Origin of the sequence: Providencia sp. R33, assembly GCF_019343475.1 — a bacterium.
GTDB lineage: Bacteria > Pseudomonadota > Gammaproteobacteria > Enterobacterales > Enterobacteriaceae > Providencia.
This window is the reverse complement of record NZ_CP072453.1, coordinates 4,372,294-4,487,636: the sequence shown is the minus strand read 5'-3', so window position 1 is coordinate 4,487,636 and position 115,343 is coordinate 4,372,294. Positions and strand designations below refer to the sequence as shown.

General features: G+C 42.0%; 93 protein-coding genes and 1 other annotated feature (2 of these 94 only partly in view). Of the genes, 37 read left to right on the top strand and 56 right to left on the bottom strand.

What is annotated here, in order from left to right:
• Window positions 1-1,021 carry the 3' portion of a gamma-glutamyltransferase gene (gene ggt / locus J6836_RS20785; protein WP_219245720.1) on the top strand. It extends 746 nt beyond the left edge of the window, so the window shows 1,021 of its 1,767 coding nt (coding positions 747-1,767); the start codon falls outside the window, past its left edge; the stop codon is at window positions 1,019-1,021.
• A 54-nt stretch (window positions 1,022-1,075) separates the two neighbouring features.
• Here the strand turns inward: ggt and brnQ are convergent, their stop codons facing one another.
• The 3 genes from brnQ to phoB form a co-directional block, all read right to left on the bottom strand.
• On the bottom strand, window positions 1,076-2,401 hold the full coding sequence (brnQ, locus tag J6836_RS20780; RefSeq protein WP_219245719.1) for a branched-chain amino acid transport system II carrier protein: 1,326 nt from the start codon (window positions 2,399-2,401) through the stop codon (window positions 1,076-1,078).
• Window positions 2,402-2,892: 491 nt separating this feature from the next.
• The gene (phoR, locus tag J6836_RS20775) at window positions 2,893-4,203 is read right to left on the bottom strand and encodes a phosphate regulon sensor histidine kinase PhoR (protein ID WP_219245718.1); all 1,311 of its coding nucleotides are present in this window, start codon (window positions 4,201-4,203) and stop codon (window positions 2,893-2,895) included.
• A gap of 23 nt (window positions 4,204-4,226) precedes the next feature.
• A complete protein-coding gene (phoB, locus tag J6836_RS20770; protein WP_219245717.1) occupies window positions 4,227-4,916 on the bottom strand; it encodes a phosphate regulon transcriptional regulator PhoB in 690 nt (229 codons plus the stop codon).
• Window positions 4,917-5,152: 236 nt separating this feature from the next.
• Between phoB and sbcD the strand changes: the two genes are divergently transcribed.
• Both sbcD and J6836_RS20760 read left to right on the top strand, forming a co-directional pair.
• A complete protein-coding gene (gene sbcD / locus J6836_RS20765) occupies window positions 5,153-6,364 on the top strand; it encodes an exonuclease subunit SbcD (protein WP_219245716.1) in 1,212 nt (403 codons plus the stop codon).
• Between the two features lie 5 nt (window positions 6,365-6,369).
• Window positions 6,370-10,053 (top strand): AAA family ATPase, encoded by a 3,684-nt coding sequence (locus tag J6836_RS20760; protein WP_219245715.1) that lies wholly within the window; start codon window positions 6,370-6,372, stop codon window positions 10,051-10,053.
• A 50-nt stretch (window positions 10,054-10,103) separates the two neighbouring features.
• Here J6836_RS20760 and J6836_RS20755 read toward each other — a convergent pair whose 3' ends face one another.
• Together J6836_RS20755 and J6836_RS20750 are read right to left on the bottom strand one after the other, a co-directional pair.
• Window positions 10,104-11,387 (bottom strand): cystathionine gamma-synthase family protein, encoded by a 1,284-nt coding sequence (locus J6836_RS20755; RefSeq protein ID WP_219245714.1) that lies wholly within the window; start codon window positions 11,385-11,387, stop codon window positions 10,104-10,106.
• 48 nt (window positions 11,388-11,435) lie between these two features.
• On the bottom strand, window positions 11,436-12,470 hold the full coding sequence (locus J6836_RS20750) for an isopenicillin N synthase family dioxygenase (RefSeq protein WP_219245713.1): 1,035 nt from the start codon (window positions 12,468-12,470) through the stop codon (window positions 11,436-11,438).
• A gap of 251 nt (window positions 12,471-12,721) precedes the next feature.
• Here J6836_RS20750 and J6836_RS20745 point away from each other — a divergent pair, with 251 nt between their 5' ends.
• From J6836_RS20745 to J6836_RS20735, 3 genes are all read left to right on the top strand, one after another.
• Window positions 12,722-13,582: a MetQ/NlpA family ABC transporter substrate-binding protein gene (locus J6836_RS20745; RefSeq protein ID WP_219245712.1), complete on the top strand. Its 861-nt coding sequence runs from the start codon at window positions 12,722-12,724 to the stop codon at window positions 13,580-13,582.
• A gap of 349 nt (window positions 13,583-13,931) precedes the next feature.
• On the top strand, window positions 13,932-14,531 hold the full coding sequence (locus J6836_RS20740) for a nitroreductase family protein (RefSeq protein WP_219245711.1): 600 nt from the start codon (window positions 13,932-13,934) through the stop codon (window positions 14,529-14,531).
• A 452-nt stretch (window positions 14,532-14,983) separates the two neighbouring features.
• Window positions 14,984-15,283, top strand: a complete 300-nt coding sequence (locus J6836_RS20735; protein WP_219245710.1) for a hypothetical protein — start codon at window positions 14,984-14,986, stop codon at window positions 15,281-15,283.
• 179 nt (window positions 15,284-15,462) lie between these two features.
• Here the strand turns inward: J6836_RS20735 and J6836_RS20730 are convergent, their stop codons facing one another.
• Together J6836_RS20730 and mak are read right to left on the bottom strand one after the other, a co-directional pair.
• Window positions 15,463-17,412, bottom strand: coding sequence for a bifunctional 2',3'-cyclic-nucleotide 2'-phosphodiesterase/3'-nucleotidase (locus J6836_RS20730; RefSeq protein ID WP_219245709.1), 1,950 nt, complete (start codon window positions 17,410-17,412; stop codon window positions 15,463-15,465).
• 1,293 nt (window positions 17,413-18,705) lie between these two features.
• Window positions 18,706-19,611: a fructokinase gene (gene mak, locus J6836_RS20725; protein WP_219245708.1), complete on the bottom strand. Its 906-nt coding sequence runs from the start codon at window positions 19,609-19,611 to the stop codon at window positions 18,706-18,708.
• Between the two features lie 210 nt (window positions 19,612-19,821).
• Between mak and rdgC the strand changes: the two genes are divergently transcribed.
• Both rdgC and J6836_RS20715 read left to right on the top strand, forming a co-directional pair.
• Window positions 19,822-20,727: a recombination-associated protein RdgC gene (gene rdgC / locus J6836_RS20720; RefSeq protein WP_206084547.1), complete on the top strand. Its 906-nt coding sequence runs from the start codon at window positions 19,822-19,824 to the stop codon at window positions 20,725-20,727.
• Between the two features lie 240 nt (window positions 20,728-20,967).
• Window positions 20,968-21,477: a GNAT family N-acetyltransferase gene (locus J6836_RS20715; RefSeq protein ID WP_219245707.1), complete on the top strand. Its 510-nt coding sequence runs from the start codon at window positions 20,968-20,970 to the stop codon at window positions 21,475-21,477.
• Between the two features lie 242 nt (window positions 21,478-21,719).
• Here J6836_RS20715 and yedF read toward each other — a convergent pair whose 3' ends face one another.
• From yedF to exbB, 4 genes are all read right to left on the bottom strand, one after another.
• Window positions 21,720-21,959: a sulfurtransferase-like selenium metabolism protein YedF gene (yedF, locus tag J6836_RS20710; RefSeq protein WP_219245706.1), complete on the bottom strand. Its 240-nt coding sequence runs from the start codon at window positions 21,957-21,959 to the stop codon at window positions 21,720-21,722.
• Entirely contained in the window at window positions 21,956-23,170 is a 1,215-nt protein-coding gene (gene yedE, locus J6836_RS20705; RefSeq protein WP_219245705.1) for a selenium metabolism membrane protein YedE/FdhT, read from the bottom strand. The genes yedF and yedE overlap by 4 nt, the downstream gene beginning before the upstream one ends.
• Before the next feature lie 1,627 nt (window positions 23,171-24,797).
• Entirely contained in the window at window positions 24,798-25,223 is a 426-nt protein-coding gene (exbD, locus tag J6836_RS20700) for a TonB system transport protein ExbD (protein WP_219245704.1), read from the bottom strand.
• A gap of 5 nt (window positions 25,224-25,228) precedes the next feature.
• On the bottom strand, window positions 25,229-26,143 hold the full coding sequence (gene exbB / locus J6836_RS20695) for a tonB-system energizer ExbB (protein ID WP_219245703.1): 915 nt from the start codon (window positions 26,141-26,143) through the stop codon (window positions 25,229-25,231).
• Window positions 26,144-26,572: 429 nt separating this feature from the next.
• On the opposite strand from exbB, the gene metC reads away from it, so the two are divergent.
• Window positions 26,573-27,757, top strand: coding sequence for a cystathionine beta-lyase (gene metC / locus J6836_RS20690; RefSeq protein ID WP_219245702.1), 1,185 nt, complete (start codon window positions 26,573-26,575; stop codon window positions 27,755-27,757).
• A gap of 149 nt (window positions 27,758-27,906) precedes the next feature.
• Window positions 27,907-28,581 carry a DedA family protein gene (locus tag J6836_RS20685; RefSeq protein WP_219245701.1) on the top strand — a complete coding sequence of 225 codons (675 nt, stop codon included), beginning with the start codon at window positions 27,907-27,909 and terminating at the stop codon, window positions 28,579-28,581.
• 157 nt (window positions 28,582-28,738) lie between these two features.
• On the opposite strand, the gene carB is transcribed toward J6836_RS20685, so the two are convergent.
• The 8 genes from carB to ribF all read right to left on the bottom strand — a co-directional run bounded on the left by carB (window position 28,739) and on the right by ribF (window position 40,461).
• Window positions 28,739-31,960, bottom strand: coding sequence for a carbamoyl-phosphate synthase large subunit (gene carB / locus J6836_RS20680; RefSeq protein ID WP_219245700.1), 3,222 nt, complete (start codon window positions 31,958-31,960; stop codon window positions 28,739-28,741).
• Window positions 31,961-31,973: 13 nt separating this feature from the next.
• Window positions 31,974-33,137: a glutamine-hydrolyzing carbamoyl-phosphate synthase small subunit gene (gene carA / locus J6836_RS20675; RefSeq protein WP_219245699.1), complete on the bottom strand. Its 1,164-nt coding sequence runs from the start codon at window positions 33,135-33,137 to the stop codon at window positions 31,974-31,976.
• Window positions 33,138-33,580: 443 nt separating this feature from the next.
• On the bottom strand, window positions 33,581-34,402 hold the full coding sequence (dapB, locus tag J6836_RS20670) for a 4-hydroxy-tetrahydrodipicolinate reductase (protein ID WP_219245698.1): 822 nt from the start codon (window positions 34,400-34,402) through the stop codon (window positions 33,581-33,583).
• Window positions 34,403-34,692: 290 nt separating this feature from the next.
• Window positions 34,693-35,646 (bottom strand): 4-hydroxy-3-methylbut-2-enyl diphosphate reductase, encoded by a 954-nt coding sequence (ispH, locus tag J6836_RS20665; protein ID WP_219245697.1) that lies wholly within the window; start codon window positions 35,644-35,646, stop codon window positions 34,693-34,695.
• On the bottom strand, window positions 35,627-36,097 hold the full coding sequence (gene fkpB, locus J6836_RS20660; RefSeq protein WP_219245696.1) for an FKBP-type peptidyl-prolyl cis-trans isomerase: 471 nt from the start codon (window positions 36,095-36,097) through the stop codon (window positions 35,627-35,629). The genes ispH and fkpB overlap by 20 nt, the downstream gene beginning before the upstream one ends.
• Before the next feature lie 83 nt (window positions 36,098-36,180).
• Window positions 36,181-36,684 carry a signal peptidase II gene (lspA, locus tag J6836_RS20655; RefSeq protein ID WP_219245695.1) on the bottom strand — a complete coding sequence of 168 codons (504 nt, stop codon included), beginning with the start codon at window positions 36,682-36,684 and terminating at the stop codon, window positions 36,181-36,183.
• Window positions 36,684-39,494: an isoleucine--tRNA ligase gene (ileS, locus tag J6836_RS20650; protein ID WP_219245694.1), complete on the bottom strand. Its 2,811-nt coding sequence runs from the start codon at window positions 39,492-39,494 to the stop codon at window positions 36,684-36,686. Before ileS ends, lspA begins: the two co-directional genes overlap by 1 nt.
• Before the next feature lie 28 nt (window positions 39,495-39,522).
• Window positions 39,523-40,461, bottom strand: a complete 939-nt coding sequence (ribF, locus tag J6836_RS20645; protein ID WP_219245693.1) for a bifunctional riboflavin kinase/FAD synthetase — start codon at window positions 40,459-40,461, stop codon at window positions 39,523-39,525.
• Between the two features lie 589 nt (window positions 40,462-41,050).
• On the opposite strand from ribF, the gene rpsT reads away from it, so the two are divergent.
• Complete coding sequence (gene rpsT / locus J6836_RS20640) at window positions 41,051-41,311, top strand: 30S ribosomal protein S20 (RefSeq protein WP_219245692.1); 261 nt, start codon at window positions 41,051-41,053, stop codon at window positions 41,309-41,311.
• A 58-nt stretch (window positions 41,312-41,369) separates the two neighbouring features.
• On the opposite strand, the gene nhaR is transcribed toward rpsT, so the two are convergent.
• Both nhaR and nhaA read right to left on the bottom strand, forming a co-directional pair.
• Window positions 41,370-42,287, bottom strand: coding sequence for a transcriptional activator NhaR (gene nhaR / locus J6836_RS20635; protein ID WP_219245691.1), 918 nt, complete (start codon window positions 42,285-42,287; stop codon window positions 41,370-41,372).
• Window positions 42,288-42,480: 193 nt separating this feature from the next.
• On the bottom strand, window positions 42,481-43,656 hold the full coding sequence (gene nhaA / locus J6836_RS20630; protein WP_219245690.1) for a Na+/H+ antiporter NhaA: 1,176 nt from the start codon (window positions 43,654-43,656) through the stop codon (window positions 42,481-42,483).
• Window positions 43,657-44,049: 393 nt separating this feature from the next.
• Between nhaA and J6836_RS20625 the strand changes: the two genes are divergently transcribed.
• The gene (locus J6836_RS20625; RefSeq protein ID WP_219245689.1) at window positions 44,050-44,898 is read left to right on the top strand and encodes an EamA family transporter; all 849 of its coding nucleotides are present in this window, start codon (window positions 44,050-44,052) and stop codon (window positions 44,896-44,898) included.
• A 76-nt stretch (window positions 44,899-44,974) separates the two neighbouring features.
• Window positions 44,975-46,375, top strand: coding sequence for an amidohydrolase (locus J6836_RS20620; RefSeq protein WP_219245688.1), 1,401 nt, complete (start codon window positions 44,975-44,977; stop codon window positions 46,373-46,375).
• 64 nt (window positions 46,376-46,439) lie between these two features.
• On the opposite strand, the gene dnaJ is transcribed toward J6836_RS20620, so the two are convergent.
• Window positions 46,440-47,579, bottom strand: a complete 1,140-nt coding sequence (gene dnaJ, locus J6836_RS20615) for a molecular chaperone DnaJ (protein ID WP_219245687.1) — start codon at window positions 47,577-47,579, stop codon at window positions 46,440-46,442.
• Window positions 47,580-47,688: 109 nt separating this feature from the next.
• On the bottom strand, window positions 47,689-49,599 hold the full coding sequence (gene dnaK / locus J6836_RS20610; RefSeq protein ID WP_219245686.1) for a molecular chaperone DnaK: 1,911 nt from the start codon (window positions 49,597-49,599) through the stop codon (window positions 47,689-47,691).
• 337 nt (window positions 49,600-49,936) lie between these two features.
• Between dnaK and satP the strand changes: the two genes are divergently transcribed.
• The gene (gene satP, locus J6836_RS20605) at window positions 49,937-50,503 is read left to right on the top strand and encodes an acetate uptake transporter (protein WP_219245685.1); all 567 of its coding nucleotides are present in this window, start codon (window positions 49,937-49,939) and stop codon (window positions 50,501-50,503) included.
• A 58-nt stretch (window positions 50,504-50,561) separates the two neighbouring features.
• Here the strand turns inward: satP and mog are convergent, their stop codons facing one another.
• Window positions 50,562-51,143 carry a molybdopterin adenylyltransferase gene (mog, locus tag J6836_RS20600; RefSeq protein ID WP_219245684.1) on the bottom strand — a complete coding sequence of 194 codons (582 nt, stop codon included), beginning with the start codon at window positions 51,141-51,143 and terminating at the stop codon, window positions 50,562-50,564.
• Window positions 51,144-51,332: 189 nt separating this feature from the next.
• Entirely contained in the window at window positions 51,333-52,286 is a 954-nt protein-coding gene (gene tal, locus J6836_RS20595) for a transaldolase (RefSeq protein ID WP_219249571.1), read from the bottom strand.
• 531 nt (window positions 52,287-52,817) lie between these two features.
• Between tal and yaaA the strand changes: the two genes are divergently transcribed.
• Both yaaA and J6836_RS20585 read left to right on the top strand, forming a co-directional pair.
• Window positions 52,818-53,594, top strand: coding sequence for a peroxide stress protein YaaA (gene yaaA / locus J6836_RS20590; RefSeq protein ID WP_219245683.1), 777 nt, complete (start codon window positions 52,818-52,820; stop codon window positions 53,592-53,594).
• Window positions 53,595-53,785: 191 nt separating this feature from the next.
• On the top strand, window positions 53,786-54,775 hold the full coding sequence (locus J6836_RS20585) for an aldo/keto reductase (RefSeq protein ID WP_219245682.1): 990 nt from the start codon (window positions 53,786-53,788) through the stop codon (window positions 54,773-54,775).
• 53 nt (window positions 54,776-54,828) lie between these two features.
• On the opposite strand, the gene J6836_RS20580 is transcribed toward J6836_RS20585, so the two are convergent.
• The 5 genes from J6836_RS20580 to J6836_RS20560 are packed head-to-tail and all read right to left on the bottom strand — an operon-like array spanning window position 54,829 to window position 61,461.
• Window positions 54,829-55,251: a DUF411 domain-containing protein gene (locus J6836_RS20580; protein ID WP_219245681.1), complete on the bottom strand. Its 423-nt coding sequence runs from the start codon at window positions 55,249-55,251 to the stop codon at window positions 54,829-54,831.
• Window positions 55,252-55,286: 35 nt separating this feature from the next.
• Window positions 55,287-58,433 (bottom strand): efflux RND transporter permease subunit, encoded by a 3,147-nt coding sequence (locus J6836_RS20575; protein WP_219245680.1) that lies wholly within the window; start codon window positions 58,431-58,433, stop codon window positions 55,287-55,289.
• A 3-nt stretch (window positions 58,434-58,436) separates the two neighbouring features.
• Window positions 58,437-59,705 (bottom strand): efflux RND transporter periplasmic adaptor subunit, encoded by a 1,269-nt coding sequence (locus J6836_RS20570; RefSeq protein ID WP_219245679.1) that lies wholly within the window; start codon window positions 59,703-59,705, stop codon window positions 58,437-58,439.
• Between the two features lie 17 nt (window positions 59,706-59,722).
• Window positions 59,723-60,064, bottom strand: a complete 342-nt coding sequence (locus J6836_RS20565; protein ID WP_255586276.1) for a copper-binding protein — start codon at window positions 60,062-60,064, stop codon at window positions 59,723-59,725.
• Between the two features lie 8 nt (window positions 60,065-60,072).
• Window positions 60,073-61,461, bottom strand: a complete 1,389-nt coding sequence (locus tag J6836_RS20560; protein ID WP_219245677.1) for an efflux transporter outer membrane subunit — start codon at window positions 61,459-61,461, stop codon at window positions 60,073-60,075.
• Window positions 61,462-61,614: 153 nt separating this feature from the next.
• On the opposite strand from J6836_RS20560, the gene J6836_RS20555 reads away from it, so the two are divergent.
• The 6 genes from J6836_RS20555 to J6836_RS20530 all read left to right on the top strand — a co-directional run bounded on the left by J6836_RS20555 (window position 61,615) and on the right by J6836_RS20530 (window position 65,400).
• Window positions 61,615-62,298 (top strand): heavy metal response regulator transcription factor, encoded by a 684-nt coding sequence (locus J6836_RS20555; protein WP_219245676.1) that lies wholly within the window; start codon window positions 61,615-61,617, stop codon window positions 62,296-62,298.
• Window positions 62,291-63,676, top strand: coding sequence for a Cu(+)/Ag(+) sensor histidine kinase (locus tag J6836_RS20550; protein WP_219245675.1), 1,386 nt, complete (start codon window positions 62,291-62,293; stop codon window positions 63,674-63,676). Before J6836_RS20555 ends, J6836_RS20550 begins: the two co-directional genes overlap by 8 nt.
• 110 nt (window positions 63,677-63,786) lie before the next feature.
• Window positions 63,787-64,254 carry a hypothetical protein gene (locus tag J6836_RS20545; RefSeq protein ID WP_219245674.1) on the top strand — a complete coding sequence of 156 codons (468 nt, stop codon included), beginning with the start codon at window positions 63,787-63,789 and terminating at the stop codon, window positions 64,252-64,254.
• 201 nt (window positions 64,255-64,455) lie between these two features.
• Window positions 64,456-64,686 carry a hypothetical protein gene (locus J6836_RS20540; protein ID WP_219249585.1) on the top strand — a complete coding sequence of 77 codons (231 nt, stop codon included), beginning with the start codon at window positions 64,456-64,458 and terminating at the stop codon, window positions 64,684-64,686.
• A 279-nt stretch (window positions 64,687-64,965) separates the two neighbouring features.
• A complete protein-coding gene (locus J6836_RS20535) occupies window positions 64,966-65,238 on the top strand; it encodes a hypothetical protein (protein WP_219245673.1) in 273 nt (90 codons plus the stop codon).
• Window positions 65,239-65,400 carry a hypothetical protein gene (locus J6836_RS20530; RefSeq protein ID WP_219245672.1) on the top strand — a complete coding sequence of 54 codons (162 nt, stop codon included), beginning with the start codon at window positions 65,239-65,241 and terminating at the stop codon, window positions 65,398-65,400.
• Between the two features lie 80 nt (window positions 65,401-65,480).
• Here the strand turns inward: J6836_RS20530 and thrC are convergent, their stop codons facing one another.
• From thrC to thrL, 4 genes are all read right to left on the bottom strand, one after another.
• Window positions 65,481-66,776 carry a threonine synthase gene (gene thrC / locus J6836_RS20525; RefSeq protein WP_219245671.1) on the bottom strand — a complete coding sequence of 432 codons (1,296 nt, stop codon included), beginning with the start codon at window positions 66,774-66,776 and terminating at the stop codon, window positions 65,481-65,483.
• Window positions 66,777-66,779: 3 nt separating this feature from the next.
• The gene (thrB, locus tag J6836_RS20520; protein ID WP_219245670.1) at window positions 66,780-67,709 is read right to left on the bottom strand and encodes a homoserine kinase; all 930 of its coding nucleotides are present in this window, start codon (window positions 67,707-67,709) and stop codon (window positions 66,780-66,782) included.
• A 3-nt stretch (window positions 67,710-67,712) separates the two neighbouring features.
• Window positions 67,713-70,172 carry a bifunctional aspartate kinase/homoserine dehydrogenase I gene (gene thrA, locus J6836_RS20515; RefSeq protein ID WP_219245669.1) on the bottom strand — a complete coding sequence of 820 codons (2,460 nt, stop codon included), beginning with the start codon at window positions 70,170-70,172 and terminating at the stop codon, window positions 67,713-67,715.
• A gap of 24 nt (window positions 70,173-70,196) precedes the next feature.
• Window positions 70,197-70,319, bottom strand: a sequence feature (Thr leader region).
• Window positions 70,258-70,353 (bottom strand): thr operon leader peptide, encoded by a 96-nt coding sequence (gene thrL, locus J6836_RS23250; protein ID WP_219245668.1) that lies wholly within the window; start codon window positions 70,351-70,353, stop codon window positions 70,258-70,260. It overlaps the preceding feature by 62 nt.
• A gap of 1,031 nt (window positions 70,354-71,384) precedes the next feature.
• On the opposite strand from thrL, the gene arcA reads away from it, so the two are divergent.
• Window positions 71,385-72,101, top strand: a complete 717-nt coding sequence (arcA, locus tag J6836_RS20505; RefSeq protein ID WP_206084510.1) for a two-component system response regulator ArcA — start codon at window positions 71,385-71,387, stop codon at window positions 72,099-72,101.
• Window positions 72,102-72,174: 73 nt separating this feature from the next.
• On the opposite strand, the gene creA is transcribed toward arcA, so the two are convergent.
• The gene (gene creA / locus J6836_RS20500) at window positions 72,175-72,651 is read right to left on the bottom strand and encodes a protein CreA (protein ID WP_219245667.1); all 477 of its coding nucleotides are present in this window, start codon (window positions 72,649-72,651) and stop codon (window positions 72,175-72,177) included.
• A gap of 179 nt (window positions 72,652-72,830) precedes the next feature.
• Between creA and robA the strand changes: the two genes are divergently transcribed.
• Window positions 72,831-73,745, top strand: a complete 915-nt coding sequence (gene robA, locus J6836_RS20495) for an MDR efflux pump AcrAB transcriptional activator RobA (protein WP_219245666.1) — start codon at window positions 72,831-72,833, stop codon at window positions 73,743-73,745.
• Between the two features lie 39 nt (window positions 73,746-73,784).
• On the opposite strand, the gene gpmB is transcribed toward robA, so the two are convergent.
• Window positions 73,785-74,432 carry a 2,3-diphosphoglycerate-dependent phosphoglycerate mutase GpmB gene (gene gpmB, locus J6836_RS20490; protein WP_219245665.1) on the bottom strand — a complete coding sequence of 216 codons (648 nt, stop codon included), beginning with the start codon at window positions 74,430-74,432 and terminating at the stop codon, window positions 73,785-73,787.
• A gap of 52 nt (window positions 74,433-74,484) precedes the next feature.
• Between gpmB and yjjX the strand changes: the two genes are divergently transcribed.
• Window positions 74,485-75,021 carry an inosine/xanthosine triphosphatase gene (yjjX, locus tag J6836_RS20485; protein WP_219245664.1) on the top strand — a complete coding sequence of 179 codons (537 nt, stop codon included), beginning with the start codon at window positions 74,485-74,487 and terminating at the stop codon, window positions 75,019-75,021.
• Between the two features lie 422 nt (window positions 75,022-75,443).
• Here yjjX and trpR read toward each other — a convergent pair whose 3' ends face one another.
• The 3 genes from trpR to J6836_RS20470 form a co-directional block, all read right to left on the bottom strand.
• Complete coding sequence (gene trpR, locus J6836_RS20480) at window positions 75,444-75,761, bottom strand: trp operon repressor (RefSeq protein ID WP_219245663.1); 318 nt, start codon at window positions 75,759-75,761, stop codon at window positions 75,444-75,446.
• Window positions 75,762-76,438: 677 nt separating this feature from the next.
• Window positions 76,439-78,352 (bottom strand): murein transglycosylase, encoded by a 1,914-nt coding sequence (sltY, locus tag J6836_RS20475; protein WP_219245662.1) that lies wholly within the window; start codon window positions 78,350-78,352, stop codon window positions 76,439-76,441.
• A 278-nt stretch (window positions 78,353-78,630) separates the two neighbouring features.
• Entirely contained in the window at window positions 78,631-78,933 is a 303-nt protein-coding gene (locus tag J6836_RS20470) for a HigA family addiction module antitoxin (protein ID WP_219245661.1), read from the bottom strand.
• A gap of 385 nt (window positions 78,934-79,318) precedes the next feature.
• On the opposite strand from J6836_RS20470, the gene ettA reads away from it, so the two are divergent.
• Window positions 79,319-80,986: an energy-dependent translational throttle protein EttA gene (gene ettA, locus J6836_RS20460; protein WP_219245660.1), complete on the top strand. Its 1,668-nt coding sequence runs from the start codon at window positions 79,319-79,321 to the stop codon at window positions 80,984-80,986.
• 491 nt (window positions 80,987-81,477) lie between these two features.
• Here ettA and nadR read toward each other — a convergent pair whose 3' ends face one another.
• From nadR to serB, 3 genes are all read right to left on the bottom strand, one after another.
• Entirely contained in the window at window positions 81,478-82,713 is a 1,236-nt protein-coding gene (gene nadR, locus J6836_RS20455; protein WP_219245659.1) for a multifunctional transcriptional regulator/nicotinamide-nucleotide adenylyltransferase/ribosylnicotinamide kinase NadR, read from the bottom strand.
• Between the two features lie 24 nt (window positions 82,714-82,737).
• Window positions 82,738-84,123, bottom strand: a complete 1,386-nt coding sequence (gene radA, locus J6836_RS20450) for a DNA repair protein RadA (protein ID WP_219245658.1) — start codon at window positions 84,121-84,123, stop codon at window positions 82,738-82,740.
• Between the two features lie 512 nt (window positions 84,124-84,635).
• Window positions 84,636-85,613: a phosphoserine phosphatase gene (gene serB, locus J6836_RS20445; protein ID WP_219245657.1), complete on the bottom strand. Its 978-nt coding sequence runs from the start codon at window positions 85,611-85,613 to the stop codon at window positions 84,636-84,638.
• A 191-nt stretch (window positions 85,614-85,804) separates the two neighbouring features.
• Here serB and J6836_RS20440 point away from each other — a divergent pair, with 191 nt between their 5' ends.
• The gene (locus J6836_RS20440) at window positions 85,805-86,551 is read left to right on the top strand and encodes an AhpA/YtjB family protein (protein WP_219245656.1); all 747 of its coding nucleotides are present in this window, start codon (window positions 85,805-85,807) and stop codon (window positions 86,549-86,551) included.
• Between the two features lie 3 nt (window positions 86,552-86,554).
• Here J6836_RS20440 and J6836_RS20435 read toward each other — a convergent pair whose 3' ends face one another.
• A complete protein-coding gene (locus tag J6836_RS20435; protein ID WP_219245655.1) occupies window positions 86,555-87,337 on the bottom strand; it encodes an energy transducer TonB in 783 nt (260 codons plus the stop codon).
• Window positions 87,338-87,537: 200 nt separating this feature from the next.
• Between J6836_RS20435 and J6836_RS20430 the strand changes: the two genes are divergently transcribed.
• The 5 genes from J6836_RS20430 to J6836_RS20410 all read left to right on the top strand — a co-directional run bounded on the left by J6836_RS20430 (window position 87,538) and on the right by J6836_RS20410 (window position 96,491).
• Window positions 87,538-88,071, top strand: a complete 534-nt coding sequence (locus J6836_RS20430) for an RNA polymerase sigma factor (RefSeq protein ID WP_219245654.1) — start codon at window positions 87,538-87,540, stop codon at window positions 88,069-88,071.
• Between the two features lie 2 nt (window positions 88,072-88,073).
• A complete protein-coding gene (locus J6836_RS20425) occupies window positions 88,074-89,063 on the top strand; it encodes a FecR family protein (protein WP_219245653.1) in 990 nt (329 codons plus the stop codon).
• Window positions 89,064-89,180: 117 nt separating this feature from the next.
• Window positions 89,181-91,949, top strand: a complete 2,769-nt coding sequence (locus J6836_RS20420) for a secretin and TonB N-terminal domain-containing protein (protein WP_219245652.1) — start codon at window positions 89,181-89,183, stop codon at window positions 91,947-91,949.
• Window positions 91,950-92,005: 56 nt separating this feature from the next.
• Complete coding sequence (locus tag J6836_RS20415) at window positions 92,006-93,712, top strand: ABC transporter ATP-binding protein/permease (RefSeq protein ID WP_219245651.1); 1,707 nt, start codon at window positions 92,006-92,008, stop codon at window positions 93,710-93,712.
• Window positions 93,702-96,491, top strand: a complete 2,790-nt coding sequence (locus tag J6836_RS20410) for a M16 family metallopeptidase (RefSeq protein WP_219245650.1) — start codon at window positions 93,702-93,704, stop codon at window positions 96,489-96,491. The genes J6836_RS20415 and J6836_RS20410 overlap by 11 nt, the downstream gene beginning before the upstream one ends.
• Window positions 96,492-96,570: 79 nt before the next feature.
• On the opposite strand, the gene J6836_RS20405 is transcribed toward J6836_RS20410, so the two are convergent.
• Window positions 96,571-97,581 carry a hypothetical protein gene (locus tag J6836_RS20405; protein WP_219245649.1) on the bottom strand — a complete coding sequence of 337 codons (1,011 nt, stop codon included), beginning with the start codon at window positions 97,579-97,581 and terminating at the stop codon, window positions 96,571-96,573.
• A gap of 215 nt (window positions 97,582-97,796) precedes the next feature.
• Between J6836_RS20405 and J6836_RS20400 the strand changes: the two genes are divergently transcribed.
• From J6836_RS20400 to J6836_RS20390, 3 genes are all read left to right on the top strand, one after another.
• The gene (locus J6836_RS20400; protein ID WP_219245648.1) at window positions 97,797-98,291 is read left to right on the top strand and encodes a GNAT family N-acetyltransferase; all 495 of its coding nucleotides are present in this window, start codon (window positions 97,797-97,799) and stop codon (window positions 98,289-98,291) included.
• Window positions 98,292-98,383: 92 nt separating this feature from the next.
• Complete coding sequence (locus J6836_RS23245) at window positions 98,384-98,566, top strand: type II toxin-antitoxin system CcdA family antitoxin (RefSeq protein WP_219245647.1); 183 nt, start codon at window positions 98,384-98,386, stop codon at window positions 98,564-98,566.
• Window positions 98,566-98,886, top strand: a complete 321-nt coding sequence (locus tag J6836_RS20390) for a CcdB family protein (RefSeq protein WP_219245646.1) — start codon at window positions 98,566-98,568, stop codon at window positions 98,884-98,886. Before J6836_RS23245 ends, J6836_RS20390 begins: the two co-directional genes overlap by 1 nt.
• 70 nt (window positions 98,887-98,956) lie before the next feature.
• Here the strand turns inward: J6836_RS20390 and deoD are convergent, their stop codons facing one another.
• The 10 genes from deoD to J6836_RS20340 all read right to left on the bottom strand — a co-directional run bounded on the left by deoD (window position 98,957) and on the right by J6836_RS20340 (window position 111,058).
• Window positions 98,957-99,673: a purine-nucleoside phosphorylase gene (gene deoD, locus J6836_RS20385; protein ID WP_206084491.1), complete on the bottom strand. Its 717-nt coding sequence runs from the start codon at window positions 99,671-99,673 to the stop codon at window positions 98,957-98,959.
• 416 nt (window positions 99,674-100,089) lie between these two features.
• Entirely contained in the window at window positions 100,090-101,313 is a 1,224-nt protein-coding gene (deoB, locus tag J6836_RS20380; RefSeq protein ID WP_219245645.1) for a phosphopentomutase, read from the bottom strand.
• 53 nt (window positions 101,314-101,366) lie between these two features.
• Complete coding sequence (gene deoA, locus J6836_RS20375; RefSeq protein ID WP_219245644.1) at window positions 101,367-102,689, bottom strand: thymidine phosphorylase; 1,323 nt, start codon at window positions 102,687-102,689, stop codon at window positions 101,367-101,369.
• Between the two features lie 48 nt (window positions 102,690-102,737).
• A complete protein-coding gene (gene deoC / locus J6836_RS20370; RefSeq protein ID WP_219245643.1) occupies window positions 102,738-103,517 on the bottom strand; it encodes a deoxyribose-phosphate aldolase in 780 nt (259 codons plus the stop codon).
• A gap of 496 nt (window positions 103,518-104,013) precedes the next feature.
• The gene (locus tag J6836_RS20365) at window positions 104,014-105,297 is read right to left on the bottom strand and encodes a NupC/NupG family nucleoside CNT transporter (RefSeq protein WP_219249570.1); all 1,284 of its coding nucleotides are present in this window, start codon (window positions 105,295-105,297) and stop codon (window positions 104,014-104,016) included.
• A 303-nt stretch (window positions 105,298-105,600) separates the two neighbouring features.
• Complete coding sequence (locus tag J6836_RS20360; RefSeq protein WP_255586275.1) at window positions 105,601-106,386, bottom strand: TatD family hydrolase; 786 nt, start codon at window positions 106,384-106,386, stop codon at window positions 105,601-105,603.
• Window positions 106,379-107,464: a patatin-like phospholipase family protein gene (locus tag J6836_RS20355; protein ID WP_219245641.1), complete on the bottom strand. Its 1,086-nt coding sequence runs from the start codon at window positions 107,462-107,464 to the stop codon at window positions 106,379-106,381. The genes J6836_RS20360 and J6836_RS20355 overlap by 8 nt, the downstream gene beginning before the upstream one ends.
• A 129-nt stretch (window positions 107,465-107,593) precedes the next feature.
• Window positions 107,594-108,004, bottom strand: coding sequence for a BON domain-containing protein (locus J6836_RS20350; RefSeq protein WP_219245640.1), 411 nt, complete (start codon window positions 108,002-108,004; stop codon window positions 107,594-107,596).
• Window positions 108,005-108,201: 197 nt separating this feature from the next.
• Entirely contained in the window at window positions 108,202-109,791 is a 1,590-nt protein-coding gene (gene prfC / locus J6836_RS20345) for a peptide chain release factor 3 (RefSeq protein WP_219245639.1), read from the bottom strand.
• A gap of 202 nt (window positions 109,792-109,993) precedes the next feature.
• Window positions 109,994-111,058: a tartrate dehydrogenase gene (locus J6836_RS20340; RefSeq protein WP_219245638.1), complete on the bottom strand. Its 1,065-nt coding sequence runs from the start codon at window positions 111,056-111,058 to the stop codon at window positions 109,994-109,996.
• Between the two features lie 101 nt (window positions 111,059-111,159).
• Here J6836_RS20340 and J6836_RS20335 point away from each other — a divergent pair, with 101 nt between their 5' ends.
• Together J6836_RS20335 and J6836_RS20330 are read left to right on the top strand one after the other, a co-directional pair.
• A complete protein-coding gene (locus tag J6836_RS20335) occupies window positions 111,160-112,107 on the top strand; it encodes a LysR substrate-binding domain-containing protein (protein ID WP_219245637.1) in 948 nt (315 codons plus the stop codon).
• The gene (locus J6836_RS20330; protein WP_255586274.1) at window positions 112,104-113,012 is read left to right on the top strand and encodes a helix-turn-helix domain-containing protein; all 909 of its coding nucleotides are present in this window, start codon (window positions 112,104-112,106) and stop codon (window positions 113,010-113,012) included. Before J6836_RS20335 ends, J6836_RS20330 begins: the two co-directional genes overlap by 4 nt.
• 35 nt (window positions 113,013-113,047) lie before the next feature.
• Here the strand turns inward: J6836_RS20330 and J6836_RS20325 are convergent, their stop codons facing one another.
• Together J6836_RS20325 and J6836_RS20320 are read right to left on the bottom strand one after the other, a co-directional pair.
• A complete protein-coding gene (locus J6836_RS20325) occupies window positions 113,048-114,001 on the bottom strand; it encodes a PDR/VanB family oxidoreductase (protein ID WP_219245636.1) in 954 nt (317 codons plus the stop codon).
• Between the two features lie 16 nt (window positions 114,002-114,017).
• On the bottom strand, window positions 114,018-115,343 hold the 3' portion of the coding sequence (locus J6836_RS20320) for an NAD-dependent succinate-semialdehyde dehydrogenase (protein ID WP_219245635.1). Its footprint extends 123 nt past the window's final position; only the last 1,326 of its 1,449 coding nucleotides appear in the window; its start codon lies beyond the right edge, outside the window — the gene reads right to left on this strand; the stop codon is at window positions 114,018-114,020.

Sequence of the window (115,343 nt, the reverse complement as noted above, 5' to 3'; positions counted from 1 at the left end):
AAAAGATTTTGCTGATTTTACTATCACGGACACAGCTCCAGTTAGCTGTACCTATAGAGGCTATCAATTTATTTCTGCGCCACCGCCAAGCTCTGGTGGTGTGACTATCTGCCAAACCTTAAATATTTTAGAGGGTTATGACCTTAAAGAGATGGGCTTTAATTCTGCTGAATATATTCATACCCTAACCGAAGCTATGCGCCACGCCTATATGGACCGAAATACGTTTCTTGGCGATCCTGAATTTGTGGATAACCCAACCGAAAAATTGTTAAGTAAAGCCTACGCCGAAGAGCTGCGCAAAGAGATCAAACCAAACCAAGCGACACCTTCAACGCAAGTTCAGCCGGGAATGGGGCCTCATGAAAAACCAGAAACAACTCATTATTCGGTTGTTGATGAAAAAGGAAACGCCGTTTCAACCACTTACACAATCAATGGTCGATTTGGTTCAGTAGTTATCCCACCGGGAACGGGTTTCTTCCTCAATGATGAAATGGACGATTTCACCACTAAAGTGGGAGAAAAAAACCTTTATGGCTTAGTTCAAGGCGAACGAAATTCTATCGCGCCGGGTAAACGCCCACTCTCATCAATGAGCCCAACCATTGTCACCAAAGATGGCAACGTGTTCTTAGTACTCGGCTCTCCAGGCGGCTCACGCATTATTTCTATCACGTTGCAAACGGCATTAAACATTATTGACCACGGAATGCCACCACAAGAAGCGGTGAATGCACCTCGCATTCACCACCAATGGTTGCCTGATGAAGTTTATTATGAACAACGAGGTATATCGAAAGACAGCTTAGCCCTACTTGATAAGATGGGCTATAAGATGGTTGAACAGACTCCTTGGGGGGCTGCTGAGCTAATTATGGTTGCTATCCCTGATGGTGCAGGTGTCAGTGCCAAGTCATCTGGTAATGACTCCGCCGTTTCAGGCAAAGTCCGCGAAGGCTTTATTTACGGTTCTAATGATGTTCGCCGACCAGCAGGTAGTGCCGTCGGCGTGAATTAATATGTTATAAAAAAGGGAGCCTATTGGCTCCCTTTTATTCGATAATTCAAATGATTAAGCTTGTTTATGCTGCACTGATGGTGACACCACTTTGTCACAGACAATCGCGACGACCAAGACAACAAGTGTTGGCAATACCCAAACTAAATCTTGTTTATACAATGGCATCGCCGTCATCCATTCTGGGATGTAGACTTTCAAATGATCGGACGCTTTCACCGCGCCGATTAAGCCTACTACAAAGCTGACTAGCATTGTTGGTGCAATCACTACCGTTGGGTTTTTCCACCATTTCAATGTGAAGCTCAATAGTATCAAGACAATACACGGAGGGTAAATTGAAACCAACACAGGTAATGAGAAGGCGATTAACTTACTTAAACCTAAGTTTGAGATGACCATAGAGAAAACACCTAAGATCAACACAAGCTTACGGTAAGAAATCGGCACATAGCGGCTAAAGAACTCTGCGCAAGCACAAGTCAGGCCAACTGCAGTCACCATACAAGCCACAAAAATCAATACAGCAAGGAAGAAGCTGCCGTAGCCACCAAACGTATACTGAACATAAGTATGCAGGATATCCGCGCCATCTTCTGGATTCGGGATCAGTGAACCGCTATTTTCACCCAGCTTGAACAAGGATAGATACACCAGCGTCAACAATACCCCAGCAATTAAGCCAGCCCACATGGTATAACGAGTAAGCAATGATGAGTTTTCGATACCCCGTGAACGCGCCGCATTCACGATAACAATACCAAACACCATCGCCCCGAGGGTATCCATTGTGAGATAACCGTTAATAAAGCCATTTGAGAAGGCCATATCACGGTATTCTACCGTTGATGGAATTGGGTCACCTGCTGGCCACATTACGGCTGCGACGCCTAAAATAGCCAGTGCAAGCATTTTAACGGGCGCCAAAATGTGCCCTACGCTATCCAGTAATTTGCCCGGATACAGCGAAATACCTATCACTAGCACAAAATAAACTGCGCTATAGATAAGCAGTAACATGTCAGATTCGCCACCAAATAACGGTGCGATACCCACTTTATACGATACAGTTGCGGTTCTAGGCGTTGCAAATAACGGACCGACAGATAAGTAAGCGACAACCGCGAGCAGTAAGCCTGCTGTTTTACCCACCGGCGTACTCAGGGCTTCAATTCCGCCCCCAACTTTCGCTAATGCAATAACGGTTAATACGGGTAGACCCACACCTGTGACTAAAAAGCCAAGTGCGGCGGTCCAAACTTGTTCCCCAGCCTGTAAGCCGACCATCGGAGGGAAAATGATATTTCCTGCCCCGACAAATAACGCAAAGGTCATAAAACCTAATGCGATGATATCTCTTGATGATAAACGATGAGCCATATTATGTTAATTTTTAGTAGCAGAAATAGAAAATTACGGGTATGCACCTAGCAACCCTTTGAAATATATATAGCGAGATAGAATTCTGATAAACATACTGTTAACAATATAAAAAAGTATGCCTGCTTGCCGATGACAAAACGAAAAATCAAAAAACAGAAAAAATCGCCAATAACTGACAACAAGTAGAACTTTTATAGGGCAAAAAGGCAATAGCAAACCCGAAAACAAGAGGAAATAACTAAACTAATTTTCAGAACCAGTGATTCCTTTCAGTAAAATCACAATACTCGTTATATGATTTGCTTGAAAATTAATCAACTCCTCATTTTATCATTCACTTTTTTTGATAACAGGTAGGATATATTATTTTAAAATTATTAATTGGTGGGATAATATAAAAAAACAATGCATTAATAGAATTAATTAATCGAAATAGAAGCAGGTTCCACTTTATTAATAAATTGATTCTATTAATAAAATGGAATTTTCTAAGCTTTTTTGAATTTTTTATCATCAACAATTAGCACTGGCGGCAAGGTAAATGAGAATTCACTCCCTTTCCCCACTTGGCTAGTGACCACCAGCTGGCTACTGTGGTGTTGAACCGCATGTTTTACAATAGCCAAACCAAGCCCAGTACCGCCACCACCTTGGCGTGAACGCGCTTTATCTACACGGTAAAAACGCTCAGTCAGACGAGGAAGATGTTCTGATGGGATCCCTGGCCCATTATCCTTCACACTGAATCGGGCACCATTGCTGGTTCTGTTCCAATCAACACGAATAATAGTGCCTTCTGGCGTATGGTTAATGGCGTTATACACTAAGTTCGCCACCGCACTGCGTAGTTGCTCTTCATTGCCATGTACCCGCAATGATTCATCGATGTTAAACTCAAATTGCTGGCGACCTTGGCTTAAGCTTAGCGCTTCTTGCTCAATCATTTTGAGGATCACGGGAATGTTCACCTGTTCATCAAGATTGATTTGCGGGGCAATTTCGATACGTGATAACTGCAAAAGCTGCTTGACCAAATTGTCCATTCGATGAGCTTGCTCTTGCATCACATTCAGCGCTTTTTTATTGACGGCAGGCATACCTTCTTGGTCATCCATCACCTCAAGATACCCCTGAATAACGGTAAGTGGCGTGCGTAGTTCATGGCTCACATTGGCAAAAAAATCCCTACGCGCTTTCTCCAACCGGCGTTTTTCAGTGACATCTCGCGCCACCATCAATAACTGCCCTTCTGTATAAGGCAAAATACGAAACTCAACGATTTCCCCGCTATTAAGCTCAATGGTTAATGCTTGGTCATAGCTTTTGATTGAAAAATAGCGGCTAAAATCAGGGTAACGCAGTAGATTGAAAATATGTTGGCCGTTATCCTCTGGCCAGCGAAAACCTAACAACGCCTGCGCATGGCGATTACACCAGAAAATATTGCCCTCAGTGGTCATCATCACGACAGCATCAGGTAAGGATTCAGCCCCACTGCGAAAGCGCTTAATGAGTTGCCCTAATTCGCGGCGACGTTTACGGTTGCGTTGCTGCATCTGGTAAATACCGTAAAATATCGGCTCCCAGCCCCCTCGCCCCTCAGGTGGTAACATGCTTTTATCCAGCCAAAGCCAATAAGACAATTTCAGCAAGTTATATGCATGCCACACTAAAGCGGCCAGTAATGAAACCACTAGCAGCCAAGGCAAGTGCCCGATAAAAACGGACAAAATCAGCGCCGGTAAAATAAATAAAAACAGCCCCCAAATCAGCTGTTTAATCGATAAGCGTTCAAGCACGCATGTCTCTCCCTAATTTGTCGTTAATAACGAACAGAGAAACGGTAGCCCGTACCGCGTACTGTTTGCACCATTTTATCATGACCTTCAGTTTCTAGCGCCTTTCTTAAACGCCGAATGTGTACATCCACCGTTCTATCTTCAACATAAACGTTCGCGCCCCACACATAATTCAAGAGCTGTTCACGGCTGTAAACACGTTCAGGGTGCGTCATAAAGAAATGCAGAAGTTTATATTCCGTTGGTCCCATATCAATTGGGGTTTCGTTACTGGTCACTCGGTGGGAGGTTGGGTCTAAGGTTAACCCATTCATTTCGATGATATCTTCTGTCGACATTGGCGAGATACGACGGAGAATCGCTTTCACACGAGCAATTAATTCTTTCGGGGAAAACGGCTTAATCAAATAATCATCTGCACCGACCTCGAGGCCTTTCACGCGGTCTTCTTCTTCCCCACGAGCGGTTAACATCATCACAGGGACATCGCGAGTGGCGCTATCTCGCTTCATATGTTTAATCACTTGGAGCCCTGAACCACCGGGGATCATCCAATCTAGTAACACTAAATCGGGCAGAGGGTCGACTAACTGTGCAATTGCGCTGTCATAATCATCAGCTTCAATCGGCTGGAAACCATTCTGTTCTAATACAAAACAAACCATTTCTCGGATGGGCGCTTCATCTTCAACCACTAGAATGCGTCTTGCCATGATTGTTCCTGTAAATAAGAAGACATTGTTAATGTGAACGCATTATGCGTCACTTTTATGACAGAATTATGAATGTCTATTCGCAAATCAAATATTTCTCCTTATATTAGCGGGTAAATGTCATCTAAGTGAAATAATTCCGCCATAACACGAGAAAAACACGAGGTTTTGATAGGATAAGGTATACTGGATAGCAGTAATTTATGCCCTTTATTGAAGACAGGAACTGATGGCTCATGCGCATTATTCACACCTCTGACTGGCATCTTGGCCAATACTTTTTTACCAAAAGCCGTGCGCCTGAGCACCAACACTTTTTAAATTGGCTAGTGAACCAAGTCGAAATTCATCACGTTGATGCCGTCATTGTGGCAGGGGATATTTTCGATACTGGGTCCCCCCCAAGCTATGCCCGTGAGTTATATAATAAATTTATTGTAGATTTGCAAAAAACGGGTTGCCAGTTGGTCATTTTGAGCGGAAACCACGATTCCGTCTCTGTTCTGAATGAATCAAGCTCACTATTAAGCTACCTCAATACTCAAGTGGTCACCTCTGGCAGTGAGCCGAATGTTATCACTCTGCACAATAAACAAGCGCAACCCATTGGCCTTGTGTGTGCAATTCCTTTTTTACGACCTCGGGATATCCAACTAAGTGTTGCAGGGCAAAGTATTGAAGAAAAACAACTTTCACTTCAAACTGCCATTCATGATCATTACCAAGCCAGCTACCTACTTGCCCTAGAGCAACGGGTAATGCTCGGTCTGGATATCCCAATTATTGCCACCGGGCATTTAACGGTGATTGGCGCGGAACTCACCGATTCCGTACGCGATATTTATATCGGCACATTAGAAGCCTTCCCTTCAGGGGCATTTCCCCCTGCGGATTATATTGCGCTTGGCCATATTCATCGCCCTCAAGTGATTGGTGGAAAAGAATATATTCGCTATTGCGGCTCCCCTATTGCCCTCAGTTTTGATGAAACCGCCCAACAAAAAAGTGTCTGTTTAGTTGAATTTACAGGTAGCGAATTAACCGAAATCACCCCGTTAGCGATCCCTATTTTTCAGCCTTTACAAACGCTTAAAGGCTCGTTAAAAGAGATAGAGCAACAACTTAGTGTATGGCAGGACTACCAAGGCGAAAATGCGGTTTGGTTAGATATCGAGGTGGCTTCTCAAGACTATCTGGCTGATATTCAGCAGCGCATCGAAACACTCACACAAAACCTTCCCGTTGAAGTTGTGTTACTGCGCCGTGCAAGAAAACAAAAACAAGGGCAAAACCTTGCGTTAGCGAATGAAACTCTGAATGAACTCACCGTAGAAGAGGTTTTCTTACGCCGCCTGAGTGAAGAAACCCTTGAAGACCCTGAACGTGAACAGCGTCTAACCCAACTTTTCCAGCAATCCTATGACGCTTTACGCCACGAGCAAGGGTAATTGACATGAAAATCTTAAGCTTACGCCTAAAAAACATTAACTCTCTCAAAGGTGAATGGAAAATCGACTTTACGCAAGAGCCGTTTGCTAGTCAGGGGTTATTTGCCATCACTGGCGCCACAGGGGCAGGAAAAACCACCTTATTGGATGCCATTTGCCTCGCGTTATATCACCGTACACCACGGTTAGATTCAATTTCCGCCAGCCAAAATGAATTGATGACCCGCCACACAGGTGACTGCCTTGCTGAAGTGGAATTTGAAGTCAAAGGTACGGCCTATCGCGCATTTTGGAGCCAGCGCCGTGCAGGTAATAAACCCGATGGCAACTTGCAATCACAAAAAGCCGAGCTAGCCCAAGTCGCTGATGGTAAAATAATTACCGTTAAGGTCTCTGAAATTCGCGACCAAATTGCCAAAATTACAGGGTTAGATTTCGGTCGTTTTACAAAATCAATTTTGTTATCACAAGGGGATTTTGCGGCTTTTTTAAATGCCTCAGAGAAAGAGCGTGCAGACCTGCTTGAAGAAATTACAGGCACAGAAATTTATAGCCAAATCTCCAAATATATTTTTAATCAGCACAAGCAAGCAAAAACAGATTTAGACCTGCTAAAAGCCAGAGCACAAAGCATTAATTTACTCACGGAATCCGAACACCAAGAGCTAATAGAACAACAAAATACGCTGCAAAAACAAGAAACTGAAATAAAACAAAAACGCGCGCAGCACCAACAGGAACTCAATTGGTGGCAACAACACCGTCTGCTCACACTGCGGGTACAATCCCTTGATAATGAACTCAAAAATGCACAGTCTGAATACCAAGCGGTGCAACCTCAACTAAAAAAATTATCTGATGGCGAGCCTGCGGAATCCCTACGCCCTCTTTGGCAGAACATTGAACGCCTACAGCGGCAACTCACTGAATACACAGAAAAACAACAGCAGTTGCAACTCAATCTGGAAAAACAACAGGCCAAGAGAACGCCACTACAAGCTACATTCATTCAATCTCAGGATGATTACCGCAAACACATTGATTTTGTAAAACAACAAAACCAACTGATTGATGAAACTGTTCGTCCTCTCGATAACCAAATTTTGCAGTTAACGCAGCAGCAACATGAATTAAAACAACAAATAGCAGAAAAACAGGCGATTTTTGAGCAAAAACAACAATGGGTGAATGAAACACAAAACCAAATTCAGCAGGCTAATAGTCAACTTCATCAGCTAAATGTCTTCTTAGAAGAAAAGCAAAAAGATGCACAGATTAGTGCTCAAATAGGGGGCTGGAAGCAGCAAGGGCGCTTTATTTTTGAACTGACAGACAAGCTCAATAACCTTCTACAAAAACAGAAAAATTGCTCAAACGAAATTGAACAGTTACAAGCGGATAAACAAAAACGCACAACAGAACTTACACAAACTCGCTCTGCTTTAGAAAAGCACACTCTTGCGTTTAAACAACAAGAACAACAATACAGAAATAATCAAGAAAAATATGATATTTATTTTGTTAATCAACAAATTGAGCAACTACAAACACGTTTACAGCATGCCAACCTTTTGCCGTTAATGCTATCCCAGTCTCTTGCTACACAGGCACAATTACAACAACAAATTCGGCAACACACTGATTTACAAAAACAGAGTTCTCAAACGCAAAAAGAATGTGAACTGGCTGAATATCAAATCAACGAGTTAGCGCCACGCATCAAACTCACCAATGAAAAGCTCCAATTAGAACAGAAAATCGTCAGTTTGGAGCGAGAACGCCAGCAACTCGTTTCAGGGAAACCGTGCCCATTATGCGGTTCAACCGAGCACCCTGCCGTACAGGCATATCAATCCATTCATTTGAGCGAAACACAGCAACAGCTCATTCACTTAACTGAGCAACTTGATCACCTTAAACAGCAACAGGCAAAACTAACCACGCTATCAGAGACACAGCAACTGCGCCAAAAAGAGCAAGAGCAGCAATTGCAGCAAGCCACCGCACACCTAGATAGCTTAAATCACAACTGGAAAACAACATGTGAGCAAGCACTTACCCCTGAATTAGCTCAGAGCGAACAGGCCGTCACTGCATTTATCAATGAACTCACCGCTAAGCTCGCAGAACAACAAAAAATTATCAATGAATTTACGGTATTGGAACGTGATTATCAGCAGGCTAGGCAGTTACAGCATGAACAGCAAACCTATCTAAATCAACAACAAGCTGACCTTTTACTCATTGAAGAGCGATTAAAATATCAAACTCAATTATTTGATGAATCGCAAAAAGAATTGGCTCAGTTGCAGCAACGCAAAAATGAACAAACTGAGCAACTTCAAGCAGCTTTAGCCATTTTTGAACTGACGTTACCTGAAAGTGAAAACTTTGATGAATGGTTGGGTGGCATCACTCAACGTAGTGAATTTTACAATACTCAAAAAACAACAGCACAAACCCTAAGCCAAAAAATCGAGGTATCGAGCGCCACGCTTAAATCTGAAAATGAACAGTTAAACCAACTTAATCAGCAACTTGAGAAGGAAAAAACGCAGTTTCAGCAGGCAAATATTACCTTTGAACAAAAAACAGCTGAACGCAAAACACTGCTTTCAGGGTTAACAGTCCCTCAATTTATTCAACAGCTTAACACTCGACAAGAAGTGCTTTCACAAGCCCAAGAGCAACTCAGTAAGCAGCTTAATGAAATTGATAAAACAATTGCCTCACTGACTGGTAGCTTGCAAGAAATCATCGAAGCGATCAATAAAACCACATTCGAACATCAACAAGTGCAGGGTCAATTTAACGATGCACTGGCAAAAAGCCCATTTAGCACACAACAAATCTTCCTTGAGGCCCTATTAACCCTTGAGGAAAAACAACAATTAGAAGCGTTAAAACAAGGAGTAAGCCAAAAACTATTGCAATGCGAGACTCGTCATCAAGAAGGCTTACAATCACTCGAAGCCCTTAATCAGCAACGCACCACAGATTTTTCGCCACTGTCTGAGGCACAATTACAGGAAGTTGTCACCGCACTCGACGAAGAAATCAAACAACACAACCAGCAGCAAGGGCAAATTATTAATCGATTAGATACCGATAAACAACAGCGCCACCAACAACAGGATTTACTGCAAGAAATAGAAAAAAGCCAACTCAGTTACGACGATTGGAGTTATTTAAACGCTTTAATTGGTTCCGCTGAAGGGGACAAATTCCGCCGTTATGCACAGGGCCTAACTCTAGATTGTTTGGTGACGTTAGCCAACCAACAGCTCGATAAACTGCATGGTCGCTATATATTGCAACGTAGCCATCAAGCTAACTTAGAGTTGCAAGTTATCGATAGCTGGCAAGCAGACTCAGTTAGGGATATCAAAACGTTATCTGGAGGGGAAAGCTTCCTCGTCAGTTTAGCATTAGCACTGGCACTTTCTGACATGGTCAGCAACCGCACACAACTAGAGTCACTATTTTTAGATGAAGGATTTGGCACTTTGGATGCCGAAACGCTCGATATTGCCCTTGATGCCCTTGAGAGCCTGAATGCATCTGGCAAAATGATTGGCGTTATCAGCCATGTGGAAGCAATGAAAGAACGAATTCCAGTGCAGATTAACGTGAAAAAAGCCAATGGGCTAGGTTTTAGCGAGCTTCCACCTCAATATCGACTCAATTAATCAAGAGGCTGGAGAGGAATAAACCGCTTCCTCTCCAGAACATTGAGCACTTAGATGGCGTCTAATGCGAGTTCTAATGCATGTTTTAGGTCGTTTACATTCTCAATACCAATAGATAAACGCACTAAGTTATCACTGATCCCAATTTTCTCACGTACCGCTTGTGCAACACCTGAGTGCGTTGTCGATGCTGGGTGACTTGCTAATGATTCCGTTCCCCCCAAGCTCACCGCAAGTTTAAAAATCGCGAGGTTATCTAAAAAGCGAAACGCATCCGCTTCGTTATTTCCTACATTAATCGAGAAAGTGGAGCCCGCTCCAGTACATTGCTTTTGATAAACTTGGTATTCCACACTGTCTTTCGGAAAAAATGCAGGGAAATGCACTTTGCTCACTTTTGGGTGCTGATGTAGAAACTCAGCCAATGTTTGAGCGCTGTCATTCGCTCGTTCCATTCGTAATTGCAACGTTTCCAAAGAACGCCCTAACATCCAGCTTGAATGCGGATCTAATTGCGTTCCAATAGCATTACGTTGTGCTTTAACTTTTTTCACCAACTCATGGCTGCCTGCAACCGCCCCAGCCACTAAGTCTGAATGCCCACCCACATATTTAGTTAGTGAGTACACACTTAAGTCTGCACCTAAAGCAAGCGGCTTTTGAAATACAGGGCCCAACAACGTATTATCACAAATCAGTAATGGCGCTTCCCCACCTTGTTTTTGACCAATTTGTTTTGCTGCTTGGCTGAGTAATTCAATATCAACCAATGTATTTAACGGGTTTGACGGCGTTTCAATATAAATTGCCGCAATTTTTTGACCTTGTTCGACACTGTTTGCTACATCTAAGACGGCCGCTAAATCACAGCCGTTTTGGAAAGGCACTGACGTAATCCCAAATCGCTTTAACGTATTGAGAAACAAGGTTTCTGTTCCGCCATAAAGAGGTTGTGAGTGCAGCAATACATCCCCAGGTTGCAACACAGCCATCAAGCAAGTCGTAATCGCTGACATTCCTGATGAAAATAGTGCAGCGCTTTGTGCCCCCTCGTACAACGCCAATCTATCTTCAACAATTTCACTGTTTGGGTGATTAAACCGAGAATAGACAAGCCCTTGTTTCTGGCCACTTGGTGCTTGTGTGCGCCCACTGACTAAATTAAAGAAGTCTTTTCCTTCCTGAGCCGTTTTAAATACAAACGTTGACGTCAGAAAAACGGGTGGCTTAATCGACCCCTCTGAAAGTTGTGGGTCATACCCATAACTCATCATCAAGGTTTCAGGCGATAATGCCTTTCCATTTAAGCCCTTTTTATAACTTTGATCTGACATACTTGGCTCCAACTGATTTTTTTTATCAATATCAATTCATTCTATTCGTTATAGGATATTACTGTTATTTATTATTTGCGCATATTCCGTAGGGTAAAATCTGCGTGTTACCGCTAAATGTGAACGTAAACGGCCTTTAATCACATTTTTTCCTAAGTTAGTAAATAACGGATTGAGAGGATCGCTATCTGGCCCTAAAGCTTGCTGCGCTAAATAACTCGGTAAGGTTAATAATGGTACTTCATCAGCAAAAACACTTGGGGTAATAAAATAAGCAATAGAATAACGGGAATCGCTATTTTTCTTTCTCACCACTTGGTGTACGTTTGCACGCAAATATCCATTCGTCGCTAATTCAAAAACCTCACCAATATTCACCACAAATGCATTTTCCAGTGGCGCGACGTCAATCCAGCCATTATCCGTCTCAACTTGCAGACCACCACTGTTGTCTTGCCATAATAGGGTCAAAATACCTGCATCTTTATGAGCGCCAACGCCCTGTTCTCCATCGTTATTATCTTCTCTCGCGGGATAGTGAATAAGTTTCAGTAAATGCTGAGCGGGTTCGGCAATAATATGCTCAAAACTGTTTTCAGGGAGGTCTAACGCTACCAAGAAGGCTTTAATGAGTTTCACCGCTATCGCACGCATGTCACTTTGCCATGCAAGCGCTTGTTCTTTTAGCGCTGGTAAAGCCTGAGGCCATTGGTTTGGTCCATGTAAATTAAACCAAATGGGGTCATTTTCTGTCAGTTTGAGTGCGGGTAATTCTTCGCCAATATCAATTTGTTCACGGTAATCAGGCTGGTTTCGTGTGCTTTCCTCTGTTGAGGCAGTATAGCCACGAAAATGCCGTGAATGCTCCATCGAAATTGTTTCTTTTTCTGTCTTTGGTAAGGCAAAAAATTGTTTTGTCGTGGTCAAAAGTTGCTCGCGAGACTCTGGTGTAATGTTATGACCTACTAAATAAAAAAAGCCAATTTCACGGGCGATAAAACGCAGTTTTTTATAAAAATCATCTCTGGTTTCAGGGTTATCGAGTTCACTTAAATCAATAATAGGCAATTGTGTTAAAGACATAATTATTCAACCTTTTAAATTATTTTTTAGATGATGAAGAATTTTCACATTTATATTTAATAACTGATTAAATACCACAATAAATATTGCTAAAAATAATTTAAAACTATATCGATATAACAATTTTGAATGAGACTACGTGTATTTTCCGTATATAACTAAAATCTTAAAGGGTAAATAAAATATTATTTACAAAAAGTCATTTTTGTTTGATTAGATATCACCGACAACAAATTATTAGAGATAATCAAATGAAAAAAATACCTGCATTATTATTAGCTTTGTCATTTTTTACGCTAACCGCTTGTTCACAAGAGGAAAATTCAACCGAAATTTCAAAACAACAAGGGGAAGCATCACAAAAAATTATTATTGGCAGTCATGGCAGTGATGCCGATATATGGAAGTTTATTGCGCAGTCTCCAAGTGCGAAAGAAGCAAACTTAGATATTGATGTCAAAATCATTGATGACGGGATCACCCTTAATGTTGCCACAATTGATGGAGATGTTGATGTAAATGCATTTCAGTCCTGGGGGTTTTTAAAAGATTTTAATAAAAGCCATAATAATAAACTCACCGCCATTTCTACCACCTATTTTGAACCAATGGGAGTTTATTCGGTAAAACATAAAAACCTTGCAGATTTACCGAAACAAGCCATTGTGGCCATTCCCAATGATGCCGCTAACCATATACGAGCCCTAAAATTACTTGAAAAAGCCCAGTTAATCACACTAAAACCAGGATTTAACCAGGCAACTGGTTCTACCAATGATATTATTTCCAATCCAAAAGACTTGGTATTTAGACAAATAAAGTACGCTCATGGCCCAAGAGCTTTGCCTGATGTTGATATTGCCGTCATTGGTAATACCGCTGCACAAGAGGGTGGGCTCAATGTATTAAATGACTCTTTATTTAGAGAGCAACATGATGATTCCATTAAAAATAATATTAATTTATTAGTCGTAAAAACAGATAATAAAGACGACCCTAAATTTGCAAAATTATCGCAGTTATACCACACTGAAACTGTCAGAAAATATATCATTGATAACTTTGGTGGGACTAAAATTGAAATTACCAAAGATGTTAATGAACTCGATTAAGTAAAACTGGTTATCATTCTTGTCTAGCGGGATTACGCCCCCGCTAGACCCTTTAACTGATACATCCCTCGCCCCTTAACACCCTCAATTTTTTTCTATCCATTTTATGCATAATGTCCTATTTTGAATAATCAAAAATTAAAAACCACAAATAAATAACAGTAACCAATTGAATTTATTATCCATTTAAAAAATTCAATCTTAGTGTAAAATTTTGAACCTTACGGTTAAATTTTTTTTCTATGATTTTAACTTTCCCCCGCTATAGTAGTAACCATTGAAACGAACTGCGGCTTCTAAGATAGATTCTATAAAATGCCGTGCGCTAATGAAGATCTAGGAGACTAAAATGTCTAACGCATTTATCGAAATGATTAAAAATCGTCGTACTATTTATAACCTCGGCGATGCTTTGCCTGTATCTGAAGAACACGTTACAAAACTAATTAAAGAAGCCGTAAAACACTCACCATCGTCGTTTAACTCACAAACTTCACGTGTGGTCATTTTGTTCGGTGCTGAACATAAGAAATTATGGAATATGACCAAAGAAGCTCTACGCAAAATTGTCCCTGAGCAAGCCTTTGCTGCTACAGAACAAAAAATTGATAGTTTTGCCGCAGGTGCAGGTTCTATTCTGTTTTTTGAAGACCAAGACATTGTAAAAGGTTTGCAAGAGCAATTCCCTTTATATGCAGATAACTTCCCTATTTGGTCTGAACAAGCAAGCGGGATTGCACAATTTGCCGTGTGGACTGCGTTATCTCAAGAAAATATTGGTGCTTCATTACAGCACTATAATCCACTAGTAGATAATGACGTACAAAAAACGTGGAACATTCCTGCAAATTGGATATTACGTGCTCAAATGGTATTTGGTTCAATTAATTCACCAGCGGGCGATAAAGCCTTTATGGATGATGATGTGCGTTTCAAAGTTTTCAAATAAAATGAAACTGTAAGATTTTAAAAGAAATGCCCTTATGAAAATCTTTATAAGGGCATTTTTATTTCAACCATTTTCCAAAAACCCTCTCAAAATAAATCATCACTAACGATGACCTCTATTAAAAAAATAAAATCACGAAATACGTTATTATTTAAAATTTATTTAACGTAACAAAAGATTCAAAAAACATATTTACAAATTAAATTTAACTTAAATAAAAAGATAATTTCACACTTTCCCTATTTGTTATTCATTCACAAAAAATTAATGATTAACAATCAATCGAATGATATAAACATCAAATAAATCTTGATGTTTATCAATGAATTAAACCACTTTAACACTAAAATCTAAGTATATTTTCAAAATTTAGTTTGCATTATCAATAATTGAACTACACTAAAAGTGAAGACAAAAAAACACTGTTCTCAGTGTTATTCCGGAGGTGGACTATGAAACGTTTATCTTTACTAACATCTGTAGTTGCTATAATCATTTCAAGTTGTTCTTTCACCTATGCAAGTAATAACTCATCAGGAGGGACAATCACATTTACAGGTTCAGTGTATGAACCACAATGTGTTATCAATGCCAACAACCAAGAACGTGTCAATGTTATGTGCTACCGAAACGGTAAGGATATTTCAATAACGGGCTCTTTAAAAAATGGTAAAAAAATAGAATCTGAATATGTTAAAGTTGAATATGATAAGTTTAGTAAATTACCTATGTTGAATGTGTTTTATGAATAGTTTATTAATCATCAAAAATCAATAACCGCTCGTCGTGTTTAGTAAGTTGCTAGTTAAATGCGCCGAGCGTTATTTATTTATCACAAAATATCTCATCCCCATTTCTTTCTCATTTTTAGGTATAAAAAAGCCCACCCAATTGGGCAGGCTCACGATAACTTCAATAAAAATGGAAATGCTTACTTAGCTGTTAAATCGACTTGATAGATAGCGAAGCCAATTTCATCCGTGCCCACTTTTTTCATTGGATACTGTGCATTTTCTTTAATAAAGTTAGCTGCTTTTTCACTTGGTGCGGTTTCAAAGCGAACATCCAGTTTTTTGTCTGTCTTAATCGGTGTAAATGACCAGTTATTTGCCGCTTTAGTCGAGATTTCACCTTTTTCTTTAGACACTTTTGCAATGTAAGCCGCTAAAATTGAACGGTTTTCATCTGGGGAAGCAAATGCAACATTACTATCACCTGTCCCTGCAAATTTACCGCCATAACCACGGTAGTTGTTGGTTGCCACTAAGAAAGTCGCTTTTGGATCAATCGGCTTACCTTGGTAAGTGACATTTTTGATTCGGTTAGCATCTTTATTTACTGTTTGGCAATCAACATCATATTTTGCTGGCTGAGTCAGGTCGATTTGGTAATTCACACCACTAATTGTGTCGAAGTTATAGGTTCTGAAACCGCTCCAGTTCAATAAGCTTTGTGGCGCCGTTGATTGTGGGTCGATTTGGTTATACATGCCCGCAGAACACTCCAACCATTCAACGACATCAGCACCCGTTGCTTTAACCACAACCAATGTGTTTGGATATAAGTAGAGATCCGCCGCATTACGGAACGTTAAGTCACCTTTTTCAACTTCAATAAATTCTGTTGGTGAGTTCTTACGACCACCCGCTTTAAACGGTGCTGCCGCAGCTAATACAGGTAAATCAGCCAGATCAGGGTCACCTTGAATGAAGTTTTTGGTGTAGTCGATTTGTGCATCATTAACGATTTGTACAGTAGGATCGCTTTGCACCAGTGCTAAGAAACTGTACATATTTTCAGAGGCTTTACCAATATGTTTACCCACAAACTTACGAGTATCTTGGTGCTCTTTTTCGATGATTTTTGCCAAATCGCCATCACGTTCAACAAGGGCTTTTTTATTTGGCTTGTCATAAACCGGACGTGCATGAGCCGTTGCATCAACCACTTTCCATGCACCATCATCATTGCTTACCACTAAATCGACAACCCCTAAGTGGTCACCCCATTGACCTGGCATAACAGCAGGAACGCCATTGACCGTTCCTTTCGCAATATCAACACCTTTGATATCACTAAAATCTTTGCTTGGGAATACACCGTGTGAGTGGCCAAACATAATTGCATCAATCCCCGGAACTTCACTGAGATAATACACGGAGTTTTCCGCCATTGCCTTGTAAGGTTCTTGAGAGAAGCCAGAGTGAGGAATTGCAACAACTAAGTCAGCGCCCTCTTTTTTCATTTGTGGCACAAATTTTTTCGCTGTTTCAGTAATATCGTTAACTAAAACTTTGCCTTCTAAATTTGGTTTGTCCCAAATAAGAATTTGTGGTGGAACGAAACCGATGTAGCCCACTTTAATTGTATGTGTTTTTCCATCTCTATCTTTAACTGGAGTATCAACAATAATGTATGGGTTAAAGTAGTTTTTACCGGTTTTTGCATCAATAATATTAGCATTGATATATGGGAATTTTGCCCCATCAATAGCTTTATGCAGGAAATCTAATCCAAAGTTAAACTCATGGTTACCAAAGTTACCTACGGTATAACCCATTGTATTCAACAGCTTGTGTGCTGGGTGAGATTCGCCATCTTTTAGGCCTTCACCAACGATATAGTCAGCCAGTGGGCTACCTTGGATTAAGTCTCCATTATCCACTAATACAGAGTTAGTCGCTTCTTGCTTCGCTGCTTTAATTAACGTCGCAGTACGAACATAACCAAACTGTTCTGTTGGCTTATCTTTATAATAGTCGAAGTCTACAAGGTTACTGTGAACGTCAGATGTTTCCATAACACGTAAATCAACCGTTGCTGCGTTCGCATTAAATGCGACTAACATAGCAAGTGTTGAGAGCTTCAATACTTTATTCATTTGATCCCCTTAGTTGCCTTTATTGAGAGAAAATTGCCTCTCGAATCCGCATACACACCTTATGCCATTGAACAAATAACCAACAAAAATGGCATTAATATTTTACACAATGTGCATGGCGTCAATTTTTAATGATAATACACTGCAAACAGTAACCATTTTTTGTGACTAAATCACGGTTTTCATCTTTTTATTGAGTCTGATTTTTATATCTGTCACAAAAATGAATTATTCATGACAAATTCACGCCAAATAACTGAAATTATTTTTTAAATGTTTTGTGAATAATTTTCGTAGGAAAAAAAGAATTGTGATTTATATCACTTAGTATTAGAGAATTTATTTAACTCAAATTTTTTGTTTTATAAACATACTTATTATTTTATTTTTTAATTAATATAAATTTAATTTGAGTAACAAAGGGTGATTATTTAAACATGAAAACTAATACTTTATTTTTTATCGATTTTTATTACATGCGCCCCTTTTTCTAAATAATTCGAGTTGTGGCAAGGCGGCAAAATGAAGACATCCCTAGGAGCATACACAAGTATGTGACTAGGGTGGCTGAATGAAGCCAACGCAGCCACAGCTTGAAGTATGACGAAAAAATAGGAGCATACTCAAGTATGTGACTAAGGTGGCCGAATGAAGCCAACGCAGCCACAGCTTGAAGTATGACGAAAAAATAAGTAGCGAGTAACTACAACGCCACTGCGTGAATGAGAACAACGATAAACTCTTATTATTTTCTAACTAGTTATCCATTACATACACACTTTTTTCTAAATAATTCGAGTTGTGGCAAAGCGGCAAAATGAAGACATCCCTAAGAGCATATACAAGTATGTGACTAGGGTGGCTGAATGAAGCCAACGCAGCCACAGCTTGAAGTATGACGAAAAAATAAGTAGCGAGTAACTACAACGCCACTGCGTGAATGAGAACAACGATAAACTCTTATTATTTTCTAACTAGTTATCCATTACATACACACTTTTTTCTAAATAATTCGAGTTGTGGCAAGGCGGCAAAATGAAGACATCCCTAAGAGCATACACAAGTATGTGACTAGGGTGGCTGAATGAAGCCAACGCAGCTACAGCTTGAAGTATGACGAAAAAATGAGGAGCCGAGTGCTAACGACACTACCACAACGTAAATAAATAGAGATTTCTATTATTTTCTAACTAATCTACGTTGTGGCTAGGCGGCAAAGGAGGATAGCTCAGGGAACATACACAAGTATGTGACCTGAGTAGCCGAGTGCAGCCAACACCGCCACAGCGTAAATTAGGACGAAAATAGCCAAGCCGCGCCACGTACCCCGCTCGAATCTCCATGCACCGCTTTACGAATGGGAGTATCACACTCTCGCCCAAATACCCATTGACGAATTCGTGTTGGCAGCTCTTCATACAAGCAATCCACATTACTCATGCCGCCCCCTAACACGATGACATCTGGATCGAGCATATTAATTGCTTGCCCTAATGCTTTAGCTAATCGATTCAAATAATTATCCATCGCTATTTTGGCAAATCTATCTCCTTCTTGCGCCAGTTTAACGATATCTGTGCCGATTTTTTTCTCGCCTGATAACTTTGCGTAATCGGCCATAAAGCCTGTTCCTGAGACGAACAGCTCTGTGCAACCAGTTAAGCCGCAATAGCAGTGTTCATTTGATAGGAACTGCCTGTCGCTATCATCTTGCCAAGGTAATGGATTATGTCCCCATTCCCCTGCGACACCGTTTCCTCCTGAGTGCACTTGACCATCGAGTGCAATACCTGCACCACAGCCTGTTCCTATTATCACCGCAAAGACGACTTTTTTCCCTGCACCTGCACCATCTACCGCTTCAGATACAGCTAAACAGTTGGCATCGTTAGCAATTTTAACGCCACGCCCTAATAACTTGCTTAAATCGGCATCAAAAAATTGGCCATTCAGCCATGTTGAGTTGGCATTTTTCACTTTTCCAGTCACAGGAGATAAGGTTCCGGGGATCCCTACCCCCACGCTGCCCGTTTGCCCTGTTGCTGTTTCTGCATCATTCACTAAGCCGGCGATAGCATTGAGTGTTGCAATATAGTCACCTTTAGGTGTTGAAACACGCTTACGAAACAAGGTTTCACCATCGTCATCTAATGCAATCACTTCAATTTTCGTGCCACCAAGGTCAATTCCTATTCTCATTGCGCTGCTCTCTTTGATTCTATTGTTTATCTTCCCATCATGACCTGCCTAGGGCGCTTTTTTCAAGTATAAGAGATAAAAACTGAGGGATCACTGAACTTCCTTAATAGGCACCTTAGGCTAAATATATTTTTTTCGCTTAATAACCGACAATTCGTTATCATAGCCCCCTGCTCTAACTGGCTATTTATCAACAAAGGTAGGTTTTTCATGTGGTTCAAGAATATATTAGTCTATCGCCTGAATCGGGATTTGGCACTCTCTGCAGATGATCTGGAAAAACAACTTGCCGCACTTGCCTATCACCCTTGTGGCAGCCAAGACATGATGCAAACAGGTTGGGTCGCGCCGATGAATGGTGCCGATGCCTTAACCCATGCAGCTGGCAACCAAATTCTAATTTGTGCTAAAAAAGAAGAAAAAATGCTGCCATCTCCTGTCATCAAGCAAGAAGTACAGGACAAAATTGAAAAACTCGAAGCAGACCAAGGCCGCAAACTTAAAAAAACTGAAAAAGACGCCTTAAAAGATGAGGTCGTGCACACCTTACTACCTCGCGCATTCAGTAAATTTAGCAAAACCTATATTTGGATTGATACCGTCAATCAACTCATTATTGTGGATGCGGCAAGCGCGAAACGTGCTGAAGATAATTTAGCCTTATTACGCAAGAGCTTAGGCTCCCTGCCTGTCGTTCCTCTCACATTCAAAGACCCAATTGAACTCACTCTCACCGAGTGGATCCGTTCAGGTTCACTTCCTCAAGGCTTTGCTGTGATGGATGAAGCGGAGCTAAAAGCTATCTTAGAAGAAGGCGGAATTATTCGCTGTAAGAAGCAAGATCTGATCTCTGATGAAATTGCGACCCATATTGAAGCAGGTAAGCTCGTCACGAAACTCGCTTTAGATTGGGAAGAACGTATCCAATTTATGCTATCTGATGATGGTTCGCTAAAACGACTTAAATTCAGTGATACATTAAAAGACCAAAATGATGACATTGGTAAAGAAGATTATGCACAAAAATTTGATGCAGATTATGTGCTAATGACAAGCGAACTGAGCGCCTTAATCGCTCGCTTGATTGATGTTCTGGGTGGCGAAGCAGAACACTAACGCTTCTTGAATTACCTTTCTTATCTCACGATGGCAACGCACTAAAAAGTAAGTTGCCATTTCTTTTTAGACCCCGCCTGCATAGCCGCAATTAAGTCATTGACTGGTTGTGAAATCTCTGGTTGATTAAATTACAACCCTGTAACAAATTTACGTTAGTTTGAAATTTGTTAAATAAAAATAATAAATAGCAGCCTCCATTATTGGAGTTTTGGTCAATATTCTATCGAAGGAATAGTCATGAAAGAGCTTATCGAACCTGAAGTGGATGAAAATTCATTAGTTACCTTACAAAAAGTCACTGCGGATAATTTCTCTGAAATCTGCCTACTTAGTCATACATTGAGTGAAGCGCAACGTAATATGGTCGCTGACAACGCTTACTCTATGGTAGAGGCGCAATTTTCAGACTGTGCGTGGTACAGAGGGATTTATGCAGATGATACTCCCGTTGGGTTCATCATGCTGCATTCTGGGTTAGATGATGATGAGCTCGAATATGATGGCATTATGCTATGGCGCTTCATGATAGCGGAGCCATATCAAAAATTAGGCTTTGGCCGCGAAGCATTAATCCAAGTTATACGTTATCTAAAAAAGAAAGGTTACCCGCGCCTCTATAATAGTTGCGGTGAAGGGGAAGAAAGCCCATTTGAGTTTTATAAAAAGCTGGGGTTTATTCCTACTGGCGGATATATCGATGATGAATGTGAGCTAGTTTTAGATATTGCGAGCTGGCAAGACGAATAGCCACCATTAGATCAAAATATGAATTACCGCATCATGATAATCATTGCATTGCTCTAAATAGTTCATGGGGTGGCGAGGCGGCTAGTGAGGATACGTTAGGAGCATACATAAGTATGTGACTAACGTAGCCGAACGAAGCCAACAAAGCCACCACTTGAAATATGACGAGCAATCATAGGTATGTGACTAGAGCCTGTGAGTGCAGTCAACAACGCTGCGGCGCAAAGTATGACGGGTATCCGTTATTTTTGGATAAGATAACGTATCGTCGGCCCATCTTGCTGGATATCCAAAACCTTATAGCCATAGTTTTTTGCATCTAACGGAATATTATTAATTGATTGTGGGCAATCACTCACCACTTCTAATATTTCACCGCTTTTTAGGGATGGCATTGCTTCTAGTGTCGCTACCGCTGGATATGGGCAAGGTTCCCCGACCATATCTAAACGATAATCAGGAATAATTTCTTTTTTACTCATATTGCCTCCATTGATGCTTGTGTTGATTTTTGTGTACGTTTACGGAAAAAGTGTTTTTCCCAAACTAACATCAGCACAAACGCCACTGCTAATAATGCATACGTCACCAACAAGCCACCTTGTGGCCCAAAGGTTTCGAGTAAATTCACTTTGTCAAAATCGGTTGCTAACCAAGGGCCTAAATCATCCCAATAATAAGCTAGGATGGTTGCGCCAATAATATTCCCAAAACCAACCCACCAATAATGGACCTGCCCTTCCACTGCGCGGTACATCCAACCCGTTTCACAGCCACCAGCAAGGACAATACCAAAACCGAAGAGTAAGCCACCAATAACGGCATTTGGGCCTGCCCAAAGGATTTTTGGCGTCGCGCCTAATTGGACGTAACTAAAAATACCGATTGCACTGACTGCCATCCCAATAATGATAGCTTTAGCCATATGGGTACGGCCCGTGATCCACAAATCGCGAAAAGCGGAGGTAAAACAAATCTGAGCACGCTCAATTAATAAACCAAAGCCAATTCCGCAGAGGATAGCAAAGCCCATCACTGGAGAGTCAAGTAAGGTATAAAAACCCCACGCCAATGCGAGGGTGAAAATAACCATTCCTAACTTAAAGCGTCGTTTTGCCACATCATGATTTTGCGTTAACGGAGATGCCGCACTGACTTTTTTCAGTTTGACAGGGATCCTAAACATTGGCATCAATGTAAACTTAGCGCCAAAATATGAACCAGCTGCAGTTGCAACAGCAAAATACCATGCGTGCAGAGAAAATTGAGGGATCCCAGTAAAGAATGCCGCTAAATTACAACCCATTGCTAAACGCGCACCAAACCCTGCAATAATACCGCCAAGAATAGCTTGGAAAATGCGAATACGGTGTTGAGGCATACGTAATTTAACATTATTTGCCCAAAGTGCAGCAGCAAAGCAACCGGCAAACATACCGATAATCATGACACCATCAATACGATCTAGAGGTGTGCCTTCAAAGCCAATAACTTTGAAATAACCCCAAGTTTCTGGATGAGCACCAAACAGCTGCATAATGTGCCCGCCCCAGCGAGTAAATTCACCAGTAACAGCCCAAAATGTGCCCGTTAAACCAAAATAGTAGGTTGATAAAATACCTGCGGCAATTACTGCGGGTAAAGGCTTCCAAAAACCGATGAGATAGTGAGATTTGAAATCAGACCAAGTCATTGTAACATCCAATTGATTCACGCCAGATCCTGGCAGAGAGATTCGCCGTTGTATAATTATCTTTATAATCTGTTATATCGATGCCCCACAGCGAAGTGGAAATATCATACGCTGATATTTTTTTTCGTGAAGTTCTTTTGTATAGAACTGAAGAATATATTGATTTTATACATGATGTGATGGTGTTAACGCTGATTTGTTATACATTTTTTTAAATTCTTCAATTTATGTACAAAAAACACACTCATTAAGCAGCATTATGTACCAATAAAAAAAAGCGTTATCTTAATGATAACGCTGGAAATGTAGTCTTATTTTATCTATAGAGGAGTATAATATGAAATTGCCGTTTCCGGCTTCGCTTGCTATGCGTAGTCTGTAGTCAGCCCATTTGACTCCAGTAATAACATTCATGTTAGCTTAAAAACACAATATTTTATCTGAGTTACCCAATTACGTGATTATATCTATTTTTAATATAAAGCCTGATTTTTCACTTATTCAAAAATAATACTGAAAATCAACACTGGCTTTATTAGGTCCCTAGCATTAGTCAATTTTAAAAATAAATAACTCGATATAATAAAGTATTTAAAAGTGTTTCTAAATGTTATTAATTGCATTATAACCCAAGATTTAGGTTGCGCAAGTGTTTTTTCGTTTAACTTAAAAAGTACAAATTAAACAAGAAATACATTAAATATCAAAATGTTACATATTAATGGCAAAATAAAATACCTATTGTTAAGATATTACAAACTATTTACATTTATACGTATTTATTTCTAATTTACTATTTATTTTATATTTAAATTAAATATATTTATATAATTTTGGTTTTCCTATTATGATAGTTGCATATTTAACTCACACTCAAAAAACCAATTTCATAAAAAACCTTTATAAAATTTTCATTTTTTTTCTGTAAAAAAAATAATCACTTTTTTATTTCCGAATAACGTATTTTTCTATGAAACCTAAATTCCCCATAAAAAACAATCATCTTATCAATATTTTCATCCTTTAAATTATCCATATAATTTCTATGGTAATATATATTATATTGCCGAAATAGTAATAATTAATAAAACCATGTAAACATAATGGTTTATTTTTGGTTATGTTTTTCCGATTCAATAGCATCAAGAATAGCTAAATACCCGCTATTTCAAGCTGTATTAAGCTGCATTTTTAATGAAAAATTGCATTAAAAAAGAAGCTGACCTTATATTTAAGTTAAAAAGGCATCCTTAAAACACAACTTGACTCAACTATTTCGTTTCGAATTAGAGAAAAAACATCGATCAAACATCAATTATCTTAATGTTACTTTTTGATTTTTTGCTTTATCTCAACACCACTTACCCTATAAAGGAGTATTTGGTATGTAATTAAGGCCTTTACCCTCAAACACATACCAATAAAAAGCGTTAAAATAGGATAAAAACCTCTTAATCATGATTAAATCATACAAATAAATATGATATTACGCAGGATAGATAACATAGAATAGGAAAATCAGATAGCTACAGTGCTAATTTTTTTGGGGGTTTGCTTTTATCAATAAAAAACGCGCTTTACCCTTAAAGATAAAACGCGTTATGTCTGCTTTTGCTGTTAACACTGACTATTTAGAAGTCGTTGCTTCCATCCCAACTAAGCCAATTTTCAAATACCCTGACTGGCGTAATGTATTCATCACATCCATCATCGTTTCATAATCAACGCTTTTATCCGCTTGGAAGAAGATCGTTGTTTCTTTATTTGAACTTGTCGCTTGGTCAAGGGTTACAGAAAGCTGTTCTTTCGATACAGCTTGATCGCCAATAAAGAGTTGGCTGTCAGCTTTAACCGTTAAGAACACGGGTTTTTCTGGCCGTGGCTGTGGCTTCGCGGTTGAGGCAGGTAAGTCGACTTTAATATCAACTGTTGCCAATGGTGCCGCGACCATAAAGATAATCAATAGAACCAACATCACATCGATAAACGGTGTCACGTTAATTTCATGCATTTCACCGCTATCATCTTGTTCGTCACCTAAACGCATTGCCATAATAATTACCTTGCTTTGCTATTTGCCAGATCAAGATCACGCCCTAATAATAATGCAGACTGTGCAGCCACATCCCCTACCTGACCACGGTAGTTATTAATCATTCTGGCGAAAATGTTATAAATTACAACTGCAGGTATCGCAGCGATAAGGCCAATTGCTGTTGCAAGAAGTGCCTCTGCAATACCAGGCGCAACGACCGCTAAGTTAGTGGTCTGTGAATGTGCAATCCCGATAAAGCTATTCATGATACCCCATACGGTCCCAAACAAACCGACAAAGGGAGAAATCGCACCGATAGTCGCTAAGTAACCATTACCACGGCCCATATATCGGCTGATTGCAGCAACGGCTCTTTCAAGACGGAATGACGTACGCTCTTTTGTACCAGACAAATCGGTACTATTTGCAGATAACGCTCTTTCTGTTACCGCTTCATTAAGCAGCATTCGTGTAATACTGTTTCCTTTGAAACCTTCGGCAATTTTCACCGCTTCATCAAGGGATTTCACGTCTGCAATCGCATTAGTTTCGTCCTTTAAACGACGACGTGCGACTAAAATTTCGAGGCCTTTAGAGAAGAAGAGTGCCCATGTAATGACGGATGCAATCACCAGACCTATCATTACTGTCTTCACCACATTATCCGCATTTTGGTACATACCCCAAACAGATAAATCTTGATCAAACCCGCCAGTTGGAACCTCTGTCGCAATTTCAATATTTTCATTCACAACGGCAGTATTTGCTGCAGGCTCAGAAGGTACGGGAGCAGCTTCAGTATTTGGTGTTGTAGTTGGAGCCGCAGGTGTCGATGGTGTATTTTGAGACGCTGCTGGTGTTGTTGCAGGTGTAGTTTCAGCGATTGCCGTGCCCATCAAGCCGAACGCCAATAGAATAGAAGCTGTTAGTTTACGCATCAGTTGGCCTTTACTCTCTTTTTAGTGTTGTATAAAAAAATTCATATCGATGATTGTGCCATTCATCGACTAACCTTTAAAAGCGAAATTTAACTCGCGCTGTTCATCTCTTTTAAAAAGACGGTGCTGATGATATCAAAGACAGCGCGAATTGATAGTAATTATCATTAGTATTCACGAATTTTTTCATTTTTTTTGTTCTTAGACAATGAAGTCCACGTCTATTACACGGGTATTTCTTCTTTATTCTTATTAATACAATGAAGGCATTTAATAGATAAATACAACCCACCCTTCTTCTATATCCATGGAACTAATTGAACTTTGTAATACTGAAGAAAACTCAAGTTACATTTCCCTGCGAATGCTTTAACTTCATAGTATCCACGCCTTTGGGTAGGCTAAATTTAAAATGATAAAGGAAAGCGCATGGCAAACACAAAACCAGAAACCCAATTAGTGCACATTGGCCGAAACCCTAAATTTACACAAAAAGGCGTGAACCCTGTAATTCAACGGGCGTCTTCTATCATCTTCGATACGCTTGAAGAAAAACGTCATGCTACGCGACACCGTGCTAATGGTGTACTTTTTTACGGTCGCCGTGGCACACAAACCCATTTTGCTTTTCAAGAAGCCATGGCTGAATTAGAAGGCGGAGCAGGTTCCGTGCTTTATCCATCAGGTGCTGCCGCCATCACCAATGCAATCTTATCGTTTATTTCTTCGGGTGAACATATCCTCGTCACGGGCTCCGCTTATGACCCAACCCAGAATTTTTGCGACCATATTTTAACTAAGCTAAATGTTGAAACTACCTATTTTGATCCACTAATGGGGGAAGACATTGCCGACTTAATTCAGCCGAATACGCGCATTGTTTTTTTAGAATCCCCAGGGTCAATAACCATGGAAGTCCATGATTTACCTGCTATCGTGAAAGCTGTACGTAATAAATCACCTGACATCATTATTATGATTGATAATACATGGGCGGCAGGTGTGTTACTCAAACCATTATTGTTCGATGTGGATATTTCCATACAATCCGCCACAAAATACATTAACGGGCATTCTGATGGCATGTTAGGAGTCGCAGTAGCAAATGAGCGCTGCATCGAAACCTTACGCGAAAATTCATATCTACTTGGGCAAACCGCAGATCCCGATACCGTTTATATGGCCAATCGAGGATTGCACACTTTAGCAACACGGCTAAAACAACACCAAGAAAACAGCATACAAGTGGCAAACTGGCTACAAGCACGCCCAGAAGTAGAACAGGTTTTTCATCCTGCCTTGCCAACCTCACCGGGTCATGAGTTTTTTATCCGTGATTTTTCAGGCTGTAATGGCTTATTTTCTTTTCAACTTAAGTCACGCCTATCCGCTGAACAATTTGCTACTTTTATCGAAAATTTAGCACATTTTAAAATGGGGTATTCATGGGGTGGATTTGAATCACTGATTTTAGGTTACCAAAAAGAAGATTTACTCAGTATGAGACAATATGATTTTCATCCAAATGATGGGACATTTTTCCGTGTGCATATTGGCCTTGAGCACCCACAAGATTTACTTGATGATTTGCAATTGGCCTTTGAACGGATTTAAAGGTTAGGGATCCAAATTGCAGAAAATACGAGATATTTTCTGCAATTTATTGGTTGATGAGCGAATACCCCAAACAAATCAAACTCAATCTTATTTTTTCCTGTAATATAAATAAAGAAATTCGCATTTAGACAAATACAGGAATGATTATGGAAGTCCTACGCGAAATCGTATTGGCACTTTGGGATCACGATTTCCTAAAACTCTCCAACCCCGAAGTACTTTGGGTGATTTATACCGTACTTTTTGTTGTTATCGTTTTGGAAAATGGGGTTCTTCCCGCTGCTTTTCTGCCTGGAGATACCTTGTTGATCCTTTCTGGTGCATTAATCGCCAAAGGAGTTTTACACTTTATTCCAACCATTTTGTTGCTTGCCACAGCCGCGAGTTTGGGTTGTTGGTTAGGCTTTATGCAAGGTAGATGGCTCAGTGAAACCAAAATGGTCAAGCGTTGGCTAGCCCAAATTCCTGAGGAATATCATACAAAAGCAAACAATATGTTTAATAAGCAAGGTTTATACGCTCTGCTTATTGGCCGTTTTTTAGCGTTTGTTCGTACTCTATTACCTTTACTGGCAGGGTTATCCGAATTAAGCCACCGTCGCTTTCAATTTTTCAATTGGTTAAGTGGGCTTCTATGGGTAGGTATTATTGTTTCTTTAGGCTATGCTTTGAACCAAATTCCGTTTGTAAAAGAGCATGAGCAAATTGTCATTAGTGCGTTAATGATCATTCCTGTTATCTTATTAATCAGCGGGTTGATTGGTTCCATTGTAATGTATTGGAAACACCGCAAGGCTTTAAGCGGTAATAAAGAAAACTAATATTTATGGCCGCAATATTGCGGTCACTCCCATTATTTCCCCATCAAGTTATTCACGGCTGTTTTGCACTTCTCGCACTACGACCTTTCAAGCAATACATGACAAAAAAAGCCCCAGTCGGCAGGTTACCGCTGGGGCTTCATTCAATACACGTTAACTACTTAATCAACGCGTGCATCTCTTGGACTGAAATCACTTTTTCAGTTGGGTCTGCACTCAGTGACATTGTGGTTGCAAAACCACCGTTTAATGTCGTGTCATAGTGAACTTTATACTGCAATGCGCTACGACGAATGAGCTTCGAGTCTTCAATCGCCTGACGCCCCGCAGTTGTATTCACGATATAATCATATTCACCATTTTTAATTCTATCCTGAATATGTGGACGACCTTCGTGCACCTTGTTAACTAAGCGCGGGTTAATCCCTGCTTCACCAAGGACAATCGCTGTACCATGCGTGGCATCTAACTCAAAACCGTGTTTTAGCAATTTCGCCGCTAAATCCACAACGCGGGTTTTGTCACCTTCACGTACCGATAACAGCGCACGACCCGATTTTTTCATGGTTGAGCTGCTACCTAACATCGCCTTAGCAAACGCTTCTGCAAATGTACGACCAACACCCATGACTTCGCCCGTTGAACGCATTTCAGGGCCAAGAATTGGGTCAACACCTTGGAACTTGTTAAATGGCAGAACCACTTCTTTGACTGAATAGTAAGGTGGAATGACTTCTTTCGTCACACCTTGTTGAGTCAATGTTTGACCAACCATGACTCGAGCAGCGACTTTTGCTAAAGGCACACCCGTTGCTTTTGACACAAACGGTACAGTTCGCGCCGCACGTGGGTTCACTTCAATCAGGTACACTTCATTGTTTTTAACCGCGAATTGGACGTTCATTAAGCCGCGTACACGTAACTCGAATGCTAAGCTGCGAACTTGTTCACGCATGACATCCTGAATTTCTTGGCTAAGTGTATAAGCTGGCAATGAACATGCAGAGTCACCCGAGTGAACGCCCGCTTGCTCGATGTGCTCCATAATTCCGCCAATCAGCACCATTTCGCCATCACAAATCGCGTCGACATCCACCTCAACAGCATCGTCTAAAAAGCGGTCAAGTAGTACTGGGGCGTCATTGGAAACACTGACTGCAGTTTGGAAATAACGGCGCAGGTCTATTTCATCATTTACGATTTCCATCGCACGGCCGCCGAGGACATAGGATGGGCGAACAACCAGTGGGTAACCAATACTTGCTGCTTTTTCAACGGCTTGTTCAATCGCTGTTACCGTCGCATTTTGCGGCTGTTTTAGGTTCAAACGATTCACCGCTTGTTGGAAACGTTCACGGTCTTCTGCACGGTCAATCGCATCCGGACTCGTTCCAATCACGGGAACACCAGCAGCCTCAAGCGCACGAGCTAATTTCAGTGGTGTTTGGCCACCATACTGTACAATCACGCCTTTTGGCTGCTCAATACGCACGATTTCGAGTACATCTTCTAGAGTAACAGGTTCGAAGTAGAGACGGTCGGATGTATCATAGTCAGTTGAAACGGTTTCAGGGTTACAGTTAACCATGATGGTTTCATAGCCATCTTCACGTAATGCAAGTGACGCATGCACACAGCAGTAGTCAAACTCAATCCCTTGACCAATACGGTTCGGCCCACCACCTAGCACCATCACTTTTGGTTTATCGTGGTTTGGATTCGATTCGCACTCATCTTCATAAGTTGAATACATATAGGCGGTGTCTGTTGCAAACTCAGCGGCACAGGTATCAACGCGCTTATAAACTGGATGTAAATCATAACCTTGACGTAATTTACGTAATTCGGCCTCTGATACACCGACTAAGCTCGCTAAACGTGCATCCGCAAATCCTTTGCGTTTTAATACGCGTAAGAAATCTTTGGTTAAGCCATTGATACCTAACTCTGCAACTTCTTCCTCTAGACGAACCAATTCCTCGATTTGTACTAAGAACCAGCGGTCAATATTGGTTAGGTTGAAAACTCCATCAACGGACAAACCGGCGCGGAATGCATCGGCAACAAACCAAATTCGCTCTGCACCCGCATCTTTTAATTCACGGCGAATGCGAGTAAGTGCTTCAGGGTCATCTTGTTCAACTTTTGGGTCAAAACCTGTTGCGCCAACTTCTAAGCCACGTAACGCTTTTTGCATCGATTCTTGGAAAGTGCGACCAATCGCCATCACTTCACCCACCGATTTCATCTGCGTGGTTAAACGGTCGTTGGTGCCTGCAAATTTCTCAAAGTTAAAACGTGGGATTTTAGTCACAACATAGTCGATGGAAGGCTCGAACGAGGCTGGTGTACGCCCACCAGTAATGTCATTCATTAGTTCATCAAGGGTATAACCGACTGCTAGCTTCGCCGCAATCTTCGCGATTGGGAAACCTGTCGCTTTAGAAGCCAGTGCTGACGAACGGGAAACCCGTGGGTTCATTTCGATAACAATTAAGCGCCCATCTTTCGGGTTAACTGAAAACTGAACGTTTGAACCACCTGTCTCGACACCAATTTCACGCAAAACCGCCATCGAGGCATCACGCATGATTTGGTATTCTTTATCTGTCAGTGTTTGCGCTGGCGCAACAGTAATGGAGTCCCCTGTGTGGATCCCCATTGCATCAAAGTTTTCAATTGAGCAGACAATAATGCAGTTGTCATTTTTATCGCGGACAACTTCCATTTCGTATTCTTTCCACCCAATCAATGACTCATCGATTAATAGTTCGTTGGTTGGTGATAAATCTAAGCCGCGCGTACAAATCTCTTCAAACTCTTCACGGTTATACGCGATACCGCCACCCGTACCACCCATAGTAAATGACGGACGAATGATACAAGGAAAACCCACGTCGTCTGCAACGGCGTATGCTTCTTCCATATTATGGGCGATACCTGAGCGCGCAGTGCCTAAACCAATCTTTTTCATCGCTTTATCAAAGCGTTGACGGTCTTCTGCTTTATCAATGGCATCTGCTGTTGCGCCAATCATGGTAACGCCAAACTCAGCAAGAACGCCCTTACGTTCCAGTTCAAGCGCGCAGTTTAGTGCTGTTTGCCCACCCATTGTTGGTAAAACCGCATCAGGGCGTTCTTTTTCAATAATTTTACGAACTACTTCCCAGTGAATCGGCTCGATATAGGTTGCGTCGGCCATTTCTGGGTCAGTCATAATAGTTGCAGGGTTGGAGTTAACTAAAATGACGCGATAGCCTTCTTCACGTAGTGCTTTACAGGCTTGAGCTCCTGAGTAATCGAACTCACACGCTTGACCGATAACAATTGGGCCCGCACCTAAAATCAGAATGCTTTTTATGTCTGTACGCTTTGCCATGATTTGCTCCCAATTATTTTGCGTTTTGACTTGGTGAGGTTTGACGATATTCGTTAATCAAATCAATGAAATGATCGAATAAATTTGCTGCATCATGCGGACCAGAACTTGCCTCTGGGTGCCCTTGGAAGCTAAATGCAGGTTTATCCGTGCGATGAATACCCTGTAAGGTTCCATCAAACAGAGATTTGTGTGTCACACGCAATGTATCGGGTAATGTCGACTCATCAACCGCGAAACCGTGGTTTTGTGCCGTGATCATAACAACATTGTTGTCTAAATCTTTAACTGGATGGTTTGCACCGTGATGACCAAATTTCATTTTTAGCGTGTTTGCACCACTTGCTAAAGCCAATAACTGGTGCCCTAAGCAGATACCAAAAACCGGAATATCTGTCGTTAGGAAGGTTTTAATCGCATTGATTGCATAATCACACGGGGCTGGGTCGCCAGGGCCATTCGATAGGAAAATGCCATCTGGGTTCATCGCTAACACAGTTTCTGCTGGTGTTGTCGCAGGGACAACTGTTAAGCGACACCCACGGTCAACCAACATGCGCAGAATATTGCGTTTTGCGCCGAAATCATATGCGACAACATGAAGTGGCAGCTCTTCTGGCGATTTTGCACCTTGTTGGCCATCTTCTAACGTCCATGAGCCTTGAGTCCAGCTATATGCTTCTTTGGTACACACTTCTTTTGCCAAATCTAACCCATTAAGGCCGGAGAAATGACGGGCTTTTTCTAGTGCTAGTGCCATGTCAGGGTTATCCCCCGCAATAATGCACCCATTCTGCGCCCCTTTTTCTCTCAATAAACGGGTCAATTTACGTGTATCGATATCCGCAATTGCCACAACGTTGTGACGTTTCAGATACTCGGATAGCCCTTCTTGCCCACGAAAGTTACTGTAAACCAATGGTAAGTCACGAATGATTAAGCCTTGTGCATGAATATTTGGGGATTCTTCGTCATCAGCATTAGTGCCGACATTACCAATATGGGGATAGGTGAGAGTAACAATTTGGCGGGAATAGGAAGGGTCTGTAATTATTTCTTGATATCCGGTCATTGACGTGTTGAAAACGACTTCTCCAACTGCGGCCCCTTCAGCACCGATGGCACGCCCGTGGAATTGGGTTCCGTCTTCCAGAACCAATATAGCTGACTTAATCAAAACACCCTCCGGAGAATAATAAATCACGTTTTTTGCATATTAATTCAGATTTTGCGATCTAAATCAATGCCAAAATGAGTTTTTAAGCAAATTTTTGGCAAATTGCGCGCATTCTAATGATGAGATAGGGTCTTGTCTAGAAAAAAATGCATTTTTTACACTTTTATCTTACTTTTATAGCCACCACCTCTAGTTTACTCAACATGATCACTAAAAATGATAGCCAATATGAATAAGTAAACGGTTGCTAAGCAAGATAACTGCATAATTGATAATAACGCAGCTTGAATCGAGATTAAAGGGAAATTAACCGAGTAAAAGTCAATTAAATCGATGAAATTAACTATAAATAATGATTTAAAATAGAATAATATACAAAATCGTTATAAACCAATAAATAATTATTATTATATTGATTTATAACGATAATTTAAAATTTAAAATTAAAGATCATCAAGACAAAGTACGTCTTTCATATCATATAACCCAGATTTTTTAGCAAAAACCCAAGAAGCTGCCTTAATTGCGCCATTTGCGAATGTCATTCGGCTCGACGCCTTATGCGTGATCTCTACACGTTCACCGATATCAGCGAATATCGCAGTGTGTTCACCCACAATATCACCAGCACGAATTGTTGCAAAACCGATAGTGCCTGCTTCACGCTCACCAGTATAACCCTCACGGGTATAGACAGCGCAGTCTTTTAGGTCCTTCCCTAAAGCACCCGCGATAGATTCACCCATTGCTAATGCCGTGCCCGATGGTGCATCAACTTTATGGCGGTGGTGAGCTTCAACGATTTCAATATCCGTATAAGTTCCCATCACTTTGGCTGCTTTTTCGAGTAATTTAAGCACCAAATTGACACCAACACTAAAGTTTGCTGCGAAAACAATTGGGATAACTTTTGCTGCATCAGCAATAGCTTGTTTGCCTTGTTCGTCAAAGCCTGTTGTCCCGATAACCATGCCTTTTTGGTTTGCTTTACAAAATGCTAAATAGTGCAGCGTGCCTTCAGGACGCGTAAAATCGATAACAACATCAAAATCGTCAACGACTTTATCAAGTGAGTCCGTAATATAAATTCCTAACTTTCCAACCCCAGCGAGCTCACCTGCATCTGCGCCAATCAGTGAGGAGCCTTCTCGCTCAATAGCAGCGCCTAATTGAATGCCATCTTGTTGTTGTGCTGCTTGAATTAACTGCCGCCCCATACGACCACCTGAGCCGACAATAGCAACACGTACCACTGAATTTGCCATGGTTCATCCTTTTTCATTATTGATGCAACTGACTAAATTTAAACTGTTGTTCCAAGCGAATATCAGTATTTTCGCTGGCAATTTAACTCATTATTGCGTTACAGATTAACCATCATGGTGAGATTCTGCCAGTACTAATCGACAGTTATTAACAAAAACGTAGAGCACAGACTAATTATCAGAAAAAGTGTTGATGATAAGAAAAATAGGGAAGGAAAATCGTAAATAGAAACAAGATAGAGCCACTTTGATGATGTAAAATGGCTCTTTGAACAGTATGTCGCTATGTATTAGTTAATTTCTTTAACTTCTACGCGTAATTCTTTTGGCACTTCAAAAACAATATTCTCTTCACGGCCTTGTAGCTCAACAACGGAATCAGCACCAAGTTCTTTTAATCTATCAATGACTTGGCGAACTAAAATATCGGGTGCTGATGCCCCTGCAGTTAGACCAATAATGTTTTTATCAGTTAACCACTCGGTTTTAATATCCTCTGCACCATCAATCAAAAATGCAGGCTTTTGCATTCTTGATGCGAGTTCAGCGAGACGATTCGAGTTTGATGAGTTTTTCGAGCCAACCACTAGCACGATATCAGCCCGCTCAGCCAGCTCTCTAGCAGCTTCTTGGCGGTTGGTTGTTGCATAGCAAATATCGTCTTTACGTGGCCCAACAATACTTGGGAAGCGCGCAGTCAATGCATCAATGACCTCTGAAGTGTCATCAACAGAAAGTGTGGTTTGTGTCATAAACGATAAATTATTTTCGTCTTTGACTTTTAATTTCCAAACATCTTCAGGGCTTTCAACAAGGTACATGCCACCTTCAGGATTACTATATTGCCCCATTGTCCCTTCGACTTCTGGGTGCCCCGCATGACCAATCAAAATCGCTTCTTTCCCTTTACGGCTTGCACGAGCGACTTCCATATGTACTTTAGTGACTAACGGGCATGTTGCATCAAATAGCATGGTCAAATCACGAGAACGCGCTTCTTGACGGATAGCTTGTGACACACCATGAGCTGAGAAAATTAAGATAGAGCCATCTGGCACTTCAGAAATTTCTTCAATAAAAATAGCACCACGCTGACGCAAATCATCAACAACATAACGGTTATGAACCACTTCATGACGAACATAAATAGGAGCGCCGTAAAGTTCTAATGCTCGTTCTACAATGCTAATTGCGCGGTCAACACCAGCACAAAAACCACGAGGGTTAGCCATTAATATTTGCATTGTGATTCTCCAATTGCGGGTCTACTTCAAGCACTTCAATTTCAAAGCTAATTTGTTGCTCAGCGAGTGGGTGATTAAAATCAACAGTGATAGACTCACCTTCAATTGATTTTACTACACCCGGCATTTCGCTGCCATTCATTGCCGTAAATAACATGATAGTCCCAATTTCAGGGATACCAGTATCCATAAAATCTCGCAATGAAAAATACTGAACTAAATCAGGGTTATGTTTACCAAAAACAGCATCACCGGGTAATGAAAAGTTTTTCTTTTCACCTTCATTAAGCCCCATGAGTTCAGACTCAAGTTCAGGTGATAATGAATCATTCCCTAACACAAACAACGCAGGCTTTCCTTGTGCGTGTGAAGAATCTGCTGTAGAGCCATCTTCCAGTTTCAATGTGAAATGCAGTAAAACTGCGCTCTGAGCCTGTATTTGAGTAGACATAAACCAAACCTATTTTGTCATAAAATTCAGCCCAGAAAATCTGGGCTGTGTGTTATTTCATTGTAACCTATTGCACTACCAATTTATTTTGCTTTTTCCTGCTTTGGCTTTTCAGGTAAAAAACCTTCAAAAATAACTAAAGCAGCACCAATACAAATTGCCATGTCAGCTAGGTTGAATGTTGGCCAATGCCAATTACCAACATAAACATCCAGGTAATCAACAACAAACCCATGAACCAGTCGATCACTAAGATTGCCAATTGCCCCGCCAATAATTAATGCGTAAGCAATATTGGATAAGCGTTTTTGCGCGCTTTGGCGATACATCATTACCATTAAAATAATGGAGATCCCCACCGCAATACCCGCAAAGAACCAACGCTGCCAGCCACCTTCATCAGCCAAGAAACTAAATGCCGCACCAAAATTTTGCGCGTACATAATGTTGAAAAAAGGCATTACAGCATGTGGTTCGTACAGATTTAGGTCTTTTAGCACTAACTGCTTTATTCCTAGATCTGCCACGATAATCACGATGGTCAGCCATAGCCAACGCAAGCCAGTAGAACAAATAGGCGTCTTCATTAAGCAAACTTACGTAATTCGCCGTCACCGGCTACGTTAGTCACACAGCGACCACAAATTTCTGGTTGCTCGCTTGATGAGCCGATATCGCTCGCATAATGCCAACAGCGTGGGCATTTTTCGCCTTCTGCTTTGCTAAAGGCAATTTTAAGGCCTTTTAGCTCACTCTCTTGCGCATCAGCAGGCGCCGTTGCAATATCCGCGACAGTCGCTTGAGAAGTCAGCAGAACGAAACGCAGTTCATCACCTAAACTTTGCAGTTTATTCGCTAAGTCTTTATCTGCATATAACGTCACCGCAGCTTCTAATGAGCCACCAATGTGCTTATCGGTACGCGCTTGCTCTAACACTTTATTCACTTCACCGCGAACCGCCAGCAGTTCAGACCAGAAGCTGTTATTCATTTCATTTGACTCATCTAAGCCAAATAAGCCGTTATACCATTCTTCGGTCAGAACGAATTGAGCGCGTTTACCTGGTAACTCATTCCAGATTTCATCTGAAGTGAAGGAAAGAACAGGGGCAATCCAACGCACTAACGCTTCAACGATATGGTACAGAGCCGTTTGGCAGCTACGACGCGCTAAGCTGTCGCCTTTCGCTGTGTACTGACGGTCTTTAATGATGTCCAGATAGAATGAACCCATTTCGATAGAACAGAAATGCATTAAACGCTGAATAACAGATAAGAAGTCATATTCATCATACGCTTTAGCGATTTCTTGTTGTGCTTCAAGCGCACGGCTAACCGCCCAGCGGTCTAACACCACCATATCTTCTGGCTTCACCATATCCGTTTCTGGATTGAAACCGTTAAGGTTCGCCAACAAGAAGCGCGCGGTGTTACGAATACGACGATATGAATCCGCAGCACGTTTTAAGATTTCATCAGAAACGGCGATTTCACCTGTATAATCCGTTGAAGCAACCCATAAGCGCAGGATATCCGCACCCAGCTTGTTCATCACGTCTTGTGGACTCACCGTGTTGCCTAATGATTTAGACATTTTTCGGCCTTGACCATCAACAGTGAAACCGTGCGTTAATACTTGACGGTATGGTGCTTTGCCTTTCATTGCCGTTGATAACATCAATGAGGACATAAACCAGCCACGGTGTTGGTCAGAGCCTTCCAAGTACATATCAGCTGAATTGCCATGGAATTCAGGGCGTGCATCAACCACAGCAAAGTGCGTAGACCCAGAGTCAAACCAAACGTCCAGTGTATCTGGTACTTTGCGGTAAGTTTCGGCTTCATCACCCAGTAATTCAGCTGGGTCAAGATCCCACCATGCTTGAATACCATCAACTTCAACGCGTTTAGCGACTTCTTCCATTAATTCTAACGTACGCGGGTGCAGCTCTTCGGTATCTTTATGAACAAACAAAGACATCGGAGTCCCCCAAGTACGCTGGCGAGAAATACACCAGTCAGGGCGGTTTTCAACCATTGACTCAATGCGTGCGCGCCCCCAACCAGGGATCCACTGAACAATATCAATTTCTTTCAAAGATTGTTCACGTAAGCCATTTTTGTCCATGCCAATAAACCATTGTGGTGTCGCACGGAAAATAACTGGGGTTTTATGGCGCCAGCAGCATGGGTAGCTATGGGTAATCGCTTTTTTATACAGCAACACACCTTTTTCATTTAACAGCTCAACAATCAAATCGTTAGCTTTAAAAATGAACACGCCATCCAATGTTGGATAGGTATTTGGTAAGAAACAACCATCTGGCCCAACTGGGTTGGCTGTTTCCAAACCGTATTTTTGGCCGACTACATAGTCTTCAGGACCATGGCCTGGTGCAGTATGCACAGCACCAGTACCCGCATCTAATGTAACGTGGTCACCTAAGATTGCAGGGACATCAAAGCCCATAAATGGATGTTCGAAGCGTAATAAGTCAAGTGCAGAACCTTCACATTCACCTAAAACTTCCCAAGCGTCGATGCCGACAGTTTTCATCACATCTTCAACAAGGTCAGCCGCTAAAATGACTAATTCGCCATTCGCTTGTACCAAGTTGTATTTGAATTCAGGGTTCAATGAGATTGCGCGGTTAGCAGGTAATGTCCACGGTGTTGTTGTCCAAATAACCAGTGATGGTGTTTTATCACTCGTGACACCGAATTTTTCACACACGGCTTTGCTATCTACCGCTGGGAAGCGAACGTAGATAGATGGTGAAGTTTTGTCATAATACTCAACTTCGGCTTCTGCCAGTGAAGAACCACATGCGGTACACCAATGAACAGGCTTAGCACCTTTCACTAAATGGCCGTTTGCAATGGTTTTCGCTAATGCTCTGATGATGTGGGCTTCCGTTTTGAAGTCCATGGTTAAGTAAGGTTTATCCCACTCACCCAATACACCAAGGCGCATAAAGTCAGCTTTTTGGCCTTCAATTTGCTCTTTAGCATATTGGCGGCATTGTGCACGAAATTCAGCGGCGGAAACTTTTTCGCCTGGTTTACCCACGATTTGTTCAACTTTGTGTTCAATCGGTAAGCCATGGCAATCCCAACCAGGAATATACGGGGAATCATAACCCGCTAACCCTTTGGATTTAATAATAATATCTTTGAGAATTTTGTTAACTGAGTGACCAATATGAATACTGCCGTTAGCATACGGAGGACCATCGTGCAGAATAAACGTTTTCTTGCCCGATTTTGCTTTACGGATTGCCTGATACAAACCTTCTTTGTACCAGCGCTCTAACATCTGTGGTTCGCGTTTAGCGAGATCGCCACGCATTGGGAACCCTGTTTCTGGTAGATTCAGGGTATTTTTATAGTCACTCATCGATTCTCAGTTCCAATTTTCCGCTAAATTATCTGATTCCTATTGCAGTGAGGTATTCTCTTGCTGCAATTACATCATTAGCAATTTGCTCCTTAAGCGCTTCCAACGAAGCAAACCGCTGCTCATCACGCAATTTCTTACGTAACACTACATCGATATGACGCCCATATAAATCCATAGTGGCATCAATCAGATGAACTTCTAACTGCGTTCCTTTTCCAGATACAGTCGGTCGTGTGCCGATATTCGCCACACCCGGCAAAGGCTTATCACCTAAACCGTAAACTTCTACAGCATACACACCCGTGACAGGTGTGACTAAACGTTTTAACGGTAGGTTTGCCGTCGGAAAACCTATTGTTCTACCAAGTTGGTTGCCATGAACCACTCGTCCGCTAATACGATAAGCATGCCCTAACAAGTTTTCTGCTAACTCAAGGTCATTATCTTGAATTGCCTTTCGAATAGCGGTACTACTTATGCGAAGACCTGAATCGCAAAAGCTTTCTGTATCCGCTACCTCGAAACCGAACTCTCCACCTGCCTGTTGCAAAAACGCAAAATCCCCCATGCGATTTTTTCCAAATCGGAAATCATCACCAATGGCGAGATATTTCACCCCTAACTTGTCAACAAGTAAATCAGAGACAAACTCAGTCGGTGTTAAAGAGGCAAAGTGCTGGTTAAATTCGACACAGAGAAGATAATCAATACCGCTGTCTGCGAGGTATTTCACTTTATCTCTTAAGCGTGTCAAACGCGCAGGCGCTTTATCACCAATAAAGAATTCAAGGGGTTGTGGCTCAAAAATCATCACAACCGTGGGCAAGCCAAGTTCCTTACCCTTGAGTTTCAAATTTTGTAGCAACACCTGATGCCCACGATGGACACCGTCAAAATTACCAATAGTCAGCACGCAACCATGATGGCACGCCCGGATATTCTGTATACCGCGAATTAGCTCCATAACAGGCTCAATACCGAGGAAATTGCAGGATTATACCTTGTACGACGCATAAGGTTAACCTTAGTTCGCAAAAGGTTTCATTAAACCCTATTTTTTTGATCGCTATACGACCTAATTAGCTGTCATTTTACGTGAACAGCAAACCATAATGCTACTCAATATGGGCGCTTAGGCATAGGCATCAAAAAAAGTTGGGATAACCAATGGATTATCAATACAACAAATTTGTTCCGAGGTCTCTAAAAATATTCAATTTTTATCGTTTTCTCGTCAATGCCTATAGCTAAACATATTTTACGATTAATAAGCAATCAATTCACGAGCAAATATCATACTACCCTCTGATTGATGAGCTAAATTTTTTTTCTATTGTAATTGTTTTTAATTTTCTGACATCAATTACGCATTTTTTCACGCTAAGATCTGTATTCTTCTCATATTTGCTGATAGAATCTTGCACCATTCACAGCGCATGAACATCGAAGTACACGATGTTTATTTGCACAAATCCATTGACAAATGCAGGGCGAAAGGGCATATTCCTCGACCTTTGAATTGTCCTCAATAGAATACATTTGGGAGTTGGACCTTGGCTAATATCAAATCAGCTAAGAAACGTGCCGTTCAGTCAGAGAAACGTCGCCAGCACAACGCTAGCCGTCGCTCTATGGTACGTACTTTTATCAAGAAAGTTTACCTTGCTATCGCTGCTGGCGATAAAGAAGCTGCTCAGAAAGCATTCAATGACATGCAACCTATTGTTGATCGTCACGCCGCTAAAGGCCTGATCCACAAAAATAAAGCAGCACGTCATAAAGCTAACTTAGTTGCTCAAATCAAAGCAATGTAATTTTGCTTCTTGATTAGCTAAAAAAACCGGCCTTGGCCGGTTTTTTTATTTATTCAATTTATTGCTCAAGCCTATTAAATGGTACAGAAAATAACTCTGAAAAATCTTTATTACAAACTCGCTGCACAGCTGGATGCTGGATCATTCTTTCTGCAAAAATAACGTAATATTCTTCTTTTACATTTTCTAATCGACCCAATTCCACAATATCCTCTCCACCTAACAGGTCAGGTGTATACTGTGAAGGTGCAACAAAAATCGCATTATAATGCATCCCAAATGCTTTCATTAACGCAGCATCATCGAACTCACCTAAGACTTCTACTTGTAAGTTTTTATTGCGTATCCAAGCTAAGATATGCCGACCTAATAGATAACGTCTTCCAGGAATGAGTAAACGGCGTTCTTCTAAGCATTCAGGAAATGGTTTTTTCGGTATTGGCTGACGGCAAAAAAAGCTCATGTTGCATTCACCCAATTTGACAGAAAATAACCCCTCTTGCTGAGACGAATCAACAGGGCAGTCCGATAAAATCATATCCAATTTATGTTGGCTTAATTGCTCTAGTAACAGTTCATGGGTTGATTCAAAGCAGCGCAAATGAATTTGCTCATGTTCGACAACTGTCGTTTCTAGTATTCGGCTTACTAACTGCTTAGACAATGTATCAGCGACACCAACATCAAATAACAAGTTGGATTCTCGACTATAATTTACGATATCTAGCATTTCTTGGCTAAGCATAAACATTTTGTCTGCATAGCGAAAAATAAGTTGCCCAAGTTCCGAAGGTACCAGACCACGGCCTTGCCGCTTAAATAATTTACCACCTAAGCGTTCTTCTAGCGCCTTTATTTGCCCCGTGATAGTCTGAGGAGTCAGGTAAAGTGCTTCTGCTGCCCCAACGACAGAGCCTTCTTTACATACATGCCAAAAGTAGTAAAGATGGTTAAAATTTAAATGTGAAACCCGCATATCGATTCCTTTTGTATCGTCAATAACCACCCTTGGTGCTATTCACCATACATATCTACCTGTACTCCACGACTTAGGAGCTTTTATTATGTATACCGTAGTGTACCCATCAAAGGACACACCACGGTATATCATAGAATATTAGTTCGGAAATTCTTACTAATAATTAACTAAATTACTGTATAACTCTAGTTCATTCTAATTGTTTTTGCTTCGGTAAGACTACCCTTAACATAAAATAACCAAGTAGCGCTGAAACTGTCGAGCCAATTAAAATACCTAGGCGAGAGTAAGTACTATATACCTCATCCATGCCATCAAATGCGAGTCCGGTTATAAAAATAGACATAGTAAAACCGATCCCACATAGCACTGAAACGGCAAAAACTTGCTTTAAATTAATCGACTCTGGTAATTTCGCAAAACCAAGTTTTACCGAAATCCAACTAAATAAGAAAATACCAATTGGCTTACCAAATATCAGCCCTGCAGCGACACCTAGTGGCAATGGACTTAATAACCCATCAAAAGTCACACCTTGTAACTGCACACCCGAATTTGCAAATGCAAAAATAGGCAAAATTAAATAGACAACCCACGGATGTAAGACATGCTCAAGCTCTTCAGAAGGTTTTGTTTGGTTTGTGCCCTGTAATGGAATTAAGAAACCAACAATAACCCCCGCCAATGTTGCATGAACACCTGATTTTAATATACACACCCACAATATCAGCCCTATAACTAAATAAGCTGCTGTATTTTCCACTTTGCGCCAGTTCATTGTGACCAATATTGCAATACATAACGCAGCCAAACTTAGCGCAATCATTGAAACAGAACTTGTATAGAAAAAGGCAATAATTACAATGACACCAAGGTCATCGATAATGGCTAACGCTAATAAAAAGACCTTTAACTCTGTGGGTACGCGCTTACCTAATAAAGCCATAACGCCTAAAGCAAATGCAATATCTGTTGCCGCTGGTATCGCCCAACCTTGTTGAGTGATTTCATTTCCACCATTAAAAAGCAGATAAATTAATGCAGGAGCAATCATCCCACCTAATGCTGCAATTGCTGGAAATATGGCTTTATCACGACCCGCGAGAGATCCTTCCAATAATTCACGTTTAACTTCAAGACCCACGACTAAGAAAAAAATAGCCATTAGGAAGTCATTAATCCATAAAATTAATGGCTTATCTAAACCGAAGTCTGAAATTTTAATCGACACAGGTATCTCTAAAAATTGCTGATAAGCCCCTTGCAATGGCGTATTAGCCATAATCAAAGCAACTATGGCAGCAATAATCAGGAGTAAGCCCCCTGCTGCTTCTAACCTTAAGAATTTACGAATAATTGCTGTCATTTCTTTTAACCTCAATATTTTTTGAATGTTAATATTATGATAATTATTAATTCGTAAAAAATCGTTTATTTATCCATTAAAGCTCGGAATTAACGATCAATTCAGGTTAGAGATCACTCAAAATGATAAAGAAACGTTAATTTCACTATAGACAACTTTTATAAAAACAAATAATAAATTTATTAAAAAAATGACTTTATAAATTCAACTTTTTCTCGTTTTTTCTAAGGTTACATTTTTTGATGTTCTTGTCGCAATCATCTATTTTTTCGGTTCGAAGGGTTTCGCAATAATTTTTAATATGGGAGACTAAGTTACAACCATTTTGCAAAGCGCTTCGCAAAACAAATTTCTTTATTTTTCAAACAAAAAAATAATCTTTATTCTTAAATTATGACCACTTACGTATTATTAGCCGTCCTTTTTGCTGCATTTTGCCATGCAAGCTGGAACGCCTTAGTTAAATTTGGTAATGACCGTTTTTTTGGTCTCGTAATGATTTCTTTTTTTTCGGGTGTATTAGCCATCCCTGCAATATTTTGGTTAGGGCTACCATCTCCCGAAGCAATGCATTGGTTGGCATTATCGGTTTTGTTCCACATTGGCTACACCTACTTTTTAAGCCAAGCTTATACATACGGTGATTTGAGCCAAATTTATCCTATATCACGCGGCTCTGCGCCATTGATTACGGCATTACTTGGTGCCTTATTATTCAATGAGTTTATTCCATTAATGGGTTTTATTGGCATACTACTCATTATTAGTGGCGTTTTACTCATCGCCTTTGCTGGAAGAAAATTTAAATTAAATATCAAAGGGAGAGCATTAGCTTTTGCTTTATTTACTGCCTTTTTTACTGCCTGCTACACGCTTTCAGATGGCCATGGGGCACGAGCCAGTGAAGACCCTGTCGTATATACGCTTTGGCTCTTTTTATTAAATGGTATTGTTTTAACCATTCCTGGCCTTATCAAATACCGCGGAACATTAGTGCTAGGTTTACAGCAATATTGGCGTTCTGGGTTATTAGGCGGGCTAATGCAATTAGTAAGCTATGGCATCGCTATCTGGGCTATGAGCCAAGCACCTATTGTTATGGTGGCAGCAATCCGAGAGACCAGTGTGCTATTTGCAATGTTTCTTTCGATTGTGTTTTTAAAAGAAAAATTCAATCTGATGCGAATATTAGCCTGTCTGGTGATTTTATCCGGTGTTTTACTTGCTAAGCTCAGCGGTTAATTAGCGCTCTCGCTAAGTCTGCTTGAGCCTTTTATAAAAAATAAAAACTAATTTTTCATTTAGATATGAGGTAACAATGTCTTTTACAAAATCCTTATTAGCCCTCGCAACAATGACGGCTTCTTTTGCCAGTTTTTCAGCCACACCTGCGGATATTATGATTGTTGGTGGTACTGTCTTAACGATGGATGCTAAAAATCGTATTATCGAGAACGGCACTGTGGTTATTAAAGAAAATAAAATCATTGCGGTTGGTGGCCCTGAACTCACGAAAGATTACCACGCTCCGAATGTGCTCAATGTTGAGGGCGATATTGTCATGCCTGGTTTAATTAATACCCACACTCACGCCTCAATGACTGTTTTTCGTTCATTAGCAGACGATGTTCCAGACCGCTTACATCGTTATATATTTCCCCTAGAAAGTAAGATGGTAAGCCGTGAAATGGTCCGTATTGGGGCGAATCTTGCGAATATTGAAATGATAAAAGGCGGTGTCACAACGTATGTCGATATGTATTATTTTGAAGACGAAGTGGCTAAAACAGTGGATAAAATTGGCTTAAGAGCGGTTTTAGGCGAGTCAGTCATCCAGTTCCCTGTTGCTGATGCCAAAAACGCAGATGAAGGCATTCAATACGCAATAAATTTTATTAATCAATACAAAGACCACCCTCGTATAACACCAGCTTTTGCCCCACACGCCCCTTATACCAACTCAACTGAACATTTACAGCAAATTTCAAAGTTGTCTCAAGAACTTGATGTTCCTGTAATGATCCACTTAGCTGAAACTGATCGCGAACAAGAAGAAATCGCGAAACGAACTGGCGGAAAAAGCCCCGTTCAATACATGGCGGATATTGGTGCTCTGAATAACAAAGTCATTGCCGCACATGCCATTATGGTGAATGAACAAGACATGGATTTGCTGAAAAAATTCGATGTCGGTGTCGCGCACAATATCAGTGCCAACACCAAATCAGCAAAAGGCGTTGCGCCTGTCACAACCATGTTAGAAAAAGGTATCCGTGTAGGGTTAGGAACTGATGGTCCAATGTCGAGTAATACCCTAACGACGTTAAATGAGCTCAATTTAGTTGGTAAAATTCATAAACTGGAGAACAAAGATAGAGCTGCAATGCCCCCACTCACTGTCGTTGAGCTAGCCACCAAAGGCTCAGCCAAAGTGCTACATATGGAAGATAAATTAGGCTCCCTTGAAACAGGCAAACTTGCAGATATTATTGTGATTGATACTAAATCGCCAAATATGGTGCCGATGTATAGCCCATATGCCGCGCTCGTTTATGGGGCGAATGGTGCCAATGTTCGTCATACCATTGTGGACGGTAAAGTTTTGATGCAAGACCGCCAATTGCTCACCGCAGATGAAAAAGTGATTATTCAAGAAGCACAAGACTTTGCAAACAAAGTACGCGAAACGGTTATCGCCAGTGGGGAAGTCGTTAAATAATATAAAAAATGGCTGGTTCTGCATTTCACAGACCAGCCATTCTAATTTAGAGAATGATTAACACTTATTTATTCGTTAAATCATCAAAGAATTTTTTCACGCCATCTAGAAAGCTTTTCGAACGTGGGCTATTTTTTTCCCCGCTCTTGCCACCTAAGGACTCACCAAACTCTTTGAGTAACGCTTTTTGTTTCTCATTCAGTTTTACCGGTGTTTCTACAACAATGTGGCACATCAAATCACCTTGCAGACCACCACGCACCGATTTCACGCCTTTTCCTTTCATACGGAAAATTTTGCCAGTTTGGGTTTCCGCTGGAATTTTCAGTTTCACACGGCCATCAAGGGTTGGTACTTCAATTTCACCACCCAATGCTGCATCGGCAAAGTTGATTGGTACTTCGCAGTGCAGGTTATTACCATCACGCTCAAAAATGTTATGAGGCAATACATGAACCTGAACGAATAAATCTCCTGCTGGAGCACCGTTCTCACCTGCTTCGCCTTCACCAGACAAACGAACACGATCACCCGTATCAACACCCGCTGGAATTTTCACTGACAGTGTTTTATATCTTTCAACACGGCCATGACCATGACATTTGTTGCATGGATCTTTGATCACTTTTCCGCGACCATGACAGGTTGGGCAAGGTTGTTGTACCGAGAAAAAGCCTTGTCGCATATGCACTTGACCCATACCATGACAGGTAGAGCATGTATCCGCACTGGTTCCTGGTTTCGCGCCGTTGCCATGACATACATCACAGGTTTCTAGCGTTGGAATACGAATTTCTTTGGTCACTCCACGAACAGCCTCTTCCAGAGTCAATTCCATGTTGTACTGCAGATCAGAGCCACGGCTTGGGCGTTGTTGTCTGCGACCGCCTCCGAAAATATCACCGAAGACGTCACCAAAGATATCGCTAAAGTCAGCACCACCGCCGAAGCCGCCACCGCCGCCCATTCCGCCTTGTTCAAACGCAGCGTGACCATATTGGTCATAAGCGGCACGTTTTTGCTCATCGGAAAGAACTTCGTAAGCTTCTTTAATTTCTTTAAATTTTTCTTCAGATTCATCTTTATTATCCTGATTACGGTCAGGATGGTATTTCATTGCTAAGCGCTTATACGCTCTTTTGATGTCTTTTTCTGAAGCATTCTTTTCAAGTTCTAAAACCTGATAAAAGTCTCTTTTTGCCATTTAATTTACCCTTAACATGCGGAACGGGCGCAGAGTTCCCTCAACGCCCGTATCCGGTATCAGTAACTATTAACCATCATCACTACAGCTACTGCGCCCGCTAAGGGCATTATTTTTTGTCTTTATCGTTAACTTCTTCGAACTCAGCGTCAACAACATCGTCATCTTTCTTCGCTTCTGCGCCAGGTGCACCGCCCGCTTGAGCTTGTTGCTGTGCGATTTCCAGAAGTTTTGCAGATGCAGTGACTAAAGCTTGGATTTTCGCTTCGATATCCGCTTTATCTTCGCCTTTCGCTGCTGCTTCTAACTCAGATGTTGCTTTTTCGATGTTTGCTTTATCGTCCGCTGGTAATTTGTCACCTGCTTCTTCGATTTGTTTACGTGTACCGTGAACCAGTTGGTCAGCTTGGTTACGAACCTGCACTAACTCTTCAAATTTACGGTCAGCTTCTGCGTTCGCTTCCGCGTCACGTACCATTTTTTCGATTTCTTCGTCGTTTAGACCTGAAGAAGCTTTAATGGTGATGTTTTGCTCACGACCGCTGTTTTTGTCTTTCGCAGACACATGCAAGATACCATCAGCATCGATGTCGAAAGTAACTTCGATTTGTGGCATACCGCGTGGTGCTGCTTGGATACCGTCTAAGTTAAATTGGCCCAGTGATTTGTTATCACCCGCACGTTTACGTTCACCTTGCAGAACATGGATTGTCACGGCTGCTTGGTTATCTTCAGCAGTTGAGAACACTTGGCTGTGTTTTGTTGGGATAGTGGTATTCTTCGAAATTAACGAAGTCATCACGCCACCCATAGTTTCGATACCTAAAGACAGAGGCGTTACGTCAAGTAACAGAACGTCTTTAACATCACCGGCTAAAACACCACCTTGTACTGCTGCACCCATTGCAACCGCTTCGTCTGGGTTAACGTCTTTACGTGGTTCTTTACCAAAGAAGTCTGCAACCACTTTTTGAACCATTGGCATACGTGTTTGACCACCGACTAAGATAACGTCGTTGATTTCGCTCACGCTTAAGCCGGCGTCTTGCAGAGCAACTTTCACTGGTTCCATTGAACGTTTAACTAAGTCTTCTACCAGTGACTCTAATTTTGCACGAGTCACTTTGATGTTCATGTGCTTTGGACCTGTTGCATCTGCAGTGATGTATGGCAGGTTCACATCAGTTTGTTGTGCAGAAGACAGCTCAATTTTTGCTTTTTCAGCAGATTCTTTCAGACGTTGCATTGCTAACGGATCGTTACGCAGGTCAACACCTTGTTCTTTCTTAAATTCTTCAACTAAGTAGTTGATTAAACGTGTATCGAAGTCTTCACCACCTAAGTGAGTATCACCATTGGTTGCCAGAACTTCATAGGTTTTTTCGCCATCAACTTCATCAATTTCGATGATTGATAAGTCGAATGTACCACCACCTAAGTCGTAAACAGCAATTGTACGGTTACCAATTTCACGGTCTAAACCATAAGCTAATGCCGCTGCTGTTGGTTCGTTGATGATACGTTTTACTTCTAAACCAGCGATACGGCCCGCATCTTTAGTAGCTTGACGCTGAGCATCATTGAAGTATGCAGGAACAGTAATAACCGCTTCTGTCACTGGTTCACCCAAGTAATCTTCCGCTGTTTTCTTCATTTTTTTCAGAACTTCAGCAGAAACTTGTGGTGGAGCCATTTTTTGGCCTTTCACATCTAACCAAGCATCGCCGTTATCTGCCGCAATGATTTTGTATGGCATGATAGCGACATCGCGCTGAACTTCTTCGTCTTGGAAACGACGACCAATCAAACGCTTGATTGCAAATAAAGTATTTTCTGGATTAGTAACAGCCTGACGTTTTGCTGGCTGACCAACTAAAATTTCACCATCTTGAGTGTACGCAATGATGGAAGGAGTAGTTCTGTCACCCTCGCTGTTCTCCAGAACACGAGCGGTAGTACCATCCATAATTGCAACGCATGAGTTAGTTGTACCCAAGTCGATACCAATAATTTTACCCATCTAAAACGCCTCCAAAGGAATTCTTTTCACTATGATTTCGATATCAATCTATATGCGGCTCAATATTTCTTTTTCAAGGGTGTTTTTAACCCTGAGCCTAAATTATTTTTCAATACGCAATAATTCACAGAGATATCGGTTGATGCTTTAAAGATGGGGTCGTAAATCCATTCATCAAGGGGGGAATTAAAAAAAATTTGCATTTATTGCAAAAAAACCTGTCTTGTGATCATTGTTTAGACAACTAAAACTGCGTATGATTCGCCGCCACTGCCATTTTGGCGGTGTTTAATTTTAATTTATCTATTTGAATTTTATATATTTTACCAGAGGTTATATGCAGTCTAGCTCTCTTGCAAATCCAGGCCCACTTGGTTTACTAGGCTTTGGTATGACAACCATCCTGCTGAATATTCATAACGCAGGATTTTTTCCGCTTTCATCTGTTATTTTAAGTATGGGTATTTTTTATGGTGGGATTGCCCAATTTATCGCAGGGCTAATTGAATATAAGAAAGGCAATACATTTGGCGCAACCGCATTTACCTCTTATGGGATGTTTTGGATTGCATTAGTTGGCTTATTATTTTTACCTACCATGGGGTTAGCCGAAGCAACTTCCCCTGAGTTTTTAGGCGTTTTCCTCGCGATTTGGGGCGTATTTACCTTCTTCATGTTCCTTGGCACATTTAAAGCGAACTTTGTGCTGCAATTTGTTTTCGGCAGCTTAACTGTCTTATTTGCCTTACTTGCCATCGGTAATCTGACAGGCAACGCTGCGCTACTCAAGTTTGCAGGTTTCGAAGGAATTATCTGTGGCGCGAGTGCGTTCTATTTAGCGGTCGCAGAAGTGTTAAATGAGCAATATGGTAGAACTGTGTTACCTATTGGCCAGCGTGGCTAATTATTGCTAATGATATTTAATCAGGTGAGTGAATGCTCACCTGATTGCATTCAAAGAATTACTCGGTACGGATCGCCGATTTTGGCCTAAATGCTTTCACTATGGCAGGATCCGTTTCCACATACGGGCCATCAAGCAATTGAATACAATAGGGAACGCTGGCAAAAATGCCAGATACCAACACATTACCTTCTTTATCTTTTAGCCCTTCTAATGTTTCAGCAATCGCTTTTGGTTGCCCCGGTAAATTCAATATTAAGGCTTGATTGCGGATCACGCCGACCTGACGCGATAGAATAGCCGTGGGAACAAATTTCAGGCTAATTTGGCGCATTTGCTCACCAAACCCCGGCATTTCACGATCAGCAATGGCTAACGTTGCATCTGGTGTCACATCACGACGAGCAGGCCCTGTGCCACCTGTTGTGAGCACTAAATGACAGGCAAATTCATCCACTAGCTCACACAAAGTTTGTTCAATCATGATTTGCTCATCAGGAATTAACCGTGTTTCAATGCGAAAAGGGGTTGTCAGCGTTTTTGCTAACCACTCTTCGAGTGCTGGGATGCCTTTATCTTCGTAGATACCGCTCGAAGCACGATCAGAAACCGAAACCAGACCTATGCGCAATTCATTCATACAAACCTCAAAAATTGACTTATCAGAAACTGTTTAACTTTGCCCATAAACAGGTGCGGTATCATACCATGAAGCATGTTTTCGTGCAGCGTTGCGGTTTTTTTATATTTAAATTGAGAAGTAACTCAATGAATAATAGCCATAAAAAAACCCAACCAATTGGCTGGGTTTTGACGAAGCTAGAAAAAATTACAGAAGATCTGCAATCATTTTTTCCAGTTTTTCTTGGTCTACAGCGAACTTACGGATACCGTCAGACAGTTTATCAACCGCCATTGGATCTTGGTTGTGCTGCCAGTAGAATTCAGCTTCAGTCAGTTTAGCGCCTGGCTCTTGTGTTTTGCCTGCATCTGTCAGTTTACGCACTAATGCGCCTTCAGACTCAGACAGCTCTTTCAGTAGGCCTGGGGAGATTGTTAAGCGGTCACAACCTGCTAATTCAATGATTTCGCCCACATTACGGAAGCTTGCACCCATAACCACAGTTTTGTAGCCATGCGCTTTGTAGTAGTTGTAGATTTCAGTCACAGAAACCACACCTGGGTCTTCTTGTGGTGCAAACTCTTTTTTGTCAGTATTTGCTTTGTACCAGTCAAGGATACGGCCCACAAATGGAGAGATCAGGTAAACACCTGCTTCCGCACAAGCACGTGCTTGAGCAAAAGAGAATAATAAAGTCAGGTTACAGTTGATGCCTTCTTTTTCCAGTTTTTCCGCCGCGCGGATACCTTGCCAAGTTGACGCTAATTTAATCAGGATGCGATCATTGCTGATACCTGCATCGTTATACATTTTGATTAAATGACGTGCTTTAGCAATACAGGCTTCTTCGTCATAAGAAAGACGTGCATCAACTTCAGTAGAAATACGACCCGGAACTAATTTCAGAATTTCCAGACCGATATTCACAGCCAGTTTGTCACAAGCATCGATAATTTGTTGCTCGCGATTGCTGCTTTGCTTACGTGCCCATTCAACCGCTTCATCAATTAATTTACGGTACTCAGGAATTTGTGCAGCATTTAAGATCAGCGACGGGTTAGTGGTCGCATCTTGTGGTTTGTAAAGCTTCATTGCTTCGATGTCGCCGGTATCAGCAACAACAGTTGTCAGACTACGTAAGGAGGTCAGTTTGTCGGTCATTTCTTTAGTCTCGTTGTTATACCCGTCATATTTCAAGTTGTCGCGGTGTTGGCTACACTCTCTAGCCCTAGTCATATACTGATGTATGCTCCTAGAGACTCGTTTACTTGCCGCCTACCTACAACTTGAAGTATTTAGGGTAACCCGTCATGCTTCAAGTTGTCGCGGTGTTGGCTACACTCTCTAGCCCTAGTCATATACTAATGTACCCTCCTAGAGACTCGTTTGCTTGCCGCCTACCTACAACTTGAATTACTTTGCGTATTATAAAGGAATTGTGGCTATCGCCGCACCGTCTACAGATAATATCATGCATCCATATTGCTGCAAGCAAGGAAATCTAGTCAAAAGCAACTATTTGATTGGCAATCGGTTTCGCAACTTGATATCAAGCTGAATCCTTTTAGCGAAATATCTCGTTAGCTAACAATAGCAAAGAATAATATTGATTTGGCTTATTGCATCAATTAGCTATTTAGGATGAATTTTTGCTAAAGTAAGCGTTATTATTCTTTTATAAAGGGTCAAGTCATGCTTATTACTATTTCACCTGCAAAAACATTAGACTACGAAAGCCCACTTGCGACAGCGAAATTTACACAACCTGAGTTATTAACGGAATCGCAAAAGCTCATTAAAGAATGCCGTAAGTTAACCCCCGCAGATATTGCCAGTTTAATGAAGATCAGTGATAAGCTGGCAGGCCTCAACGCCGCTCGTTTTGCAGAATGGCACGCTGACTTTACCCCTGAAAATGCACGCCAAGCTATTTTAGCCTTTAAAGGTGATGTTTATACGGGGATGCAAGCAGAAACATTTTCCCCTGCGGATTTTGAGTTTGCCCAGTCTCATTTGCGTATTTTATCCGGCCTTTACGGCATTTTGCGCCCGTTAGATTTAATGCAGCCTTATCGCCTTGAGATGGGAATTTCACTAAAGAATACACGCGGTAAAAACCTATATGAATTCTGGGGCGATATTATTACAAAACAATTGAACCAAGCGCTTGCTGAGCAAAAAGACCAAGTTTTAGTCAATCTAGCTTCTGATGAATATTTTAAATCGGTAAATACCAAAAAATTAGATGGGCAGATTATTAAGCCTGTTTTTCTTGATGAGAAAAACGGCAAATACAAAGTTATCAGCTTTTATGCGAAGAAAGCGCGTGGCTTAATGAGCCGGTTTATTATTCAAAATAAACTGACAAAAACGGATCAATTATCCGACTTTAATTTAGAGGGCTATCAATTTGATGAAAGCCAATCTAAAGGTAATGAACTGATTTTTACTCGCCCAGAACAAATTTAATCTCCCAATAACGGGTATTTACTCACAGTGAATATCCGTCGCTTTCAATGCATCACAAAATTCTTCGTATGCCATCACAATTTTGCGATAAAACAACCACACTAAATCAAATTAGCATCGATTCCTCAGCTCACATTTGGGGTTTATGTCAGTATCAAAGAGGTTTTTGCTCACTATTTTGGAGGTGAAGTATGCCGTATATTGCATCATCAAAGCGCTATACTGAAATGGAATACCGTTTATGTGGCCGTAGTGGACTACGTTTACCACTGATTTCATTAGGGTTATGGCATAACTTTGGCGATAACAAGTCGTTTGATAACTGCCAAGCCATGCTGCGCCATGCTTTTGACCTTGGTATTACGCATTTTGATCTTGCCAATAATTATGGCCCTCCACCGGGATCTGCCGAAACAAAATTTGGCCAGATCTTACAACGGGACTTCCTGCCTTATCGTGATGAAATGATCATTTCATCAAAAGCGGGATATACCATGTGGGATGGCCCTTATGGTGATTGGGGCAGCAAGAAATATTTAGTCGCCAGTCTAAATCAAAGTTTAAAACGAATGGGCCTTGATTATGTGGATATTTTTTACCACCATCGGCCAGATCCCAATACGCCATTAGAAGAAACCATGGGCGCTCTTGACCTTATTGTTCGCCAAGGAAAAGCGCTGTACGTTGGAATTTCAAACTACCCTGCGGATTTAGCGAAAGAAGCCATTGGTATTCTCACTGAATTGGGGACGCCTTGCCTTATCCACCAGCCCAAATATTCTATGTTTGAACGCACACCTGAAGAGGGGTTACTCGATCTACTTGAAGAAGAAGGTGTCGGTTCGATCGCATATTCTCCACTCGCGGGTGGGATCTTAACGGATCGCTACTTAAATGGTATCCCCGCCGATTCACGAGCTGCAGGTAACCCATCACTCCCCCCGGAACGACTCACTTCTACCGTCTTAGCAAAAGTTAAACAGTTGAATGAGATTGCGGCAAAACGTGATCAAAAACTAAGCCAAATGGCATTAGCGTGGTTATTACGCCATGATAGGATCACTTCCGTTTTGATTGGGGCAAGCCGTATTAGCCAAATTGATGACGCGATGGAAATTTTAAAAAATCGCGACTTCAGCCAAGAAGAACTCAAATCCATTGAGCTAATATTAGAAAGCTAATACTATTCACACAAGTTGCAGGATCCCCTGCAACTTAATGAATTTTTACTGAATTAACGGTATTCACCATTGGCTTTAAATTGAACCACTGAATATGGCTGCGTTCTTCCATCTGGCTGTTCCATACCTAAACTACCGATTGGCATACCCGGTACTGAAATTCCAACTACATCCGCAGGCAACGCATCAATCGCATCTATGCTGCTCACAGGCACGTGCCCAACAATCACTTTGCCTTTGTATTTAGCGATATGGCAGCTGCGTAAGTTGTATGGCACATTGAGCTCATCATTTAGTTTGTTCAACTCATCATAACTGATTTCATTGACCACAACGTCATACCCTGCTTTTTTAACGCCTTCCCCCCATAGCTGGCAGCAACCACAGTTGGCATCTTTATACAGTTGCACGCTCTGGTTTTGAGAAAATGCAGAAAATGACAGTAAAAACATTCCACCTAAAATTATCTTTTTCATTGCTATTTACCTTATCAATAATAATGGCTAATACTTCAAAAGTGTCTATTTTTATGACGTATTTGGCAGATCAATTTATATGCAGCAGGAATGATAAATAACGATAATAACGGTGCAGTTATCATTCCCCCGATCATTGGGGCAGCAATTCGGCTCATCACCTCTGACCCCACTCCCGTTCCTAATAATATGGGTAATAAACCCGCTAAAATAACAGCTACGGTCATGGCTTTTGGGCGAACACGCAATACAGCACCTTCATATAACGCGCTATCTAAATCCTGATTGGATAAATTACTTATTCCTTGCTGTTTTTCTCTATCCTCAATGGCGTGCCTTAAATAAATCAACATCACCACGCCAAATTCGGCAGCAACCCCCGCCAGTGCAATAAAGCCAGTGCCTGTTGCAACGGATAAATTAAAGTTCATCCAATACAGGAACCAAATCGCACCAACTAAAGCAAAAGGTAAACTTAATAAAATTAGCAAAGCTTCACTAAAGCGCCTAAAGGCTAAATAGAGCAAGACAAAAATAATCATGATAGTCGCGGGTACCATTAACATTAATTTTTGATTGGCTCTTTCAAGTAATTCAAATTGCCCAGTGAAGGAATAACTGACTCCCGGTTTCATTTGAATATTATTTTTTATCGCCGTATCGATATCATTAATAACAGAGACCATATCTCTATCCCGTGCATCGATATAAATCCAACTGGTTGGCCGTGCATTTTCTGTTTTCAGCATCGGTGGACCCATTTGCACCACGACATCGGCCACATCACTGAGGACAATTTGTTGCTTATTAGGTGTTAAAATCGGTAATAATTTCAGTGCAGAAACACTGTTTCGGTAATCCTGTGGGTACCTTAGGCTAATAGGGTAACGTTCTATCCCTTCAACAGTTTCCCCTATCATCTCCCCACCTGTCGCCGTTGAGATATACACCTGCACGTCACTGATACTCATACCAAAACGAGCAGCTTTTTCCCTGTCGATTTTGACATCAATGTACCGACCGCCCACTAACCGTTCAGCTAATACAGAGACGACCCCTGGGACTGTTTTCGTCACTTTTTCAATCTGTTGTGCAAATGCATCGATTTCTTCAAGGTCTTTCCCTGACACTTTAATACCTATCGGGCTTTTGACCCCAGTAGAAAGCATATCGATTCGATTACGAATCGGTGGAACCCATAAATTAGCAACCCCTGGCAAACGCACAGTTTCATCTAACTCATCGATAATTTTTTCCAGTGTCATCCCTTCACGCCACTCAGACTGTGGCTTTAAACGAATGGTAGTTTCGATCATTTCCATCGGCGCTGAGTCAGTGGCGGTTTCTGCTTTCCCCACTTTGCCAAAAACAGTATCAACTTCAGGAATGGCTTTGATTAACTTATCAGTATTTTGCAATAAAAAAGCCGCTTGAGCAGGAGATACCCCCGGTAAGGTCGACGGCATATACAGTAAATCACCTTCGTTAATTGATGGGAGAAATTCACCCCCTAAATGCTTTAATGGCCATATCACGGTAAACAATGACAGAACACCAATCAGCAATGTCATTTTCGGCCACGCCAATACCTTTAATAAAATTGGGCTATATATTGCAATTAGCCAACGATTTAGTGGGTTTTTATTTTCATTTGGGATATTACCGCGGATCCAATACCCCATTAATATCGGGATCACGATTAATGCTAATGCAGCAGCGCCCGCCATCGCATAGGTTTTGGTAAATGCCAGAGGCCCAAATAAACGCCCTTCTTGGCCTTCCAACGTAAAGATAGGAATAAAAGAAAGTGTGATAATAAGTAAGCTGATAAATAATGCAGGCCCAACTTCAACTGCTGAGTCCGTAATTAATTTCCAACGCTGCGTATTATCGAGAACTTGCCCTTCATGTTGATGTTGCCATTTTTCTAATTTTTTATGGGCATTTTCAATCATCACAATAGCCGCATCCACCATTGCGCCAATGGCAATCGCAATTCCCCCAAGCGACATAATGTTTGCATTTATTCCTTGGTATCGCATAACAATAAACGCAATGAATAGCCCTAGAGGTAAAGAAATAATTGCCACCAAAGCAGAACGAAAATGCCATAAGAAAACCGCACAAACTAGGGCAACAACAATGAATTCCTCTAGCAGTTTATAACTAAGGTTATCAATCGCATTATCAATCAGAATGCTTCTATCATAGGTTGTGATGATTTCAATGCCTTCAGGTAAACTGGCACTTAAATCCTCAAGTTTTTGTTTTACATCATGAATAACATTTCGCGCGTTTTCACCTGAACGTAATAAAATGATCCCGCCAACAACTTCACCTTCCCCGTTAAGCTCCGCAACACCACGGCGCATTTCAGGGCCTTCTTGAATACGAGCGACATCTTTCAGGTAGATTGGGACGTTATTTTCTGCCATTTTCAGGTAAATTTTATTAAAATCATCTATAGATTGCAGATAACCATTAGCTCTAACCATAAATTCAGCTTCAGCAATTTCGATGGAAGAGCCACCCGCCTCTTGATTGGCCATTTCAACAGCTTGTTTTATTTCAGGTAACGTCACTGAAAACTGCGCTAACTTAAGCGGGTCGGCAATGATTTGATAAGATTTCACCACACCACCAACGGTTGCAACTTCAGAAACGTTTGGCAGTGCTTTTAATTCATATTTCAAAAACCAATCTTGGAGTGAACGTAATTCAGCTAAGTTATGCTTACCACTTTTATCCACCAGCGCATATTCAAAAACCCAACCAACACCGGTTGCATCTGGACCAATTGAGGCAACTGCGCCTTTTGGAAGTTTTGATTGGACTTGATTTAAATACTCTAAAACCCGCGAGCGCGCCCAATATAAATCGGTATTATCTTCAAAAATAACATACACATAAGAGTCACCAAAGGCCGAAAACCCGCGAACTGTTTTTGCCCCTGGCACAGATAACATCGTGGTTGTTATTGGGTAAGTGACTTGGTTTTCAACAAGTTGAGGAGCTTGCCCTGGGTAAGTGGTTTTGATTATCACCTGCACATCAGATAAGTCAGGTAAGGCATCAACAGGCGTGCTGCGGATGCTCCATATTCCTGCGAACACTAAAAATACCACGCCCATTAAGACTAAAAAGCGATTTGCCACCGAGCGTCTTATAATCCATTCCAACATAGTCTACTCCTGAGATTTATGTGATGAATGATTTGATGACTCGGATTGCACGGGAACCGCTTCCATTCGGGCCAATGCGCCCGCAATATTTGCTTCTGAATCGATAAGAAAAACACCTTGCGTCACAATTTTTTCGCCAACTTGTAACCCTTGTGAAATAGCCGTTGTTTGCTGGGATTCAGTGATAACACGCACTTTTTTAGGAATAAACTCCCCATGTTCCCCCACGACAATAACGTGTTGTTCTTTCCCTGAATCCACAATGGCTTGAGAAGGAACTAATAAACTTTCTTGCCCCTTCGCCTGCAAGTTTAAATAGGCAGTCATACCCGGCTTTAATACATTGGCGTTATCTTCAATTTCAGCGCGAATATTAATGGTACGACTTGCTTGATCTGCACTTGGTAATATCAACCAATTTTTCACCGTAAATTGCTGAGTTGGGTAAGCGGAGATAGACACCGAAAACTGAGCTTGTTTGGTTAATAATTCAGCTACTGATTGGGAGACAGATGCATTTACCCACAAAGGATTGGTTCCTTGTATTTGAGCGATAGCCACTTCTTTGGAAATATTCATACCTAAACGCAGATTTAATGCAGTAATAACACCGGATATCGGTGCTTGGACGGTAAAACGTGTTTGCACTTTCCCTGTTTTAATAAATTGGGAGAGCGCCCCTTCAGGCATGCCATTTAATCGCAAACGCTCAGTCACGCTATTAAGATCAGTTTGGCTTGCCCCCATTTGTTTTAACGCTAAATATTCACTTTGCGCCTCAACCCATGCGGGGATCGTCAAATCTGCAATTGGAACACCTTTTTGGATCCGCTCACCTACTGTAAATGGATACACTTTTTCAACAAAACCACTTTCCCTTGCTTGCACAATCGCAAATTGGTGATCATTAAACGTAATTTCGGCAGGAAATGTTAAGTCATAGCTTAATTGTCCCCATTTTACCTCAACCGTTTTTAACCCTAAATTTTGAGTTTGAGTTGGGTTAATAGTGATCCCTTTACTATCTGCTGATCCTTGGTTTTCATCGGCATATTTAGGCACAAGATCCATGTCCATAAATGGTGACTTACCCGGTTGATCAAACTTGGTATTTGGATACATCGGGTCATACCAATACAACACCGTGCGTTCTTGTTTTTCCATTGGTTGGTGACTATTTTCTTCAATAAAAAAATAGCGATAAAACAAGATTGAGATAACACTCGATATAATAATAACCAACAGCAATTTAGTGAGGTTAACTAATGACATAACATCTCTCTATCTAATTAGTTTATTTTTTCGACGGATTTTAATATTGAAAGATTGCCTTTTTGCTCAAAGGAAAATTTTAATTCGTCATTGTCCTGTAAGCCTTTAATCATATTTTCATCTTCATAGGTGAATCGCATCGTCATTGGCGGCCACCCAATACTTTCAATCTCTTTGTGGTTAATCGTTAATTTCTTATTTTCTTTATCAATAGAAATTAATTTCCCTTCCGTATTGATAACAGGTTCTGCAACTTTTTCAGGGTAAACAGAATGATTATGATCCGCTGCATTTGCGTAACCTGCCGCAGTGAACATGCCAATTGAAAGGGCAAAAACAATGCCATTTAACTTTTTCATACTTATCCTCATGATTTAATAAACCCACCACCAAGCGCAGAGAATAAAGTCACCTCATTCTTCTGCTGTTCAATTTTTAATTTCAGTAAATTTTGCAGCTCCGTAAATAAGCTTCTTTGTGCTTCAAGCACATCTAAATAGCTGGAGCCACCATAGCGGTAACTAGCTTGTTTTTGTGTTAAGACACTCTGCAATGTATTGACGTACAGTACCTGTGCACTTAATTGCTTTTCCAAGCTCGACTTAATAACCAACGCATCTTTCACTTCACGAAAAGCCACTTGAATACTTTTTTCATAGTTCACAATCGCTTTGTTTTTACGGATATTTGCAAGCTCAAGGTTTCGGCTATTTGTTCCTCCAGTAAAAATAGGTAGGGTGATTTTGGGAATAAAATTCCAAACACCATTTGAGGAATCAAATAAGCCTGACAACGAATCGTTGCTGTTAGCGACACCTGTATTGAAGGAAATAGAGGGAAAAAATGCAGCCCTTGCCACACCAATACTGGCATTCTCGGAAATGATATTTTGCTCTGCTGCCATAATATCTGGGCGGCTTAATAGAATGTCAGAAGACAAGGTCGAAGGTGCGGTGATCAACGGGTAATTAAGTTCAAAACCACCTTCTGGTATTTTGACTTTTTGAATATAGTCATTCGTTAAAAAATTCACTGAATTTTCATTTCTGGCAATTTCGCTGTGAATGTTTTCGATATTGATTTCAATTGACTGAACTTGCCCTTTCGCTTGTTCTAAATCAGCCAATGTCGCTTTTCCTGCTGCCACTTTTTGTGCCACGATCGATTGGCTATTGAGGTAACTCGTTTTCGTCTCTTGTGCAATCAATAATAGTTGCTGGTTATATGCGACATCTAAATACGCTTCTGCAACCGTTTTAATCGTTAAAATTTGAGTTGCTCTGTGCATCTCTTCTGAGGCAATAAATTTTGCTTTATCCCCTTCAGTTAAATTTTTTATTCGCCCAAAAAAGTCCAATTCATAGCTAATATCTACGCCTACATTATATTTTTTATCGAATGCAGCACCTTGCTGTAACCCTCGGCTATACTCGCTCCCCATTGAAGCGTTAATCTGCGGGTATTTTTCTGCGCTCGCTAGCCCAAAACGAACTCGAGCCTCTTCGACATCCAATGCGGCTAAATACAGATCACTATTTTTCTCAAGCGCACGTTGAATAACCGCTTTCAGTTGCGAGTCTTGAATAAACACTTGCCAGCTTGGCACTAAAAATATCGGTTGCTCAGTTGAGGTCGATACACCGCTGTTTAATTGGTTTGGCACATTTAAATTTGGGCGTTGGTATTCAGGTGCTAATGAAACACAGCCACTTAAAATTAGGGCATTTGCTATCAATAATATTTTGGGAAAATACATGGTATAGCCATGCCTCTGGTGATTAAAATTGGCGTTATAGTAGAAAAAGCTGCCTGTTAGATTCATGACATGAAAATGACAAATTTGTCATTTTACATTTGAGGATTTCAATGCTTAGAATGAAGTAGTGCAAATATTGTCGTTGAGGTGACTGTGAAATTACTTATTGTGGAAGATGAACATAAGACCAGAGAATATTTATCTAAAGGGTTAACAGAATCTGGCTTTGTGGTTGATGCAATAGAAAATGGGATCACAGGCCTACATATGGCGACAACTGAAGAGTATGATTTAATTATTCTTGATGTGATGTTACCCGATATTAATGGTTGGGAAATTGCTAAAAATTTTCGAACAATGGGAAGGAATACCCCAATATTAATGTTAACTGCACTGGGTAATGTTGAGCATCGAGTAAAGGGGCTAGAATTGGGAGCCGATGATTATTTAATCAAACCTTTCGATTTTTCTGAATTACTGGCGCGCATTCGTACCTTACTGCGCCGTGGTAATAATAGCATCCAAAAAACCCAATTCCATATCGCAGATCTTCATGTTGATTTAATAAAACGACGCGTTACTCGTGCTAACGATAAAATTAACTTAACCAGTAAAGAATTTGCATTACTTGAATTTTTTGTTTTGCACCAAGGAGAGGTTTTATCGCGTTCTTTAATTGCCTCCAAGGTGTGGGATATGAATTTTGATAGTGATACTAACGTCATTGATGTAGCAATTAAACGTTTGAGATCGAAAATAGATCTCAATTATGAGCCCAAATTGATCCACACAATTAGAGGAATGGGATATTTATTAGAGATCCCAGAAAATGATTAAATTATTTCATCCGCCAGTCTCTATTTTAACTCGGCTCGTCGTTTTGATCGGTGCAACGCTCTCGCTGGCTTTATTATTATTTAGTTGGATCATGATCAACTCCGTTGTCCTGCATTTTAAGCAACAGGATGAATACACTTTAAGCCAAATAAATTTAACCATCAGTAGTTTATTAAGTGAAAACTCTGATCCGAAAAATGAACCATTTTCGCGTATAAAAACCATTTTAAATGAGCACCAAGATATTGCTGTTTATCTTTCAGATAATCAGGGTAATACGTTAGCTTCCCCCAATACGAATAAAGATATTATTGAAGCATTAAAAAACTATAATGCTGAAAAAAATAACCAAGAACAATACCTTGAAAATTACCGCATTGCAGAAAAACATATTCAAGTTGGCGTACCTAGTGACGCCAAACAATACCGATTAGTAACCGCACTTTCCCTTAATTTTCATCATGATTATTTAAGCTCGCTAATCAATAGCCTAATCATTAGCGCTGTTTTGCTATGTTTATTAACGATATTCATTGTCTATTTTCTGGTAATTAAAGGGCTTAAACCCCTTAAAGAAGTGAGTGATGAAATTAAAAATGTCACTTCAGAAAATTTAAGTGTTCGATTAGACCCCACATCCGTACCAAAAGAATTAAAACAACTCACTGAGTCATTTAACCAAATGATAATCAAAATTGAGGATGTTTTTGTTAGGCAAACTAATTTTTCAGCCGATATTGCTCACGAGATGCGAACGCCGATTACAAACCTAATGACCGAAACTCAAATTTCGCTAAATAAGAGCCGTACAAAAGAAGAACTTGTTGAAGTTCTTTATTCAAACCTAGAAGAGTATAACCGGCTTTCACGAATGATTTCAGATATGTTATTTCTTGCTCAAGCCGATGATAATCGACTCATTCCTGAGAAAAAACAAGTGGATGTACAGTCAGAAATTGCGCTTATTTTCGATTATTTTGAGTTCTTAGCTGAAGATAATGAAATTCAACTTAAAATGTTTGGCGAAGCTGACATCATTTTAGCGGACAAAGACATGCTAAGAAGAGCACTAACAAACTTAATTTCTAATGCTATCCGCTATACGCCCAAAGGTGACACAGTAAGTATAAACCTAGCAAATGCCCAAAATGGCATCGAAATTATTGTCAGTAACCCAGGAAATAAAATCCCAGAAGAACACTTGCCAAAGTTATTTGACCGATTTTATCGCGTTGATAAATCACGCCAACGAAAAAATGAAGGAAGCGGTATCGGCCTCGCCATTGTGAAGTCCATTATATTGACCCATAAAGGAACCATTAACGTAAAATCTGATGAATATTCAACACGATTTACCATTTTTTTACCCAAGAATTAAATATTTAATATGTAAGATGGCAATCTTGTCATTTTACTGTCAGCTTTTAGACAGTATGTATTCATTATTATGACCTTATTGAAGTTCATTTAATTAAATAAGGATAGATAATGAAAAAGATTATTATTGCACTAAGTCTTATTGCTGCTACCCCCCATATTGCCAATGCAAAGTCAGATATGGATATTCATAAAAATGCCGCCACGGCATTAACATTTACTGAAAATAATAGTTCTGCGGCTAACCAATATGCCATCCAGCAACATTTAAGCCAAGCAGGTATTAATGTAGAACAAACCATTCGTTCAGATATCCCTTTATCTCAATTAGATAACCATGAAAAAGCAGCTATTGCCTTAAGCTTCACTCAAAATAATACCGCCCCTACTGTGTTAAGCAGTATTCGGTCACACCTTGAAAAATCAACAAATTTCAAACAAAATCAAATGAAACCCGCCACTTTATTTGCTGATATGAATGAGCATGAAAAATCAATTGTCATGCTCAATTTAAATAAAAACAGTTCATCTGCATATATTCAAAATGAAATAAATAATCATTTGAAAGAAATTAATTGATTTTTATATAATCCATATTATACAAATAATAATAATATGGTTTTCATCTCACCACCGACTCTAAAATTTAAACCAATCATTTTATATTCACCTTAAATAAATTTAATAAATTAATTAACTCGTCACTCTATTGAATATTATGAATAATTATTTAGACTTTTTTATGCAGTTTATTTAATTCACTTTTAATAAGGATTTTATATGCATAAAACATCTATTTTAATTATATTTTTATTATTTCCAATTTCTTCTTTTGCAACAACTTACTTTCTTGCATTATTAGAAACACCACCACTGGCCACATCTGAGCTTTGGCAGAATCATGGCGGTAATGGTGGGAATGGTGGTAACGGTGGTAACGGTGGTAACGGAGGAAATGGTGGTAACGGTGGTAACGGTGGTAACGGAGGAAATGGTGGTAATGGCCACTAATTAATAATACCAATCAATATTTCCCCCTTACCTAAAGGGGGGAAATGGAGGCGCTTATGAATAACCAATCAACCCTATCATTTTGTTCTCTATTATTAATGAGTATCTCTATTACGAGCCATGCCACTAACTCCTTTAATTTATTGATTAGTTGCTTATCTCAGGAAGCCACCGCCATCATGACTAATCCGCCTTCACAATTCAATTGTGGGCTAATACTTGAGAAAAAAAATACGTTTCAATTGATTGATCACGAAAACACTTCGACGAGTGGACAAAATGGCAAAAACGGCAGTAATGGCGGAGCTGGAGGCGACGGACAAAGCGGTGGAAATGGGGGGAATGGAGGAAACCACACAACTCAGAGCCATGGCAACCATGGAGGAAATGCAGCGCCAGGAAGCAATGGAAATGGGGGCAACGGCGGTAGCGGTGGTATCTATGGTGGTGATGGGGGCGATGGAGGAAACGGTGACGGCAGAGGGAATGGCGGAAATGGTGGAAATGGCTCTGTCAATGGTCACGGCGGTAACGGGGGTAATGGGGGATTAAATGGTGGAAATGGAGGCAATGGAGGTGATGGTTCAGGAAATGGAGATGGAGGAAAAGGGGGTGATGCAGGGTCAAATGGCGGCAAAGGTGGAAAAGGTGGGCGTGGTGGTTCTGATGGTGGCCGCGATGGTGATGATGGATGGAGCTCAATTTAACCAATAATGTCATTTCGATACTCATTCATTAAGCTTCGGCGAAACAAAAACGGAAGCCTAAGCTTCCGTTTTGATATCACAATCCACTTATTGCTTCGGTGCTAATTTCATTAGGAATTCACGTAATTTTGCAAAATCAGAAGGCAAGAAATGAGATAACAGTGGCAAATCTGCACGCTCGGCTAATTCTTTCGGTAAAGGGATTTGTTTATTTAAGATCTCCTCGACACTTTCTTTGAATTTAGCTGGGTGTGCTGTGCCTAAAAATAGGCCATATTCGCCTTCTTGCAATTGATCGCGCAACACGCGATAAGCAACCGCCGCATGAGGTTCTGATAAATACCCTTTTTTATCTAATTCACGGACAGTATCTTTTGTCACTTCATCGTCAACTGCACCAAACCCAAGATCTTTCAACGACCAGCCTTTACGACGGAAGATCTCTTCAATACGCGGCCAGTTATTTGGCTGGCTCACATCCATTGCGTTAGACAACGTTGCAACTGTTTGATGCGGTTTCCAGTCACCTTCAACCAAATAACGTGGAACCGTATCATTCACGTTGGTTGCTGCAATAAAGCGCTTAACGGGTAATCCCATGGATTTCGCCAATAAACCTGCAGTTAAATCACCAAAGTTACCACTTGGTACCGAGATCACTAAGTGATCGCGTTTTTCAGCTGGGATCTGTGCAACGGCTTCAAAGTAATAGCAGATCTGCGCTAATAAGCGGCTGATATTGATCGAGTTAGCTGAATTTAAGAATAATGCTTTTTTCAGTTCTTCATCATCAAACGATTGTTTAACTAATGCCTGACAAGCATCAAAGTCATCCTTGATAGCCACCGTGTGAATATTTTCACCCAGTGTACAGAAGAGTTTCTCTTGCAGTGGACTAATTTTACCTTCTGGGTAGAGGATCACCACTTGAACGTTATTTAAACGATAGAAAGCATGTGCCACCGCCGCACCTGTATCACCAGACGTTGCAGTTAGAATTGTTACAGGTTGCTCACCCGCAACTTGCCCCAGAGCTTGCGCCATAAAGCGCCCACCGAAGTCTTTAAATGCCAATGTTGGGCCGTGATATAACTCGAGAGTTGCGACGTCATCTTCCACTTTAGAAACAGGCGCAGGGAACGCAAATGCCGCCTTCACGCGAGCGGCAAGCTCAGCTTCTGGAATTTCATCACCAATAAATGCGCTCAGGATTTTACTGCTGCGGGTAACGAAATCTAATTTTAATAATTCGTCGATTTCTGCGGCGCTAAATTCTGGTAAATCTTGTGGAAAAAACAGACCTTGTTGCTTACCTAAACCTTGTTTAACAGCTTGTGCGAAGCTAACTTGTTCGTTGTTATCTTTTAAATTATACAGTTTCATTGTTTACCCTATTGTCCTTGCCCCGGCGAGATCCAAACGGCAGATATGCACAAAGCCTTCATCATTCTGAATATAATGTTGTTGCAAATACGCGGCCATTTTTTCAGCGATGACTTTGTCATCGCAAATAGCAAATAATGTAGGCCCTGAACCGGAGATCCCACAAGCTAATGCACCGATTTCTTTAGCGTTTTGTCGAGCTTCCGCGAAGCCTGGCAGTAATTGTGTACGGTATGGTTCTGCAACCACGTCTTGGATCATCGTCGCTGCCAACAATGGCTGGTTAGTATGACAAGCGTGGATAAAACCCGAGAGATAGCGCCCATGATTAACGATATCATGACGTGGATAACTGTTTGGTAAGATAGCGCGCGCTTCAGCTGTCGAAACTTTAATTCCTGGATACGCCATCACCCAGTACCAATTGTCGAATGCAGGCACTGGCTGGGAAATAATACCATTTTGCTCGATAATCAGCTGCAATCCACCGAGGAAACACGGGGCGACGTTATCGTAATGTACGCTACCCGAAATACGTCCTTCCAATTCCCCCATCATGCCAAGCAGCTGCGTGTCATCAAACGGTTTTTTTGCAAACTCATTCAGCGCCATCAGAGCAGCGACAACAGAACATGCGCTCGAGCCTAAACCTGAGCCAATTGGCATGTTTTTCTCAAGAGTCATTGCTACATTCAAGGGTTTCCCCAAACGCTCACAAAACAGCTGCCAACATTGGTAAACGATATTGTGTTCGTTTTTCTTTGGTAGTTTAGAAACAAATTTACCTTTGTTGGTTAACGAAAAGGTCTCTGCCGCCTCAACAGTCACACAATCGCCTAATAGTGAGCCATCAGCAGGTGAAACCGCCGCTCCAAGGACATCAAACCCGACGCTAACATTACCGATTGAAGCGGGTGCATAAACTTTAATCACTTATTAAACTCCCAATTTCCATGACAGAGTACGTAACATATCTGCAAATACACCAGCTGCGGTAACATCATTACCTGCACCATAACCTCTTAATACTAAAGGAATTGGCTGGTAATAGCGTGTATAGAAAGCCAATGCGTTTTCGCCATTTTTGACTTTAAAGAGCGGGTCATTGCCATCGACAGCAACAATCTTAACTTGGCAGCGCCCTTCTTCTATCAATCCAACATAGCGTAACACTTTTTGTTCTGCTTCTGCGGCTTTTATACGTGCAGCAAATTGGGCATCAAGTTGTGGTAAACGCGCCATAAACTCTGGAACTGGGCCTGAACTATCAAAATCAGTAGGGAGAACTGCTTCAATTTCAATATCTTGTAACTCTAAATTATAACCCGCTTCACGCGCTAAAATTAATAACTTACGTGCAACATCCATCCCTGATAAATCATCGCGTGGGTCTGGCTCAGTAAAGCCTTTTTCTTTAGCTAATGTGGTGGCTTCGGACAATGACATGCCTTCATCTAACTTACCGAAAATAAAGGATAATGAACCAGATAAGATGCCGCTAAAATGTACCAACTCATCACCTGCATTGAGTAAGTTTTGCAGGTTTTCGATAACGGGCAGGCCAGCACCCACGTTGGTATCATATAAAAACTTGCGCTTTGACGTTTCACTTGCAGCACGTAATTGATGGTAATAATCCATGGATAACGTGTTTGCTTTCTTGTTCGGTGTCACCACGTTAAAACCATCTTTTAAGAAATTCACATATTGCTCAGCAATTTCTTGGTTAGAGGTGCAATCGATGATCACTGGGTTTAAGAAATGATATTCACGCTCTAAGCGGATCAAGCGGCTCAAACTGAATGGCTCTTTCGCTTGTGCTAATTCCGCTTTCCAGTTACCAAGGTCAATACCTTGCATATTAGTCAACATAGCGCGCGAGTTAGCAATACCGCACACACGCAGGTCGATGTGCTTTTGCTTCAACCATTGTTGTTGACGATGGATTTGCTCGATTAATGCATTGCCCACACCGCCGACACCGACAATAAAGGCTTCAATCACTTGTTCTGCATTGAACAACATTTGGTGGCAGAGACGAACAGCAGTTGTCGCAGACTCATTAGCAATTACCGCAGAAATAGAGCGCTCAGACGAACCTTGGGCGATAGCCACAATGTTAATATTGCCACGAGTCAATGCAGAGAAGAATCGCGCAGAAATGCCTTTTAACGTGCGCATACCATCACCAACTACAGAGATAATCGCCAGTTGCTCCATCACACCCAGCGGGTCTAACACGCCATCCTTAAGCTCTAAGTAGAACTCTTCTTCGAGGGCTGCACGAGCACGTAGCAATTCCCCTTGTGGCACACAGAAACTGATACTGTATTCAGACGATGATTGGGTAATCAAGACAACTGAAATGCCTTTGCGGGACATCACGGAAAAAATACGTGCCGCCATTCCAACCATCCCTTTCATACCTGGCCCAGAGACGTTGATCATCGCCATGTTATTCAGGTTAGTAATGCCTTTTACTGGCGTGCTGTCATCGGTCTGACCATCACCAATCAAAGTACCTGGAGCGCTTAAGTTAGTGGTGTTTTTAATCAGGCAAGGAATTTGGAACTGGGCAATGGGGGCAATGGTGCGAGGATGAAGAACTTTAGCGCCGAAATAAGAAAGCTCCATGGCTTCTTGATACGACATCCCTTTTAATAAACGGGCGTCTGGTACAAGACGTGGGTCACAAGTATAGACACCATCCACGTCAGTCCAAATTTCACAACAATCTGCGCGCAAGCATGCGGCTAATACAGCGGCTGAGTAGTCTGAACCGTTACGGCCTAAAACGACTAACTCCCCTTTCTCATTACCCGCGGTAAAGCCCGCCATTAATACAAAGTGGTCTTTAGGGATATTTAGCTCAGCAATACGCTTTGTTGATTCATTGATATCAACTGTAGACTCGAGGTAATGCCCCTTTGCTAACAAACTTTCGACAGGATTGATTACTGTGACGTTATGACCCCGTGCTTTTAGAACGGATTCCATAATGGCAATTGACAGTTTTTCACCACGACAAATGATTGATGCATTAATGCTATCAGGGCATTGGCCTAGAAGAGTAATACCATGCAGTACTTGTTTGATTTGCGCGAATTCTTGCTCAGTGAGTTTTTTCAGTCGGTCATACTCAAAACCAGGCTGTTTTTCTTTCAATCCTTTTAGCAGGTTAGCAAAAATCATTTCGGCATCATTCACATGCGTGATGACATCCTGACCTGCAACCGTTTTATCAATCATTGCAACGAGATGGTTAGTGATTTTTGCTGGCGCTGACAGCACCAGAGCCACTTGCCCATCTGCTAGTTTACTTTCAGCGATGTCAGCAACATTCAGTACTCGTTCATCATTCGCAACCGAAGTACCGCCAAATTTAAGCACACGCATGGTATTTCTCTCCTGAATTAACACCAAAAAAAAACCCGCATCTGGTAAGGGATGCGGGCTTTTTCATTTTTATTTTTTGGATGCGTCAGCCCGCCCCGTTTCCTGTGGTTACGGTGGTGGTGGTAATAATAATAGTCAGGCTGATATTACGCATAAATTCTGTCTGTCTCATTAGATCCATTAAGTTTCTCCCTATACGGTTAAAGCAATTGCTATAAATTGTCAAATTTATTTGTAAAAACACACCACTGAATTTGCTTTTTTTTGATTAAAAATTATCTACACAAAGAACCTAATTTTGAATAAAAAGAGAAATAGTTCAGAAAAAGTAGTTTTAAACACTGGATATCACAAAACTATTGGTCAAATATCTTTTTGCGAATTTTAATTTAAATTAGGCTATTAAATAACCAACAATAACGTGTAACCTGACTTTATTGTGAGCAAGATACATCTTCCCAAAGCAAAAAATTTATCGTTATTCTGACTTTATCAGCCTAGATAAATTCACCATTCTCCGCATTAGGTGTTTTTACTTAGCTATGTAATTTTATTGAGCTTCAATAAAACAAAAACTCTAATGTGTATGTTTCTTAATTGTAAAAAAAACACTTAACGAAAATAAAATAGGTAACTTTCCTAATTAAACACCATAAAAACCCAAATCAGAGGTGTTAATTTTACATTCCTGCTATCACTGAATCTCCAAAGCCGCTTTTTGACAAAGAGAAGGACTCTTCGGAATTCGAGCTAGGTCACAAATTGAGCATTATTAATAATGCTATATTTAGCATCCTAAAAACTTAATGCTTTAATATCAATCTCAAACAGGAATCCCTCTCATTACCTTCTGCAATTTTAAGTGTCTATCCGATATCTAAACAGCCAGTTAATTTATATAATTATCTCCCTAACAATTTTTGTTAACGTGCTACAATTGATTTTGATATGTATCAACAAAAGTTAGTTTTTTAGGTGGTAAATGCAGTATTAGCTGTTATATTGCTGTTAACAGCCCAATATTGGGAGTGTGCTTATATTTTGATTCACTTTTAGAGTCAATTGCTAGAAGCGGCAACATAAAGTCACTGTTGAATTTCAAAACAAATTTATACTCATGAACGTGTTTTTCCAGAGAACAATATCAATAACCACCTAACTGGAAACGGCTTATGAGTTCAGTATTTTTATTTTAATACTTAGGTAGCAACTATGCAGACCCCACACATTTTGATTGTTGAAGATGAGATTGTCACACGCAATACGCTAAAAAGTATCTTTGAAGCGGAAGGCTATGTGGTTCATGAGGCAACTGATGGTGAAGAGATGAATAACATCCTCTCTGAGCATGACATCAATTTAGTCATCATGGATATTAACTTACCAGGTAAAAACGGTTTATTACTCGCACGTGAGTTACGTGAGCAAGAAAGCATCGCTTTAATGTTCCTAACTGGACGTGATAACGAAGTCGATAAAATACTTGGCCTTGAAATCGGCGCTGATGATTATATCACCAAACCATTTAACCCACGCGAACTGACCATTCGTGCGCGTAACCTGTTGTCTCGCACCATGAATTTAGCGGGTGGTACTGAAGAACGCCGCCTCGTTGAAAGTTATAAATTCAATGGTTGGGAATTGGACATTAACAGCCGTTCATTAGTCAGCCCAGCGGGCGAGCACTACAAATTACCACGTAGTGAGTTCCGTGCAATGCTGCATTTTTGTGAGAATCCGGGCAAAATTCAAACCCGCGCTGACTTACTGAAGAAAATGACTGGCCGTGAATTAAAACCACACGACAGAACCGTTGACGTGACTATCCGTCGTATTCGTAAACACTTTGAATCGACTCCAGACACGCCAGAAATCATCGCGACCATTCACGGTGAAGGCTATCGTTTCTGTGGTGATTTAGACGAATAATTAGCTAGCTAATTTTCCGTCATAAAAAAGCACCTTTATAGGTGCTTTTTTTACGCTTATCACTCACTCAATACTACCAAGGCATAATCGGCACTGCACTTAAGGCATTTTTTGGAGAGCCGTCGATCATTTTGTCTGAGTAAGTTAAATAAATCAGTGCATTCCGTTTTGGGTCGTAAAAACGTACAACTTGCAGTTTCTTGAAGACTAACGACGTTCTTTTCTGGAAAACAACCTGACCTTTTGTTGGTTTACGTTTTACACGGTCGCTCAATTCAATGGGTCCAACTTGTTGGCAAGAAATTGCCGCATCAGACGTATCTTCCGCTAACCCTAACCCACCCTTGATCCCGCCCGTTTTTGAACGACTCAAATAGCATGTCACATTTTCAACATCAGGGTCATCAAAAGCTTCAACAACAATTTTATGGTCTGGCCCAAAAATTTTAAACACAGTATCCACTGAACCAACTTCTTCAGCGAGCGCTGAACCAGACGCCGCCGCTAACAACGACGCAAATACGATTTTTTTTAACGTGGAAAAACGCATACTGGGTTTCCTATTCAATTTACACCAATAAAACACCTTAACGGGGTTAATTATTTACTTTTCTAACTAATTCCCAAATACAACTCATTTACTATAAACGAAAAAGATAACTTGATATAGAATAGCAATTCATTGATAGATTATATCTGTTCTATAAGTCGCATTGGCTGGGGATATACATGGATCAAACTAATATTATTCGCGACTTGCTTCGCTGGATAGATGATAACCTCGATAAACCGCTTTCGCTGGATAACGTCGCTGCAAAAGCAGGCTACTCTAAGTGGCATTTACAACGAATGTTCAAAGAGGTCACCGACCAAGCGATTGGGGCTTATATTCGAGCGAGAAGGCTTTCTCGCGCTGCGGTAGCGCTACGCTTAACCAGCCGACCAATTTTAGATATTGCGCTGCAATATCGCTTTGACTCGCAACAAACATTTACGCGCGCCTTTAAAAAGCAGTTTAATTTAACGCCTGCTTTTTATCGCCGTAGCGAAGAGTGGTGCGCAGCGGGTATCTGCCCGCCGATTATTTTAGATAATCACGTCAATATTGACCATGAATTTATGCACATGCCTGAGTTGTCACTGGTTGGCTTAGAACAAAGCTGTTCATATGCGTTAGAAGAGTGGTCAACCGCTTGCTCAAAAATGCGCCAAACGTTCTGGCACTATTATTTGGACAACACGACAACTATCGCCTCTGAAGTATTTGGTTTGCATCATGCAATCCATAATCCTGAAAAAGAAGATGAACAGACGGTGTTTTACACCACGGCAGTGAAACCTGAAGATGCAAGTTTCAACACCGATCAATACGCAAATATCACGCTACCAAGTGGAAATTATGTGAAATTTTCATTTAGCGGAGTACCAACGCGTGATGCGCTGCAAGAGTTTTTGTATCAGATCTACGGTGTTTATTTGCCAAAACTCAATTTGACCCGTCGACCAGGGTATGACATCGAACATTATCGATTAAAAAATATTGAGTTGCATAAGATCACACCTGACAGTGATGACCCCAAAACGCATATTGATACGTTTGACTACTATGTACCTATCAAAACGGATGTCGCTGTAGCCGCTTAATCGAAAGGCGTTTCTATCATGAAACGCCTTTTTCTCTCACTAGCCTTGTTGTTCATCCAACGCAGGTTGCGTTAAATGCGTGACTTCCCCTGCTGTTTCCACAATCCAGCCATTGGCTAACCATGGGCTATTTTGGTAATCTACACGTGATAACGAGCAATTACGTAAGCGTAGGCGACGTTCTGAATACGCAGGGACGCCCATAATACGGCTTATCAATGAGCTCAGCGCAATGCCATGACTGACGAGTAATGGTCGGCTCCCTTCCGGTAAATCTAAGCAGCTATTGAGCGCCGCAAACATACGAGTGTAAAGCTCCTCCATCGATTCCCCATTAGGAATTCGCCCACCGCGAGTGCCATCAATCAAGCTTTTGCGCCATTGTTCTTCTTCTTCCGTTAATGATTCAATCGCTCTTTGCTCCAGCACACCCATATTTAGTTCACGTAGACGCGGTTCTGTGATAATTTCACATCCGCATACACTTGCAATGATTTGTGCAGTTTCTAGTGTGCGCCCCATATCACTAGTGATAATATGGGTAATGCCTTCTGATTTTATCCTTTCAGCCACCTGCTTTGCTTGCAATCGTCCCGTGGCTGTCAGAGGGCTATCAGATTGTCCCTGGATGCGGCGAGCCAAATTCCATTCAGTTTCGCCATGGCGAACAAGATAAACCTGTAACATAGATGTGTTCCGTTATTACTTTTCGAAGTATGTGTTCAAAGGAAAATAATGAATGTACCAAGTTATAGCTGCAACGACTAACCCTGCCAAAATTAAAGCAATCCATCTAGCTTTCGATGCTGTTTTTGGGCCAGGCAGTTATCAAATTGAAGATATTAATGTCGATAGCAGTGTTCCACAGCAACCTATCGGTAATAATGAAACCCGTACAGGCGCTAGACAACGCGTGATGGCTTCAAGACAAGTTCGCCCAGAAGCAGACTTTTGGGTTGGTATTGAAGCGGGTATTGATGATGATATGACTTTCGCTTGGATTGTCATTGAACACAAGCAAATTCGCGGTGAATCTCGCTCAGCAAGTATCATGATCCCAGAAAAAATTCTGGCAGGTATTCGTGAAGGTCGCGAACTCGGCGATGAAATGGCCTTTTTGACGGGTATCGATAATATCAAACAACAAGGTGGAGCCATTGGTTTTTTCACTGACGGCGTATTAACCCGCACCAGTGTTTACCAACAAGCCTTAATATTGGCTTTGGTTCCCATTAAGCATGAAATTTATAAAGAGCTAAACCAAGTCGAAGACTAATTATACTCAAAATAATTAAAATTGCATGTAGGCAAAAGTGCCACTTTAATACACACCAAAGTATGGGAAACCATACTTTTTTTATGTGTACTTATTTGAAATACCACAAATATTCAAAATATGTTAGCAAACGAAGCCAACATCCCTACAATTTGAAGTATGATGAATAGTGTATTCTAAATAATTCAGATTGTAGGTAGGCGGCAAGTGCCGCTAAGCCCTAGGAACATACACAAGTATGTGACTAGGGTTAGCAAACGAAGCCAACACCCCTACAATTTGAAGTATGACGAATAGTGTATTCTAAATAATTCGTGCGGTGACTAGGCGACAAGCGAGGATAGCTTGGGGAGCATACATAAGTATGTGACCCAAGTAGCCGAGAGCAGTCAACAACGTCATCGTGCGAAGTATGACGAATATCAGAGTAGTTGTTGCTCCAACCACGCTTTAACAGGAATAGGCGCTGACTTTAGGCTATTTGACCCACGTGTAATTGTCGCGATCCCAACACCGAGCTCATTTTTTAGCTCTCGTTGGCTCATTTCGCCACGCATCAGCTCTTGTACGATTCTGACTCGAGTTGCTAAGGCCGTTCGTTCATCTGGAGTAAGCAGTAATTGCAAAACTGGCAATTGAATATCTTGTTCAAAGGCCAGTTGAAGTAAATTCACAAAGCGCAGCCAGTCAGCGTTCTCATCGGCTGTTAGTGCCGGATCATGGTGTTGATTTGCTGTCATCGTTTATCCATCCATACTATTTAACTAGTACAAATAATAACACACTCTGATTAGAAATCATCAATCAAACGCTTATCAAGATTCAACAATACAAAAAACAACCAAATTTCATTTAGTTACTTCATTAATACACTAAATAGTTTGAGTTGTGACTAGGCGACCAGCGAGGATAGCTTGGGGAGCATACACAAGTATGTGACTAGGGTTAGCAAGTGAAGCCAACACCCCTACAATTCAAAATATGGCAAGTCTTAATACTCAAAATATGACAAACACTAATACGCTAAATAGTTTGAGTTGTGACTAGGCGACCAGCGAGGATAGCTCGGGGAGCATACATAAGTATGTGACCCGAGTAGCCGAGAGCAGTCAACAACGTCACAGCTCAAAATATGGCAAGTCTTAATACTCAAAATAGTTCGGGTTGTAGGTAGGCGGCGAGTGGCGCTAAGCCCTAAGAGCATACACAAGTATGTGATTAGGGTTAACACATGAAGCCCACCTACCACTCGAAATATGACAAGTCTTAATACTCAAAATATGACAAACACTAATACGCTAAATAGTTTGAGTTGTGACTAGGCGACCAGCGAGGATAGCTCGGGGAGCATACATAAGTATGTGACCCGAGTAGCCGAGAGCAGTCAACAACGTCACAGCTCAAAATATGACGCGAATTAGTATTTCATATTCCATTCGTGGGGAAGTAAAACCTTACTCCCCTTTTGCCCCATAAAATGACGATAGAACAAATCATACGACAGCACATTTTTCACGTAGCCGCGGGTTTCTGAGAACGGAATGCTTTCAACAAATGCCACGGCATCAATACGGCCGCCACTGTTCCCCAACCAACGAGTCACCCGTGATGGGCCTGCATTATAGGCTGCACTGGCTAAAATACGGTTATTACCAAATTGCTGGTAAACATCTTCCAGATACGCCGTACCCAGTTCGATATTCATCGTTGGGTTAGTGAGCTGGCTAGTATTCACATAATCAATACCTTGCTTCTGTGCGGTATGTTTTGCTGTTGCTGGCATTAACTGCATCAAACCTGTTGCGCCCACTGGTGAACGCGCTTGTGGGTTCCAAGCACTCTCTTGGCGAGCGATAGCCATCGCATAACTTTTTTGTATGTCTTTTGATTTGGTATACAGATTAAATTCTTTGTCCCAAGCCAGTGGGAAGCGTTCTTCAAGGTGATCCCACAGTTTTGCCGTGATAGTAGCTTGCACACTGAGATCTGCCCATTGGTTATCGAACGCATAACGTGCCAGCTGCTCTTGTTGGTTAGCTGGGCGAGATGCCACCAAGCTTGCCCATTCTGAACGCGCTAAATTATCCATCTCCCAATACATTAACTCACGCACACGCTGAACTTCAGGCAGCTGGCTGATGCTCGCATCTGGCTTCACCGCGCTTTTGACTAACACAGGGTAATCAATTTCTAACACTTGCGCGGCAACCATCGGGTAGAAACCACGTTTTTCAGTTAGCTGGCGAAGCAGCGTTTCGCCTTCCGCTTTTTTCCCTGCATCAATTAACGTGATAGCCTGCCAATATTGCCATTCTTCTTTGTTTTTCACTTCTGCTGGAAGCTGCCTTAGCCATGAAGCTACCCCCGTTTTATCCCCTTGCCCTAACGCAAGACGGACACGGCGCTCTTTCAACGAAGCCGAATTTGTTTCCTGAATAGTTTCATCACGCCATTGCGCTTGTTCAGGGGTCACATCTCCCATGTACTGCCATGCAATGCTATCTTTTAGCTGCTGGTTTTCAGCCATATTCATTTTTTGCGCAGCGCTTACGCTGCTTAATACGGAGCGAGCAGCATCTGGCGATTGGCGTGCATAGCGGTTAAATGCTGCAATGGTTGCTTGGCGAGTAAAGTCCGTTGGGGTGACAGTTTTTGCAAACGAAACCACCGAAGCTGGCTCATTTTGCAATTTAATCAACGCATCACCAATGGTTTTATAACTTGGCGGTAGGCGTTTTGCTAAATAACTGGCAATCGACGGGTTCCCCTCTTTAATCGCTAAATTAATGCGTTCCAGCACCATTTCAGCACTTAAATAGCCTGCTTTTTCCCATTCGTTAAATAGCTTATCGCAGGCAGCGGGCATTGAATGGCCATTTAACCACGCTTTTTCAGCGCCTTGCCAAGCCACTTGTTTGTTCCCAACTGCCCAGTTAGCAAAATAAAAATTACATTGTGCTTCGGCAGGTTTTGGCGCTTCAGGGCTAAATTCAAGCAATGATTTCCACTCTTGGCGGCGGGCAAGTTCGTTGACAAAACGCGTTTTTAAATTCTTAGCAACAGGTAGTGTTGGGTAGGCGTTAATAAACTCCTGAACCTGACGAGGTGAAATAATATCAAGGTCTTGCGTCAGCTCACGGTAAGCCAAATAAGGATAAAGAGGATAATCATGCAACGTCGGTAATAAGCGCTCCACTTCATCCATTTTATTTGCATCCCAAGCGGTTTTAATCGCTTGATACCGCTCCCGCTGTGACTGTAGGGAATCCGCCCATACGGTGCTCGAAACCAGCATCATTGTCACTGGAATTGCCGCTAACCAACGTTTCATATCCACTCGCTCCATCGCTAAACTAAAGTCAAAATACAGGAAAAACCTTAACCTATAATACCCCAAATAATTCGAGTTGCAGGTAGGCGACAAGCGAAGATAGACGAGAAGCATAGATAAACTATGTGACTCGGCGAGCGTAGCGTAGTCAACACCGCTGCAACTTGAAGGATTACGGGTATATTAAACATATATCAATAATGTTAATGCTACCGAAAGTTTTTATCGAGCAACAGCGGAGAGTTCCTGAATTTACCTGTTTTACAGTCTTTTACGTATCATTTATACAGTTCAGTATCCACCTGAGTCGGAAATAAAGGTTTGATTGCCGGCCGCTCTGCTAAAGAGGCTTGCCACAGCTCATATTGAGCCTGCATCTCTACCCACATCTTTGCACTAGTTCCTAGTGCCATTTCCAAGCGGATCGCCATATCGGCCGAAACGCCACTGCTACCATTAAGAATACGTGACAATGTTGCACGAGTGACACCCAATCCTTTCGCTGCGTCAGTCACTGAAATTCCCTCTAAATACTCACGCAACACCATACCTGGGTGTACTGGATTATGCATTTTATTCATGATTTTCACCTTAATGATAATCTTGATAATCAACGAGGATGGCATCTTCACCCTCAAATTTAAACGTTAACCGCCAATTTCCATCCTAAAAAAACGCTCTATTCCTTTGTCTTAAAACTTTTTATCACAATTCACTCCCTGTATAGCGTATCGACCCACTATACAGACAGAGTTAAAAAAGTAAATGTTTAAAAATAAAACACCGCTGTTATCTGCCTATCTCTCATCAGATAACGGGGAGGGATGGATGATCCTCTGATGTTCAGGTATAGTTCAGGACAAACAATTTATCGCGGTTTTTCTCTGTCTTTTAGGGCATTCTCCCCTGACGTACAGAAAACAGCATAAAATTAAAATTCCCTTTATAAAACAAAAGGTAAATAACTTGGCTCAATTCGTTTATAGTATGTATCGGGTTGGAAAAATTGTTCCACCGAAACGTCATATTTTAAAAAATATCTCTCTGAGCTTCTTCCCGGGGGCTAAGATCGGTGTTTTAGGTCTCAACGGTGCTGGTAAATCAACATTGCTGCGCATCATGGCGGGTATTGATACCGATATCGAAGGTGAAGCACGTCCGCAACCTGGCTTAAAAATCGGCTACCTGCCACAGGAACCAAAACTGAACCTTGAACACACCGTGCGTGAAGCGGTGGAAGAGGCAGTTGGCGAAGTTAAACGTGCATTAACGCGTTTAGACGAAGTTTATGCCGCCTACGCAGAAGAAGGTGCAGATTTCGATAAACTGGCCAAAGAACAAGGCGAGTTAGAAGCGATTATTTCCGCACAAGATGGCCACAATTTAGATAACCAACTGGAACGAGCTGCTGATGCGCTGCGTCTGCCAGCTTGGGATGCAAAAATCGAAAACCTCTCTGGGGGTGAACGCCGCCGTGTGGCAATTTGCCGCCTGCTGCTTGAAAAACCAGACATGCTGCTGCTCGATGAACCAACCAACCACTTGGATGCCGAGTCTGTTGCGTGGTTAGAGCGTTTCTTACATGACTACGAAGGCACCGTTGTGGCCATCACGCATGACCGTTACTTCTTAGATAACGTTGCAGGTTGGATCCTTGAACTTGACCGCGGTGAAGGTATTCCATGGGAAGGCAACTACTCTTCATGGCTTGAGCAAAAAGATGAGCGTCTGTCGCAAGAAGCATCAACTGAAGCGGCTCGCCGTAAGTCTATCGAAAAAGAGCTTGAGTGGATCCGTCAAAACCCGAAAGGCCGTCAATCGAAAGGTAAGGCGCGTCTGGCTCGCTTTGAAGAACTTAATAACGTTGAATATCAAAAACGTAATGAAACAAGTGAACTCTTTATTCCACCTGGACCACGTTTAGGTGACAAAGTCATCGAGGTTGAAAACCTAAGTAAATCATATGGTGACCGCGTATTAATCGATAACCTGAATTTCTCCATTCCTAAAGGGGCAATTGTTGGGATTATCGGTCCAAACGGTGCGGGTAAATCTACCCTGTTCCGTATGATTTCAGGCCAAGAGCAACCTGATTCAGGGTCGATCACTGTGGGTGAAACAGTTAAGATTGCCTCTGTTGACCAGTTCCGTGACTCAATGGATGACAGCAAAACCGTATGGGAAGAGATTTCCAACGGGCAAGATATCATGCGTATTGGTAACTTCGAGATCCCGAGCCGTGCTTACGTTGGCCGCTTTAACTTTAAAGGCATTGACCAAGGTAAACGTGTTGGCGAGTTATCTGGTGGGGAACGTGGTCGTTTACACTTAGCCAAACTGCTACAAGTAGGCGGCAACGTACTGTTACTCGATGAACCAACCAACGACCTCGACGTAGAAACCTTACGTGCGTTAGAAAATGCGCTGTTAGAGTTCCCTGGTTGCGCTATGGTTATTTCCCATGACCGTTGGTTCCTTGACCGTATCGCTACGCATATCATTGATTATCAAGATGAAGGTAATATTACGTTCTTCGAAGGTAACTTCTCTGAGTATGAAGATTATAAAAAGCGTACGTTAGGTGCGGAAGCGTTGCAACCGCATCGGATGAAATATAAGCGTATGACCAAATAATATTCTTCATTCTTCGGCTTGCAGCGGCGTTGGCTTCGTTTACTAACCCTAGTCACATACTTATGTATGTGACTAGGGGCTGTTTATCTTTGCTGCTGATTTTTACCGCTAAAAAAGGTCAAAAAATAATTAAAACAATGATAAATGTGTCAATCAAGATGACTAACTATTATCTACGTTAACTATTGTGCTTAAACGCTGCCCTGCGGGTTCGATTAAAGCGCGTTTCACTCATTTGATGCTGTGTTGAGAGGCTCTTGCCTAGTTCACTAGGCAGCGAACCTCTCGCCTTGCCTAAAATGGCTTTAATTCGAATAAAAATTGACCATCAAAGATAAACAGCCCCTAGGGCTTAGTTTCACTCGCCGCCTACCTGCAAGCCGAATTATTTTGAATATAATGAATTGCCGCTTAATCCTTCTAACGTCTGCGCGTTTAAGGGATAAAGGTAATAAAACGGTGCCCAAACAGCACCGTTTTTATTGGGGATTTTATAGATCATCCAACATCAATAACTGTTGAACTAATGAGATACACTCCAAGAAGCGTGTGTCGTAGTCTGAGGACTCCACGCGGACAAACTCAACATTATTTTTCTTCAGCATTTCAATGAGTAAATTTTGAAACGCTTTTCGGTCTTTATCGCTGCCTAAACTTCGCAAACCATCGGCGACCCATGGCGTGTTGTTCTCGAGAACAATAACTAGGTCGAATCGATACTCATCAATTAGCGCTTGAACAAATGGGTGCTCTTTACCTTCATAACGCAAACAGAACGCTTGTGTGGTCACAAAGTCCGTATCGATAAACGCGACTTTATTTGCATATTTAACTGCAAAATCAATATACTGCGCATGCCCTAGTGCGATTTTGTCATAATCTGAATATTGCAGCGCCATTTCGTCGCCGCCTAAATGGCTAAAGACATAATCACGGCCATATTCCCAAGCGCTGGATGTATTAAAGATATTCGCTAACTTATTGACCAACGTAGATTTCCCGCTAGATTCCCCGCCTAGAATCGCGACTTTACGCACAAAGAATGGCTTCACTTCTGTCGGGATATATTCCCAATAACGAAATGGTGCTTGGCGGATTTGGTTACCACTGATATTCATAAACGTGCGTTCAGGGTCGATAAGGATGGTTTCAATACCCAAGTATTTCTTATAGCGCGGGGCGTCGTTCGCCTCCCCTGAATAGATAAAGCTTGGGTTAATGTTGTGCTTTTTCAAAAAGCCTTTCATCCCATCGCTCCACACTTCCCAACCGTGTGGGTATGGCTCGATCCCTTGTTCATCAAAAGAATGAATATGGATATTTTTTTGATATTTAAAGGTTTGCAGTAACCAACGCAATCGGTCGCTCACGGTGGGTTGTTGGGACATGGAACTATTAACGAACAGCTCTTTATCACGAGGCTCATCGTGGCACAAAATAATATGTAATTCATCCACTTGGCTGCATGCCCGTTGGATTAGATAAATATGCCCCGTGTGCAACGGGTAAAATTTACCAAATACCACACCGATTGTTTTTTGCTGGTTAGGAAACTCCAACCCCAGAAAGCGATGAAGCGCCGCAATTTTTTGGGCACTTGGGCTCTTAATTTTGTCGTTAATCAACTGGCTGAGATAGCCTTTGGTCATATCTGTCGCATCCGCGACCTGTTGAAGCGTATAGCCCGCTCGTTTGATCGCGTTTTTTAGATAGTCAAATTCAGCCATGGTTTTTCCTTTTAACTCTAAGCGTTATAGCTCGTCCAAAATACTTAATGCATCCGCTAATTTCTTCACCCCATACACTTTCATATCTGGCGGTAATTTTTTCGGCATATTCGCATGGGGAACAATGGCGCGTTTAAAACCGTGTTTTGCCGCTTCTGAAATACGCTCTTGCCCGCTTGGTACTGGGCGAATTTCCCCCGCCAGCCCGACTTCACCAAAAACGACAAGGTCGCGCGGTAATGGGCGGTCGCGGAAACTGGATACAAGGGACAGCAGCAAAGCAAGGTCAGCACTGGTTTCAGTGACTTTAACGCCCCCCACCACGTTCACAAACACGTCTTGATCCGACATTTGCAACCCACCATGACGGTGCAGCACCGCCAATAAAATCGCTAAACGGTTTTGCTCTAACCCAACTGCAACACGGCGCGGATTAGACATCATTGAATGATCAACCAGTGCTTGTATTTCCACCAGCAGTGGGCGCGTACCTTCCCACACCACCATCACCGAGCTGCCTGACGTAATTTCATCACCACGACTTAAGAAAATGGCTGATGGGTTACTGACTTCTTTGAGGCCTTGCTCTGTCATAGCAAACACCCCTAATTCGTTCACCGCCCCAAAACGGTTTTTATGGCTGCGCAGGGTGCGAAAACGGTTATCGGCATCACCATCTAACATAATCGAGCAGTCAATACAGTGTTCAAGCACTTTAGGCCCCGCCAACGAGCCGTCTTTGGTTACGTGACCCACCATAATAATGGCGACACCGCGGGTTTTGGCAAACCGCGTTAAATAGGCAGCGGTTTCACGGACTTGCGCGACACTCCCCGGTGACGATTGGATATCCGCCATATGCATGACTTGGATGGAGTCAATGACCATTAATTTGGGCTGTTCTTGCTCTGCGGTTAAACAAATTTGTTCGATGCTGGTTTCAGAGAGCATGTTGAGCGAGTCTGTTGGCAAACCTAATCGGTGCGCACGCATCGCCACCTGTTGCAATGACTCTTCCCCCGTGACATACAGGGTTTTCATTTCGCGAGATAGTAAACACATGGTTTGCAGCAGCAAGGTACTTTTACCGGCTCCCGGATTTCCGCCGATCAAAATAGCGCTTCCCGGCACGACGCCACCACCCAACACGCGGTCAAATTCTTTAAACCCAGTGGTAAAACGTGGTAATTCTTCAAGGCTGATATCAGAAAGTTTCTGAACTTTACTCACCCCCGCCGCATTCCCCGCATACCCCGTTAACCGGTCATTACGTGAAACCGAGTTTGTTGAGGCAAGACGCACTTCCGTAATCGTATTCCATGCATGGCAAGCACTGCATTGCCCCTGCCAACGCGGATAATCCGCCCCGCATTCATTACAGACAAACGCCCTTTTTACCCCTTTCGCCACACCAAACTCCTCGTTAAAATTATGCTGTATTACAACCGCCGAACCACAGTGTTCTAATGATCTTGAATCTTGAAAATTAAATTAGCTTAATATTCAAAATGGATTGTGTTGTAGCAAGGCGGCAAGTGAAGCTAAGCCCTAGGAGCATACACCAGTATGTGACTAGGGTTAGCGAACGCAGCCAACACCGCTACAGCAAACTCTTTTATCTATTTATTTAGCGTTAAATTAATCTCATAATATTCAAAATAGTTCGTGTTGTGGCAAGGCGGCAAAGGAGGATGTCTTGGGGAGCATACACAAGTATGTGACCCAAGCAGCCGAGTGAAGCCAACACCGCTACAGCAAACTCTTTTATCTATTTATTTAGCGTTAAATTAATCTCATAATATTCAAAATAGTTCGTGTTGTGGCAAGGCGGCAAAGGAGGATGTCTTGGGGAGCATACACAAGTATGTGACCCAAGCAGCCGAGTGAAGCCAACACCGCCACAGCACGAAATATGAAGAATATTAGCGTTCCTCGTGCTTCAAGCCCCCGCTGAGCACACACAACACCCCCATGAGATCCGCATGACGAATCGCCACTTTTGCTCTCGCATACACTTTTGGTTTCGCATGGTACGCTATTCCCAGCCCTGCTTTGCGGATCATTTTTAGGTCATTGGCACCATCGCCAATCGCCACAGTTTGCTCGATGGGGATTTCTAATTTTTCTGCTAATTTTACAAGGGTTTGCGCTTTATATTTCGCATCGACTATCGGCCCTTTGACCTTCCCTGTTAGCTTGCCATTTTTTACTTCAAGCTGGTTAGCCACAGCCGCAACTAATTTGAGTTTTTGTTTTAGGTTATCGGCGAAGAACGTAAAGCCGCCAGAGGCGATTGCAATATGCCAATTCATCGCTTGTAGCTTGCGAACAAGGTTCGTTAAGCCTGGCATTAATGGCAGTGTTTCTAAGACTTTATCTAAGATAGCCGCATCTGCGCCTTCCAATAATGCGACGCGAGCACGTAGGCTTTCGGTGAAATCGAGCTCCCCTAGCATGGCGCGCTCAGTGACCTCTGCCACTTGCTCACCCACTCCTGCTAAGCGGGCAATTTCATCAATACATTCGATTTGAATTGCCGTGGAGTCCATATCCATCAACAAGATCCCCGGTGAACGTAAGCGCGGGATTTGCCCCAATGGCACCACGTCTAATAAACATTCATCAGCGAGTTTTTTAATTCTTGGCGTGATGCTGCCCGCGATGCGGACAACTTGGTAGTCATCAATACGCCATGAAGACACAATCACAATCGCAATTCCCAAACGTTGTTGAAAATTACTGATCCGCGCTTTGTCTAGTCCGCGACCATAGAGCAGCCACCCACTGTCACCTGCACGATAATCAAGGGGCATCACTTCTTCCCCGCTTAAAGAGAGAGGTAAACCCGGCCATTTTTGAATCTCGTCGGGTAGGTAACAATAGGTCAAACTCGTTGACATGAAAATGCGCTCCTGTAATCGAAATAACTTTTTTATAATGATGAGTTGCGAGTAGCCGAACGAAGCCACTATACTAAACTTTAAGGCTTTATAACCTTACGTTTTTACCGCAAAAACTAAATATAAACCCCTATTACTTGAGTATAACGATATCTTTATACTCAAAATAAGTCGAGAGCACCAATAAAGCAATGAAACGCACCTTCAGGCTACATAAAACCGTTATTATCGTTATCTGCATTGCGCTGGTAACTTTACTGATGCACGGCATTTCTTATTTGGGTTATAGCCAAAATCAAAGCCGAATCGAGCAATTTAAACAATTGACTTATGTTCTAGCCGAACAAGTTGCTTTCAGCTTATCTGATTATATTGTTCCCGGCAGCAAAGATTTTAATTTGGAACGAATTAATGCCAATTTAAATAATGTGGCAAAAGACCGTTATATTTTGGATGCCAGTATCTACACCGCGAGTGGCACACTGGTCACCCAAGTTGGCGAACCTACAACGGTCAAAGAACGCCTAGCCATTGACAATAATTCTTCATTACAAAACTTTCAATATCAATTAGTTGTCCCTATTCAAGGTGCGAAAGAACCGAAAGGCTACTTACGCCTCACCATTGATACTGAATTATTGGCTGCTGAAATTCAGCAAGCGGATAACAGTACAAATGTATTACGGATTTTTATTTTATTCGCTCTGTGCATAGGTTTTGTTTTAGCTAATACTTTGCTGAAATTGAAGAAAAAGAAAGGTCACAAACAGCCGCCGCCGTTAGTAGTTAATACTGAAGAAAATAATGAAGAAAATGAATCAGATAGCCAACCTGCACTCCGAGCAAAACCCGTTCGCCTGCGGCGTAAAAAAGAACCTCGCCCTTATCGACCAAAGCGGCCTGCGCCAAAGAGCAAGCCGTCTCAATCAGAAAAATAATGCTTAAATCGCTGTCGTATCAAACACAATTGGCGCGATAAACTCTACACGTCCATCAATTAACAAGGTTTCGGGCGGTACTGGAAAAGGTGCCGCGCGAGAAATGGTCGCAAGGGCTTCTTTGTCGAGGATTTTTGTGCCAGATGAATTAAACAAACTCGCGGTCACGACTTCCCCTTTACTGTCTAAAACCACTTTCACTTGGGAAACTCCAGTTGAACGAAAACGCAGCGCTGAACGTGGGTAACGCTTTGTTTTTGCAATACGCTGATGAACTTCACTTTGCCACCCTTGGTGACCACTTACCGCCATCGAGGCATTGCTAGAAAAGTTTGCACTGCTATTGGACTCACTGCCTGATGCAGGCGCTGATGTCACCGCTGACTCTTGGGTGGTCACAGGGGCATCTTCAAACACTTTTTTCTCTTGGGGAATTTTTTTCTTCGGCGGACGTTTTTTCTCCGTCACTTTAGTTAACGTGCCGTTATCCACCAGTGCGGTTTCAGGCAGTTTTTCCGCTTTTTCCACCACCTCTGGCAAGGTTTCCTCGCGAGTCGCCACTTGCTGTTTAGGCGCGTGGTTCACTTCAGGTTCCACTTGCTGTTCTAGCTGATAAACCCCGAGTTGCAAAGAAATTGCAGGCGGTAATACGCCCGTTTTGGGGATGGAAGACGTAAACCATCCAATAAAAATAATTGCTAGTGTTCCGTGGAAAAGACAACTCAACGCCAAACCGCCCAGTGGACGGAAAATCGGGCGCTCTAACTTGCCCGTCATACTGCTCATATTCTGCCTCACGACTTTATTTTTTGCAGATTATAGGCATAATACAAACAAAAATGATATTCATTATTATTAGTAAAAACACAATAATTAAAATAAGATATTGATTTATAATAAAAAGTAATCTGAGCGGATTATTCATCAGCGCATTTAAGGTTCCCATCCTGTTATTTGCGCACTTTGATAACATTGACACCAGTAAAATGACCATCGATAAATCCCTTGCCCGCAAAATTAGCGGTGCGTATCAGTCAACTTATAGCCAACTTGTACGGTTTTTCCGCAATCGGCTAGACAACAGCAACGATGCTGATGATTTATCACAGGATGTGTTTACACTATGGCTTAACCGCAAGGAACAAACACCGATAAAAGAGAGCCGCGCTTACCTGTTTAAAATTGCAAATCATGTACTGATTGACCATTGGCGGCGTAACCAGCGCCAGACCAAATCAGAAACCTCCATTGATAAGGTAGTACACGAGCACAGTTTTGAGCAACCCGAAGCCGATCCCAGTGAAATACTGGAACATCAGCAACGCATTCAACGGTTAAGTGAAGCCCTTGAAACTTTGCCCCCTCGTCGGCGAGAAGCATTCTTGTTATATCGTTTTGATGGGTTATCGCAAAGTGAAATCGCTGAACGAATGGAAATTTCAATCAGCATGGTGGAAAAACATATTGCGGCAGCATTAGTACATTGTAAAAAACACCTTGATAATCAGGGCAATAAATAGTCATGACACACGAGCCTTTGCACCAATCAGAGGATACAGACCGCATTGATGAAGAGGCGGCGCTTTGGTTTACCCGAATGCACAGCCAACGCATCAGTGAACAGGAAACCGCGCAATTTAAACAATGGCTTGCCGCGTCCTCTGAACATGCAAAAGCTTATGACGCAATGGCGTCAGTGTGGCGTGATTTTGATGCAATGCCTCGCCCTGCCAGTGCCAAAAAAGAGGAAAGTGAAAAACGCCCTTTTTTTCGCCTTTGGCGGCCGCTGGGTAATACATTAGCCGCATTTTTTATTGCCGCTATTTTATTTTTACCTTATAGCCATTTACCGTCTATGTTACTGAATAACATGACGTTGGTGACGACTGATACACCAAAAGAAGTCACGTTACCCGATGGTTCTCAATTGTTTCTCAACCGCCATACCCGTGTCCGTGTTGCCTATGAAACGCCTGTGCGTAACCTGTACCTCGATGAAGGCAATGCCTATTTCAAGGTAAAATCAAACCCTTACCGCCCTTTTATCATTCAAACCGACCAACGACGTATTCAGGTTGTCGGTACCGAATTTGAGGTGAATAAGACCGCACAGCAGGTTTCGGTGAATGTCAGCCAAGGCATTGTGAGCTTCCAAAGCGAACAAAACTCCCACCCTGTTTTTTTGCTCGCCGGCGATAGCGCGGCCAGTGCCAGCCCAAGCAGCAAAATTACCCGACACCACGTGAATGCGCAGGATGTGGCGCGCTGGCGCTTTGGTGAATTGGTTTTTGTGGATAAACCCCTTGTAGATGTACTCGCTGAACTCAAAAACTATTCTGCCGTCAATGTTGAGCTTTCACCTGCCACATTAGCAAACAGTAAAATCTCAGGACGTATCAATATCCGCCAGCCAGATCTGTTTTTTCAAGCCCTTCCTTCCCTATTACCTGTTCAAGTTGTCTATCAAGATAAAAATAACATTTTGATTATCAACAACAAAAAAAATAAATGAAAAATATTTTCATTTGCAGGTGAGGATAATTCTCATTTCCCCCTCTTCTTAAGTAGTTAGTTTTTTACTGACCATTTTCCGCACACTTTTTGTGCAGCTTAAGAATAAGGGATATCCATGTCTATTCAGTTTACTCAAGGCCGGTTAAAGCCGCTTGCCCTTGCTGTGGCAGTTGGTAGCGCAATAGTTTGCCAATCCGCAGCTGCACAAGAGCTGGCATTTTCACTACCCGAACAATCACTTGCAACCTCCGTTGCAGAAATTAGCCGTCAAGGCCAAATTCAACTGCTGTACGATAAAAGCCAGCTTAATGGCTTACGTGCGCCTGCCCTGTCTGGCAACTATTCCCCACAAACTGCATTACAAAAAATACTTATCGGTAGCGGGTTAGAGCTTGTCAGTGAAAATGGCGTTTTCGTTATTCGCCAGCAAAATTTAAACCAAGGCACATTGGTTTTACCTGAAACCCAAGTCTCAGGCTTGGTACAAAATCACCCTGCAACCGATGTGATGTCAGCACCACAGTATGTTACCGCCGAAGAGATCAGCCAAAAAAATACGGGCGATGGCAACATTACTGACCTGATGAAAACCAACCCTGCGGTGCAATTTGCCAACAACGACAGCAACTCCATGAACCAAGGGGAAATTAAACCTTCCCGCGTCTCAATCCACGGTTCGAGCAGCTACCAAAATGCCTATCGCCTTGATGGCGTGAGTTTTAATAATGACTTTGACCCTGCCGATAGCGGTTTAGGGGAAACCTCAACTCGCTTAAGTAGCAGCGACCAAGGAATTTACATCGATAGCCGCCTGATTGACAGCATGACGGTATACGATAACAACATTCCTGTTGAATTTGGTGGGTTTACGGGGGGAACCGTTGAAGTGAATAGCCGCCGCTGGCAAGGAGAAAACAGCGCGCATGCCTATTACCGCTTAACACGTTCGGGTTGGAACAACTTATTCCACGATTCAACCCAAGGCATTGATACCACTAAAAATGACACATCAAACCCCGCGCGTTTCCAAAATCGCTACGATAAAAATGACTTTGGTGGCTGGTTTGAATTAGGTGTTAGCGAAAATTCAGGGTTAGTTTTCTCAGCCTCACGCCGCAGTTCGACCATTCCGATGACAGTCACGGGGGGTGAAGCCTTTGTGCTAGAGAATAACCAAGTTGAGCCAATCACCACTGATTCGGGTAAGAAAAATCAGCGCCGTACTTCGGATAACTACTTTTTAAAATATTCATTAGATTTATCCGATAAGAGCTCATTAGATTTGTCCGCTAATTACGCCAACTATGATAGCCGCCTTTTTTCGTCTTCAATCAGTAACTCAGGCTATGATTCAACGCACAATGGCTTAGGTTTTACCGCGGTATTTAAACATCAGCTTGATTTAGGGCAGTTGGAAGTCACCGCGAATACCCAAGATTTAAAAGATGATCGAAAAAATGACCAGAAATACTCCCTAACGATCAGGGCATTCGACAAGAATTGGAATATGATTGAACGCAATAGCGGAGGTCTTGGCGACTTAGAATCCAAGCAAAAAACTCATGGACTAAAAACCGTGATGCGGTTTAATTCCCAAGAGGATGCACTTGGATTAACACACCAACCCACACTCGGTGCTGAGGTAAATTACACCAAAGGAACCTACGTTCGTGATCAAGACTATTTCCGTTACACCTACACTGGTGACATCATTGATAATGACTTATACGATGGTTACTTAAGCAATGTCACTCGGTTTAAAAAAGGCTCATATTCAGCGGATTATACTAATTACGCCATCTTCCTTGATGATAGCATTCAATATGGCAAATTAAATTTGCGTCCAGGGGTGCGTTTGGATCGCGATGATTTTGTCAACCGTACCAATATCGCTCCACGTTTAAGTGGAACTTATGATGTCTTCGGTGATGGTGCAACTCAATTGATAGCAGGGGCTAACCGTTATTATGGACGCTCAATGCTCACTTATGCATTATACGGTGCACAAAATGACGGAATGCAAAATTGCTTGGGCTATGGCAAAGATTTCGCATGTTCGCTTAACCCTGATAACAACAATTGGGATAATAAAAAAGATTATGAGGGTATTGATTCACTAAAAACCCCCTATAACGATGAGCTCACCTTAGCACTGCAACAAGAGATCCTTTCGACTACATGGCGCTTGCAATACGTACACCGTGAAGGGTATGACGAAGTCAGAACTCGTACCAAGTATGACACCCGCGATGCCGATAAACGCAGTATTCGTATGTATGACAATGGTGGACGAAGCTCTCACGATACCGTCACTTTATCCGTGAAAAATAGCCAACCATGGGAATGGGCGGATGCTTCTCATGTCATGAATGCGTCTTTCACATGGCAGCAAACAGAAAGTAATACACCAAAAGATGCAGGCTACAACTCTTTCGATCCCGCCAATAAAGTGAACCTGAATAAAGTCTGGTATGACGGTAAAGTTATTGATGCCTCAAAACTACCTTCAACCAGCTTTAACTCTCCAATCAAGTTAAACCTCGAACTCACCAGTGTATGGGATGAATACGACGTTACTTGGTATAACCGCCTTCAATGGTGGGGAGCTCGCAGCCAAGCCGTTCGTTATGACAACTCTTATTATAGCGACCCTGAAGTGGGCCAATTACGCAAATACACCAAGCAAAACTTTGCCAGCAAATACACATGGGATACCCGCCTAGGCTGGAAACCAGACTTTGCCCATGGCTTTGGTTTCTCGGTTGAGGTGAACAATATCTTGAATAATAAAAATATTGCTGACCGCTTTATGTTCGAAGACCGCGTACTGAAGTCCTACGATCCGGGCCGTCAATTCTGGTTACAAGTGAATTACGACCTGTAATACCCGTACGCCTGTCGGCAATGTGAGCCATTAAAACAACAAATGAATAAGACGTCATGAAGACATTGAAACAATTTTTCTATTTAGTAAAACCTTTTTGGGGGCAGCGTGCTGCCCTTTTGTGCTGGATTTTGCTTTTTGCCTCGCTGGGGCTAACGCTGTCATCTGTATGGTTCAACGTCAAAATGAACATGTGGAATGGCGACTTTTATAACGCGCTGCAAAAGCTTGATGGCCAAGCACTATATGGCTTATTGCAGTACTTTGTTATCTTAGTCAGCGGGTTAATCTTTGTAGTGGTGATGGGGAATTACCTCAAACAAATGTTGATTATCCGTTGGCGCAAAGGCATGACTGAGCAAGTCCTTGGCCGCTGGTTATCTCCAAACAGCAAACATTATCTGTTAAGACTGACCGCCCAAGAGCCCGATAACCCCGACCAACGTATTGCCGAAGACATTCGCTTACTGATTGAATCGACCCTCAACTTGGTCGTGACATTCCTGCACTCAATGTTAACGCTCGTTTCATTCGCGGCAATCTTATGGACACTCTCCGGTAGCCTGTCATTTAACTTTGCTGATAGTGATTGGACTATTCCCGGTTATATGTTCTGGGCTTGTATCATTTACACCCTAATTGGTATCGCCCTCACTCAGTGGATTGGTTTTCCACTGCGCCGTTTACACATGGACAAACAGCGCCGTGAAGCAGATTACCGTAGCTCGCTCATTAACTGCCGCCAACACGGTGACGCCATCGCAGGGCAGCGCGGTGAAAACCAAGACAGAAAAGAGTTAATGGGGCGTTTTGGTGAAATCATCACTAACTGGAACCGCCTGATCCGCTGTGAGCGGAATTTATCTTTTTACACCGTGGGTTACCAACAAGTGACTGCATTAGCGCCTGTTCTATTAGCCTTGCCTAAATTCCTTGCTGGGGAAATTATGTTAGGTGGATTAATGCAATTACGCCAAGCGTTCACTAGCGTTGCCACCTCTTTAGGTTGGTTTATTTTCGCCTATAAAGAAATTGCGGCATGGCAAGCTACTGTCTCCCGTTTATATAACTTCGTGGTGTTATTGGAAAACGACAATAAAGCACAAGTCACCGTTGATGAACAACATGCGCCGTTAACTGCCAAAATTAGCGTATCAACGGCAGATAACCGCCTACTGGTTGAAGATGTTAATTTCACGGCCAAACAAGGGGAACTGACATTAATTTCAGGGCGCTCTGGGATTGGCAAATCGACTTTACTGCGTACACTTAGTGGGCACTGGCCATTCTTTAGCGGCACGATTTCACGCACAGAGCACGTCATGTGGGTCCCACAACGCTTGTATTTACCTGTCAGCCGCTTAGATAACTTATTAGCTTACCCGCAAGCTACCAGCCAATTTAGCCAACACGATTTTCAGTATGCGCTGACCTTGGTGGGGTTAGAAAAACTGCATCATCAACTCGCTTTAGAAACAGACTGGAACAACCGCCTATCTGGTGGTGAACAGCAACGCATCATGTTTGCACGTCTGCTACTAAACCGCCCGAAACTGTTGTTGCTTGATGAAACCACATCAGCGCTGGATGAAAACAGCGCATTGGAATTGCTCGCACTGTTAAAAGCGGAATTGCACGATAGCGCGATAGTCCTCGTCAGCCACCAAAGCTTTGTCGCGCAATTTGCAGAACAAAAAATTCACCTTTCAGAGTCTGCCCGTACTGACTCTTTAATGACAGGAACACCAGAATATGCTTCGTAAAATCACTTTTGTTACTTGCATCAGTTTAGTGTTGGGCGGCTGTGCAGGTCATGTTGCCAGCAGCCAAAATGCTCAAGCTTTACTGCCTGTGCGTAGCGACCTACAACATTATCAGTTAGATAACGGCCTGCAAGTTTACCTCTTACAACGTAGTCAGCCGGGTGTTGAACTGCGTTTATTGGTGAGCAGCGGCTCATTGCAAGAAAATGAACAGCAACTTGGCCTCGCTCACTTTACTGAGCACATGGCGTTTAAAGGCACTAAACATTTTCCCGGAACAACAGGCTTTAAACAGCTGGAACAACAAGGCTTGAAACTGGGTAGCCACGTCAATGCCATCACCAGTTTAAATTCCACTCTGTATAAGTTGTCGTTACCCGATGCAACCCCAAAACAAGTGGAAACTGGCTTGCAAGTGATGGCGGATTGGGCCTCGAATATGACGTTCGACCAAGACGCATTTGAAAAAGAACGCCCTGTGATTGTCGAAGAGTGGCGCTTACGCCAAGGGATGGGCTATCGCATTAATGATAGCCTTGAAAAACTACGTTACCACGGCAGCCGTTATGCAGAACGTAACCCAATTGGCTCCCTCGATGTCGTACGCCAAGCCCCGATTGAGCAAGCAAAAAATTACTATCAAACATGGTACCAGCCACAGCGCATGACCTTGTTAGTAATTGGTGACTTTAATCGTTCTTCAGTTCGCAATCAGGTCAATAGTTTATTTGCCTTGCCTAAACCTGAAAAAGTGGCGGAAGACAACCCACAATGGAAGCAATTTACTAATTCCACCAATATGTTAGTTCAAGGGGTGTTTGATAAAGAACAAGGTGCACGTTATGTTCAATTCGCATTGCAAAAGGATGTTAGCGCACCACTGAATACCCGCTTAGGGCAGCAAGAAGACTTATTAGACAGTTTATGGCTCGCCATTTTAAACCAACGCTTCACGGTGATGGTGGATAACGGTGTTCTGCCGTCGATCAGCATCAATGAGCAAGGGGCAATGCTGGATAACCAACGTTTACAACAACTAATGATTATCCATCCGAAAGGCAATGACTATGCTGGTGCCACGCAAATTCTGTTTACGGAATTACAGCGGTTAGCCACTGAGCCTGTGACCCAAGAAGAGCTCGATAGCGCAAAACAAGCGATGTTGAAAAAGCTCAGCTTACAAACCGCCTCTGAGCAGCGTTACAGCAATGATTATCTGGCAGGGCAACTAACGACCGCCCTTGAGTATGACATGCCAATGTGGAATAAACGCCAGCAATTGGATGGTAGTTATCAATTAATTAATGGAATAAAACCACAAGCGTTACAGCAACATGTGGCCAAATTCCTGCAAGTGGCCTCCCCACGCTTAGCACTGATTGGCCCAGATACCGATGCCCCAACCGTGGATAAATCCACATTTAATACCCAATGGCTCAACGCTCGTCAAAGCTCACCGGGGCCATTTACCTTACGCTCAAAAGCGATTACCTTGCAACTGCCTGAAGTGACAAAAGGCACTATTGTTGAACAAGCCAAATTGCCCGTTGATAAAACTGAGCAATGGACGTTGAGTAATGGTATCAAAGTGATTGTCAAAACGGATAAAAATCTTAAGGATGATATTCAGTTTAACCTTCAATTACCAGGCGGCCGTTCCTTAGAAACCCAACAAACCGCAGGTTTAACCGACTGGGCGCTGAAACTGCCTGAAAGCAGCGGCTACGGCAATTATAGCGCTCGTGACTTAGCGCTGCTCGCAAAACAGAACCAAATATCGCTTCGCCCTTACAGTGAGTTACTGACACACGGTTTTCGTGGTAAAACTCCTGTCGATAACCTCGAAACGGCATTGCAGCTGCTGAATTTAAAGCTCACGGCACCGCAATTTAGTGGAGAAAAACTCGAGCAACAAAAACAGTCTTTCGCGTTAAATTTATCGAAAACCCCAGTAGAGCGAACGTTCCTCGATAATATTAATCAGGAAAGCTACACCCACGGTGAATTTTTAGTTATTAATCCAAAAGGTGGCTGGAACCAATTCACCGCGCAGCAATTACAACAAGCTAACCGCCAGTTGCTAACCTCAACGGCGGATATGACGTTGGTCATTACGGGGGCAATGAATAGCAAAGACCTTAAGCCACTGTTGGAAAAATGGGTTGCTTCACTGGCATATAGAGACCAAAAATTGGTATCTCGCGACCAAGGCATCATGCCAAAAATGGCGAGTTTCAACAAAACCTACCCAATCAGTAGCAGTGATAAAAGCATGGTAAGCATTCAATTTGCGGCGCCTGCGGTTTGGTCGCAACAAGATCAACTGGCACTGCAATTGATTGATACCCTTGTTAGCCAACGCTTACGCAGCGAGTTACGCGAAAAAGCCAGCGGAATTTATGCCCTCGGTTTCTCTCAGATGTTAGCGAAAAAACCACAGCCTTATTATCTTGCTCGCTTGAACTTCACCACCTCCCCTGAGCGTGCACAGGAAATGACAGCAATCGCGCAAAAAACCATTGCGCAAATTCGCCAATCGGGTGTGAGTGAAAAAGAGTTAACGGAGGCTAAAAATATTTGGTTAACGGAGAATTCGCAAGTGACTGACAGTGCGAGCTATTGGACAGAAGCACTGGCACAAATCGCTTCAGATGATGGCCAATATCAACGCTTAAACCAAGAGCAAGTCATTGTGCGACAGCTCACAGTTGAAGATATAAACCGTTTGGCTCGTCAATATTTAGGGCAAAACAGCAAAGTGTTTATGATGACGCCTTAATATAAAAAATAATAGCCAACAACCCATATATGAATGTTGGCTATTATTTTAAAATAACCTAATAAAAATTAAATAATTATTATTTAATAAAACTCGCTTTAAATTTAATGAATTTATTTTTCAATCTATTTAAGGCGTTAAATAATTTATATCGGATCATATTCAACGTTACCATCATTGGGTTCAAAGGTTTAACGTTTATACCCTCAAATATTGGTATCGTCTTATCCTCTTTAAACGCCACCTGAATATGGCCATCCAATTTTATTTTAATTTTATCAAGCATTTGTTTTGATAGCGTTGAATGTGCTTGTTCCAATATACTATCGAGCTTAAATTTAAATACAGCTGGTTCTTCATTGTTTTTTAATTCAATAATCCTATCCCTAAAATCATTTAATAGTTTATCCGAAACATCTTTTTTTTGACTTAACTCAGACACTAGCAAGCTAAGCTCAACAAATAAATTTTTCGATTTATCCTGATTTAAGCTAATTGGTAACGGACTAATGACGTTTTTAATTGAAGTATTACTTTGAACTTCAGAGTCTATCTCAAGAGGCTGATTTAACTTGTCCGTTATTGTATCAATTTTCATTGTAACTTGTCTTTCATCAGACATAACTTCCAATAAATCATAAATCCTTGTAGAAACTTCATCTGAAGACACCTGACTTTTAACATTTTCCATTTCTAATTGAATAATCGCCAAATCTTCTTTTGTTATCTTATTTTTTTCTAATGAGCGATAAAATCTTTCTTCTAGCTCATCTGGGTTTAAAATAGCATCAATTAAGTGAGGTAGTTTTGGTCTAACCAATATCGTTAACTCTGATTCATTTCTTTCTACAACCGCCAGAATCGTACTTTTGGGGAATTCATCATATTTAATTTTATCAACTAATTTATTCTCCGTTTCCATTTTACTTTTACATTTGAATAAATTTAAAAAATTATTTTTTCCTACCAGAGCTATTTTTTTGATTTTTTTATTAAAACCAGCTTTATTTTTAGATAGAACGTTACCTTTAGGATAATTAGCCTTATCAATAGAACTTTGCGTGTTTTTATCGCTTTTTAATTCAAACATAATCAGCATTCCTCTGGTGACCTTTAATTAAATTCACCCCAAATCATATATAAGCAAACATACTTTCGATATCAGATAGCGATTCCCTTATCGCTTTTTAAAGCCTGTCAGTAAAATGTAATGTGACTACTTGATTTATATAACCTTATTGAGTTGACAGAACATAGCTTTAATGTGATTAATAATCATCTAAAAAATGATAACAAGAGAAAATCATGAGCGACGTAATCATACGCAGAGCGACAATGGCAGATATCCCTGCCATCACACAAATCCACGCAGACTATTCGGCTTACGCCAATACATTACAGCTGCCATACCCGACAGAAAAAACATGGGAAGCGCGCCTTGGGGCGAATGATCCGCTTGTAACGCAGTTTGTCGCCACCATTGATAATATCGTTGTTGGATTGTTGGTTATTAGTCAGCCTAGCCAAGTTCGCCGTCGCCATGTGGCCACCTTTGGTATCACAGTCAGTGAAGCCCATCAAGGGAAAGGCATTGGCTCAAAACTGATGCAAGTGATGGTGGATTACTGCGATAACTGGTTGAATGTGCGCCGCATTGAGCTCGAAGTGTTTGCCGCAAATGGTAGCGGCGTTGGGCTATATGAAAAGTTTGGCTTTGTGCAAGAAGGCCGGATGCGAGACTACGCCTTTCGTGATGGGCAATACGTTGATGCCGTGATGATGAGCCGAATAAGAAGTTAGTCCTAAAATTCGCCCTATTCATTGCGAGTGGCTTGGAGCTATCTTAAACTAATAAATATTCTGTGCATCTATAATTTGAGATAATAAATAAAATGCAAAATCATTTATCTAAGCCATTAAATCAAACACTTCCTCATAAGAGTCCAGTTGCTTTAGTTAAATCAGCGCCTAAATCGGAATGGAAAGAAATACATAAAATCGCCATTGATGCATTCAATGAATTCGAAGAGCAAGCGGGTCTATTTACCGATGATGGTGAGTATGGAGTAATTTGATGCCGCAATATGCCGTATACCGTAACAAGTCCATTAAGTCTAAAGAACAATACCCTTATATTATTGATATCCAAAATAACTTACTTGATGACTATCATTCACGAGTAATTATGCCTATTGCTCCGCAATCACAAAAAAATGCACAAATAAAAGTCTTATCACCAATAATCACAATTCACGGTATTCATCATGTAATTATCACAAAATCAATTACAACCGTTTCTAAAAATAAACTCAAACCAAACGACCTTGTTTGTATTATACCAAGCATTCATACCAAAATTATTTCTGCTGTTGATATGATCCTTTCAGGTATCTAGTCGCTATTTAAGCAAAAAAATGCCACGCAATACGTGGCATTTAGAGAACGCTTTTTATCGAATCAAACGATTATTTGTCGCCTAACAGAACTGAATCCAGTGCGATTTCAATCATTTCATTAAATGTGGTTTGGCGCTCATCAGAAGTCGTTTGTTCGCCAGTTTTGATATGGTCAGATACAGTACAGATAGCCAGTGCACGCGCACCGTATTCCGCAGCCACACCATAGATACCCGCGGCTTCCATTTCAACGCCTAAGATGCCGTATTTTTCCATCACTTTGAACATGTCTGGATCTGGTGTGTAGAACAGGTCAGCAGAGAACAAGTTACCCACACGGACGTTAACTTTTCTTGCTTTTGCCGCTTCAACTGCGTTATGAACTAAGTCATAGTCTGCGATTGCTGCGAAATCTTGGTCTTTGAAACGCAGGCGGTTAACTTTAGAGTCTGTACAAGCGCCCATACCGATAACAACATCACGCAGTTTCACATCATCCATCACTGCGCCACATGAGCCTACACGAATAATCACTTTCACACCGAAATCGGTGATCAATTCTTTTGCGTAGATTGAGCAAGAAGGGATACCCATACCGTGACCCATGACAGAAATTTTACGGCCTTTATAAGTCCCTGTAAAACCTAACATGCCACGAACATTGTTCACTTGGCGGACATCTTGCAGGAAAGTTTCTGCGATGTATTTTGCACGTAATGGGTCGCCTGGCATCAGAACGACATCAGCGAAATCACCCATTTCTGCATTAATATGTGGAGTTGCCATGATTATTTCCCTTTAAACGATTAAATATTTTTAAAATAAATAAGGTGGTATCCCCCACCTTATTATTAGAATTAGAATCCCATAACCCTAAGCCGTTTAAGTTTTAGCCAACACCGCTACAGCTCAAAGTATGACAGCAAAGCTTGTTCTAATACCCTAAATAATTTGGGTTGTAGCTAGGCGGCTAGCAAAATCATCCCTATGAGCATACATAAGTATGTGATTAGGGTGATTTTATGCGGCCAACACCGCTACAGCTCAAAGTATGACAGCAAAGCTTGTTCTAATACCCTAAATAATTTGGGTTGTAGCTAGGCGGCTAGCAAAATCATCCCTATGAGCATACATAAGTATGTGATTAGGGTGATTTTGTGCGGCCAACACCGCTACAGCTCAAAGTATGACGGGTATTGGGATTAAAGCATTGGTTTACCATAATCCATCGGCGACAAATCAAAATACTTAGCGACTGTCTGACCAATATCTGCGAATGTTTCGCGGTGGCCTAATGAGCCTGGTTTAACTTTTGGTCCATATACGAGAACAGGAATGTGTTCACGTGTATGGTCTGTACCCGGCCAAGTTGGGTCACAGCCGTGGTCTGCGGTTAAAATCAGAATGTCATCTTCTTTAACCAGTTTCATTAATTCAGGTAAACGACGGTCAAATAACTCGAGCGCTGCGGCATAACCTGCAACATCGCGGCGGTGACCATATGAAGAGTCAAAGTCAACAAAGTTAGTGAAGACGATCGTGTTGTCACCTGCCAGCTTCATTTCTTCGATTGTTGCATCGAATAAAGCATCTAAACCCGTTGCTTTAATTTTTTTGGTGATGCCGACATGTGCATAAATATCCGCAATTTTACCGACAGAAACAACTTCACCTTGTTTCTCTTCGACTAATTTTTTTAGAACAGTTGGTGCTGGTGGCTCAACTGCTAAATCGTGACGATTACCGGTACGCGAGAAGTTACCTGCTTTGTCACCCACAAATGGACGCGCAATAACACGACCGATGTTATAACCACCTTTGGTTAACTCTTCACGGGCGATTTCGCACAGCTCATACAGTTTGTCTAAGCCGTAGGTTTCTTCGTGACATGCGATTTGGAATACAGAGTCAGCAGAGGTGTAGAAAATCGGTTTCCCAGTTTTCATATGCTCTTCACCCAGTTGGTCTAAGATAACCGTACCCGATGAGTGGCAGTTACCTAAGTAACCTGGCAGATTCGCTTTTTTAACTAAGGTATCCAGCAATTCTTGTGGGAAGCTGTTTTCTTCGTTAGAGAAATAGCCCCAATCGAATAACACAGGTACACCCGCGATTTCCCAGTGACCTGATGGGGTATCTTTACCAGAAGAAATCTCACTCGCATAACCATATGCACCGATAATTTCTGCATTAGGATCAAGACCCGCAGGGAATGAACCGCTTGATTCTTCTCCTGCTTTACCTAAACCTAATTTTGTTAAATTAGGTAAATGCAGAGGTCCTTTACGACCAATATCCGCTTCGCCGCGTGCGCAAGCATCTGCAATGTGACCCAACGTATTTGAGCCTTCATCACCAAATTTATGTGCATCGTGTGCAGCGCCGATCCCAAAGGAATCCAAAACCATAATAAATGTGCGTTTCATATTTTTCTCCTGCGGTATTTATTAGAACGATATACCACTAAAATCTATTTGTATTACTCGCTGATTTGGCGATAAACCATTGGCGTTTGCTCAGGGGAATTTTCACCAATAACCATGGCTGCGCGCACTTCTTTTGCCGCTTCTTCCCATGCTTTTTCACTGTTCGCATGGATAATTGCCAATGGTGTTTGTGTATCCACTTTCGCACCTAACGCTGCGATATCACTCAAACCAACACTGTAGTCAATTGGGTCTGTGGCTTTGCGACGACCGCCACCTAATGTCACAACGGACATACCCAATGCACGCGTATCCATTTGCGTGATAATACCGTCTTTCGGTGCATAAACCGCTTTGCTCAACACGGCGGTTGGCAGATATTTGTCATAATTTTCAACAAAGTCTGCTGGGCCTTTTTGTGCTGCAACCATACGACCAAACACTTCGGCGGCTTTGCCGTTATCCAGTACCGCTTGCAGTTTTTGACGCGCTTCTTCACGGGTAGCCGCGAGTGAGCCTGAAACCAACATTTCCACACAAAGTGCCATCGTCACTTCATACAGACGTGGGTTACGGTATTCGCCAGTTAAGAATTGCACGGCTTCACGTACTTCAACCGCATTACCCGCACTGGATGCCAGCACTTCGTTCATGTCGGTTAACAATGCCGTCGTTTTACAACCTGCGCCGTTTGCTACTTTGACGATTGACTCTGCCAGCTCCTCTGATTTCTCATAGGTTGGCATAAATGCGCCAGAGCCGACTTTCACATCCATGACCAAGGCATCAAGGCCTTCCGCCAGTTTTTTACCTAAGATGGATGCTGTGATCAGCGGAATCGAGTCAACTGTTGCAGTAATATCACGGGTTGCATAAAAACGTTTATCGGCTGGTGCTAATGAATTGGTTTGCCCAATAATCGCCACACCCACATCTTTAATAATGTCACGGAAACGAACATCATCGGGGAAAATGTCGAAATTAGGAATCGCTTCTAGCTTATCCAGCGTACCACCTGTATGACCCAAACCACGGCCTGAAATCATTGGAACATAACCGCCACACGCAGCCACCATTGGGCCAAGCATCAGCGAAGTCACATCACCGACACCGCCCGTAGAGTGTTTATCCACTAATGGGCCGTTAAGATTGAGCGATTTCCAATTCAGAACTGTTCCTGAATCACGCATTGCCAGCGTCAGTGCTACACGCTCAGGCATCGTCATATCGTTAAAATAGATGGTCATTGCCAGTGCAGCAATTTGACCTTCCGAAACAGAATTATCACGGACACCATTGATAAAGAAGCGAATTTCCTCTTCGCTTAATGGTTTACCATCGCGTTTTTTACGAATAATTTCTTGTGCCAGAAACACGATATACTCCTTTAAAGTCGAATTTATCGGCTAACAATAATGCGAAAATTAATAACTGCTGCTTGACTTTTTAACGTCGTAACCCAGCGTGTTTAATAAATTTGCTAATAAGCTTGATGCGCCAAAACGGAAGTGGCGGCTATCAGCCCAATTGTCACCTAAAATTCGGCCTGCTAATGCTAAGTAATCGGCAGCTTCTTCCGCAGTACGGACGCCACCCGCAGGTTTGAAACCAACGGTTTTTGCAACGCCCATATCACTGATAACTTGCATCATGATTTCTGCGCTTTCTAATGTTGCATTAACGGGTACTTTACCTGTTGAGGTTTTGATAAAGTCAGCACCCGCTTTAATTGAAATTTCAGACGCTTTACGAATTAACGCAGCATCTTTTAATTCACCCGTTTCAATGATCACTTTCAGTAGTACATTGGCAGCAGCACACGCGTCTTTACACGCTTTCACTAAATCAAAACCAATTTGTTCATTGCCTGCGATCAGCGCACGGTATGGGAATACAACGTCAACTTCATCCGCGCCATAAGCGATAGCCGCTTTGGTTTCTGCTAATGCGATGTCAATATCATCATTACCGTGTGGGAAGTTGGTTACAGTCGCGATGCGAACGTCAGGAGTACCTTGCTCACGCAGTGTTTTGCGCGCAATTGGAATGAAACGAGGGTAGATACAAATTGCCGCTGTGTTGCCAGCAGGGCTTTTGGCTTGATGGCATAATGCAATCACTTTTGCATCAGTGTCGTCATCATTTAATGTGGTTAAATCCATCAGGGTCAGCGCGCGTTGTGCGGCTGCTTTTAAATCAGTCATATAACTCTCCAACGTTATTAATTCTTCAGAACGACACGTTCTTTGTTGGCGAGCGGGCTTGGTTCCTTAAAGATGCCAGCCGGATGCTTCCGAACTGAGCAGCTGAGTTCCTTCTCACCGCACGATGCCCTAGAGCCATTTGACTCTGAGAACTAGCAGTTCCATTAGCAGCTTACTAGTGTCTATTTGACCATGGAACAGCGTCATTTTATGTGCTACAAATCACATTAATCGACTGAATGTTACATTATTAAATATAATTATGTGAATAAGATCTCATTATACCCGATCTATCTGTTAATTTATTCACTCAAATGGCTTTTCTAACCTTAGACAATCATTAATTGACTAAGTTAAGAATAGTTGAAATTTTGCCGTTGAACATAAAAGATAGCAAATGAATATAAACGATAAAAATAAAAGCGAAAGAGCAACGCCCTTTCGCTTTTATCGTGAACAGGTTTGATAAACCCGCTTATAATTCTACGCAATACTTTTATGCTAACGCAGCGGCACCCAAGGTCAAGAAGAAGCCTGCAATGGTCGCACTCATTAAGTTAGAGAGTGTCCCTGCCATTACCGCTTTCATCCCTAAACGCGCGACATCGCCACGGCGATTTGGTGCCATTCCGCCTAAACCACCCAGCAAAATTGCCACGGATGATAAGTTTGCGAAACCGCACAATGCAAATGAAATAATCGCTTTAGTATGATCAGACAGCACTTGCTTACCTGCTGCGATAACCTCTGCATCCGCCTTCATATATTCACCAAAGTTCATGAATGCAACAAATTCATTTACAACAATTTTTTGGCCGATGAATGAACCGGCGATAGTCGCTTCGCTCCATGGCACACCAATTAAGTACGCAATCGGCGCAAATAACCAACCTAATAACAGTTCAAGAGACAACTGAGGGTAATCGAACCAGCCACCGATACCACCTAAAATACCATTGATTAATGCAATCAATGCGATGAATGCTAATAACATAGCCCCGACATTCAGAGCTAATTGCATACCTGATGAAGCACCTGCTGCTGCGGCATCAATAATGTTTGCAGGGCGTTCGTCTTCGGCAACTAAATCAGTCGCGTTGACTCTATCACGCGCATCTTCTGTTTCAGGTACCATCAGTTTTGCGAATAACAGACCACCTGGAGCCGCCATAAATGATGCTGCAATCAGGTATTCCATTGGTACGCCCATTTGTGCATAACCCGCTAACACAGAACCCGCCACTGATGCTAAACCACCACACATAATCGCAAACAATTCAGAGGTGGTCATGGTTGCAATGTAAGGACGTACAACCAGAGGAGCTTCGGTTTGCCCAACGAAAATATTTGCGGTTGCAGACAGTGACTCTGTTCTTGAAGTTCCTAGCACTTTTTGCAGACCGCCACCTAAGACCTTGATGACTAACTGCATGATACCTAGGTAATAAAGTACAGCGATCAACGATGAGAAAAACACGATAATAGGCAGAACGCGAAAAGCAAAGATAAAGCCGCCGCCACCAAATAATTCGAACATTTTGTCGGACACTAAGCCGCCAAAAATAAAGCTCATACCATCTTGGCCATAACCGATGACTTTAGAGACGCCATCAGATATTCCTTGCAGTACGCTGCGCCCAGCAGGTACGTATAAAACTAATGCGCCAATTGCTAATTGAATAATAAAAGCACCGCCCACAGTGCGAAGTCTTATCGCTCGGCGATTGCTCGAAAATAGGACAGCTATCGCGATGAGTACCGCCATTCCTATAATACTCATAATGAGTTGCATGGAAGGATCCCTGTTCACTTGATTCTAGGTTGATATATAAGGAAACGTGTAAGTCTCCTTGACTCTTTGTGTCATGATTATACCTAGTCATCACCAATAACCCGCAATGTTCATCACAAATACGAGGTGCAAGAAACACTGAAAATTCAAATAGCGTGATAAAAATCACAAAAATAAGTCGGTTTTATCTGGAAAGAGACTAAAGGTGTCATATGTCATGGTAAAAGCTGAATGGATTAAATCAGGTAGGAAACAGATTTATATAAGCATTACTTATTGTTTTAACTGTTTTTACTTTGTCAGATTAAATAACGACAGGCTATTATTGTAAAGTTGTTGGGCGATTTCTTCTGGAGATTCGTGGCGAAGCTCACAAAATGAACGAAAAACCCACTCAATACGCTCTGGTCGATTGGGCTCACCCTGAAAGCCTGAAACAGGCATATCTGGCGCATCGGTTTCAAACAATAATGAGGAAAGTGGCAATTGCGACATCACATGGCGAGTTTTATTCGCACGATCATAGGTTATCGTTCCCCCCACACCAATATAATAACCTAATTTAACAAAGGCTTGTGCTTGGGATAGGCTCCCTGCGAAGCCATGTACCACCCCCCGAGCAGGCACATCAATACGGCGCAGTATTGCGGCTAGCGGATCATGAGTTTTACGTGAATGCAGGATCACGGGTAAATCGAATTGTTTAGCCAGTTTAAGTTGTGCGATTAACAATTGCTGTTGGCGCTCAAATTGAGGATTTTGCATGTATAAATCGAGGCCTATTTCCCCCACCGCGACACACTTTTTATTTTTTTGCGCAAGGTAATCTACTAACACATCAAAGTGTGCGTCTTGATACTGACTGATATACAGAGGATGAAACCCCATCGCGGCATGCAATTGCGAGTATTGCTGCGCTAATTGCCACACGCGAGCAAAGTTGTCTAAACTCACTGTTGGGATAACAATCTGTTCTACGCCACTTTGTTTTGCAAGGTGTAAACTTTCAGTGAAGTCGTCACTAAAAGGTGGAAAATCAAAATGGCAATGTGTATCAATAAATTGTGTTTTATCCATTACGATTTTCATTCACTGGCAATATGATTGAAGGCGCCTCGGCGAGCACTTCAGGCACTAGTGTATTTTGCTCTGAAGGCTCAATATCAATCTCAAGGGGATTGCGTTCTATCTTACGCGCTAAAGTTTGGCTGAAACTATTTTCGTTCTGATTAAACCCTGCGCCAAGTGCAGCAATAAAGTAACGCCCACAACGTCGTCCGGTGTGATAGTCTTCATTTAACGAAGAGACTTTACTGCCCAGCGCACTGCTTTTCAGCGGAACAGGCGGGTAAATTTCGAAAACCTGCACATCTTTAGGTGGGTTTTCAATGAATTCTTGTGTTTTGCGGTAGCTTTTCAAGTGTACTTTCAGCATCGCCGCCATACGTTGTAGCCCGTTATTATCCCCCTCCAGCCAGCGTGTCATTCTTTTCACCCATTCAGGGGTGAAATACATTTGGGAGGGTACTGTGCGGATCACGACAATAGTTTCAGCCCCGCGTCGGTAGGCTTCTTCAACCGGAATTGCCGCGCTAATGCCGCCATCATGGTATCGCGTACCATCAAACTCAACCCCTTCGCGGTAGAACCCAGGAATGGCACTCGATGCGCGAATAATATCCAGCCAAGTGTCTGCATCAGGTTGTAAAAATTCAGCGGAAAAATCATCACTACGGCTAGCGCCCATATAAAATTCACGGCCTGAATCCAATAAATCCAGCCCTGCTTCAATTCGTAAAGGAAATTCTTTTGCCGTGGTTTCTATCAGCCAGTCTAGGTCAATGAGGTGACCACCACGGATAAAACGCAGTGGATTAAAAAACGCAGAATTGGTGGTATAGCGGGTGATCACACGGCGTGCATAACCTGCTTGCCCACAAATATAAGCAGATAAATTTTGCGCTCCTGCGGAGGTGCCAATCATTAAATCGAATGGATTAAAGTCAGAAATCAGAAACTCGTCCAGTACACCCGCAGTAAAAATCCCTCGCTGCCCGCCACCTTCACAAATCAGTGCGGTCTTTCCCGAGTTGATATTATCTAAAAATGCGAGCGGCTCAATGGTGCCTAAAGTAACTGAAACGTGTTTTCCCATAATATCCCTGAATAGCTTGAACGCTTTAATGGACTCAAAAACAGAATGAGCTTCCCTTTGAAAGCTCATCCTAGCGAAATTGTACAATAAATATTCAACAATTTGGGCTATTGAGACATTTCTTACAGATTAGTTAGCAAGCACTAATCCATTTTGCACAGATTTCACACCATTAACGCGGGAAGCAACCTGCGTAATTTTATCGATTTGATCCGCAGATTTTACGAAACCGGAAAGGTAGACCACACCGTTAACGGTTTTTACAGATACGCTATTACTGGAAATTCCTTTGGTACCCAGTAACTTACCTTTCACATCCGCAGTAATTGCTGAATCATCAACGTATTCGCCTGTACTTTTTGCACCGCTAGAAATCGCATTACCTGTATCTTTACCCGCCATTTCAACAGTTTTTGCCGCGCTATCCCACGTTTCAGAGGCTTGTTTTTTTAGCGCACTATCTGATGATGAGCTGCATGCAGTGAGTACAAAGCTCAGTCCAATAGCAGTTAAACTACTTAATAGTATTGCCTTTTTCATAAGAACCTTCCTTTCACTGTGGTGGATGAGTCAACATTACTAGCCTAAGTAAAAAAATGGAAAAAATAAAGAGCTTCAAGGGTAAAGACAGAATATTCTTGATGAAATAGTTTTAAAGACAGGGAAAGGCTCTTAAAAGGAGCATTAGGAAGAGACAACCCGCTACTTCATAATGAAATAGCGGGTTAAAAACAAGATTAGTGTTCGCGCGTTTTACGGAATCGAACGTCTGGGTAACGTTCGCTGGTCAAATTGAGATTCACCATCGTTGGGGCGATATACGATAAGTTATCACCACCATCAAGGGCTAAGTTTTGCTCATTTTTGCGCTTAAATTCTTCGAATTTCTTCGCATCATCGCACTCAACCCAACGTGCCGTAGAAACGTTAACCGCTTCATAAATTGCTTCAACGTTGTATTCGCTTTTCAGACGCGAAACCACCACATCAAACTGCAGCACTCCCACCGCACCCACGATTAAATCGTTATTGGTTAATGGACGGAACACCTGCACAGCGCCTTCTTCAGATAACTGAACCAGCCCTTTAAGCAGCTGTTTTTGCTTCAGTGGGTCACGTAAACGAATACGACGGAACAGTTCTGGTGCAAAATTCGGAATGCCCGTAAATTTCAGTTCTTCACCTTGCGTGAACGTATCACCAATTTGGATGGTTCCATGGTTGTGCAGACCAATGATGTCCCCTGCGTAGGCGTTTTCGACCTGAGAACGATCCCCCGCCATAAAGGTCAATGCATCGGAAATCACCACGTCTTTTTTGATACGAACTTGACGTAACTTCATGCCTTTTTCATACGTGCCTGAAACAATACGCATGAACGCAACGCGGTCACGGTGTTTCGGGTCCATATTGGCTTGAATTTTAAAGACAAAGCCCGTGAATTTTTCTTCTGTGGCTTCAACTTCACGTACGTCAGTTTTGCGAGCTTGCGGCGCCGGTGCCCACTCCACTAAGCCATCTAGCATATGGTCAACACCAAAGTTACCTAATGCAGTACCGAAGAAAACAGGCGTCAGCTCACCTTCTAAGAAGGCATCATGGTCAAATTCGTGAGAAGCACCTTGAACTAGCTCTAATTCATCACGTAATTGCGCTGCCAGCTCATCACCCACTGCAACGTCCAGATCAGGGTTATTTAACCCTTTGATAATACGGACTTCTTGAATTGTATGACCTTGACCTGTTTGGTAAAGGATGGTTTCGTCACGCAGTAAATGATAAACACCTTTGAATAATTTACCGCAACCAATAGGCCAAGTGATTGGGCAACAAGCAATTTTCAGCTCATTTTCCACTTCATCCAGCAGCTCCATTGGGTCACGAATATCACGGTCAAGTTTATTCATGAAAGTCAGGATTGGCGTATCGCGCAGACGGGTAACTTCCATCAATTTACGGGTACGATCCTCAACCCCTTTACCGGAGTCGATGACCATCAAACAGCAGTCAACCGCGGTTAATGTACGATACGTATCTTCCGAGAAGTCTTCGTGCCCCGGGGTATCGAGTAGGTTAACTAAGCAATCATTGTACGGAAACTGCATCACAGACGTAGTAATAGAAATACCACGTTGCTTTTCCATTTCCATCCAGTCGGATTTTGCATGTTGATTTGAGCCACGGCCTTTTACTGTACCTGCACGTTGGATAGCGTGCCCAAACAGCAATACTTTTTCTGTAATCGTGGTTTTACCCGCATCGGGGTGAGAGATGATAGCAAACGTTCTACGCGTGCTAACTTCCTGTAGAAAATTCTGATCTGTCATTTAACCGTTCTTTTCGTCTGAATACAGATTTATAGCGGCACGCGGCTTGGCTCAATGTGGCACTTCGCGGTGCAAATCCGTGTTGTTAAACATAATTGGTGGATATTTTCGCAGATCTTGGGGGTATTAACAATCAAAGCATCGAGGTACGGCGAAAACAATACCCCGATGTAACGTAGAAATGGCTTAAATAACGAACATATTAGGCCAAAATCAATTGAGTGATTTCATCGCCTAACGCCTGAGTGCTCGCATTTCCGCCCATATCACGCGTCAAATGGCGGCGCTCTTTAATCGCTGTTTCCACCGCAGCCATAATGCTATCGTGCATTTCAGGGCAACCTAAGTGTTGCATCATCATCGCTGCCGCCCAAATAGTGCCTATTGGATTAGCAATATTTTGCCCTGCAATGTCTGGCGCTGAGCCATGTACAGGCTCAAACATGGATGGAAACTCTTTTTCTGGGTTGATATTGGCAGACGGTGCAATCGCAATGGTTCCCGTACAAGCAGGGCCTAAATCAGACAAAATATCACCAAATAAATTTGACCCAACAATCACATCGTAAAATTCAGGCATGCGCACTAAATTTGCTGCAAAAATGTCAATGTGGAATTGATCGACTTTGATCTCTGGGTAGGACTTAGCCATCTCAGCCACACGGCTATCCCAATACGGCATGGAGTGGAATAATCCATTAGATTTAGTGGCAGAGCTCAGGTGTTTTTTCTCACGAGTTTGCGCTAATTCAAACGCATATTTTAAAATACGATCTGTACCTTTACGGGTAAAAATACTTTGTTGTAGCACCATTTCATCTTCCGTGCCTTCATATTGAATCCCGCCAATGGCGGAATATTCCCCTTCCACGTTTTCACGCACCACATAAAAATCAATATCCCCTGGTTTTTTATCTGCTAGAGGGCATTTAATCCCTTCAAATAAACGAACTGGGCGCAGGTTAACATATTGGTTAAATGCACGGCGAATCGGCAACAATAAACCCCATAACGAAATATGGTCAGGTACACCTGGGAAGCCTACTGCCCCCAGGAAAATCGCATCAAACTTTTTCAATTGTTCTAAGCCATCTTCAGGCATCATGCGCCCAGTGCGATGGTAGGTTTCACATGACCAATCAAAATGTGTAAAGTTGAGTTTTACATTGTGTTTACTGGCGGCGGCAGCTAAAACTTTTAACCCTTCTGGGATCACTTCCGTACCAATACCATCCCCCGGAATAACCGCTATGTTGAATTGTGACATGGTGAAAACCTCTGATAAATGAATTAGGTGTGTTTTTCTCCAGTTTAGGGATTGCTGTGATAAAGTATAGACATGAACTGTAATCCTTAGGTTTACAAACTATGAACAAGCTTCCTGCGTTAGAGGACATTCGTGTTTTTGTCACCGTCGCCCGTTTAATGAGTTTTTCTCAAGCGGCAGCGCAGCTATTGGTTTCACCCGCGTATATTTCTAAGCGGATCAAATTGTTGGAAGAAAACCTAGGGCAAACGCTATTTTTTCGAAGTGCTCGCTCGATCAAGCTGACCCATGAAGGGCAAATTATTCTACGCAGTAGCGAATTGATGTTAGCGGAACTTGAGCACATGCAAGAAGCGCTCAACGCCTGTCGCGAAGAAATCCGTGGTTCACTGCGGATCAGTTGCAGCACAGGGTTTGGCAGCACCTATATCAACCCATTTATCCTGTCATTACGCGCTCAATACCCTTTATTGGCTATCGACCTCACGTTAACGGATAAATCCGTCGATATTATCAATGAAAACATTGATGTGGATATTTGTATTGGCGGCACTATCTCCGATCAATTTATTGCACGGCGTATCGCAACAAACCAGCGCATACTTTGTGCAGCGCCCCGTTATTTAGAAAAAAATGGCTACCCGAAATACCCACAAGAGCTTGAGCAAAAGCATTTTTGTATTGCCATTAAAGAACGCAACCAAGCACCTGCGGTATGGAAGCTAGCGCAAAACCAAGAGAATATGACCGTTACCCCTAATAGCAAGCTCACCGTGAATAATGGTGAAGTTGCTAAACAGTGGTGCTTAAGCGGGGAAGGCATTCTACTGCGCTCCTTATGGAGCGTCTTACCCGAGTTAGAATCGGGACAGCTCGTGCGCGTCCTCCCAGAATGGTACCAAACCGCCGATGTTTATGCCGTTTATTCGAGAAGTATTCGAACAAGTGCTAATCTTAGAGTTTTCATTGAAAACCTCGAGCAGTACCTTACGGCCCATTTGCAAAATGGATTTATGGCAAAACCTTCAGTAAAGGTAGATAGCAATTGATAACAGAGACAGAGACATTCAAAGAACGTTTATTAAAGCTGCTCAAGCAAAAGAAAATGAGCCAACTTAAGGCCGCACAAGTCCTTGGTGTCTCTCGAACCGCCGTCAACAAGTGGACAAAAGGCGGTATGATTGACGAAGACAACCTTGATAAGCTCGCCACGTTACTGGATGTCGATAAAATTTGGTTAAAATACGGCGAATACACCAATAACCAAATTACTGTCACCAATGCAGGTGTCATGCGCAACATCAACGAAGTACATCTGCAAGAGTCTGCCGATATTGTGACGTGGGAATGGGATTTGCTCACTGGCGAATTAAACTACTCAGATAACGTCGAAGCCGTTTATGGCATTAAAATCACGACCAACGAAGATTTTTGGGCTTTAATGACGCCTGAATCCAAAGAAAAGTTGGTGAATGGTTACTCAAAAATCATTCGTGAAGGTGGTGCTCACGAAATGGATTTTAAAATTAACTGGGAAGGCGAATACCGTTGGATCACCTCCCGCGCAACAGGCGTTAAAGGTCCAAATGGCAAAGTGACGAAATTAGTTGGGATCAGTCTTGATAATACCGAACGTAAAAATAACGAATTACGTCTGCGAAAAATCAAATCCTACTTTGATGTTTTACTTTCCCACTTCAACCACTTAGTCGTTTTCACAGATAAAGCGGGGGAAATTCTCGCCAGTAATTTACATAATCAATCCACTGAAATTGACTACCTCGAACTACAACGTTTATTGTACCAACTCGTGATTAACCACAAAACTTGGCTAGAAGACGTATGCCAAGCGGGTCGCGGGCAAATTGTTTTCCAAGATAAGCAAATCACTGCATATCAACACGTTAATGATGAAAACCAACCGTTTTTGATGTTTGAACTCAAACAAGCTTAATGATTTACCCCACATGTTACAGTGGGGTGAGTGGTTTATAAATCAAGCACTAAGCGTTTACTTTTCGCCCGAGAAACACACAGCATCATGGTTTTTTGCACCGCTTTTTCATCATCGTCTAAATAATGGTCGCGATGATCCGCTTCACCTTCAAGGATCGCCGTTTCGCAGGTTCCACAAACCCCATTGCGGCATAAACATTCCACATTAATGCGCTTATCTGCTTCGATAACCTGTAAAATAGACATGTCTTTGCCAACTTCTAGGCTAAAGCCTGAGCGCTGAAAGTGAACTTCGAAAGATTCCCCTTCACTGGCAACCTCACCAAAGTTTTCAAAATGGACGTGTGATTCTCCAAGATGTTGATTCCCTTTTTCAATCACCGTATTAATTAATGATTGCGGGCCACACACATACACATGACTTGATGAGGGCTGGGACTGAATTAACTGCTCAACAGGCATCCTTTGCCCTTGGCTACCATCATAAAGATGCAAGCGCGAGCCGATACGTTCTTGTAAATGTTCGATAAACGCAGCGGTTTTCGCATCACGAAAGCAATAATGCAACTCGAAGTCCATGCCGCCTTGCTCTAATTCATATAAATAAGACAAAAACGGTGTGATGCCAATTCCCCCTGCAATTAGCAAGTGCTTGCACTGGCTATCTTGTTCAAGGGAAAAGAAATTTTGAGCAGGTGAAAGATGGATACAATCACCAACAGACAGCTGCTCATGCATAAATGCCGATCCGCCTTTCGAGTTTTCATCGCGCAAAACTGAAATACAGTAACTACCACCGTGTTTTGGGTCGCTAATCAGCGAATAAGCACGCTGTAACCCCGTTTGCTCCCCCATATGCACGGTGACATGGCTACCAGCACTAAAAGGCAAGAAACTGCCCTCTTGGGCGACAAATTCGAACATTTTAATCGTTGAGCTAACCTGTTCAATTCGGCTGACATTCACTGCAATTTTTTCTTGGCTCATCACCGTTTCCCTCTTATTAGCCGATATCTAAGCACAGGTATTTGATACTTAAGTAGTCTTCGATGCCATATCGAGACCCTTCTTTTCCGAGCCCTGATTGCTTAACGCCACCGAATGGCGCCACTTCATTAGAAATCAACCCTGTGTTGATCCCCACCATGCCACTTTGCAATTTTTCAGCAACACGATAGACACGGTTCACATCACGGGAGAAGAAGTAAGCCGCTAGCCCATAAATCGTATTGTTTGCTCGCGTAATAACTTCATTTTCATCCTTAAAGCGGATCAATGTTGCAATAGGGCCAAAGATTTCTTCATGCACGATATCCATTGAATCATCAACATCCACCAGCACTTTTGGATTGAAAAAATGGCCTTGCTCTTTGATTTCATTACCCAATACCAGCTGTTTTGCACCTTTTGCCAATGCGTCTTGTAATAGTGCATTCATGCCATCAATAGCTTTAGTGGTAATCATCGGCCCGATATCTGTACCAACATCCACCCCATTCCCAACTTTCAACTTGGCGACTTCTGCAACAAATTTGGTCTTAAATTCGTCGAAAATAGCATCATGAAGGTAGAAACGGTTAACGCAGACGCAGGTTTGCCCACCATTGCGAAATTTCGCTTGAACTGCACTGGTCACCGCTTTATCAATATCGGCATCCTCGAAGACAATAAACGGCGCATTTCCGCCAAGCTCTAGTGACGTTTTCTTGATGGTTGAGGCACATTGTTCCGATAGCACACGGCCGACTTGTGTTGAACCTGTAAATGAAAACTTACTGATAAGCGCATGTTTTGTCAGCCGTTCACCTACAATTCGAGAATCCCCAGTGATGACGTTAAATATCCCTGCTGGAATACCGGCTTCATCCGCCAGCTGCGCTAATGCGAGAGCAGTAAAAGGTGTTTCTGTCGCGGGTTTAATAATAATGCTGCACCCTGCCGCCAAAGCCGGTGCCGCCTTACGCGTGATCATCGCCGCAGGAAAATTCCACGGAGTGATAGCGCTACAGACACCAATCGGCTGTTTTATTGTTGAAATGCGGTTACTGCCAACGGTTTGAGGGATAGTTTCCCCATACGCGCGCTTACCTTCCTCCGCAAACCATTCAATAAAAGAAGCCGCATAGCGGATTTCCCCTTTGGCTTCATGTAGCGGCTTGCCTTGCTCAAGGGTCATGATAAGGCCGAGATCGTCGACATTGGCTTCGATCAGCTCAAACCAACGGCGTAAAATGATTGAACGGGTCTTCGCGGTCAGTTGTTTCCAACCTTCCATTGCTCGGTGAGCCTGTTCAATCGCCTCATCCACTTGCGCTGCCGTTAGGCTGGG

Coding starts and splice junctions, on each gene's coding strand:
- brnQ (WP_219245719.1), bottom strand. CDS start 2,401: ATGGCTCATCGTTTATCATCAAGAGATATCATCGCATTAGGTTTTATG.
- phoB (WP_219245717.1), bottom strand. CDS start 4,916: ATGGCAAGACGCATTCTAGTGGTTGAAGATGAAGCGCCCATCCGAGAA.
- sbcD (WP_219245716.1), top strand. CDS start 5,153: ATGCGCATTATTCACACCTCTGACTGGCATCTTGGCCAATACTTTTTT.
- J6836_RS20760 (WP_219245715.1), top strand. CDS start 6,370: ATGAAAATCTTAAGCTTACGCCTAAAAAACATTAACTCTCTCAAAGGT.
- J6836_RS20755 (WP_219245714.1), bottom strand. CDS start 11,387: ATGTCAGATCAAAGTTATAAAAAGGGCTTAAATGGAAAGGCATTATCG.
- J6836_RS20750 (WP_219245713.1), bottom strand. CDS start 12,470: ATGTCTTTAACACAATTGCCTATTATTGATTTAAGTGAACTCGATAAC.
- J6836_RS20745 (WP_219245712.1), top strand. CDS start 12,722: ATGAAAAAAATACCTGCATTATTATTAGCTTTGTCATTTTTTACGCTA.
- J6836_RS20740 (WP_219245711.1), top strand. CDS start 13,932: ATGTCTAACGCATTTATCGAAATGATTAAAAATCGTCGTACTATTTAT.
- J6836_RS20735 (WP_219245710.1), top strand. CDS start 14,984: ATGAAACGTTTATCTTTACTAACATCTGTAGTTGCTATAATCATTTCA.
- J6836_RS20730 (WP_219245709.1), bottom strand. CDS start 17,412: ATGAATAAAGTATTGAAGCTCTCAACACTTGCTATGTTAGTCGCATTT.
- mak (WP_219245708.1), bottom strand. CDS start 19,611: ATGAGAATAGGAATTGACCTTGGTGGCACGAAAATTGAAGTGATTGCA.
- rdgC (WP_206084547.1), top strand. CDS start 19,822: ATGTGGTTCAAGAATATATTAGTCTATCGCCTGAATCGGGATTTGGCA.
- J6836_RS20715 (WP_219245707.1), top strand. CDS start 20,968: ATGAAAGAGCTTATCGAACCTGAAGTGGATGAAAATTCATTAGTTACC.
- yedF (WP_219245706.1), bottom strand. CDS start 21,959: ATGAGTAAAAAAGAAATTATTCCTGATTATCGTTTAGATATGGTCGGG.
- yedE (WP_219245705.1), bottom strand. CDS start 23,170: ATGACTTGGTCTGATTTCAAATCTCACTATCTCATCGGTTTTTGGAAG.
- exbD (WP_219245704.1), bottom strand. CDS start 25,223: ATGGCAATGCGTTTAGGTGACGAACAAGATGATAGCGGTGAAATGCAT.
- exbB (WP_219245703.1), bottom strand. CDS start 26,143: ATGCGTAAACTAACAGCTTCTATTCTATTGGCGTTCGGCTTGATGGGC.
- metC (WP_219245702.1), top strand. CDS start 26,573: ATGGCAAACACAAAACCAGAAACCCAATTAGTGCACATTGGCCGAAAC.
- J6836_RS20685 (WP_219245701.1), top strand. CDS start 27,907: ATGGAAGTCCTACGCGAAATCGTATTGGCACTTTGGGATCACGATTTC.
- carB (WP_219245700.1), bottom strand. CDS start 31,960: ATGGCAAAGCGTACAGACATAAAAAGCATTCTGATTTTAGGTGCGGGC.
- dapB (WP_219245698.1), bottom strand. CDS start 34,402: ATGGCAAATTCAGTGGTACGTGTTGCTATTGTCGGCTCAGGTGGTCGT.
- ispH (WP_219245697.1), bottom strand. CDS start 35,646: ATGCAAATATTAATGGCTAACCCTCGTGGTTTTTGTGCTGGTGTTGAC.
- fkpB (WP_219245696.1), bottom strand. CDS start 36,097: ATGTCTACTCAAATACAGGCTCAGAGCGCAGTTTTACTGCATTTCACA.
- lspA (WP_219245695.1), bottom strand. CDS start 36,684: ATGAAGACGCCTATTTGTTCTACTGGCTTGCGTTGGCTATGGCTGACC.
- ileS (WP_219245694.1), bottom strand. CDS start 39,494: ATGAGTGACTATAAAAATACCCTGAATCTACCAGAAACAGGGTTCCCA.
- ribF (WP_219245693.1), bottom strand. CDS start 40,461: ATGGAGCTAATTCGCGGTATACAGAATATCCGGGCGTGCCATCATGGT.
- nhaR (WP_219245691.1), bottom strand. CDS start 42,287: ATGCGGGTTTCACATTTAAATTTTAACCATCTTTACTACTTTTGGCAT.
- nhaA (WP_219245690.1), bottom strand. CDS start 43,656: ATGACAGCAATTATTCGTAAATTCTTAAGGTTAGAAGCAGCAGGGGGC.
- J6836_RS20625 (WP_219245689.1), top strand. CDS start 44,050: ATGACCACTTACGTATTATTAGCCGTCCTTTTTGCTGCATTTTGCCAT.
- J6836_RS20620 (WP_219245688.1), top strand. CDS start 44,975: ATGTCTTTTACAAAATCCTTATTAGCCCTCGCAACAATGACGGCTTCT.
- dnaJ (WP_219245687.1), bottom strand. CDS start 47,579: ATGGCAAAAAGAGACTTTTATCAGGTTTTAGAACTTGAAAAGAATGCT.
- dnaK (WP_219245686.1), bottom strand. CDS start 49,599: ATGGGTAAAATTATTGGTATCGACTTGGGTACAACTAACTCATGCGTT.
- satP (WP_219245685.1), top strand. CDS start 49,937: ATGCAGTCTAGCTCTCTTGCAAATCCAGGCCCACTTGGTTTACTAGGC.
- mog (WP_219245684.1), bottom strand. CDS start 51,143: ATGAATGAATTGCGCATAGGTCTGGTTTCGGTTTCTGATCGTGCTTCG.
- tal (WP_219249571.1), bottom strand. CDS start 52,286: ATGACCGACAAACTGACCTCCTTACGTAGTCTGACAACTGTTGTTGCT.
- yaaA (WP_219245683.1), top strand. CDS start 52,818: ATGCTTATTACTATTTCACCTGCAAAAACATTAGACTACGAAAGCCCA.
- J6836_RS20585 (WP_219245682.1), top strand. CDS start 53,786: ATGCCGTATATTGCATCATCAAAGCGCTATACTGAAATGGAATACCGT.
- J6836_RS20580 (WP_219245681.1), bottom strand. CDS start 55,251: ATGAAAAAGATAATTTTAGGTGGAATGTTTTTACTGTCATTTTCTGCA.
- J6836_RS20575 (WP_219245680.1), bottom strand. CDS start 58,433: ATGTTGGAATGGATTATAAGACGCTCGGTGGCAAATCGCTTTTTAGTC.
- J6836_RS20570 (WP_219245679.1), bottom strand. CDS start 59,705: ATGTCATTAGTTAACCTCACTAAATTGCTGTTGGTTATTATTATATCG.
- J6836_RS20565 (WP_255586276.1), bottom strand. CDS start 60,064: ATGAAAAAGTTAAATGGCATTGTTTTTGCCCTTTCAATTGGCATGTTC.
- J6836_RS20560 (WP_219245677.1), bottom strand. CDS start 61,461: ATGTATTTTCCCAAAATATTATTGATAGCAAATGCCCTAATTTTAAGT.
- J6836_RS20550 (WP_219245675.1), top strand. CDS start 62,291: ATGATTAAATTATTTCATCCGCCAGTCTCTATTTTAACTCGGCTCGTC.
- J6836_RS20545 (WP_219245674.1), top strand. CDS start 63,787: ATGAAAAAGATTATTATTGCACTAAGTCTTATTGCTGCTACCCCCCAT.
- J6836_RS20540 (WP_219249585.1), top strand. CDS start 64,456: ATGCATAAAACATCTATTTTAATTATATTTTTATTATTTCCAATTTCT.
- J6836_RS20535 (WP_219245673.1), top strand. CDS start 64,966: ATGGCAAAAACGGCAGTAATGGCGGAGCTGGAGGCGACGGACAAAGCG.
- J6836_RS20530 (WP_219245672.1), top strand. CDS start 65,239: ATGGTGGAAATGGAGGCAATGGAGGTGATGGTTCAGGAAATGGAGATG.
- thrC (WP_219245671.1), bottom strand. CDS start 66,776: ATGAAACTGTATAATTTAAAAGATAACAACGAACAAGTTAGCTTCGCA.
- thrA (WP_219245669.1), bottom strand. CDS start 70,172: ATGCGTGTGCTTAAATTTGGCGGTACTTCGGTTGCGAATGATGAACGA.
- thrL (WP_219245668.1), bottom strand. CDS start 70,353: ATGGATCTAATGAGACAGACAGAATTTATGCGTAATATCAGCCTGACT.
- arcA (WP_206084510.1), top strand. CDS start 71,385: ATGCAGACCCCACACATTTTGATTGTTGAAGATGAGATTGTCACACGC.
- creA (WP_219245667.1), bottom strand. CDS start 72,651: ATGCGTTTTTCCACGTTAAAAAAAATCGTATTTGCGTCGTTGTTAGCG.
- robA (WP_219245666.1), top strand. CDS start 72,831: ATGGATCAAACTAATATTATTCGCGACTTGCTTCGCTGGATAGATGAT.
- gpmB (WP_219245665.1), bottom strand. CDS start 74,432: ATGTTACAGGTTTATCTTGTTCGCCATGGCGAAACTGAATGGAATTTG.
- yjjX (WP_219245664.1), top strand. CDS start 74,485: ATGTACCAAGTTATAGCTGCAACGACTAACCCTGCCAAAATTAAAGCA.
- trpR (WP_219245663.1), bottom strand. CDS start 75,761: ATGACAGCAAATCAACACCATGATCCGGCACTAACAGCCGATGAGAAC.
- sltY (WP_219245662.1), bottom strand. CDS start 78,352: ATGAAACGTTGGTTAGCGGCAATTCCAGTGACAATGATGCTGGTTTCG.
- J6836_RS20470 (WP_219245661.1), bottom strand. CDS start 78,933: ATGAATAAAATGCATAATCCAGTACACCCAGGTATGGTGTTGCGTGAG.
- nadR (WP_219245659.1), bottom strand. CDS start 82,713: ATGGCTGAATTTGACTATCTAAAAAACGCGATCAAACGAGCGGGCTAT.
- serB (WP_219245657.1), bottom strand. CDS start 85,613: ATGTCAACGAGTTTGACCTATTGTTACCTACCCGACGAGATTCAAAAA.
- J6836_RS20440 (WP_219245656.1), top strand. CDS start 85,805: ATGAAACGCACCTTCAGGCTACATAAAACCGTTATTATCGTTATCTGC.
- J6836_RS20435 (WP_219245655.1), bottom strand. CDS start 87,337: ATGAGCAGTATGACGGGCAAGTTAGAGCGCCCGATTTTCCGTCCACTG.
- J6836_RS20430 (WP_219245654.1), top strand. CDS start 87,538: ATGACCATCGATAAATCCCTTGCCCGCAAAATTAGCGGTGCGTATCAG.
- J6836_RS20425 (WP_219245653.1), top strand. CDS start 88,074: ATGACACACGAGCCTTTGCACCAATCAGAGGATACAGACCGCATTGAT.
- J6836_RS20420 (WP_219245652.1), top strand. CDS start 89,181: ATGTCTATTCAGTTTACTCAAGGCCGGTTAAAGCCGCTTGCCCTTGCT.
- J6836_RS20415 (WP_219245651.1), top strand. CDS start 92,006: ATGAAGACATTGAAACAATTTTTCTATTTAGTAAAACCTTTTTGGGGG.
- J6836_RS20410 (WP_219245650.1), top strand. CDS start 93,702: ATGCTTCGTAAAATCACTTTTGTTACTTGCATCAGTTTAGTGTTGGGC.
- J6836_RS20405 (WP_219245649.1), bottom strand. CDS start 97,581: ATGTTTGAATTAAAAAGCGATAAAAACACGCAAAGTTCTATTGATAAG.
- J6836_RS20400 (WP_219245648.1), top strand. CDS start 97,797: ATGAGCGACGTAATCATACGCAGAGCGACAATGGCAGATATCCCTGCC.
- J6836_RS23245 (WP_219245647.1), top strand. CDS start 98,384: ATGCAAAATCATTTATCTAAGCCATTAAATCAAACACTTCCTCATAAG.
- J6836_RS20390 (WP_219245646.1), top strand. CDS start 98,566: ATGCCGCAATATGCCGTATACCGTAACAAGTCCATTAAGTCTAAAGAA.
- deoD (WP_206084491.1), bottom strand. CDS start 99,673: ATGGCAACTCCACATATTAATGCAGAAATGGGTGATTTCGCTGATGTC.
- deoB (WP_219245645.1), bottom strand. CDS start 101,313: ATGAAACGCACATTTATTATGGTTTTGGATTCCTTTGGGATCGGCGCT.
- deoC (WP_219245643.1), bottom strand. CDS start 103,517: ATGACTGATTTAAAAGCAGCCGCACAACGCGCGCTGACCCTGATGGAT.
- J6836_RS20365 (WP_219249570.1), bottom strand. CDS start 105,297: ATGAGTATTATAGGAATGGCGGTACTCATCGCGATAGCTGTCCTATTT.
- J6836_RS20360 (WP_255586275.1), bottom strand. CDS start 106,386: ATGGATAAAACACAATTTATTGATACACATTGCCATTTTGATTTTCCA.
- J6836_RS20355 (WP_219245641.1), bottom strand. CDS start 107,464: ATGGGAAAACACGTTTCAGTTACTTTAGGCACCATTGAGCCGCTCGCA.
- J6836_RS20350 (WP_219245640.1), bottom strand. CDS start 108,004: ATGAAAAAGGCAATACTATTAAGTAGTTTAACTGCTATTGGACTGAGC.
- prfC (WP_219245639.1), bottom strand. CDS start 109,791: ATGACAGATCAGAATTTTCTACAGGAAGTTAGCACGCGTAGAACGTTT.
- J6836_RS20340 (WP_219245638.1), bottom strand. CDS start 111,058: ATGTCACAATTCAACATAGCGGTTATTCCGGGGGATGGTATTGGTACG.
- J6836_RS20335 (WP_219245637.1), top strand. CDS start 111,160: ATGAACAAGCTTCCTGCGTTAGAGGACATTCGTGTTTTTGTCACCGTC.
- J6836_RS20325 (WP_219245636.1), bottom strand. CDS start 114,001: ATGAGCCAAGAAAAAATTGCAGTGAATGTCAGCCGAATTGAACAGGTT.